This is a genomic window from Burkholderia sp. Bp8986, assembly GCF_003854225.1.
Classification (GTDB): domain Bacteria; phylum Pseudomonadota; class Gammaproteobacteria; order Burkholderiales; family Burkholderiaceae; genus Burkholderia.
In genome coordinates this window covers 57,672-173,014 of the sequence record NZ_QTQM01000001.1, presented here as the reverse complement: position 1 = coordinate 173,014, position 115,343 = coordinate 57,672, and the positions used below count along the sequence as shown (strand labels likewise).

General features: G+C 67.3%; 93 protein-coding genes and 2 pseudogenes (2 of these 95 cut by a window edge). 46 read left to right on the top strand and 49 right to left on the bottom strand.

Annotated elements, in window-relative coordinates:
- A protein-coding gene (locus DID99_RS00730; RefSeq protein ID WP_044842980.1) for a response regulator crosses the window boundary here: on the bottom strand, nucleotides 1-461 show its 5' portion. The gene continues 214 nt to the left of window position 1, outside the view; 461 of the gene's 675 nt are visible here — the first part of the coding sequence; its start codon is at nucleotides 459-461; the stop codon falls past the left edge of the window.
- A 125-nt stretch (nucleotides 462-586) separates the two neighbouring features.
- Here DID99_RS00730 and DID99_RS00725 point away from each other — a divergent pair, with 125 nt between their 5' ends.
- The 4 genes from DID99_RS00725 to DID99_RS00710 all read left to right on the top strand — a co-directional run bounded on the left by DID99_RS00725 (nucleotide 587) and on the right by DID99_RS00710 (nucleotide 5,888).
- Nucleotides 587-1,687: an ABC transporter substrate-binding protein gene (locus DID99_RS00725; RefSeq protein ID WP_044842979.1), complete on the top strand. Its 1,101-nt coding sequence runs from the start codon at nucleotides 587-589 to the stop codon at nucleotides 1,685-1,687.
- Nucleotides 1,688-1,810: 123 nt separating this feature from the next.
- Nucleotides 1,811-3,583, top strand: coding sequence for an iron ABC transporter permease (locus tag DID99_RS00720; RefSeq protein WP_124665829.1), 1,773 nt, complete (start codon nucleotides 1,811-1,813; stop codon nucleotides 3,581-3,583).
- A complete protein-coding gene (locus DID99_RS00715; RefSeq protein ID WP_124484940.1) occupies nucleotides 3,576-4,643 on the top strand; it encodes an ABC transporter ATP-binding protein in 1,068 nt (355 codons plus the stop codon). The genes DID99_RS00720 and DID99_RS00715 overlap by 8 nt, the downstream gene beginning before the upstream one ends.
- Nucleotides 4,644-4,796: 153 nt before the next feature.
- A complete protein-coding gene (locus DID99_RS00710; RefSeq protein WP_124665828.1) occupies nucleotides 4,797-5,888 on the top strand; it encodes a porin in 1,092 nt (363 codons plus the stop codon).
- A gap of 175 nt (nucleotides 5,889-6,063) precedes the next feature.
- Here DID99_RS00710 and DID99_RS00705 read toward each other — a convergent pair whose 3' ends face one another.
- Nucleotides 6,064-7,026 carry a zinc-binding alcohol dehydrogenase family protein gene (locus DID99_RS00705; RefSeq protein WP_124665827.1) on the bottom strand — a complete coding sequence of 321 codons (963 nt, stop codon included), beginning with the start codon at nucleotides 7,024-7,026 and terminating at the stop codon, nucleotides 6,064-6,066.
- Between the two features lie 46 nt (nucleotides 7,027-7,072).
- Nucleotides 7,073-7,324 carry a hypothetical protein gene (locus tag DID99_RS00700; RefSeq protein WP_124519573.1) on the bottom strand — a complete coding sequence of 84 codons (252 nt, stop codon included), beginning with the start codon at nucleotides 7,322-7,324 and terminating at the stop codon, nucleotides 7,073-7,075.
- Nucleotides 7,325-7,419: 95 nt separating this feature from the next.
- Between DID99_RS00700 and DID99_RS00695 the strand changes: the two genes are divergently transcribed.
- Nucleotides 7,420-8,199, top strand: coding sequence for a helix-turn-helix domain-containing protein (locus tag DID99_RS00695; RefSeq protein WP_124665826.1), 780 nt, complete (start codon nucleotides 7,420-7,422; stop codon nucleotides 8,197-8,199).
- A 155-nt stretch (nucleotides 8,200-8,354) separates the two neighbouring features.
- Here the strand turns inward: DID99_RS00695 and hpaI are convergent, their stop codons facing one another.
- Genes hpaI through DID99_RS00660 form a run of 7 tightly spaced genes read right to left on the bottom strand, consistent with a single transcriptional unit; the run spans nucleotide 8,355 to nucleotide 14,259 of the window.
- Nucleotides 8,355-9,161: a 4-hydroxy-2-oxoheptanedioate aldolase gene (gene hpaI / locus DID99_RS00690; protein WP_124665825.1), complete on the bottom strand. Its 807-nt coding sequence runs from the start codon at nucleotides 9,159-9,161 to the stop codon at nucleotides 8,355-8,357.
- Between the two features lie 12 nt (nucleotides 9,162-9,173).
- A complete protein-coding gene (gene hpaH / locus DID99_RS00685; RefSeq protein WP_124484945.1) occupies nucleotides 9,174-9,977 on the bottom strand; it encodes a 2-oxo-hept-4-ene-1,7-dioate hydratase in 804 nt (267 codons plus the stop codon).
- 20 nt (nucleotides 9,978-9,997) lie between these two features.
- Nucleotides 9,998-10,390 carry a 5-carboxymethyl-2-hydroxymuconate Delta-isomerase gene (locus tag DID99_RS00680; RefSeq protein ID WP_124665824.1) on the bottom strand — a complete coding sequence of 131 codons (393 nt, stop codon included), beginning with the start codon at nucleotides 10,388-10,390 and terminating at the stop codon, nucleotides 9,998-10,000.
- Between the two features lie 29 nt (nucleotides 10,391-10,419).
- Nucleotides 10,420-11,268: a 3,4-dihydroxyphenylacetate 2,3-dioxygenase gene (hpaD, locus tag DID99_RS00675; protein ID WP_124519579.1), complete on the bottom strand. Its 849-nt coding sequence runs from the start codon at nucleotides 11,266-11,268 to the stop codon at nucleotides 10,420-10,422.
- Between the two features lie 54 nt (nucleotides 11,269-11,322).
- Entirely contained in the window at nucleotides 11,323-12,786 is a 1,464-nt protein-coding gene (hpaE, locus tag DID99_RS00670) for a 5-carboxymethyl-2-hydroxymuconate semialdehyde dehydrogenase (RefSeq protein WP_124665823.1), read from the bottom strand.
- 22 nt (nucleotides 12,787-12,808) lie between these two features.
- Nucleotides 12,809-13,573 (bottom strand): fumarylacetoacetate hydrolase family protein, encoded by a 765-nt coding sequence (locus DID99_RS00665; RefSeq protein WP_124665822.1) that lies wholly within the window; start codon nucleotides 13,571-13,573, stop codon nucleotides 12,809-12,811.
- A complete protein-coding gene (locus DID99_RS00660) occupies nucleotides 13,570-14,259 on the bottom strand; it encodes a fumarylacetoacetate hydrolase family protein (RefSeq protein ID WP_124665821.1) in 690 nt (229 codons plus the stop codon). The genes DID99_RS00665 and DID99_RS00660 overlap by 4 nt, the downstream gene beginning before the upstream one ends.
- Before the next feature lie 153 nt (nucleotides 14,260-14,412).
- Between DID99_RS00660 and hpaR the strand changes: the two genes are divergently transcribed.
- Nucleotides 14,413-14,853, top strand: a complete 441-nt coding sequence (gene hpaR / locus DID99_RS00655) for a homoprotocatechuate degradation operon regulator HpaR (RefSeq protein WP_124665820.1) — start codon at nucleotides 14,413-14,415, stop codon at nucleotides 14,851-14,853.
- Between the two features lie 82 nt (nucleotides 14,854-14,935).
- Here hpaR and DID99_RS00650 read toward each other — a convergent pair whose 3' ends face one another.
- On the bottom strand, nucleotides 14,936-16,147 hold the full coding sequence (locus tag DID99_RS00650) for an SDR family oxidoreductase (RefSeq protein WP_124484950.1): 1,212 nt from the start codon (nucleotides 16,145-16,147) through the stop codon (nucleotides 14,936-14,938).
- A 631-nt stretch (nucleotides 16,148-16,778) separates the two neighbouring features.
- Between DID99_RS00650 and DID99_RS00645 the strand changes: the two genes are divergently transcribed.
- Together DID99_RS00645 and DID99_RS00640 are read left to right on the top strand one after the other, a co-directional pair.
- Nucleotides 16,779-17,126 (top strand): DUF3564 family protein, encoded by a 348-nt coding sequence (locus tag DID99_RS00645; RefSeq protein ID WP_124665819.1) that lies wholly within the window; start codon nucleotides 16,779-16,781, stop codon nucleotides 17,124-17,126.
- Nucleotides 17,127-17,548: 422 nt separating this feature from the next.
- Entirely contained in the window at nucleotides 17,549-19,441 is a 1,893-nt protein-coding gene (locus DID99_RS00640; RefSeq protein WP_124665818.1) for a penicillin-binding protein 2, read from the top strand.
- Between the two features lie 195 nt (nucleotides 19,442-19,636).
- On the opposite strand, the gene DID99_RS00635 is transcribed toward DID99_RS00640, so the two are convergent.
- The 5 genes from DID99_RS00635 to DID99_RS00610 form a co-directional block, all read right to left on the bottom strand.
- Nucleotides 19,637-21,352: a cation:proton antiporter gene (locus DID99_RS00635; protein WP_124665817.1), complete on the bottom strand. Its 1,716-nt coding sequence runs from the start codon at nucleotides 21,350-21,352 to the stop codon at nucleotides 19,637-19,639.
- A 209-nt stretch (nucleotides 21,353-21,561) separates the two neighbouring features.
- Nucleotides 21,562-22,989, bottom strand: coding sequence for a cytochrome c (locus DID99_RS00630; protein WP_124665816.1), 1,428 nt, complete (start codon nucleotides 22,987-22,989; stop codon nucleotides 21,562-21,564).
- Complete coding sequence (locus tag DID99_RS00625) at nucleotides 22,986-24,764, bottom strand: GMC family oxidoreductase (RefSeq protein WP_124665815.1); 1,779 nt, start codon at nucleotides 24,762-24,764, stop codon at nucleotides 22,986-22,988. Before DID99_RS00625 ends, DID99_RS00630 begins: the two co-directional genes overlap by 4 nt.
- On the bottom strand, nucleotides 24,764-25,501 hold the full coding sequence (locus tag DID99_RS00620) for a gluconate 2-dehydrogenase subunit 3 family protein (protein WP_124665814.1): 738 nt from the start codon (nucleotides 25,499-25,501) through the stop codon (nucleotides 24,764-24,766). Before DID99_RS00620 ends, DID99_RS00625 begins: the two co-directional genes overlap by 1 nt.
- 638 nt (nucleotides 25,502-26,139) lie before the next feature.
- Nucleotides 26,140-26,556, bottom strand: coding sequence for a DUF3995 domain-containing protein (locus tag DID99_RS00610; RefSeq protein ID WP_124665813.1), 417 nt, complete (start codon nucleotides 26,554-26,556; stop codon nucleotides 26,140-26,142).
- Nucleotides 26,557-26,906: 350 nt separating this feature from the next.
- Between DID99_RS00610 and ald the strand changes: the two genes are divergently transcribed.
- On the top strand, nucleotides 26,907-28,022 hold the full coding sequence (gene ald / locus DID99_RS00605) for an alanine dehydrogenase (RefSeq protein WP_124665812.1): 1,116 nt from the start codon (nucleotides 26,907-26,909) through the stop codon (nucleotides 28,020-28,022).
- 33 nt (nucleotides 28,023-28,055) lie between these two features.
- Here ald and polX read toward each other — a convergent pair whose 3' ends face one another.
- Nucleotides 28,056-29,858 (bottom strand): DNA polymerase/3'-5' exonuclease PolX, encoded by a 1,803-nt coding sequence (gene polX, locus DID99_RS00600; protein ID WP_124665811.1) that lies wholly within the window; start codon nucleotides 29,856-29,858, stop codon nucleotides 28,056-28,058.
- Nucleotides 29,859-30,025: 167 nt separating this feature from the next.
- Nucleotides 30,026-30,418, bottom strand: coding sequence for a TraR/DksA C4-type zinc finger protein (locus DID99_RS00595; RefSeq protein ID WP_124665810.1), 393 nt, complete (start codon nucleotides 30,416-30,418; stop codon nucleotides 30,026-30,028).
- A 342-nt stretch (nucleotides 30,419-30,760) separates the two neighbouring features.
- Between DID99_RS00595 and DID99_RS37060 the strand changes: the two genes are divergently transcribed.
- Nucleotides 30,761-30,934 carry a hypothetical protein gene (locus DID99_RS37060; RefSeq protein WP_185733716.1) on the top strand — a complete coding sequence of 58 codons (174 nt, stop codon included), beginning with the start codon at nucleotides 30,761-30,763 and terminating at the stop codon, nucleotides 30,932-30,934.
- Between the two features lie 73 nt (nucleotides 30,935-31,007).
- Here DID99_RS37060 and DID99_RS00590 read toward each other — a convergent pair whose 3' ends face one another.
- On the bottom strand, nucleotides 31,008-32,399 hold the full coding sequence (locus tag DID99_RS00590) for an undecaprenyl-phosphate glucose phosphotransferase (RefSeq protein WP_185733715.1): 1,392 nt from the start codon (nucleotides 32,397-32,399) through the stop codon (nucleotides 31,008-31,010).
- 32 nt (nucleotides 32,400-32,431) lie between these two features.
- Nucleotides 32,432-33,214 carry a Crp/Fnr family transcriptional regulator gene (locus DID99_RS00585; RefSeq protein WP_124484962.1) on the bottom strand — a complete coding sequence of 261 codons (783 nt, stop codon included), beginning with the start codon at nucleotides 33,212-33,214 and terminating at the stop codon, nucleotides 32,432-32,434.
- A 904-nt stretch (nucleotides 33,215-34,118) separates the two neighbouring features.
- Here DID99_RS00585 and DID99_RS00580 point away from each other — a divergent pair.
- From DID99_RS00580 to DID99_RS00555, 6 genes are all read left to right on the top strand, one after another.
- The gene (locus DID99_RS00580; RefSeq protein ID WP_185500280.1) at nucleotides 34,119-34,901 is read left to right on the top strand and encodes a Crp/Fnr family transcriptional regulator; all 783 of its coding nucleotides are present in this window, start codon (nucleotides 34,119-34,121) and stop codon (nucleotides 34,899-34,901) included.
- Between the two features lie 168 nt (nucleotides 34,902-35,069).
- Nucleotides 35,070-35,321: an acyl carrier protein gene (locus tag DID99_RS00575; protein ID WP_044842951.1), complete on the top strand. Its 252-nt coding sequence runs from the start codon at nucleotides 35,070-35,072 to the stop codon at nucleotides 35,319-35,321.
- Nucleotides 35,318-36,514: an acyl-CoA dehydrogenase family protein gene (locus DID99_RS00570; RefSeq protein ID WP_124665808.1), complete on the top strand. Its 1,197-nt coding sequence runs from the start codon at nucleotides 35,318-35,320 to the stop codon at nucleotides 36,512-36,514. Before DID99_RS00575 ends, DID99_RS00570 begins: the two co-directional genes overlap by 4 nt.
- Entirely contained in the window at nucleotides 36,511-37,482 is a 972-nt protein-coding gene (locus DID99_RS00565; RefSeq protein ID WP_124570048.1) for an amino acid--[acyl-carrier-protein] ligase, read from the top strand. The genes DID99_RS00570 and DID99_RS00565 overlap by 4 nt, the downstream gene beginning before the upstream one ends.
- Nucleotides 37,479-38,534 carry a DUF1839 family protein gene (locus DID99_RS00560; RefSeq protein WP_124665807.1) on the top strand — a complete coding sequence of 352 codons (1,056 nt, stop codon included), beginning with the start codon at nucleotides 37,479-37,481 and terminating at the stop codon, nucleotides 38,532-38,534. The genes DID99_RS00565 and DID99_RS00560 overlap by 4 nt, the downstream gene beginning before the upstream one ends.
- Complete coding sequence (locus tag DID99_RS00555; RefSeq protein ID WP_124665806.1) at nucleotides 38,531-41,005, top strand: glycosyl hydrolase 2 galactose-binding domain-containing protein; 2,475 nt, start codon at nucleotides 38,531-38,533, stop codon at nucleotides 41,003-41,005. The genes DID99_RS00560 and DID99_RS00555 overlap by 4 nt, the downstream gene beginning before the upstream one ends.
- Before the next feature lie 63 nt (nucleotides 41,006-41,068).
- Here the strand turns inward: DID99_RS00555 and DID99_RS00550 are convergent, their stop codons facing one another.
- The gene (locus tag DID99_RS00550; RefSeq protein ID WP_185733714.1) at nucleotides 41,069-42,460 is read right to left on the bottom strand and encodes a sigma-54 dependent transcriptional regulator; all 1,392 of its coding nucleotides are present in this window, start codon (nucleotides 42,458-42,460) and stop codon (nucleotides 41,069-41,071) included.
- A gap of 1,297 nt (nucleotides 42,461-43,757) precedes the next feature.
- Between DID99_RS00550 and DID99_RS00545 the strand changes: the two genes are divergently transcribed.
- A complete protein-coding gene (locus tag DID99_RS00545) occupies nucleotides 43,758-44,342 on the top strand; it encodes a drug:proton antiporter (protein ID WP_124485079.1) in 585 nt (194 codons plus the stop codon).
- The gene (locus tag DID99_RS00540; protein ID WP_124665805.1) at nucleotides 44,339-45,913 is read left to right on the top strand and encodes a mannose-1-phosphate guanylyltransferase/mannose-6-phosphate isomerase; all 1,575 of its coding nucleotides are present in this window, start codon (nucleotides 44,339-44,341) and stop codon (nucleotides 45,911-45,913) included. Before DID99_RS00545 ends, DID99_RS00540 begins: the two co-directional genes overlap by 4 nt.
- Before the next feature lie 114 nt (nucleotides 45,914-46,027).
- Here DID99_RS00540 and DID99_RS00535 read toward each other — a convergent pair whose 3' ends face one another.
- Nucleotides 46,028-47,317 (bottom strand): right-handed parallel beta-helix repeat-containing protein, encoded by a 1,290-nt coding sequence (locus tag DID99_RS00535; protein ID WP_124665804.1) that lies wholly within the window; start codon nucleotides 47,315-47,317, stop codon nucleotides 46,028-46,030.
- Nucleotides 47,318-47,751: 434 nt separating this feature from the next.
- Here DID99_RS00535 and DID99_RS00530 point away from each other — a divergent pair, with 434 nt between their 5' ends.
- The 3 genes from DID99_RS00530 to DID99_RS00520 all read left to right on the top strand — a co-directional run bounded on the left by DID99_RS00530 (nucleotide 47,752) and on the right by DID99_RS00520 (nucleotide 51,496).
- A complete protein-coding gene (locus DID99_RS00530) occupies nucleotides 47,752-48,801 on the top strand; it encodes a glycosyltransferase family 2 protein (RefSeq protein WP_124665803.1) in 1,050 nt (349 codons plus the stop codon).
- A gap of 439 nt (nucleotides 48,802-49,240) precedes the next feature.
- The gene (locus DID99_RS00525; RefSeq protein WP_124665802.1) at nucleotides 49,241-50,389 is read left to right on the top strand and encodes a glycosyltransferase; all 1,149 of its coding nucleotides are present in this window, start codon (nucleotides 49,241-49,243) and stop codon (nucleotides 50,387-50,389) included.
- Nucleotides 50,390-50,416: 27 nt separating this feature from the next.
- Complete coding sequence (locus DID99_RS00520) at nucleotides 50,417-51,496, top strand: glycosyltransferase family 1 protein (RefSeq protein ID WP_124665801.1); 1,080 nt, start codon at nucleotides 50,417-50,419, stop codon at nucleotides 51,494-51,496.
- Between the two features lie 59 nt (nucleotides 51,497-51,555).
- Here DID99_RS00520 and DID99_RS00515 read toward each other — a convergent pair whose 3' ends face one another.
- The 8 genes from DID99_RS00515 to DID99_RS00480 all read right to left on the bottom strand — a co-directional run bounded on the left by DID99_RS00515 (nucleotide 51,556) and on the right by DID99_RS00480 (nucleotide 62,989).
- Entirely contained in the window at nucleotides 51,556-52,725 is a 1,170-nt protein-coding gene (locus DID99_RS00515) for an acyltransferase (RefSeq protein WP_124665800.1), read from the bottom strand.
- Between the two features lie 111 nt (nucleotides 52,726-52,836).
- Entirely contained in the window at nucleotides 52,837-54,267 is a 1,431-nt protein-coding gene (locus tag DID99_RS00510; RefSeq protein WP_124665799.1) for an MBOAT family O-acyltransferase, read from the bottom strand.
- Between the two features lie 52 nt (nucleotides 54,268-54,319).
- Nucleotides 54,320-55,240, bottom strand: coding sequence for an SGNH/GDSL hydrolase family protein (locus DID99_RS00505; RefSeq protein ID WP_185733713.1), 921 nt, complete (start codon nucleotides 55,238-55,240; stop codon nucleotides 54,320-54,322).
- A gap of 237 nt (nucleotides 55,241-55,477) precedes the next feature.
- The gene (locus DID99_RS00500; RefSeq protein WP_124519632.1) at nucleotides 55,478-57,421 is read right to left on the bottom strand and encodes an HAD family hydrolase; all 1,944 of its coding nucleotides are present in this window, start codon (nucleotides 57,419-57,421) and stop codon (nucleotides 55,478-55,480) included.
- A gap of 55 nt (nucleotides 57,422-57,476) precedes the next feature.
- Nucleotides 57,477-57,722, bottom strand: a complete 246-nt coding sequence (locus tag DID99_RS00495) for an acyl carrier protein (protein ID WP_059666713.1) — start codon at nucleotides 57,720-57,722, stop codon at nucleotides 57,477-57,479.
- 380 nt (nucleotides 57,723-58,102) lie between these two features.
- Complete coding sequence (locus DID99_RS00490; RefSeq protein WP_124570063.1) at nucleotides 58,103-59,437, bottom strand: oligosaccharide repeat unit polymerase; 1,335 nt, start codon at nucleotides 59,435-59,437, stop codon at nucleotides 58,103-58,105.
- A complete protein-coding gene (locus DID99_RS00485; RefSeq protein WP_124665797.1) occupies nucleotides 59,434-61,704 on the bottom strand; it encodes a polysaccharide biosynthesis tyrosine autokinase in 2,271 nt (756 codons plus the stop codon). Before DID99_RS00485 ends, DID99_RS00490 begins: the two co-directional genes overlap by 4 nt.
- A 58-nt stretch (nucleotides 61,705-61,762) precedes the next feature.
- Nucleotides 61,763-62,989: a polysaccharide biosynthesis/export family protein gene (locus tag DID99_RS00480; protein ID WP_124665796.1), complete on the bottom strand. Its 1,227-nt coding sequence runs from the start codon at nucleotides 62,987-62,989 to the stop codon at nucleotides 61,763-61,765.
- On the opposite strand from DID99_RS00480, the gene DID99_RS00475 reads away from it, so the two are divergent.
- On the top strand, nucleotides 62,976-63,536 hold the full coding sequence (locus tag DID99_RS00475; RefSeq protein ID WP_260427230.1) for a hypothetical protein: 561 nt from the start codon (nucleotides 62,976-62,978) through the stop codon (nucleotides 63,534-63,536). The two genes, DID99_RS00480 and DID99_RS00475, sit on opposite strands and share 14 nt — an antisense overlap.
- A 161-nt stretch (nucleotides 63,537-63,697) precedes the next feature.
- Here DID99_RS00475 and DID99_RS00470 read toward each other — a convergent pair whose 3' ends face one another.
- Nucleotides 63,698-65,554: a serine aminopeptidase domain-containing protein gene (locus DID99_RS00470; RefSeq protein WP_124484980.1), complete on the bottom strand. Its 1,857-nt coding sequence runs from the start codon at nucleotides 65,552-65,554 to the stop codon at nucleotides 63,698-63,700.
- A 575-nt stretch (nucleotides 65,555-66,129) separates the two neighbouring features.
- Between DID99_RS00470 and DID99_RS00465 the strand changes: the two genes are divergently transcribed.
- The 8 genes from DID99_RS00465 to DID99_RS00430 all read left to right on the top strand — a co-directional run bounded on the left by DID99_RS00465 (nucleotide 66,130) and on the right by DID99_RS00430 (nucleotide 74,266).
- Nucleotides 66,130-67,389, top strand: a complete 1,260-nt coding sequence (locus tag DID99_RS00465; RefSeq protein WP_124484981.1) for an oligosaccharide flippase family protein — start codon at nucleotides 66,130-66,132, stop codon at nucleotides 67,387-67,389.
- Nucleotides 67,390-67,898: 509 nt separating this feature from the next.
- A complete protein-coding gene (locus DID99_RS00460; RefSeq protein WP_124665795.1) occupies nucleotides 67,899-70,100 on the top strand; it encodes a glycoside hydrolase family 3 C-terminal domain-containing protein in 2,202 nt (733 codons plus the stop codon).
- A 399-nt stretch (nucleotides 70,101-70,499) separates the two neighbouring features.
- Nucleotides 70,500-70,571, top strand: coding sequence for a pyrroloquinoline quinone precursor peptide PqqA (gene pqqA, locus DID99_RS00455; RefSeq protein ID WP_124485082.1), 72 nt, complete (start codon nucleotides 70,500-70,502; stop codon nucleotides 70,569-70,571).
- Between the two features lie 84 nt (nucleotides 70,572-70,655).
- On the top strand, nucleotides 70,656-71,567 hold the full coding sequence (gene pqqB, locus DID99_RS00450; RefSeq protein ID WP_044842934.1) for a pyrroloquinoline quinone biosynthesis protein PqqB: 912 nt from the start codon (nucleotides 70,656-70,658) through the stop codon (nucleotides 71,565-71,567).
- Between the two features lie 103 nt (nucleotides 71,568-71,670).
- On the top strand, nucleotides 71,671-72,423 hold the full coding sequence (gene pqqC / locus DID99_RS00445) for a pyrroloquinoline-quinone synthase PqqC (protein WP_124665794.1): 753 nt from the start codon (nucleotides 71,671-71,673) through the stop codon (nucleotides 72,421-72,423).
- A complete protein-coding gene (pqqD, locus tag DID99_RS00440) occupies nucleotides 72,420-72,695 on the top strand; it encodes a pyrroloquinoline quinone biosynthesis peptide chaperone PqqD (protein WP_124665793.1) in 276 nt (91 codons plus the stop codon). The genes pqqC and pqqD overlap by 4 nt, the downstream gene beginning before the upstream one ends.
- Entirely contained in the window at nucleotides 72,667-73,839 is a 1,173-nt protein-coding gene (gene pqqE / locus DID99_RS00435; protein WP_185733712.1) for a pyrroloquinoline quinone biosynthesis protein PqqE, read from the top strand. The genes pqqD and pqqE overlap by 29 nt, the downstream gene beginning before the upstream one ends.
- 133 nt (nucleotides 73,840-73,972) lie before the next feature.
- Nucleotides 73,973-74,266 (top strand): putative quinol monooxygenase, encoded by a 294-nt coding sequence (locus DID99_RS00430; protein WP_124484984.1) that lies wholly within the window; start codon nucleotides 73,973-73,975, stop codon nucleotides 74,264-74,266.
- A gap of 156 nt (nucleotides 74,267-74,422) precedes the next feature.
- Here the strand turns inward: DID99_RS00430 and DID99_RS00425 are convergent, their stop codons facing one another.
- Both DID99_RS00425 and DID99_RS00420 read right to left on the bottom strand, forming a co-directional pair.
- The gene (locus tag DID99_RS00425) at nucleotides 74,423-75,343 is read right to left on the bottom strand and encodes a LysR family transcriptional regulator (protein ID WP_124665792.1); all 921 of its coding nucleotides are present in this window, start codon (nucleotides 75,341-75,343) and stop codon (nucleotides 74,423-74,425) included.
- Between the two features lie 120 nt (nucleotides 75,344-75,463).
- Entirely contained in the window at nucleotides 75,464-76,525 is a 1,062-nt protein-coding gene (locus tag DID99_RS00420) for a porin (RefSeq protein ID WP_409333434.1), read from the bottom strand.
- 749 nt (nucleotides 76,526-77,274) lie between these two features.
- On the opposite strand from DID99_RS00420, the gene DID99_RS00415 reads away from it, so the two are divergent.
- Nucleotides 77,275-77,862 (top strand): YigZ family protein, encoded by a 588-nt coding sequence (locus DID99_RS00415; RefSeq protein WP_124484987.1) that lies wholly within the window; start codon nucleotides 77,275-77,277, stop codon nucleotides 77,860-77,862.
- Between the two features lie 221 nt (nucleotides 77,863-78,083).
- The gene (locus tag DID99_RS00410) at nucleotides 78,084-78,371 is read left to right on the top strand and encodes an H-NS family nucleoid-associated regulatory protein (RefSeq protein WP_124485084.1); all 288 of its coding nucleotides are present in this window, start codon (nucleotides 78,084-78,086) and stop codon (nucleotides 78,369-78,371) included.
- A gap of 55 nt (nucleotides 78,372-78,426) precedes the next feature.
- Here the strand turns inward: DID99_RS00410 and ppk2 are convergent, their stop codons facing one another.
- Together ppk2 and DID99_RS00400 are read right to left on the bottom strand one after the other, a co-directional pair.
- Nucleotides 78,427-79,377: a polyphosphate kinase 2 gene (gene ppk2, locus DID99_RS00405; protein ID WP_124484988.1), complete on the bottom strand. Its 951-nt coding sequence runs from the start codon at nucleotides 79,375-79,377 to the stop codon at nucleotides 78,427-78,429.
- Between the two features lie 214 nt (nucleotides 79,378-79,591).
- The gene (locus DID99_RS00400) at nucleotides 79,592-80,041 is read right to left on the bottom strand and encodes a helix-turn-helix domain-containing protein (protein ID WP_124665981.1); all 450 of its coding nucleotides are present in this window, start codon (nucleotides 80,039-80,041) and stop codon (nucleotides 79,592-79,594) included.
- A 336-nt stretch (nucleotides 80,042-80,377) separates the two neighbouring features.
- Here DID99_RS00400 and DID99_RS00395 point away from each other — a divergent pair, with 336 nt between their 5' ends.
- Entirely contained in the window at nucleotides 80,378-81,301 is a 924-nt protein-coding gene (locus DID99_RS00395) for an alpha/beta fold hydrolase (RefSeq protein WP_124665980.1), read from the top strand.
- Nucleotides 81,302-81,425: 124 nt separating this feature from the next.
- On the opposite strand, the gene ggt is transcribed toward DID99_RS00395, so the two are convergent.
- Nucleotides 81,426-83,147, bottom strand: a complete 1,722-nt coding sequence (ggt, locus tag DID99_RS00390) for a gamma-glutamyltransferase (protein ID WP_124665791.1) — start codon at nucleotides 83,145-83,147, stop codon at nucleotides 81,426-81,428.
- 401 nt (nucleotides 83,148-83,548) lie between these two features.
- On the opposite strand from ggt, the gene DID99_RS00385 reads away from it, so the two are divergent.
- The 3 genes from DID99_RS00385 to DID99_RS00375 all read left to right on the top strand — a co-directional run bounded on the left by DID99_RS00385 (nucleotide 83,549) and on the right by DID99_RS00375 (nucleotide 90,282).
- The gene (locus DID99_RS00385) at nucleotides 83,549-84,073 is read left to right on the top strand and encodes a metal-dependent hydrolase (protein WP_044842922.1); all 525 of its coding nucleotides are present in this window, start codon (nucleotides 83,549-83,551) and stop codon (nucleotides 84,071-84,073) included.
- A 290-nt stretch (nucleotides 84,074-84,363) separates the two neighbouring features.
- On the top strand, nucleotides 84,364-88,869 hold the full coding sequence (locus tag DID99_RS00380; protein ID WP_124665790.1) for a DEAD/DEAH box helicase: 4,506 nt from the start codon (nucleotides 84,364-84,366) through the stop codon (nucleotides 88,867-88,869).
- A gap of 138 nt (nucleotides 88,870-89,007) precedes the next feature.
- On the top strand, nucleotides 89,008-90,282 hold the full coding sequence (locus DID99_RS00375; protein WP_124484993.1) for an APC family permease: 1,275 nt from the start codon (nucleotides 89,008-89,010) through the stop codon (nucleotides 90,280-90,282).
- 96 nt (nucleotides 90,283-90,378) lie between these two features.
- Here the strand turns inward: DID99_RS00375 and DID99_RS00370 are convergent, their stop codons facing one another.
- The 3 genes and pseudogenes from DID99_RS00370 to pcaQ form a co-directional block, all read right to left on the bottom strand.
- Nucleotides 90,379-90,675 (bottom strand): XRE family transcriptional regulator, encoded by a 297-nt coding sequence (locus DID99_RS00370; RefSeq protein WP_044842919.1) that lies wholly within the window; start codon nucleotides 90,673-90,675, stop codon nucleotides 90,379-90,381.
- 70 nt (nucleotides 90,676-90,745) lie between these two features.
- Nucleotides 90,746-91,105 (bottom strand): annotated as a pseudogene (locus DID99_RS00365) (type II toxin-antitoxin system RelE/ParE family toxin).
- A gap of 107 nt (nucleotides 91,106-91,212) precedes the next feature.
- On the bottom strand, nucleotides 91,213-92,226 hold the full coding sequence (pcaQ, locus tag DID99_RS00360; RefSeq protein ID WP_124665789.1) for a pca operon transcription factor PcaQ: 1,014 nt from the start codon (nucleotides 92,224-92,226) through the stop codon (nucleotides 91,213-91,215).
- 277 nt (nucleotides 92,227-92,503) lie between these two features.
- Here pcaQ and pcaH point away from each other — a divergent pair, with 277 nt between their 5' ends.
- Both pcaH and pcaG read left to right on the top strand, forming a co-directional pair.
- On the top strand, nucleotides 92,504-93,211 hold the full coding sequence (pcaH, locus tag DID99_RS00355; RefSeq protein WP_124484995.1) for a protocatechuate 3,4-dioxygenase subunit beta: 708 nt from the start codon (nucleotides 92,504-92,506) through the stop codon (nucleotides 93,209-93,211).
- Between the two features lie 3 nt (nucleotides 93,212-93,214).
- Nucleotides 93,215-93,808, top strand: a complete 594-nt coding sequence (pcaG, locus tag DID99_RS00350) for a protocatechuate 3,4-dioxygenase subunit alpha (protein ID WP_044842915.1) — start codon at nucleotides 93,215-93,217, stop codon at nucleotides 93,806-93,808.
- Between the two features lie 460 nt (nucleotides 93,809-94,268).
- On the opposite strand, the gene DID99_RS00345 is transcribed toward pcaG, so the two are convergent.
- On the bottom strand, nucleotides 94,269-95,048 hold the full coding sequence (locus DID99_RS00345) for a helix-turn-helix domain-containing protein (RefSeq protein ID WP_124665788.1): 780 nt from the start codon (nucleotides 95,046-95,048) through the stop codon (nucleotides 94,269-94,271).
- 142 nt (nucleotides 95,049-95,190) lie between these two features.
- Between DID99_RS00345 and DID99_RS00340 the strand changes: the two genes are divergently transcribed.
- Nucleotides 95,191-95,970 (top strand): alpha/beta fold hydrolase, encoded by a 780-nt coding sequence (locus DID99_RS00340; protein ID WP_124665979.1) that lies wholly within the window; start codon nucleotides 95,191-95,193, stop codon nucleotides 95,968-95,970.
- A gap of 35 nt (nucleotides 95,971-96,005) precedes the next feature.
- Here DID99_RS00340 and DID99_RS00335 read toward each other — a convergent pair whose 3' ends face one another.
- The 8 genes from DID99_RS00335 to DID99_RS00300 form a co-directional block, all read right to left on the bottom strand.
- Entirely contained in the window at nucleotides 96,006-96,833 is an 828-nt protein-coding gene (locus DID99_RS00335) for a M55 family metallopeptidase (protein WP_124665787.1), read from the bottom strand.
- The gene (locus tag DID99_RS00330) at nucleotides 96,830-97,837 is read right to left on the bottom strand and encodes a P1 family peptidase (RefSeq protein WP_124665786.1); all 1,008 of its coding nucleotides are present in this window, start codon (nucleotides 97,835-97,837) and stop codon (nucleotides 96,830-96,832) included. Before DID99_RS00330 ends, DID99_RS00335 begins: the two co-directional genes overlap by 4 nt.
- Nucleotides 97,837-98,730: a glutathione ABC transporter permease GsiD gene (gsiD, locus tag DID99_RS00325; RefSeq protein ID WP_044842910.1), complete on the bottom strand. Its 894-nt coding sequence runs from the start codon at nucleotides 98,728-98,730 to the stop codon at nucleotides 97,837-97,839. The genes DID99_RS00330 and gsiD overlap by 1 nt, the downstream gene beginning before the upstream one ends.
- 13 nt (nucleotides 98,731-98,743) lie before the next feature.
- Nucleotides 98,744-99,664: a glutathione ABC transporter permease GsiC gene (gene gsiC / locus DID99_RS00320; RefSeq protein WP_124485001.1), complete on the bottom strand. Its 921-nt coding sequence runs from the start codon at nucleotides 99,662-99,664 to the stop codon at nucleotides 98,744-98,746.
- Nucleotides 99,665-99,731: 67 nt separating this feature from the next.
- On the bottom strand, nucleotides 99,732-101,294 hold the full coding sequence (gene gsiB, locus DID99_RS00315) for a glutathione ABC transporter substrate-binding protein GsiB (RefSeq protein ID WP_044842908.1): 1,563 nt from the start codon (nucleotides 101,292-101,294) through the stop codon (nucleotides 99,732-99,734).
- Nucleotides 101,295-101,423: 129 nt separating this feature from the next.
- Nucleotides 101,424-103,355 (bottom strand): dipeptide ABC transporter ATP-binding protein, encoded by a 1,932-nt coding sequence (locus tag DID99_RS00310; protein WP_124665785.1) that lies wholly within the window; start codon nucleotides 103,353-103,355, stop codon nucleotides 101,424-101,426.
- 27 nt (nucleotides 103,356-103,382) lie between these two features.
- A complete protein-coding gene (locus DID99_RS00305; protein WP_124485004.1) occupies nucleotides 103,383-104,369 on the bottom strand; it encodes an isoaspartyl peptidase/L-asparaginase family protein in 987 nt (328 codons plus the stop codon).
- Complete coding sequence (locus DID99_RS00300) at nucleotides 104,366-105,316, bottom strand: MurR/RpiR family transcriptional regulator (RefSeq protein ID WP_124665784.1); 951 nt, start codon at nucleotides 105,314-105,316, stop codon at nucleotides 104,366-104,368. Before DID99_RS00300 ends, DID99_RS00305 begins: the two co-directional genes overlap by 4 nt.
- 449 nt (nucleotides 105,317-105,765) lie before the next feature.
- Between DID99_RS00300 and DID99_RS00295 the strand changes: the two genes are divergently transcribed.
- The 5 genes and pseudogenes from DID99_RS00295 (at nucleotide 105,766) to DID99_RS00275 (ending at nucleotide 111,699) form a co-directional block, all read left to right on the top strand.
- A complete protein-coding gene (locus tag DID99_RS00295; protein ID WP_124519659.1) occupies nucleotides 105,766-107,037 on the top strand; it encodes an MFS transporter in 1,272 nt (423 codons plus the stop codon).
- A 27-nt stretch (nucleotides 107,038-107,064) separates the two neighbouring features.
- Entirely contained in the window at nucleotides 107,065-109,485 is a 2,421-nt protein-coding gene (locus DID99_RS00290; RefSeq protein ID WP_124665783.1) for a glycoside hydrolase family 31 protein, read from the top strand.
- Nucleotides 109,486-109,604: 119 nt separating this feature from the next.
- A complete protein-coding gene (locus tag DID99_RS00285) occupies nucleotides 109,605-110,792 on the top strand; it encodes a porin (RefSeq protein WP_124665782.1) in 1,188 nt (395 codons plus the stop codon).
- 326 nt (nucleotides 110,793-111,118) lie between these two features.
- Nucleotides 111,119-111,382: pseudogene (locus DID99_RS00280) on the top strand (BCCT family transporter); the annotation flags it as partial.
- A 5-nt stretch (nucleotides 111,383-111,387) separates the two neighbouring features.
- Nucleotides 111,388-111,699 carry a hypothetical protein gene (locus DID99_RS00275; RefSeq protein WP_044843140.1) on the top strand — a complete coding sequence of 104 codons (312 nt, stop codon included), beginning with the start codon at nucleotides 111,388-111,390 and terminating at the stop codon, nucleotides 111,697-111,699.
- 93 nt (nucleotides 111,700-111,792) lie between these two features.
- Here DID99_RS00275 and DID99_RS00270 read toward each other — a convergent pair whose 3' ends face one another.
- The gene (locus tag DID99_RS00270) at nucleotides 111,793-112,641 is read right to left on the bottom strand and encodes a class I SAM-dependent methyltransferase (protein WP_124665781.1); all 849 of its coding nucleotides are present in this window, start codon (nucleotides 112,639-112,641) and stop codon (nucleotides 111,793-111,795) included.
- Between the two features lie 182 nt (nucleotides 112,642-112,823).
- On the opposite strand from DID99_RS00270, the gene DID99_RS00265 reads away from it, so the two are divergent.
- Nucleotides 112,824-114,287, top strand: coding sequence for a metallophosphoesterase (locus DID99_RS00265; protein WP_124665780.1), 1,464 nt, complete (start codon nucleotides 112,824-112,826; stop codon nucleotides 114,285-114,287).
- A 275-nt stretch (nucleotides 114,288-114,562) separates the two neighbouring features.
- Nucleotides 114,563-115,343: the 5' portion of a cytochrome-c peroxidase gene (locus DID99_RS00255; protein WP_124665779.1), read on the top strand. It continues 524 nt past the right edge of the window; 781 of the gene's 1,305 nt are visible here — the first part of the coding sequence; the start codon lies at nucleotides 114,563-114,565; its stop codon lies beyond the right edge, outside the window.

Here is a 115,343-nt window from a genome sequence, read left to right as displayed (position 1 = left end):
TCGCGCGGCGTGAGCGGCAGCGGTTCGCCGGCGAGGTGGAAGCTGCGGTCGATACTGTCATACGAAAGCGGCCCGCACTCGACCCGCGAATGCTCGTGGCCGAGGCTGCGCCGGATCAGCGCGCGGGCGCGCGCCTCCAGCTCGGTCAGCTCGAACGGCTTCGCGAGGTAATCGTCGGCGCCGAGATCGAGCCCCTTCACGCGGTCCTCGACCGAGCCGTGCGCGGTGAGGATCAGCACCGGCACCGGATTGCGGCGCGCGCGCAGCCGCCGCAGCACCTCGAGCCCGTCGAGCTTCGGCAGCCCGAGATCGAGTATCACCAGCGCGTAGTCCTGCGTGCGCAGCACGTGATCCGCCGCCTCCCCGTCCGCCATGTGATCGACCGCGAAGCGCGCGGCACTCAGCGCGTCGTTCAACGACTGCGCAAGGTTCGGGTTGTCTTCGACGAGCAGCACACGCATGGGGACCTCGGGAAATCCATGACACAAAGGACACTATTGTGAACCGAAATGAAAGCAGGCTGAAAGTGCCTCGCAATTAACATCCGCGTCACTCGAACAACACACACGCATAACTGGAGGAAGACATGCCGTTTGCACCGAAGCAGCTCGCCGCCGCGCTGGCGATCGTCCTGGGCACCGCCGCCGGCGCCGCCACCGCGCAGGTCCCGGCCGGGTATCCGGGTAACTACCAAGGTGTCGTCGACGCCGCGAAGAAGGAAGGCAAGCTGATCGTCTACTCGACGACCGACACGGGCCTCGTGCGCCCGCTGATCAAGGACTTCGAAAGCCTGTATGGCGTGAAGGTCGAGTACAACGACATGAACAGCACCGAGCTGTACAACCGCTACATCAGCGAGAACGCCGCGAGCAGCACCAGCGCCGACGTGCTGTGGAGCTCGGCGATGGACCTGCAGGTCAAGCTCGTCAACGACGGCCTGATGACGTCGTACGATTCGCCGGAAAGCGCGAACGTGCCGCAATGGGCGCAATACCAGAAGCAGGCGTACGGCACAACGTTCGAGCCGCTCGCGATCGTCTACAACAAGCGGCTGATTCCCGAGAACGAGGTGCCGAAGACACGCACCGACCTGATCAAGCTGCTCACGTCGCAACCCGACAAGTTCAAAGGCAAGCTGACGACGTACGACGTCGAGAAATCCGGCGTCGGCTTCAACGCGCTGACGCAGGACGCGCACCTGAACGAGAAGGTCACGTGGGAGCTCGTGAAGGCGATCGGCGCGACCGGTCCGAAGCTGCAGTCGAGCACCGGCGCGATGATGGAGCGCATCTCGTCAGGCGAGAACCTGATCGGCTACAACATCATCGGCTCGTATGCGTACGCGAAAGCGAAGAAGGACAAGTCGATCGGCTACGTATTTCCGAAGGACTACACACAAGTCGTGAGCCGCCTGGCCACGATCTCGAAGAAGGCGAAGAATCCGAACGCCGCGAAGCTGTGGGTCGACTACCTGCTGTCGAAGCGCGGCCAGACGCTGATCGCGAACCAGGCGAACCTGTACGCGATTCGCACGGACGTGACCGGCGAAACGTCGGCCGCGAGCCTCACGAAGGAACTCGGCGATTCGCTGAAGCCGATCCCGATCGGCACCGGCCTGCTCGTCTATCTGGACCAGTCGAAGCGGCTCGCGTTCCTCAAGCAATGGCAGCAGGCGATCAAGAGCTGATCCACTGATTCGCTGATCGGCTTCGGCCGACCGACGGCCGCCCGCCGCACGCCGCGCGGGCGGCCCCCTTCCCCTTACCGACTTCCTAGAGGCGGCCATCCGGATGGCCGCAGGGGCGAACTCATGCTTTCAACCAGCACACGCGGAGCGGCGCCGGCCGTTCCGCCCACCACCGGCCAGGGTGGCGCGATTCCCGCGCTGCAGGTCAGCAACCTGCAGCCGCTCGCCGGCATGCTGCGCTGGATCGTCGTCGCGGTGCTCACCGTCGCGGTCGCGCTGCCGCTCGGCTTCATCCTGTTCCAGAGCCTGCTGTCCGCGCCGTTCTTCGATGCGAACAAGACGCTCGGCGTCGAAGGCTTCCGCTTCATCTTCACCGACCCGGACTTCTGGTCGGCCGTGAAGAACTCGTTCATCATCGCCGGCGGGATGCTGTTCATCTCGATCCCGCTCGGCGGCATCCTCGCGTTCCTGATGGTGCGCACCGACCTGCCCGGCCGCCGCTGGCTCGAGCCGCTGCTGCTTACGCCCGTGTTCGTGTCGCCGATGGTGCTCGCGTTCGGCTACGTGGTCGCGGCCGGCCCGGTCGGCTTCTATTCCGTGTGGTTCAAGGAACTGTTCGGGGTGCAGAACGTACCCTGGAACGTGTACTCGATCTTCGCGATCACGATGATCGTCGGCCTCACGCACGTGCCGCACGTGTACCTGTACTCGTCGGCCGCGCTGCGCAACCTCGGCTCGGACGTCGAGGAAGCGGCGCGCGTGACGGGGGCGCGGCCGTTCCGCGTCGCGCTCGACGTGAGCCTGCCGATGACGATGCCCGCGCTGCTGTTCGCCGGCGTGCTCGTGTTCTTCCTCGGCTTCGAGGTGTTCGGGCTGCCGCTCGTGCTCGGCGATCCGGAAGGCCACCTCGTGCTCGCGACCTACCTGTACAAGCTGACCAACAAGCTCGGCGTGCCGTCGTATCACCTGATGGCCGCGGTCGCGGTGTGCATCGTCGCGATCACGTTCCCGCTCGTGCTGCTGCAGCGCCGCCTGCTGAAGAGCGCGAACCGCTTCGTCACGGTGAAAGGCAAGGCCGGCCGTGCGACGGTGCTGCCGCTCGGCGTATGGCGCTGGGTCGCGCTCGCGATCGTCGCGCTGTGGCTGATGCTGACGGTGATCGTGCCGATCTCGGGCATCGTGCTGCGCGCGTTCGTGACCAACTGGGGCGAAGGCGTCGCGCTCGCCGAAGCGCTGACGCTGCAGAACTTCATCGAGCTGTTCGAGCAGGACAACCTCGTGCGCGCGATCGTCAACACGCTCGGCATCGGCGTGATCGGCGGTGCGCTCGCGATCGGCTTCTACTCGCTCGTCGCCTTCGCCGGCCATCGCCGCAACGACTGGGCGACAAAACTGCTCGACTACCTCGTGCTGCTGCCGCGCGCGGTGCCGGGCCTGCTCGCCGGTCTTGCGTTCCTGTGGATCTTCCTGTTCGTGCCGGGCCTGCGCGAGCTGAAGAACTCGATGTGGAGCATCTGGATCGCATACACGGTCGTGTGGCTCGCATACGGGATGCGGCTCATCCAGAGCGCGCTGCTGCAGGTCGGCCCGGAACTCGAGGAAGCCGGCCGCAGCGTCGGCGCGACGCGCAGCCGCGTGTCGCTCGACGTGACGCTGCCGCTCGTGCGCTTCGGCCTGCTCGCCGCGTGGCTGCTGATCTTCATGATCTTCGAGCGCGAATACTCGACCGCCGTCTATCTGCTGTCGCCCGGCACCGAAGTGATCGGCGCGCTGCTCGTGTCGCTGTGGGCGACCGGCGCCGTCGACCAGGTTGCCGCGCTCTCTGTCATCAACATCGCGATGGTCGGCGCCGGTCTCGGCGTGGCCCTGCGCTTCGGAGTGAAACTTCATGGATAAGCTCATCGTCGACGACCTGCATCTCAGCTATGGCGCCAACCCGATCCTCAAGGGCGTGTCGTTCGAACTGAAGGCCGGCGAAGTCGTGTGCCTGCTCGGCGCGTCGGGCAGCGGCAAGACCACGCTGCTGCGCGCGGTGGCCGGCCTCGAACAGCCGTCCGACGGGCGCATCCAGCTCGACGACCGCGTGTTCTTCGACGGCGCGCGGCACGTCGACCTGCCGGTCGAACAGCGTTCGCTCGGCCTCGTGTTCCAGTCGTACGCGCTGTGGCCGCACCGCACCGTCGCCGACAACGTCGGCTACGGGCTCAAGCTGCGCCGCGTGGCACCGGCCGAACAGAAGCGCCGCGTGCAGACAGCGCTCGACCAGCTCGGCCTCGGCCACCTCGCCGAGCGCTTTCCGCATCAGCTGTCGGGCGGCCAGCAGCAGCGTGTCGCGATCGCGCGTGCGCTCGTCTACAACCCGCCGGTGATCCTGCTCGACGAGCCGCTGTCGAACCTCGACGCGAAGCTGCGCGAAGAAGCGCGTGCGTGGCTGCGCGAGCTGATCGTGTCGCTCGGGCTGTCGGCGCTCTGCGTGACGCACGACCAGACCGAAGCGATGGCGATGTCCGACCGCATCCTGCTGCTGCGCAACGGCCGCATCGAACAGGAAGGCACGCCGGCCGAGCTGTACGGCGCGCCGCGCTCGCTGTACACGGCCGAATTCATGGGCAGCAACAACCGCATCGATGCGCGCGTCTCGGCCGTCGACGGCGAACGCGTGACGCTCGCCGGCGACGGCTGGGAGCTGCAGGCGCTCGCCCGCGACACGTTCGCGCCGGGCCAGGACGCGCAGGCAGTGATCCGCCTCGAACGCGTGCAGGTCGCCGACGGCCCGGGCGCGAACCGGCTGCAGGCCGACCTCGTCACGTCGATGTATCTCGGCGACCGCTGGGAATACCTGTTCCATTGCGGCGAGATGCGCCTGCGCGCGTTCGGCCACGTGCCGCGCGCGGCCGGCAAGCACTGGATCGAATTCCCGACCAACGACTGCTGGGCGTTCGCGAAAGCGGGCTGACCCGCTTCGCGGCGGCTCGTGTGCCGCCGCGCGTGCATTCAACATGCTTTTGCGACTCGAATCGGCGGACGCTTCATGGCGTCCGCCGATGGCGCACCGAGTACGCGTTTTCCGTTTCGACCAACCCACAACAACCAAGGAGACACCGTCAAAATGAAGTCACGCGCAGAACGTTCTATTCGAACAGTAGCCCTCACCGGTTCGGCCGCGGCAGCCTGTCTCGCCGCGCCGGCCGCGCACGCGCAGTCGTCGGTCACGATCTACGGGATCATGGACGCCGGCATCGAATACACGAACCATGCGGCACCGGATGGCGGCAATTCGTTCAAGCTGAAGTCGGGCAACAAGAACACGTCGCGCTGGGGCTTGCGCGGCGTCGAGGATCTCGGCGGCGGGTTGAAGGCCGTGTTTCGCCTCGAAAGCGGCATCGATCTCGCGAATGGCGCGTCCGACGACGGCCCCGACTCGATCTTCGCGCGCCGTGCGACGGTGGGCCTGAAAGGCAAATGGGGCGAGCTGACGCTTGGCCGCAACTTCACCGTCACGTACGACTACATGATGCCGTTCGACCCGATGGGTTACTCGCAAAACTATTCGTGGGCGTCGTCGTCGATGGCGACCGGCGGGCGCAAGGACGGCATGTTCACGCGCTCGTCGAATGCGGTGCGTTACGACGGTGAATTCAGCGGCTTCAAGTTCGGCGCGCTGTATGGCTTCGGCAACGTGCCGGGCAGCGTGAAGACCAGCTCGAAATACGACTTCGCGCTCGGCTACGAGACCGGCCCGTTCGCGGCGGTGCTCACGTTCGACCGGCAGAACGGCGCGGCCGACAGCGTCACGCCGGCCGATACCGTCAACTACATCCAGGGGATTCACGCGGGCCTGAGCTACGACTTCGGCAACCTGAAGACGATGGCCGGCTATCGCAACTACAAGCGCACGTTTCGCACCGCGGCGGCGAACCAGCTGAGCGATATGTACTGGCTCGGCGGGTCGTACCAGTTCACGCCGACGTTCTCGCTGATCGCGGCCGTCTATCACCAGAACATCAAGGGCGGCACGGATGCCGACCCGACGCTGGTATCGGTTCGGGCGCAATACGCGCTGTCGAAGCGCACGGTGCTGTATGCGACCGGCGCGTTCGCGATCGCGAAGCACGACCAGAAGGTCGGCGTGTCGCGCGATTTCGCCGGGTATGGCACCACGCAGGTCGGCGTGACCGCGGGGATTCAGCAGCGGTTCTGAGTGTGACGACGCGGGCGGCGGGTGACTTTCATGTCGCGCCGCCCGTTGTCGGTACACACCACCGCCCTGCTTCGCACCGCGCGTTCGCAATCGTCTAACGGCTCGACGCGACGGTGGATGCCAGTCTGCCGCCGGTGCGCGCACCGATCGCGTCATGTCCACGGCCTGCGGCCGGTCAATCGCCGCGCATCGTGAATACCGGGCGCACCCGACTGTTCGCATCGCCCCAGTGCTCGCCGACCGCCGACAGCGGCACCGTGCGTGTTTCGAGCGTCAGCCCCGCCGGGCCTGCCGCGTCGAATACGTCGCGCACCGAAGCCAGCAACCCCGGCAGCGACACGCTGCCAATACCGCTGCCCAGCAGTTCGATCGCTGTGGCACGCAATACGGCGCCCGGCAGCAGCACGTCCGCGCCGCCGATCGAGCCGATCTGCACGAAGCGCAACCGACGACCGTCGGGTGTCGCCTTCGCGGCGGAAATCAGCAGTGCGAGCGCGCTCGCCCCCCAAAGATAGTCGAGCACGACGTCCACACCCGCGCGGAAATGCGGTTCGAGCGCGCGGGCCAGATGCGCGTCGTCCTGCTGCAGCGACACGACGGCGTCCGCGCCGGCGTTCAGCAACGCGTCCAGCGCGGCCGCGTTGCGGCCCGTCGCGATCACCTTCGCGGCGCCCAGATGCTTCGCGATCCGCACCGCGAGCCCGCCCGAGGCGCCCGTCGCGCCGTTGACCAGCACCGTCTCGCCCGCGACGAGCCGTGCACGTTCGGTCAGCGCGGCCCACGACGACATTCCGGGGATCGCGATCGCCGCGGCCGTGACATCGTCGAGCCCATCCGGCAGCGGTACGCACTGCGCGTCGGGCACGATCGCGCATTCGGCCATCGCACCGAACGGCGCGGGCGCGCCGAAGAAATAGACGCGCCGGCCGTCGTCGCCGCGCCCCACGCCGTCGACGCCGACGACGAACGGATAGCCGCCGCCGGACGAATAGTGCGTGCCCGCCGCGCGCGCCTGCGCAAGACGGCTCAACGCGGACGCCGTCACGTCGATCAGACGGTGGCCGGGTATCGCATGCGGCGCTTCGAACTCCATATGAACGGGGCGCTCGCCGGCGCCCGTCACGACTGCTGCTTTCATGCCGACTCCTTGATTGATGGATCTCGATCGACGGTTCCGTCGTGTATCAGCGTGCGTCGAGCCACGCGCGCAGTGCTGGATCGCGCACTTCCAGCACGTCGAACAGGCCGAGCGCACGCAGCGCGGGCAATGCGTCGAGCGCGTCGGCTTCGGCACGGGCGCGCTCGGCGGGCGCCGCATCCGGATCGGTCAGCACGCGCGCATTGACCAGGAACGCGCCGACGGTGCCCTTGCGGATCGTCGTTCCGCCGGCCTTGATCCGGTCGGCATGGTCGGGAAGCATCTGTTCGGCTCGCATCGCGTCGTACTCCGGTTGTCATCGATGGACGCAGTTTAGGCGTGCGCAGCCGGCCGATCTCCGGTATAACAGTCGTTCGATACTGAAATCCGGCCATGACCGATCCACTCCTGCCCGCCCGATTCGTCACGTCCGACGACGGCCCGTTCGTCGTCGCCGCCGTGCTGTCGCAGCGCGACCCGCGCATCACGCCGCCGCATGCGCACGCGCGCGGCCAGCTCGTCGGCGCACTGAGCGGCGTGGTGTCGATCGGCCTCGACGACCAGGACTGGGTCGTACCGGCGATTCATGCGATCTGGATTCCGCCGCATTGCCGGCATTCGCTGCGCTCGTTCGGGCCGATTTCCGGATGGTCGGCGTTCGTCGCCGAAGCGCGCTGCGCGGGGTTGCCTGACGCGCCGCGCGCGATCCGCACCACGCCGCTGCTTCGCGAAGCCGTGCAGCGCGCGGCAAGCTGGGGCGATGCGGAACTCGATGCCGCGCAGGCGCGCATTGCCGACGTGATCCTCGACGAGATCGCGTCGTCGGAGGTCGAAGCACTGGGGCTGGTGCGGCCGCAGGATCCGCGGCTCATGAAGATCACCGATGCGCTCGCCACGAACCTCGCGAACAACCGGCGACTGGAGGAATGGGCAGCATGGGCCGGCATCGGTGCCCGAACGATGAGCCGCCGCTTCGTCGCCGAGACAGGGCTGACGTTCGCGCAGTGGCGTCAGCAGGCACGGCTGCTGCGGGCGCTGGAGAAAATCGCCGACGGCGTGCCGGTCACGACGATCGCGCTCGATCTCGGATACGACAACGTGAGCGCGTTCATCGACATGTTCCGGCGGGCGACGGGGACGACGCCGGGAAGGTATATGGAAGCGGGACGATAAGGTCGGCGCGATGCGCGGCGATGACGCAAACCGATTTCTCGTATTCCGTGCGATTCAAATCATCGCCCGATCCAACCGGGCAGCTGTCCGGTCGAGTTGCGCAGCGGCCGGGTCTGCCCGGTTGCGCAGCAGATTCCTTATCCCGTCCGCTTCGCTCAATACGTCCCATCCCCCTGCTTCACCACCTCCCCATCGCTCCCCTTGAACTGCGCCGCCAACCGCTCCGCACTCCGCGCCAGCAGCGTCGTATCGACCCCCACCGCAACGAACAACGCCCCCGCTTCCAGATACCGCCGCGCCGCCGCCTCATCCGCGCTGAGAATGCCCGGCGCCTTGCCTGCCGCCTTGATCGCCCGGATCGCGCCGTCGATCGCCGCCTGCACCTCCGGATGCCCCGGATTGCCGAGGTGCCCGAGATCGGCCGCCAGATCGGCCGGCCCGATGAACACGCCATCGACGCCCTCCACCCGCGCAATCGCATCGATCGCGTCGAGCCCGGCACGCGTCTCGACCTGCACGAGCACGGCCATTTCGTCGTTCGCGCGATGCAGATAATCGCCGACGCGGTTCCACCGCGACGCGCGCGCGAGCGCACTGCCGACGCCGCGAATCCCGTGCGGCGGATAACGCGTCGCGGCCGCCGCCGCGCGCGCTTCGTCGGCGCTCTGCACCATCGGCACGAGCAGCGTCTGCGCGCCGAGATCGAGCACCTGCTTGACGATCACCGGATCGTTCCACGGCACGCGCACGACCGGATGCGACGGATACGGCGCGATCGCCTGCAACTGCGCGAGGATCGTCGGCACCGTGTTCGGCGCATGTTCGCCGTCGATCAGCAGCCAGTCGAAACCGGCGCCCGCGACGACTTCGGCGCTGTACGGATTCGCGAGGCCGAGCCACAACCCGACCTGCGCGTCGCCACGCGCGAGCGCGGCCTTGAAGACATTCGACGGAATCTGCATCGCTCGCTCACCTCACGCGAAATAGCACTGGATCGTCCCGAGCGGGCCGTAGTCGACGCTGAACGTGTCGCCCGAGCGCGCCGCGCACGGCCGCGTGAACGAGCCGCCGAGCACGACCTGCCCCGGCTCCAGCGCGACGTCGAAGCGCGACAGCCGATTCGCCAGCCAAGCGACGCCATTGGCCGGATGGTTCAGCACGCCGGCCGCGACGCCCGTTTCCTCGACCACGCCGTTGCGCGACATGATCGCCGCGACCCAGCGCAGGTCGACGTCCTGCGGCCGCACCGGCCGCCCGCCGATCACGACGCCCGCGTTCGCCGCGTTGTCGGCGATCGTGTCGAACACCTTGCGCGGCCGCTTCGTATCGGGGTCGATCGACTGGCTGCGCGCGTCGATGATCTCGAGCGCGGGCACCACGTAATCGACCGCGTCGTACACGTCGAAGATCGTGCAGTTCGGGCCGGTGAGCCGCTTGCCGAGCACGAACGCGAGTTCGACCTCGACGCGCGGCACGATGAAGCGCCCGGCCGGGATCGTGCCGCCGTCGTCGAAGAACATGTCGTCGAGCAGCGCGCCGTAATCGGGCTCGTCGATCTGCGACGTGTTCTGCATCGCCTTCGACGTGAGGCCGATCTTGTGCCCCTTGAGCGTGCGGCCTTCCGCGAGCTTGAGGGCGACCCACGCGCGCTGGATCGCATACGCGTCGTCGATCGTGATGTCGGGATGGTCGAGCGAGATCTGGCGGATCTGCTTGCGCTCGCGCTCGGCGTCGTGCAGACGCTGCGCGAGCTGGTCGATGATGGCGGGTTCGAGCATGATCGGATCGGGAATGGGGTTCAGCCGGCCCGCTTGTAGCGGGCGTGAATGTTGTTGTGCTTGTACGAGCCGCTTTCGCTGAACTCGGTCAGCTCCATCGACAGCGCGAGATAGCGCTTCGCATACAGCTCCGAGAAATGCGCCTTGATCGCATCGAACAGCGCGTCGCACGCGGCCTGCTTGGTCTCGTCGCTGCGGCCCGAGCCGATCTTCAGCGTCACGTGGACGAACGCGTCGTCCTCCGTGCCGTCGGCGACGCAGTAATCCTGCAGCTCGATCGCGCGCGAGCGGATGCCGCCGGTCGGAAACACGCCGCCCTGCGCGATCAGCGTCGCGTTGATCGTGCGCAGCAGCGCGGGAATGCGCGCGTCGTCGCGGATGTTCGCGGTGTATTCGACGACGATGTGTGGCATGGCAACGCTCCGGATAGGTGATGTGGCGCTCAGGCGAGCGGGAAGATCGCGTTGATCTGCCCGGTGCCCGAGCTCGCGAAATAGTCGGTGACGATCTCGACGGGCTTGTCGTAACGATCCCAGCCGAGCAGGCCGAGCAGCATCGCCGTGTCGTGCATGCCGCCTTCGCCGTGACAATGCGTGTTGTACTCGGGCAGCATCGCGCAGAAGGTCTTGAAATCGCCCTGCTTCCACAGCTCGACCACGCGCAGGTCGACCTGCCGGAAGAACTCGCGGCTGATCTCGTGGATCGATTCCTCCGGACTGCCGTTGTCGTTGAAGCGATGCGACAGCGAGCCGCTCGCGAGGAACGCGACGTTCGAATCGCTCTTCTCGATCGCCTCGAGCAGCGCCTCGCCGAAGCGCCGGCTTTCGTCGAGCGTATGCCACATGCACCAGCCCGCGATCGACACGACCTTGAAGTGCTGGTCGGCGTTCATGTAGCGCATCGGCACGAGCGTGCCGTATTCGAGTTCGAGGCTGTCGATCTCGTGTGCGCGCGTCGCGATGCCGCGTGCGCTGGCCGTCTCCGCGATCAGGCGGCCGAGTGCCGGGTTGCCCGGATACGCGTACTGCATGTCGCGGATGAAGTGCGGCAGCTCGTTGCTGGTATACGTACCCGCGAACCGCGCATTGCAGTTCACGTGATAGCCGGCGTTGACGAGCCAGTGCACGTCCGACACGACGATCGTATCGACGCCGAGCGCGCGGCAGCGCTCGCCGATCAGCTGGTGGCCGCGGATCGCCGCTTCGCGGCAGCCGTGATGCCTGCCGGGCAACTCCGACAGGTACATCGACGGCACGTGCGTGATCTTCGCGGCGAGGGACAGTTTGCCCATCGTTCAAGTCTCCGTATCGTTCGTTCTTGCTGGCGGCGCCACGACCCGCGCCCGTCACACGCCCCAGCGGGGAATGTGATGCGAACCCATCGAGATGCACACGTTCTTGATCTCCGCGAACACCTCGAAGCTGTACTCGCCGCCTTCGCGCCCGGTGCCCGACTCCTTCACGCCGCCGAACGGCTGGCGCAGGTCGCGCACGTTCTGGCTGTTCACGAACACCATCCCGGCCTCGATGCCGCGCGCGAGGCGATGCACCTTGCCGACGTCCTGCGTCCAGATGTACGACGCGAGCCCGTAGGACGTGTCGTTCGCAAGCCGCAGCCCTTCCTCCTCGTTCTCGAACGGAATCAGGCACGCGACCGGCCCGAAAATCTCTTCCTGCGCGATGCGCATCCGGTTGTCGACGTCGGCGAACACGGTCGGGCGCACGAAATTGCCGTTGCGCAGATGGTCGGCGAGGCCGGCCGGCTTGTCCGCGCCGCCTGCCACCACGCGCGCGCCTTCCTGCTCGCCGATCCGGATATAGCCGGTCACCTTCTCCCAGTGCTGGCGCGTGATCATCGCGCCGAGCTGCGTCGCCTGATCGGACGGATCGCCGACCACCAGGTTGTTCGCACGGCGCGCGAATTCCTGCACGAAGCGGTCGTAGATCGTGCGCTGCACGAAGATCCGCGAGCCCGCGGTACAGCGCTCGCCGTTGATCGAGAAGATCGTGAACAGCGACGCGTCGAGCGCGCGGTCGAAATCGGCATCGTCGAAAATCAGCACGGGCGACTTGCCGCCGAGCTCCATCGAGTATTTCTTCAGGCCCGCGCGCTCCATGATCCGCTTGCCCGTGACCGTGCCGCCCGTGAACGACACCGCGCGCACGTCCGGATGGCGCACCAGCGCGTCGCCGGCCGTCGCGCCGTATCCCTGCACGACGTTCAGCACGCCCGCCGGAATGCCGGCTTCGAGCGCGAGCCGGCCGAGCTGGTCGGCCGTCAGCGGCGACAGCTCCGACATCTTCAGCACGGCCGTGTTGCCGAGCGCGAGACACGGCGCCGTCTTCCACGTCGCGGTCATGAACGGCACGTTCCACGGCGACACCAGCGCGCACACGCCGACCGGCTGGTACAGCGTGTAGTTCAGCATCTGGTCGTCGACCGGATACGTGCGGCCGTTCATCTGCACGCACACTTCCGCGAAGAAGTTGAAGTTCTCGGACGCGCGCGGAATCAGCTGCTTGCTCGTCTGCGCGATCGGCAGGCCGGTGTCCTGCGTCTCGAGCGCGGCGAGCATCGGCACGTTCTTCTCGATCAGCTCGCCAAGCTTGCGCATCAGCTTCGCGCGCTCCTTCGCGGGCGTGTTCGCCCACTTCGGGAATGCGTCCTTTGCCGCGCGCACGGCCGCGTCGACTTCGGCCTCGCCGGCCGACGCGACGTCGGTGATCGCGTCGCCCGTCGCGGGATTCAGCGTCGTGAAGGTCTCGCGGCTCTCGACCTCACGGCCGCCGATCCAGTGCTTGATGGTCATGTGCTCTCCTTGGGCGACGGGCTCAGCCGGCGCGATAGTAGTCTGCTTCGCCGACGATCGTGTTCACGAGCCGGCCGATTCCTTCGATTTCGGTCACGACCTCGTCGCCGGGCTTCGTGTCGGCCAGCCCTTCCGGCGTGCCGGTCAGGATCAGGTCGCCCGGCGAGAGCGTCATGAAGCTGCTGATGTGCTCGATCAGCGCGGGCACGTCGAAGATCATGTCGCGCGTGCTGCCGCGCTGCGTCTCCCGGCCGTTCACCGTCGTGCGCAGCGTCAGGTCGCCCGCGTCGCCGATCTCGTCGCGGCTGACGAACCACGGCCCGAGCGGCGTGCAGGTGTCGCGGTTCTTCACGCGCAGGTTCGGGCGGTAGTAGTTTTCGAGGTAATCGCGGATCGCGTAGTCGTTCGCGACCGTGTAGCCGGCGACGTGGTCGAGCGCCTGCGCGCGGCTCACGTTGCGCGCCGGGCGGCCGATCACGACGGCCAGTTCGCACTCGTAGTGCATGTGCGTCGCGTCCGCCGGGCGCACGGTGCGCGAGCGGTGACCGATGAACGTGTTCGGCCCCTTCAGGAAGATCAGCGGCTCGCTCGGCGCCTTGAACGCGAGTTCCTTCGCGTGGTCCGCGTAGTTGAGGCCGAGCGCGAACGTCGTGCGCGGCGCGACGGGCGGCAGCCACGTCACCACGTCCTCGGCGACCACGCGGCCCGTGTCGAGGCGGATCGCGCCGTCGCCGGCCGGTTCGGCCGCATGCAGTGCGCCGTTGTAGATCACGCGCGCCGTCTTCATCGTGCTTCCTCCGCAATCAGCGTATGCCGCAACGTGCCGATGCCGGCGGCGGTAATCTCGATCGTGCTGCCCGCGCGGGCACGCGGTGCGCCACCCGCGACGCCGAGCAGCAGCACGTCGCCCGCGTCGAACGACATGAATGCCGTCACGTCGGCGATCAGTTCCCGCACCGGGCGGATCAGCGTGGCGGTCGACGCGGACACCACGGCGTCGCCGTCGATCCGCACGGTCAGGCCGATCGCGTCGACATCGCCGAGCGCGGCCGCCGGCACGATCGCCGGGCCCAGCGGGCAGAAGCCGTCGCGACACTTGAAGCGCACGGCCGGACGGTAGTAATCGGGATGCGGGACCGACACGTCGCTCGCGAGCGTGAAGCCGTGCACGTAATCGAGCGCCTGCGCGGCCGGCACGCGCGTCGCGCGCCGCGAGAACACGACGGCCAGCGACGCGCCGATCTCCAGCGCATCGACGCCCGCGGGCACCACGACGGCCGCGCCATCGGCCGCATGCGTGTTGGCCGGTTTGATGTAAAGGATCGGCGCCTGCGGCGGACGACCGTAAGGCGGTGCGTGCACGGCATCGCCGAGCGCGTCGAGTGCGGCGCGCTCGTTGAGCAGCGCACCGTAGACGGTACCGATGGCGACCGGCAGCGGCGGCGCCGCGGCGGTCCTGCAAGACAGCTCCATGCGTCATTCCCCTGCCGCGCGTCGCGGCGCATCGTCAATAGTTAATATCTTAAGTAAACAATCGGACGCAGGCAACCGCGATTACCCTGATACATGAAATTCAGCACCGTCGGCTGTTAAGATTGATGCGTCCCCGTCCATTCCCCACCCCCGATGAACCGTACGCTCGACCATCGCAACCTGGCCATGCTGCTGCTCGAGGCCCGCGAAACGCTGATGGGCCTGTTCCGCCCCATTCTCAAGGAATTCGCGCTGACCGAACAGCAATGGCGGATCATCCGCGTGCTCGACGGCGAGCCGGCGAATGCGCTCGAAGCGGGACAGATCGCGCGCCGCTGCTGCATCCTCAGCCCGAGCCTCACCGGCGTGCTGGAACGGATGGAGCGCGACGGCCTGATCACGCGCACACGCGCGCAGGAAGATCAGCGCCGGCTGCTGGTGAGCCTGACGCCGCAAAGCAGGAAGCTGGTGACCGAAATCGGCCCGCGCATCGACGAGCAGTATCGCCAGCTCGAAGCGCGTTTCGGCCAGGACGGCCTGGACGACATCTACCGTGCGCTCGACCGGCTGATCGAACTCGGCAGCGCGTCGTAGGGCCTGCCGCGGCCGGACCGCGGCGAGCGGCGGCGGGCGAACCCGAACCCGGGAACCGGCAAGCCGCGGATCGCGCGGGCCGTCAGTGCAGCGCCCCGCGCATCAGTTCGGTCACCGCGACGCCGCGGGACGTGCGCATGCATTCCTCGACGTAATCGATGAACGGCAGCGGCTCGAAATCGATTTCGTCGCGCACGCGGCGGTTGTCGAACACGCGATCGACCGTCGCGAACTCCGCGCCACGCTGCAACGCCCGGCCGATCACGCGCTCGAGCGCCGGATCGGACCGCCCGAGCACGTCGCGCACCACGAACGGCAGGTCGGCCGGCGCACACGCGGCGTAACGCGGCGCGCCCGTCATGCCGGCCGCCTCGTCCATCGCACGCACGATCTGCGCGACCTGCGGCGCCTCGTCGCCGGCCGACACGTGGTACACGTCGTGCATCAGCGTCGGCTTCACGGCCAGCAGCATCGTCGCGCGTGCGACGTCGTCGACCGACACGATGTCGATGCGCGTCATCGGCCGTGCCGTGAAGCGGCGCGCCGCGTGCGCGACGCGGAACATCCAGAACGAGTTCGGCGCGGGCCGCGTGCCGAGCACCGTGTGACCGACGACGTGCGACGGACGCACGACGACGAGCGGCAGCCCGAGCGCGCGCAGGCGCTGCTCCGTTTCCGCCTTCGCCTGCAGGTAGCCGGCCGCGAGCACCGCGCCGTGCAGCCCGTCGCTGCCCTGCGCCGCGTCGCTCGCCGCCGCACCCGCCATCTCCTCGTAAACGATCCCGCCGCGGCCCGCATGCGCATAAGCGGTGCCGACGTACACGAAACGCTGCAGTTGCGGTGCGTGCGCGAACCGCTCGGCAAAGCGCAGCGAATCGGCGAGGTCAGCCCGCAGATGCGTGCCGTCGGCCGGCGACGCGTGGCCCGCGCAGTGAATCACGTGCGTCGCGCCGGCGAGACGCGGCGCGTCGGCGCCCTGCCACACGTCGCCGAGTGTACCGACGACCACGTTCGCGTCGCCGAGACGCGATGCCCAGTACGGCGCGAGCCCTGCGCGCAGCGCCGCTTCACGCAAACGCGCGACCGCGTGGCCGCGATTCCCGGCGCGCACGACACACACGATGCGCTCGAGCAAGCCTGCGTTGACGAGCGCCGTCAGCACGGTACTGCCGATGAAGCCGGTGGCGCCGGTGAGCACCAGCCGCCCGACGTTGGCCGCCGCGACCGGTGCGCTGGCCGGCGACACGAGGCTCGTGCGCCAGTTGAGCGACAACGCGGTTTTCCAGATCAGCACGATAGTCTCCTTCGAAGAATCGGCCGGACGGCGCGGCAGCCCCGGATCGCGGCGCTGCGCACGGCGGTCGGCCGGGCCGGGGCCGACGCTCGCCCCGGCAGTCCCGACCGGCTGCGGCCCGCGATCGCGTCTCTGACACGAGGCGGCGGCCCGCCACGGACGGACGTCCGCGGCGCAGGATCGGGAAAATCCAAGTGTGGGGCCGGATCGTCCGCAAGTCTGTCCTGAAAGTTTCGTGAAAGTGTGTGGATTTGTGCACGAATGTCGGGGTGTGTCGTGCCGGCCGGGTCGTCAACTCGGTGAAACGCCCGGTCGGGCAGCTTGCGACGGAGGTTCGCCGGCGTGCTGCGGGCCAGCGCTTCGGCGCGACACATCGACGCGCCCCGGCCTAGTCATCGCATATCCCGGGCAGACCCGGAGCGAGGCCGCGGCACGCAGATCGCGGTGTCGTCTGCGTTTGCACGCGGGGCCGGAATCCGCGCGTATCGTCAGACGTCCTTTCATCCGAGACACCAATAGACACAATGCGGATTTATTGAGGATTATCGCTTGCGTTTCACTGCAGTCTATCTAGACTATCCAAACCAAATCGGTCGAATGTGTCATTTTCTACTTTCCAGGAGACGTTCCAATGCGCCTCACTATCCGGATTAATGGCAGCGAATCGGCAACCCGGCACTCGTACGCGGTGTTGTGGGTCGATACCGACGAGCGGCTGTGGTCGCGCGAGGCACACCAGGGCATCGATCTCCCGGCCTGGGGCAAGGTTCGGGACGTGGAAGGCGCGATGGCCCTCTGCGCCGCCGACAGTGGGAATGCCGTGTGCCAGTTGAAGGGCCTGTCGTTCAGCGCGATGCAGCGCGAACAAGGTCCCGCGGTGCTCGCCGGCGCGCACCCCGACGGCGCGTGGCGCCTGCAGGCGGTCGATCGCTCCACGGCGGAGCCCGAATACCACGAATTCATTTCCGTCGCGCGATAGGTATTTTTGACGGCAATCCTCTGCGGTTTTCGGGTTTATTCCGGTTTCCGTGATATTCATTTCGATATTCAGAAATAACGGCGCCTCTCTTCGAGGCGTTTTTATTTTTCCGTCCCGAAAATAATCGGGGCCGGGTTGATTGAGTCGCATCCGCGGTCACGACCGCCGCGCCATTCCGATTCGGCGGCGACATCGGGCAATGCCCGCGCCGCCGTCCCCGCCTTCGTTCCTGCCTTCGTTCCTGCCTTCGTTCCTGCCTTCGTTCCCGCCTTCATCCCGCCTTTTCCGCCCGAAGCCCGGCCGCCGACGCGCATCTTTTACGGGGCCGAAGCACAGTTTCCCCACACGACGTTTACTCATTTATTACAATCACATTATTCCGACTGACTTGCCGCCGTCCGGCGGCCCGACCCGGCCCTTGCATGCGCGTGAAAAAGAAGACCCACCCCGCCGATCCGTACGCCGCCGCGACCAAGCACCCGATGCTCGCGTCGCGCTTGCCGATGTGGCGCTCGAAGCTGGTCGTGATCATGGTGTCCCTCGGTTTCGCCGCGCTGATCGGACGCGCGTTCTGGGTGCAGGTCGCGAACCAGGATTTCTATGTCGGGGAAGGCCAGAAGCGGTACCAGCGCACGATCGAGCTCGACGCGATGCGCGGGCGCATCGTCGACCGCAACGGCGCGATGCTCGCGGTCAGCCTGTCGACCTATGAAATCTGGGCGAACCCGAAACAGGTCGCCGAAATCGACTATCCGCAGATCGCGAAGCTGCTCGACATGCCGCTCGCGGAGGTGAAGCGCCGCCTGCGCAACGACCGTACGTTCGTGCTGCTCAAGCGGCAGATCGACGCCGAGACCGCAAGCCGGCTCGGCAAGCTCGAAATCGACGGCATCACGCAGATCGCCGATTCGAAGCGCTTCTATCCGGAGGGCGAATCGGCCGCGCACGTGGTCGGCTTCACCAACGTCGAGGACAAGGGCCAGGAAGGCGTCGAGCTCGCGGCGAACGGGCGGCTGTCGGGTACGTCCGGGCAGCGCGAGGTGATCCGCGACCGGCTCGGCCGCATCGTGTCCGATACGCGCCCGCTCGTGCCCGCCCAGCACGGCGCGACGATCGAACTGACGATCGACCGGCGGATCCAGCAACTCGCGTTCAGCCAGCTCAAGGCCGCGGTGCGCGAGAACAACGCGGTGGCCGGCAGCGTCGTCGTGCTCGATGCGCAGAACGGCGAAATCCTCGCGCTCGCGAACTATCCGACCTTCGACCCGAACGACCGTGCACGCCTCACGGGCCAGCAGCTGCGCAACCGCGCGGTGATCGACACGTTCGAGCCGGGCTCGACGATCAAGCCGCTCGTCGTCGCGCTGTCGATCGACGAGCGCAAGGTCACGCCGAACACGATCATCAACACGTCGCCGGGCACCTACAAGATCGGTCCGGCCGTGATCCACGACACGTCGAACCACGGCTCGCTGACCGTCTCGCAGGCACTGCAGAAGTCGAGCAACGTCGCGCTCGCGAAGCTTGCGCTGAACCTGCCCGCCGAAACGATCTGGAACAAGTACCAGAAATACGGGATCGGCCGCGCGCCGGAACTGACGTTCCCGGGCGTCGCGTCGGGCCGCCTGCGCGGCTACAAGCGCTGGCGGCCGATCGAGCAGGCGACGATGGCGTACGGCTACGGGCTGTCGATGTCGCTGCTGCAGATCGCGCAGACCTACACCGCCTATGCGGGCGACGGCACGCTGCACCCTGTGTCGCTGCTGAGGAACGGTTCCGACCCGCAGACGATCGAGGCCCATCGCGGCCATCGCGTGACGTCGCCGCAGACCGCGGCGGCGATCCGTTCGATGCTCGAGTCGGCCGTCGGCGAAGGCGGCACGGGGCGCCGCGCGCGCGTCGACGGCTACCGGATCGGCGGCAAGACGGGCACGGCGCGCAAGCAGGTCGGCGCAACCTATGCGAAGGGCAAGTACCGCGCCCTGTTCGCGGGGATGGCGCCGATGAGCAACCCCCGCCTGATCGTCGCGGTGATGATCGACGAGCCGCGCGGCAAGGGTTATTACGGCGGCACGGTGGCCGGCCCGGTGTTCTCGTCGGTCACGAGCGGCTCGCTGCAGCTGCTCGGCGTGCCGCCGGACGCGCCGGTCGAGCCGACGCCGAATGCGCCGCTCAAGGCTGCCGCGCCGCAAAAGACGGTCGCGGCGCCGAAGGCCGCCGTGCAACCAAAGACGGCAGCCGGGCAACAGGCGTCGGCACCTGTGAAAACGGCCGCGCAATCCGGCACGGCCGTACAGACGAAGGCGGCGGGCTGAAGCCGCCTGGGTGTTGGTGGAGTCGCCGGGACGTGGCGCGGCGGCGAACAGGTCGGCTGACCGATCGAGATCGGCCGTTCGCTACGTAGAACCCGCCGCACGCGCCGTTCCGAGAGGCCGGCGCAATCCTGTAATCCCGGCGATCCGCGCAGTCGCAGCGATCCTGTCGATCCGAGCGATCCCGGCCGCCAACCATCAATGCGCGGCCGCCACCGGCTTCGCCATCCTGCCGAGCACGTGCTCGGTCATCCCGCGCGCGAGTTCGCTCTCCCCCATGAACACGATGCCGATGCCCTCGCTCGACAGCAGGTCGGCCTCGTCGCTGCTGTTCGTGCACAGCACGACCTCCAGCGCCGGATTGAGCGTGCGCGAGATCTCGACGATCTGCCGCACGTCGAATACGTCCGGCAGCGTGACGACCAGCATCCCGGCGCGCGCGATATGCGCCTGCACGAGCACGATCGGCTCGATCGCGTCGCCCGACACGGCCGCGACGCCGTCCGCGCGCAGCTTCTCGACGAGCTCGCGATTCTGCTCGACGACGACATAGGCGATCCCGCGCTCGTCCAGCGCATGCGCGATCCGCGTGCCGACCTTGCCGTAGCCGACGATCACGACCTGGCCGGTCAGGTGCGTCTGCGGCGTCGACATCGGCAGCGCGGCGAGCGGATCGTCGCGTGCCTCGAGCTTGCGCGCGAACGCCGAATGCTTGCGGATCCATGCGAGCGCCGGATCGATCATCGCGAACAGCAGCGTGTTCATCGCGATCGAGATCAGCGCGACCGCGAGAATCAGGCTTTGCCCCTCGGCCGACAACAGCCCGAGCGCACGGCCGAGCCCCGCGAGGATGAACGAGAACTCGCCGATCTGGGCGAGACCGGCGCCGACCGTCAGCGCGGTGTTCAGCGGATAGCGGAACGCGATCACGAGCGCGACCGCCGCGAGCGTCTTGCCGATCAGCACGATCGCCGCGACCTCGATCACATGCAGCGGCTCGGCGAGCAGCACCTTCGGGTCGAACAGCATCCCGACCGAAATGAAGAACAACACCGAGAACGCGTCGCGCAGCGGCAGCGTCTCGTCGGCGGCACGCCGGCTGAACTCCGACTCGCGCATCATCATCCCGGCGAAGAACGCGCCGAGCGCGAACGACACGTCGAACAGCTTTGCCGCGCCGAACGCGATGCCGACCGCCGCGGCGATCATGCACAGCGTGAACAGTTCGCGCGAACCGGTACGGGCGACGAGCCACAGGATGCGCGGGAACACGCGCTTGCCGACCACGAGCATCAGCGCGATGAACGCGGCGACCTTCAGCATCGTGACGCCGAGCGTGCCCCACACGCTGCCGCCGGCCGCGTGCGCATCGCCGGGCGGCGTGCCGCCGAGCAGCCCCGCGACGGGCGGCAGCAGTACGAGCACGAGCACCATCACGAGATCCTCGACGACGAGCCAGCCGACCGCGATGCGTCCGTTGACCGTCTCGACGAGCCCGCGCCCCTCGAGCGCCCGCAACAGCACGACCGTGCTCGCGACCGACAGCGCGAGCCCGAACACGAGCGCCGCGCCGAGGCTCCAGCCCCAGGTGAGCGCGAGCCCGCCGCCGAGCAGCGTCGCGACGGTAATCTGGACGACGGCCCCCGGCAGCGCGATCTTGCGCACCGCGAGCAGGTCGCCGAGCGAAAAATGGAGGCCGACGCCGAACATCAGCAGCATCACGCCGACTTCCGCGAGCTGCTGCGCGAGCGACAGGTCGCCGACGAAACCGGGCGTGCCGGGGCCGATCACGATCCCGGCGAGCAGATAGCCGACGAGCGGCGGCATTTTCAGCAGCGACGCGAGGTAACCGAAGATCATCGCGAGACCGAAACCGGCCGCGAGCAACGCAATCAGGCTGATGTCATGAGGCATCCCCCCTCCTGAGTTTTTGTAACGATTTAGTAAGGTTCAAGAATGGAAGGATAAGGGATGAGGCGAAAAATTGGCGCACCACGGCGAAAAATTCACGCGTCGGCGCGCCATTGCGGGGTACAACCCCGGGCGGGTGGAACACGCCCCGCGGGCCGGTGGGCGCCGCGAGGCGGATCGATCGGGCGGGGCCGGATACCCCGCCGCGTGCGTCAGCGCGACGCCTGCGGGAACCGCGCGCCCGGCGGCGGCTCGGGCCGCGTCGACGGCGTGCCCTTGCGCACCTTCGCGACCTGCGCGGCCGTGATCGGCGCGCCCGTATTGCCCCAGCTCGTGCGCACGAAGTTCGACACGTCCGCGACTTCCTGGTCCGACAGGCGCCAGCCGAACGGCGGCATCGTGAAGGTCGACGGCGCCGTATGGGTGCCCTGCAGCGCGCTGCCTTCCAGCACGACGTGGATCAGCGACGTCGGATCGTCGCCCTGCACGACCGGGTTGCCGGCGAGCGCCGGGAACACGCGCGTGTAGCCGTGGCCGTCGCTGCGGTGGCACGCCATGCAGTTGTCGCGATAGACGGCGGCGCCCGGCTTGCTAGCGTCGCCGGTCCGCAGCGCCTTCGCCGCGGCCGCGTCGTACACGTGCGGCTGCTCGCCCTGCACGCGCGGCGGCAGCGTCTTCAGGTAGCGCGCGATCGCGGTCAGGTCGCCGTCGCTCATGTGCTGCATGCTGTGGCCGACCACGTCCGTCATCCCGCCGAACGCGGCCGTGCGCAGCGTGCGGCCGGTCTTCAGGAACTGCACGATCTCCGTTTCGTTCCACGTGCCGAGCCCGGTGCGCGGCTCGCCGCGCAGGCTCGTCGGCACCCAGCCGTCGATCGCCGCGCCGCCGGCCAGGAAGTCGAGGCCGCCCGCGTCGGTCAGCGCGCGTTCCTGCATCGTCGCCGCACGCGGCGTGTGGCACGCGCCGCAATGGCCGAGCCCCTGCACAAGATACGCGCCGCGCGCGACCACCGGATCGGTGTACGGCGCCGCATCGAACGGCTTCGGCGCCGGCGCGAACATCTTGCGCCAGAACGTCAGCGGCCAGCGCATCGACAGCGGCCACACGATGTCGACCGCGCGGTTCTCGTGCTCGACCGGCGCGACGCCGTGCATGAAGTACGCGTACAGCGCCTTCATGTCGTCGTCGGTCAGGCGCGCATAGGACGGGTACGGCATCGCCGGGTACATCGTGTCGCCGTTCTTGCGCACGCCCTCGCGCACCGCGCGGGTGAAGTCCTCATACGTCCAGCCGCCGAGGCCCGTCTTCGGGTCCGGCGTGATGTTCGTCGAGTAGATGCCGCCGATCGGCGTGTCGAACTTCAGCCCGCCCGCGAACGGCTTGCCGCCGCTCGCGGTGTGGCACGCGATGCAGTCGCCCGCGCGGGCCAGATATTCGCCGCGCTTGACGAGGTTGGCGTCGGCAGACTGCGCGACCGGTGCGGCGGCCGGGCCCGAAGCCGCGGCGGGCGCGGATGCCGGCTGCGCGAACGCGGCGCCGCCCGCGAGACCGAACGCCGCCCATGCCGTGCCGATCGCCAGTGCGCGCCGCAGCGGGGAAATCCGGCGCGCGGCGTTGTGGTGGTTCACTGTCCTCTTCATACGGTCACCAGCGGGGCGGGATTTTTCAGGTATTGCTCGCGGATCGCACGTGCCGACCAGTAGGCCAGCGCCGCGATGATCCCGGTCGGGTTGTAGCCGATGCCCTGCGGCAGCGCCGACGCGCCCATCACGAACACGTTGTGCACGTCCCAGCACTGCAGGTAGCGGTTCAGCACGCTCGTCTTCGGGTCGGTGCCCATGATCGCGCCGCCGACCAGGTGGGTCGTCTGGTATGCGCGCGAATCGAAGTGCTTGCCGAACTCGCGCGTCGACACGCCGATCGCCTTCGGCCCCATCGCCTCCGCGATCTTCTTCATCTGTCCGGTCACGTATTGCGCCATCCTGATGTCGTTGTCCTTCCAGTCGAACGTCATCCGCAGCAGCGGCTGGCCGTACGAATCGCGATAGGTCGGATCGAGGTCGAGGTACACGTCGCGATACGACATGTTGGTGCCGTGCGCGTCCATCGAGATCGTGTGCGCGTAGTTGTCCTTCACGGCCTTCTTCCACGCGGCGCCCCACTGCGGCGTGCCGGGCGGCGTCGCGATGCCGCTGATCGGCTTCACGCCGGCCTGGTTCACCCACAGCGGCGAGCCGCCGACGAAACCGAGCGGGCCGTGGTCGAAGTTGTCCGCGTTGAAGTCGTCCACCGCGACGCCGTTGCCGCCCGCGCCGATGAACGGGTTCGTGTAGGTGTCCTTGTCGAAGAACGCCTTGATCGTCGACAGGTTCTGGTACGCGAAATTGCGGCCCACCACGCCTTCGCCCGAGATCGGGTCGTACGGCTTGCCGATGCCCGACAGCAGCAGCAGGTGCACGTTGTGATACTGGAACGCGGCGACGATCACGAGATCGGCCGGCTGGTGCACTTCACGGCCGGTCGGGTCGACGTAGGTGACGCCCGTCGCGCGCTTCTTCGTGTCGTCGAGGTCCACGCGCAGCACGTGGCACTTCGAGCGCAGCTCGAAGTTCGGCACCTGCTTCAGCGCCGGGAGGATGTTCAGGTTCGGCGATGCCTTCGAGTACATGTAGCACGCGTAGCCGCTGCAGTAGCCGCAGAAGTTGCACGGCCCCATCTGCACGCCGTACGGGTTCGTGTACGGACCCGACGTGTTCGCCGACGGCAGCCGGTACGGATGCAGCCCGAGCGACTTCGCGGCGTCGGAGAAGCGCTGCGCCGAATACGTATTGAGCTGCGCGGGCAGCGGGAAGTTGTCGCTGCGGTTTGCCTCGAACACGTTGCCGTCGCCGACCACCTTGCCGCCGACCTTGTACGCCTGCCCCGACGTGCCGAACACCTTCTCGGCGAAGTCGAAATACGGCTCGAGTTCGTCGTAGGTGACGCCCGTGTCCTGGATCGTCATCCCTTCGGGGATGAACTTCTTGCCGTAGCGCTCTTCGTAGTGGCTGCGCAGGCGCAGTTCCTCCGGCGTGATCCGGAAATGCACGCCCGACCAGTGCAGCCCCGCGCCGCCGACGCCTTCGCCCGGCAGGAACGCGGCGAGCTGCCGGTACGGCAGCGCGGTGTCCTGCACGCCGTGGCGGATCGACACGGTCGTCTTCGACAGGTCGAGGAACAGCTTCTTGCGGACGTTGTAGGTCAGCTCGTCGATCGTGTTCGGATACGCGCCGTCCGGATAGGTGTCGCGATACTCGCCCCGCTCGAGCGCGACGACGTTCAGGCCCGCTTCGGTCAGTTCCTTCGCGAGAATCGCGCCGGTCCAGCCGAAGCCGACGATCACCGCATCGACGTGCGGCTTCTTTTCTGCGGCCATCAGGTGCGCTCCCCGTTGATCGAGACGGGGCCGTACGGATAGGGCTTGCCGTTCTGATTGACGAAATCCATGAAGTCGGCGCGCGCGCCCGGAAAACCGATCATCTTCCACGCGGCCATGTCGTGATTGCCGCCGTGCACCGGATCGCAGAAGTAGCCTTCGCGCGTGTTCTGCAGCAACAGGCCGAAGAACACCGCGGACGGCACGTCGTCGATCTGCGCGCCGCCTTTTTCCAGTTCGCCGAGCACGGTGTCGCGGATCGGCGCGTCGAGGTCGGCGAACGCCTTGCCGTGGGCCTTTTCGCAATAGCGGTTGACCGCCGCGATGCCGAGCCGGTAGATGTCGCGCGGCACGAGCTTGAGCTGGTAGCCGAGCTCGGGCACGCCCTGCTGGAACGGCCCCTGCATGTACCACGTCGCGCCGTGCGCATACGGGGTTTCCATCTGGCGGTCGATGAATTCGGGCACGCCCGATTCGAGCGCGCCGGGGCCTTCGGCATCGGCCGGGATCAGCCGGTCGACGGCGGCCTGGACGAACGCCCACTCCTTCGCATCGAAGAAGGTCGGCTTGTACGGCGCGCGTTCGGCGCCGGCCGACGCAGTGGAGGCATTGCCGGCCGCGGTCGAGGACGACGACGAGCGCAGGTCGCAACCGGCGACCGACGCGATCGGCACGAGCGCGACCGACGTGCGCAGGAAGCGGCGACGCGAGTTGGGTTTGTCGGGTGGCGTGGACATGGTCGGATGTTGATCGTTGGGGAGCGTGATTCGGGAACCGCATTCCGGATGCGGCATGCCCGACACGGCAGCCATGCCGCGCGCGGCCGGCCGTCCTTTCTTGCGATGTTGCGAGCAAGCTCGATGCAGGCGCCGGCCGCGCACTGCGCGGTGGCGCCCGTCATGCAGCCGCGCGGCGCGCCGGTTCCGGCAGCCGCGCGGGGTCGACCTCTTCGCGGGTCTTATCGTCGGACAAATACGGGCTTGCCGCCCCCATCTGCCCCTCATCGCCATGGCCTATTCAACTTAGACGCCGCGCCGGCCGACGGCAAGCGCAACGTGCACGACCCTCAATTCGGGCCCGGCGACAAATGCCGCGAATTATAAATGGAACCGGTTCCATTTCCAAAGGGTTCGGTGCAATTCATTACATCGAAAATCGCAATAATGAGGAAATCGTTTTCCGGAATGCGCAAGAGCCGTGGCGCGGCCGCGGCGTCGATCGCAGGGCCGGACGCACGCGCGGGCGTCGCCCGACCGGCGCCCGTCGTTTTTCAGGGTTGCCGTGCCCGCGCCGCTCGGTGCTTTCCGATGCGGCGCCCGCGACGCGCGTTACCGCTTGGCTCGCGGCAAAACGGCCGTCCCGCTCGCCGCAGTGGTCACCACGGCCACAGCATCGACGCGATCGACAACGAAAGTGCCAAACACAGCGGCGAGTAACAGAGGCTGTCCATGCGCGCGAAACGCGACCCGCGAACCCGCTTGAAGAAGCCGACGTAGCGGAAATCGCCGACGGCGCGCACCGCGAAGATCAGTGCGAGCGCAACGATCGCGAACGCGATCGCGCCGGGATACAGGTTCGGCCACAGCCAGCCCGCGCGCGACGCCACCGCGCTTGCTCCGGCCAGCAACGCCGCCGCGACGGCGAGCGTGCCGGGCACGGTCGGCCGCAGCAGCGGTACGCCGTCCTGTTCCGGAATGGCCGCATGCTTGCCGAGCTGTCCGCCGAACGCCCAATAGACGTGAACGAGTGCGATCGCACAAAGCATCGGCACGCTGAAATACGCGCCCGTCATGTCGGTAAGCTTCCTTGTCTCATCGTGTCGTCGTGTCGTGATCCAGCCGGAAGGAATCCGGCGCGCGGCCCCGCTCCGCGCCACACGAGACGATACCCAAACCGCGTGCCGCATGCAGTGCGACGTCCGGTCGCAATACGCCATGCCGCGTGTTGCGGTGCAGTGCGCGCGCCGTCGCATCGGGCCGCCGCTTGACTTCCCTCCGGGCACCGCTACCCTCTTATTCCAGTACGGCACGCGAACCGTGCATGCGCAACCGTCGCACACGTGCCGTTCGCCGGCACGCACGATCGGACGATCGCGGCGCGCCCGGGCACGACAACCATAACGAATACCCATGGAGGCGACTCATGCTGATCGGTGTGCCGAAGGAGATCAAGAATCACGAATACCGCGTCGGCCTCACGCCGGCCGGCGCACGTGAGCTCACGCGACACGGCCATCGCGTGCTCGTGCAGCGCGGCGCGGGCACGGCAATCGGTCTGCTCGACGACGACTACACGGCCGCCGGCGCCGCACTGTGCGACGACCCGCGCGACCTCTTCGCGCGCGCCGACATGATCATCAAGGTCAAGGAGCCGCAGGCGGCCGAGTGCGCGATGCTGCGGCGCGGACAGATTCTTTATACGTATCTGCATCTCGCGCCCGATCCCGAGCAGGCGGCCGCGCTCGTGAAGTCCGGCGCGGTCTGCATCGCGTACGAAACCGTGACGGGCCCGGGCGGCGGACTGCCGCTGCTAGCGCCGATGAGCGAGGTCGCGGGCCGCATGTCGATCCAGGTCGCGGCGACGCACCTCGAAAGCCCGCGCGGCGGCCGCGGGGTGCTGATGGCCGGCGTGCCCGGCGTGCCGGCCGCGCACGTCGTGGTGCTCGGCGCGGGCGTGGTGGGCACCGGTGCGCTGCAGATGGCGGTCGGCCTCGGCGCGCGCGTCACCGTGCTCGACACGAACGTGGGCCGGTTGCGCCAGCTCGATCTGGTCTTCGCGAACCGGATCGCGACCGTCTGCTCGAACGCGCATACGATCGACGAAGCCGTGCGCGACGCCGACGTCGTGATCGGCGCGGTGCTCGTGCCGGGCGCGTCGGCGCCGCGGCTCGTCACGCGCGACATGATCGCGACGATGCGCACGGGCGCCGTCGTCGTCGACGTCGCGATCGACCAGGGCGGCTGCTTCGAGACCTCGCATGCAACGACGCATGCGCAGCCGACCTTCGTCGTCGACGGCGTCGTGCATTACTGCGTCGCGAACATGCCTGGCGCGGTCGCGCGCACGTCGACGTTCGCGCTGAACAACGCGACGCTCGGCCATGCGCTCGCGCTCGCCGACAAGGGCTGGAAACGCGCGATGGCCGACGACCCGCATCTGCGCGCGGGCCTGAACGTGTGCGACGGCCACATCACGTACGAGGCCGTCGCGCTGGCGCTCGGGCTGCCGTACGTACCGGCGGAAGACGTGCTGGCCTGACTTCGGCATGCGTGACGGCGCGCACGTGCGCCGTCACGCGCGCTTCGGGCGGCCGCGCTTCGACGCGATGCTTGTGCCGGTTGTGCCACTCGCACCACTAGCACCACTAGCACCCATCGTGCGTGCCAGCAGCGGCCGCAGTTGCGCGAGCGTGCGCGTGTTGAGCACGTCCTGTCGCGTGAGCCACCCGCGCCGCGCCTGGCCGATACCGTATCCAAGATTGTCCAGATCGTCCGCGCACCGCGCGTCCGAGCCGATCGTCACCGCGACGCCGGCCTTGGCGGCCTCGCGGCACCAGACGTCCGGCAGATCGAGCCGCCGCGGGTCGCCGTCGAGTTCGACGAAGCAGTGGCGCGCGGCGGCCGCGGCGAGCACGCGCGGCACGTCGAGTTCGCATGCGTCGCGTTCGCCGAGCAGCCGGCCGGTCGGATGCGCGAGGATCGTGAAATACGGGTGATCGATCGCGCGCAGCATCCGCTCGGTCTGCGCGTCGCCCGGCAGGTCGAAGCGGTCACGTACCGCGCCGACCACGAGATCGAGCCGGCCGAGCACGTCGTCGGCCACATCGAGGCTGCCGTCCTCGCGAATGCCCGCCTCGACGCCCTTCAGCAGCACGAAGTCGTCGAATGACGCATTGAGGCGGTCGATCTCGTCGATCTGCCGTACGAGCCAGTCGGCATCGGTACGGCCGCCGCCGGACTCCGGCATGCGATCGGTGACGGCCAGATACGCGAGCCCGCGTGCACGCGCCGCGTCCGCCATCGCGCGCAGGCTGTCGCGCCCTGCCGATGCGTCGGTATGCGCATGCAGATCGCCATGAACGTGCTTGCGTTCGACCAGCGCCGGCAGCGCGCCGACGCGCGACGCGTCGATCTCGCCGCGGCCCTCGCGCAACTCGGGCGGCACCCAGTGAAGGCCGATCGCCTCGTAGACGGATGCCTCCGTCGCGCCCGCGATCCGCTCGTCGCCGCGGAATACGCCGTATTCGTTGATCTTCAGCCCGCCGGCCTGCGCGATCCGGCGCAGCGCGATGTTGTGCGCCTTCGATCCCGTGAAGTAGACGAGCGCCGCGCCGAACGCGTCGGCGTCGACGACGCGCAGGTCGACCTGCAGCCCGTTGCCGAGCACGACGCTCGAACGCGTCTTGCCGTTCGCGAGCACGCGTGCGACCTCGCCATGGCCGACGAACGCATCGGCCACGGCGGCCGGATCGCGTGCGGTCACGAGGATGTCGAGATCACCGACCGTCTCCCGGCAGCGGCGAAAGCTGCCGGCCGGCACCGCTTCGCCGACGCCGCCCACCTTGCGCAAGCGCTCGAGCAACGGCATCAGCGATTGCGCGGCATCCGGCAGCAGAAAGCGCTGCGGCTCGCGCTTCAGGCGCTCGTCGAGCGCGTCGAGCAGGTGCGCTTCGGTCTTCGCGCCGAAACCCGGCAGCGCGCGCACGCGCCCGCTCTTCGCTTCGACGCGCAGCTGCTCGAGCGAGTCAACGTGCAGTGCGTCATGCAGCGCCTTGACGCGTTTCGCGCCGAGCCCCGGCACGTCGAGCAGTTCGACGATCGCGCCCGGCAACGCATGGCGCAGCGTTTGCTGCAGTTCGCAGGTACCGGTCGCGGCGATCTCGCGCAGCTTCGCCGCGAGATCGGCGCCGATCGATGGAATCCGGCCGAGATCGCTGCCGCTCGCGATCATCGCCGGAATGTCGCGCCCGTAGTCGGCGATCGTACGGGCCGCGTTACGGTAGGCACGCACCCGGAACGGGTTGGCGCCCTGGATCTCGAGCATGTCGGCGATTTCGGTGAAGACGGCCGCGCACTCGGCATTGTGGATCGGCATGATCGGCGTGGCTCCCTTCCACGTGGATGGCGCCGTGCGCCGGCGTGCCGGCGTCGGCCCGCCCGGCGCCGCATGTCGACGGCGGCGGGTGCCCGTTGGTCATCCTGCGCCGATTGCCCGTGTCGTGCCGCGCGGGGCTCGCTGCTTGCGTGGCCCCTGCACCGACGTCACAGCGATGCGCGCGGTGTCGTCGCGTAGCGCCGCTCGTATATCGACTGGCAATGCGTGCAACGCTCGGCGGTCGGGCGCGCGAGCAGTCGCTCGTAGCCGACCGGCGCATCGCAATCGATGCACTCGCCGTAGCTGCCGTCGCGCATGCGCTGCTGCGCGCGCCCGATCGCGCGCAACTCGGCCAGCTTCATCCCGATCAGCGCGTGATCCATGTCGACGAACAGATCGGCATTGGCCTCGTCGCCCTCGTCCGGCGCCGCGCCGGCAAGCTCCGCATAGGACTCCGACGCGCGCTGGTCCTCGCTCGCCCGGATCTCCGCACGCAACGCCTGCTCGCTCTCGGTCAGCCGTCGCTGCAGCGTCTGCCGTTGTTCTCGATCGAGCGCCATCGCCGTCCCTCCTTTTCCGGGTTCCGCGCAATGAGGCATGCGGCGCGCGGTTGTCGCGCCGGTGCACGGCGGCCCGGGATGCCCGGCTCGTCGTGCCCGGATGCGCGTCCGGCCACATGAAGTGCGGGACGCATTCGACGCAGCATAAACCCAATGCACACGCATGTGTTGACCGGCGTCAGCGCCCGCATCGCGCATCAGAAACCGGGGACCGATGCGAAAACCCCGCGAGGCAGCATTCGTCTGACGCAGCCGCCGTTGAGGTCGATCAATCCCCTGTAAAAAGTTGCGTTGTAGATTGAGAGCATGCGCGGCGAATCCGCGGCTTTCCGGGAGAACGTCATGTTGTTCGGCGTCGTCATCTGGGTGGCCCTTGCGGCCCTGTTCCCGACGATGGTCGTGCCGACGATCCAGCACGCCATCCAGCCGTCGAGCGCGCAAGCCGCGCCCGACGCCAGCCCCACCGTCTCGCCCGCTGCGTTGCCGGCAGCCGCTCAGCCGCCGGCGCACAGCTGAAGCGCGGCTGCGGGACGCGTCGTATCGAGGCCGGAAGCACGAGTCGACGCTCGATACTTCGCAATCCTCTTCATCAAAATGCGTTGCGCCCGACGAAGCCGCGCACGACCGTCATCAGGATGATCTTCATGTCGAACCAGAAGCTCCAGTTCTGCATGTAGAACAGGTCGAACTTCACGCGCGCGGCCATCGCCTCGACCTTGCGTGTCTCGCCGCGATAGCCGTTCACCTGCGCCCATCCCGTGATTCCCGGCCGGACGCGATAGCGATACATGTAGCAGTCGATCAGTTGCCGGTAGAAGTCGTCGTGTTCGATCGCGTGCGGACGCGGGCCGACCACCGACATCTGGCCGAACAGCACGTTGAAGAACTGCGGCAACTCGTCGAGCGACGTGCGTCGCAGGAACGCGCCGACCGGCGTGATGCGCGCATCGTTGCGCGAGGCCTGTCGCACGATACCGGGCTGTACGCGATGCACGCGCATCGTCCTGAACTTGAGGATATGGAACTCGCGCCCGTCGGCGCCCTTGCGGCGCTGCCTGAACAAGACGGGACCCGGCGACGACAGCTTCACCGCGATCGCCAGCGCCGCGAGCAGCGGCAGCAGCGGAATCAGCACGGCGCCGGCGAACAGCCGGTCGAACGCGAACTTCGCCCACAGTTCCGGCGCGGAACGCGGCGTGGTCGCGAGGTTGATGGCCGGCATGCCGAGCACATCGGTCGCGGATCGCTCGACGACCGCCATCTGCCGCACGTCCGGCAACAGCCGCAGCTCGACGAACTCGTCGCGCAGTTCGCGCACGATGCGCTGGATGCGTGACTCGTGCGACATCGGCAGCGTAAGCCACACTTCGTCGATCTCGCCGCCGCGGATCATGCGCCGCAATGCGACCCAGTCGTCGATCACCGGCACACCGCCGATCCCGTCAGCCGTGGCCGCGGCCGGTGCATCGTCGTCGAACACGCAGGCAGCCGCGAACGGCCCGGCCGGTTCGAGCTGCATGCGCTCGATCGCCACCCGTCCGTAAGCGGTCGCCCCGACGACCGCAACCCGCCGCTGCCGCGTGCGCGGATCGCCACGCTTCATCGCCAGCGCGCAGAGTGCCAGCCTGCCGAGCAGCAGTGCCGCGTCGCCGGACAGCACCGTCCGCGCGATCCAGCGCGTCGTGACCGTGCCGCCGCGGTTCATGATCCACATCGTGCCGGCCACCGTCAGCGTGCCCACGCACACGACGGCCACCACCGTGCGCGTCAGCACGGCACCGCCGTCGTGCGGCGACACCGCGCCGCGCGTCACGCGCACGCTGCGCGGCAACAGCGCGACGGTCAGCACGCACAGCAATGCGACCGTGCCGCGCTGCGCGTCCGACAGATCGTGCCACGCGAGCCCCATCGCAGCCTGCGCGGCGAGCGCACCTGCCAGCACCAGCGCAACATCGACCGCGGCGATCGCGGCGCGTCGCATCGCATTCGTTCCACCCGCCATCGCATGCATCGTCACACACCGTGCGCGGGGAAACCGCCGTGCAGGTCCTGCATGCGCGGCCGCACCGGCAACGCACGCGCGCCGGCCCGCGTGCCGAGCAGCCGGCGATAGTCCGCGCGAATCAGCTCGTAGCACTCGCATGCCTGGCGCTCGAGACCGTCGCGATCGAGCACGGTGATGCGGCCGCGACGCTGACGGATCAGCCCGGCTTCCTGCAGGTTGCCGGCCGCTTCCGTCACGCCTTCGCGACGCACGCCGAGCATGTTCGCGATCGTCTGCTGCGTGACGGCCAGTTCGTCGCCGTCGATCCGGTCATGCGCGAGCAGCAGCCAGCGGCTCAACTGCTCGCTGACCGAGTGATGCCGGTTGCACAACGCGCTGCGCGAAATCTGCGCCATCGTCGCCTGGCAGTAGTTCAGCAGCAGCCGATACGTCGCCGGCGAACGTTCGAATTCCGAGCGCATCACGCAGGTCGGCACGCGGTAGGCCATCCCGCCGATACGGACTTCGACGCGATTCGATACCGCGGTGCCGCCGACGAGCGTCGCCAGGCCGACCACACCTTCGCGGCCGACCACGGCGACCTCGACCATCGCTCCGTCCTCCATCAGGTGCTGCACCGACATCATGGCGGTGGTCGGGAAATGCAGGTGGCGCATCGGTTCCCCGACACGGTCGAGCATGCCGGCCTTGATCCGGACCAGTTCGAGGTGCGGTGCGATGGCACGGATGCTGTCCTCCGGAAGGGCATCGAGGATGGCATTTGCCGAGTAGCTCGAGTGAAGATGAAGCATGTCTGTATCCCTTTTATCGTCCGCGCCGCATGCAGCCGCGTCAGCGGAATTCGTTATCGCGATGCGCGCCCGGACGGCGACGCGGGTTGCGGCCCACAACCCTCGATCCAATCGACCCACAGCGTCTCGCCGCTGGATCGAATCGGCAGTCCCGTTTCGACACGCCCGTTTCGATAAGCGATTTACGTGCCAATACCCGCTCCATCCTTAATATATAAATGACTTGCGATTTAGCGCCCCCGAATAGCCGGTCGAAAACCGCAAAAAACGTCTCATTTCCGGACACCCGCTTGCGTCGCGGACGCAGTCGGCAATTCGACTGATCATTGAGCGCGGGGCCGGCAGTGGAACCGGCAGCGGCGCGGGAGTCTTATCGTTCAATAACTTACACCCGGTTTTCAATTGTTTCCATGATGTCTCAAACGGGCCAGAGTCGCGTGCCGCACGCTCGAATGGTCGTTTGAAACTGTCTCAAATATGAATCGCCGGATTAATTTACAACACTGCAATCAAACGCACATATCTCACGCAACACCATGATTCAATTAATAAATCATACCCGCTAATCTAAATTGTCAAATAATGTTCAATGCATTCTAGATATTTTTCTTGTACGATGCACTTCGTTGCCGGATTGATTCTCGATCAGCACCGAATTCGCGATTCACCCTCCAGTGCAATTAATTCATACGAAGACGATCTTCAAATACCTATAACCTTTTCATTTACCCCAAATCGTCAAACATTGTGAAGTGACGTAATGCGCAATTTATCGAAATGAATTGCGTGCTAGCCTTTTCCGCCATCGGCATTCGAATTTCTATGAACACGAATCCGCACGTGCGTGCTAAATCCCCGTGGATGGCGTCGCGCGATGTGCGATCGCTCCCTACGAGGATCCGCCGTGACCCACCAGGCCAATGACGCCGTCGCCCATGCGAGCGGCATGATCGAGCTTTCCCACAGCTTCGACGCCAACCGGTTCCTCGCGGCCCTCGACCGCGACGAACGCGCGACGCTGATTGCCAACCTCCAACTCGTTCACCTGAAATCGGGCCAGGTGCTGTGCGAACCGGGTGAAATGCTCACCGCGGTCTACCTGCCCGTCACGACGGCGATTTCGCTGCAGTACGTGTCGTCCGGCGGCATGACGCTGGAAGTGGCCGAGATCGGCAGCGAGAGCGTCGTCTGCGACGACGTGATCGGCGGCAGCGGCCGGATGCCGTGCCGTGCCGTCGCATGCCGCGACGGCTTCGTCTACCGGCTCGACCGGCGCATCTTCGCCGCCGCGTTCGACGCGTCGCCGGTGATTCGCCATCTGGTGTTCGTCTGCGTGCGGCTGCTGATGGCCCAGGTCTCGCAGATCACGTTCTGCAGCCGACATCACGTGCTCAAACATCAGTTATGCAGATGGTTCCTGCTCGCGTACGACCGGTCGCGCAGCATCGAGATCCAGATCACCCACAGCATGCTCGCGCAGATGCTCGGCGTGCGGCGCGAGACGGTCACGGATGCGGCCGGGGAGATCCAGAAACTCGGCCTGATCCGTCAGTACCGGAGCTCGATCGAGCTTGCCGACCTTGCGGGCCTCGAGAAAATGTCGTGCGGCTGCCGCGCGATCGTGCGCGACGAGATGAAGCGCATCCTGTCGGCCGACTCGGGCGTGAGCGCCGCGGCACGCGCGTGATGCGCAAGGCGTGTCGGCGCACGCGTGCGACGCGAGTCAGCCGATTGTAGGGTGGCGAACAGAACGCCGGGCGTGCGAATGGTCTACTGATGCCGGACTGCCGGGGGGATGTCAGCGCGCTGCGCGCGTCCGCCCTTGCGGACGACACCTCACACGCCGGAGCAGCACGTGAAAAACGAAATCAGAACCATCCTCAAGCACGTCGCCCACCTCGAAGCCGCGATCGACTCGATCGGTGACGGGGATGACCTCTACGAAGCGGGCCTCTCCTCGCTCGATACGATCCAGCTGATGCTCGCGATCGAGAAGCAGTTCAACATCGAGATTCCCGACGAGATGCTGAACCGCAATCTGTTCCGCAGCGTCGACGCGCTCGCGGACACCATTGCGACCTTGCAGCGCGCCGAGCATTCCGCATGAGCGCGCTGCTTCCCGAACTCGCGGCCGACGACGAACCACGCCGGCTCGACGAGGCCGCGCACGCCGTCGCGCAGATCGCCGCCCAGCACGCGGATGCGGTCGACCGGGACGCGCGCTGCCCTGTCGAGGCGATCGAGGCCATGCGTGCGCGCCGCCTGCTGAGCGCAATGGTCCCGACCCGGCTCGGCGGCGCTGGCGCGTCGCTGACCGACGTCGCATCGGCATGCTCGATCCTCGGCCAGGCCTGCGCGTCGTCGGCGATGGTGTTCGCGATGCACCAGATTCAGGTGGCCTGCATCGTCAATCACGCGGCCGACCAGGGCTGGCACAAGCTGTTCCTGCAACAGCTCGTGCGCCATCAGTGGCTGCTCGCGTCGGCGACGTCGGAGGACGGCGTCGGCGGCAACTTGCGCGCGAGCCAGTGCGCGCTCGAGACCAACGGCGGCGAATTCCGGCTGCACAAATCCGCGCCGACGATCTCGTACGGCGACTACGCGGACGGCATCCTCGCGACCGCGCGGCGCGACGCCGACGCGCCGGCGTCCGAGCAGGTGCTTGTCACGGTACTGCGCGACGGCTATACGCTCACGCGCCGCGGCGAATGGGACACGCTCGGCATGCGCGGCACGTGCAGCAACGGCTTCGTGCTCGATGCACAGGGCACGACCGTGCAGTGCCTGCCCGTGCCGTTCGCGCAGATCGCCGAACAGACGATGGTGCCGGCTTCGCACATCCTGTGGGCGGCGGTGTGGATCGGCGTGGCCGGCGACGCGTTCCATCGCGCGCACCAGTTCTTCCGCACGCAGGCGCGCCAGACCGACGGTGCGCCGTCGCCCGCGTCGCGGCGCATCGCCGAATCGCTTGCGCTGATGCAGGCGATGCAGGCCCGGGTCGACAGCGTGCTGCGCCTCTATGCCAGCCCGTCGCCCCGCTCGTGGTCGGCCGGCATGGCCTGGGCCGCCGAGATCAACACGCTGAAGACCTATGTGTCGTCGACCGCGCTCGAAGTCGCCCAGCAGGCGATGATGATCTGCGGGATGGCCGGCTACAAGCACGGCACGCCGTTCAGCATCGGCCGCCACCTGCGCGACCTGCACGCGGCGCCGCTGATGATCAGCAACGACCGCATTGCCGCCAATACCTCGAGCCTGCTGCTCGCACTGCGTCCCGCGACGCTGGAGAAACATTCGTGAACGATCGCCTCTCCGTGCCTTCCGCCGCCACCCCGTCCGACGCGCCGCTCGACCGCGCGGGCGTCAATCCGCTGCGCGACGAGCTGATCGATGCGGGCCTGCTCGTGTCGACCGGCATCCAGGGCCTGTTCGGCCGCAGCGAGCGGTTCGAGCGCGTCGTCGAAGCGCTCGACGCCTTCGTCACGCGCCTCGGCGCCGACCAGCAGGCCGAAGTGCTGCGCTTCCCGCCGGCGATGAGCCGCACCGAATTCGAGCGCAGCGAATACATGAAGAGCTTCCCGCAACTCGCGGGCAGCGTGCATGCGTTCTGCGGCGACGAACAGCGGCACCAGCGCTTGCTGCAGTGTCTCGACCGCGGCGAGGACTGGACCGAAAGCCAGAAGCCGACCTACGTCGTGATGACGCCGGCCGCCTGCTATCCGGTCTATCCGGTCGTCGCGCGCGCCGGTGCGCTGCCCGACGACGGCCGCATCGTCGACGTGTTCTCGTATTGCTTCCGCCACGAGCCGTCGCTCGACCCGACCCGCATGCAGCTGTTCCGGATGCGCGAATACATACGCATCGGCACGCCCGAGCAGATCGTCGCGTTCCGCGCGACGTGGATGGAGCGCGGCACACGGATGATCGAGGCGCTGCAACTGCCGAACGCGATCGATCTCGCGAACGATCCGTTCTTCGGGCGCGGCGGCAAGATCGTCGCGAACAGCCAGCGCGAGCAGAACCTGAAGTTCGAGCTGCTGATCCCGATCGAGCACGACGACCGCCAGACCGCGTGCCTGAGCTTCAACTACCACATGGATCACTTCGGGCTGCTGTGGGACATCCGCACCGCGACGGGCGACGTCGCGCATACGGGCTGCGTCGGCTTCGGCCTCGAGCGGCTGACGCTCGCGCTGTTCCGTCATCACGGTTTCGACCTCGACGCATGGCCGGCCGACGTTCGCGACGTGCTGTGGGGTACGCGATGAAATTCGTGTCCCGCGACGGCGAGGACGCGTCGTTCGAGGACGTGCGCCACCGCGCACGCCACTATCGGCCGCACCCGCTGCACAGTCAGGAGATGGTCTGGAAACAGACCAACTGCTATGTCGACATGTGGCTCGAGGTGCTCCGCTGGTGGGGCCTCAACCCGTACGCGGCGCTGCCGTTTACGATCGCGCTCGACTTCGAGGGCGACCAGTTCACGTTCTTCAAGTTTCCGTACGACGAACTGGAGCGGCTGTACGGCATCGTCGTGCAGGAACACTCGATCTACGAGCCGCTCGACCAGCACATCGAGACGCAGGTCGCGCGCGGTCACCTGATGATCGTCGAGGTTGACGCGTGGTTCCTGCCGGACACGCGCGGCAGCAGCTACCGTACGCAGCATACGAAGACGACGATCGGCATCGACTCGATCGATCGCACGCGCCGCCAGATCGGCTACTTCCACAACAGCGGCTATTACGTGGCCGAGGACTTCGACTACAACGGGCTCGTCGGCGGCTGTTCGCCGATGCCGCTGCCGCCGTACGTCGAGTGCGCGAAGCGGCGTTTCGCACCGCTCGACGAGCGCGCGCTGTGCGAGGTCTCGCTCGCGTCGCTGCAGCGGCATCTGCGCCGGCTGCCGGTCGTCAATCCGGTCACGGCGTTCCGGCGCCAGCTGCAGCTCGATGCGAAATCGCTCGCCGATTCCCCGCTCGAACGCTTCCACGCGTACTCGTTCAATTCGGTGCGGCAACTCGGCGCGAACTTCGAACTGTTCGGCCATTACGCGCGCTGGCTGCAGGCGAGCGGCTGCATCGGGCCGTTCGCCGAGATTCGTACCGCCTGCGACCGCATCGCATCCGAGGCGATGGTGCTGGAGTTCCGGCTGGCGCGGGCGTGTGCGCGCGGCAAGGAAGAGCGCGGCGACGCGACGCTCGAAGCGATCGAAGCGGCTTACGCCGACCTGATCGACTGCGCGCGGCAGATCGCCCCGCCGCTGCAGCACGCGGCGCCCGTGCGCGTCGACGCGGCCGCCGTGCCGTTGGTGCGGTGACGCGCGCGCATGCCGCGCTCGCGTGGTCGCTGCTCGCCACGCCCGCGGGTGCCGCGCGCGGGCCGCTCGATCTTCCGGCCGACGGCTGGATCGCCGCACCCGTCCCCGGCACGGTCGCGCAGGCGCTCGCGCTGGCCGGCCGGGCCGACGATACCGCGTCGCTCGACGAGCGCGACCACTGGTATCGCGTCGAACTGCACGGGCACGGGCCGCGCGTGCTGCGCTTTCACGGCCTCGCGACGCTCGCCGAGGCATGGCTCGACGACACGCCGATCCTGCGCTCGGACAGCATGTTCGTCGCGCACGACGTGCCCGTGTCGCTCGACGGCACGCACCGGTTGACCGTCTGCTTCCGCGCCCTCGCGCCGCATCTGCGCGATGTGCGCGCACCGCGCCGCGCACGCTGGCGCACGCGGCTCGCCGAACCGGCGACGTTGCGCACCGTTCGCACGTCGCTGCTCGGGCACATGCCCGGCTGGTTTCCGCGCTGCGTGCCGACCGGTCCGTGGCGGCCCGTCGACGTGCTGGACCCTGCCGACGGTCCCGTTCTCGTTCATTGCGACCTGCACGCCCGCATCGACGGCGATACCGGCTGGCTCGATGCGGCACTCACATTCGCCGGGCCGCTGCCCGAGGCGTTTGCGGCCCGGCTGTCGTGCGGCGAGCACCACGCGACGCTCGAACGCCGCGGCGCCGACCGGCTCCATGCGACCGTCGCGGTGCCGAACGTGCGCCGCTGGTGGCCGCACACGCATGGCGAACCGGTGCTTTACGACGTCGCATTGCACATCGGTGCCGAACGGCGGCCGCTCGGCGCGACGGGCTTTCGCACGATCGAACCGGACGCGGGCGACGACGGCAAGGGGTTCGGGTTGCGCGTCAACGGCGTGCGCGTGTTCGCGCGCGGCGCATGCTGGAGCAGCGCCGCACCGCTCGCGCTGCACGCGGACGACGCGACCTATGGCCGGCTGCTCGGATACGCGCGCGACGCCGGCTTCAACATGATTCGCGTCGGCGGCACGATGACCTACGAGGCCGACGCATTCCATGCGTGGTGCGACCGGCTCGGACTGCTCGTCTGGCAGGACTTCATGTTCGCGAACTTCGACTATGCGCTCGACGATCGCGCCTTCGCGGACGCCGTCGGTCGCGAAGCCGAGCAGTTCCTCACGCGCGTACGCGCGTCGCCGTCGCTCGCGGTGCTGTGCGGCGGCAGCGAGATTGCGCAGCAGGGCGCGATGTCGGGTCTCGGGCCGAAGCAGCGCTTCCTCGAACTGACCGCCGAGCGCCTCGCCGACCATGCGGCGGCACGGCGGCCCGACGCGCTGTACGTCCCCGACTCGCCCGACGGCGGCGTGCTGCCGTTCATGCCGCGCGAGCGCGTGTCGCACTATTACGGTGTCGGCGCGTACCTTCGCCCGCTCGACGACGCGCGTCGCGCCGACGTGCGCTTCGCGAGCGAATGCCTCGCGTTCGCGAACGTGCCGTGCGATGCGATGCTCGCCAGCCTCGGCTGGCCGGGCGTGCACGAGCCGCGCTGGAAAGCGGCCGTGCCGCGCGACCCCGGCACGTCGTGGGATTTCGACGATATTCGCGATCATTATCTGCAGACGTTGTACGACGTGGCGCCCGACCGCCTGCGGCGCGAGGATCCGTCGCGCTACTTCGAGCTGTCGCGCGCGGTGATCGCGGAACTGATGCGGGACACGTTCTCGGAGTGGCGGCGCACCGGCTCACGCTGCGCGGGTGCGCTCGTCTGGCAGTTCCAGGATGTGATGGCGGGCGCCGGATGGGGCTTGCTCGATGCGGCGCATCGGCCGAAATCGGCGTGGTATGCGCTGCGCCAGGTACTTCAGCCCGTGCAGGTCCTGCTCGTCGACGAAGGGCTGAACGGGCTCGACGTGCACGTGATCAACGAGCGGCCGGCGCCGCTGTCGGCGGCCGTCGAGCTGGTCGCGCTGCGCGACGGCCGCACGCCGCTCGCGCGTGCCGGCGCTCCGGTCCGGATCGCCGCGCACGACACGGTGCGGCTCGATTCGGCCGAATTGCTCGGCCGCTTCTTCGACTGGACCTACGCGTATCGCTTCGGCCCGTGCGAGCACGATACCGTCGTCGCGACACTGCGCGCCGACGACGGCACGCTGCTGTCGCAGGCGTTCTACTTCCCGTCCCGCACGCACCCGGCCGTGTTCGCCCGTCGCGAACCCGGCATCGAGGCATGCGTGTCGCGCACCGGCGACACGTGGCACGTCGACATCGGCACGCGCCACGTCGCACGTCACGTGCAGATCGATGCACCGGGCTTCGTGCCGCGCGACGACTGGTTCGATCTCGCGCCCGGCACGCCGGCGCGTGTCGCGCTCGTGCCGCTCGCGAACACCGGCGGCCATGCTGCCGCCGGCGCGCCGCCGACCGTCGAAATCCGCGCGGTCAACGGCGCGCGAGCCGTGCGTGCGGCGTTGACCGGCTGACGCGAGCGGGCGCGGGACCGGGATCACGCACGCGCACACGCTCGCGCGGCCGCACCGCGCGCGTCAGTCCGACGACCCCGTGCTGCGCGGCCGCTCGATGCCGTACGCTTCCATCCAGCGATAGAGCGTTGCACGCGACACGCCGAGCTCGCGCGCGGATGCGGCGACGCGTCCGCGCGTGCGCAGCAGCGCGGTTTCGATCGCTTCGCGCTCGATCGACTTGCGGATGTCGGCCACCGACGGCGACGCCGCGTCGAGACAGTATTCGAGCTCGAGGTCCTGCGCGGTGATCAGGCGCCCTTCCGTCATCACGACCGCGCGCCGCACGCGGTTGATCAGTTCGCGCACGTTGCCCGGCCAGTCATGCTTGTAGAGCGCCGTGATCGCATCCGTCGAAAAGCCGCGCACGCGATGGCGCGCGTCGCCGCGAAAGCGTTCGAGCATGTGATGCGCGAGCAGCTCGATGTCCTTGCCGCGCGCGCGCAGCGGCGGCTGGTCGATGCGCATCACGCAAAGGCGGTGGAACAGGTCCGCGCGGAAACGCCCTTCTTCCATCGCTTCGCGCAGGTCGACGTGCGTCGCGGAGACAATCCGCACGTCGACCGGCACCGGGTCGCTGCCGCCGAGGCGATGGATCGCGCGCTCCTGCAGGAAGCGCAGCAGGCTCGCCTGGCTCTCGTGCGGCAGGTCGCCGATTTCGTCGAGCAGCAGCGTGCCGCCGTTTGCGGCTTCGACGTAGCCGATCTTGCGCGCGTTCGCGCCGGTAAACGCGCCGCGCTCATAGCCGAACAGTTCCGATTGCAGCAGGTGGGGCGGGATCGCTCCGCAGTTGACCGCGACGAACGGGCCGTTGCGCCGTTCCGAATGACGATGGATCGCGACGGCCGTCAGTTCCTTGCCGGTTCCCGTCTCGCCGAACACGAACACGGGCGCGTCGGTGCGCGCGAAGCGCCGCACCGTATCGAACAGCCGCAGCATCGCGCTGCAGGTGCCGACGATGCCGTTCTCCTGCGATTCGAGGCGTTCCCGATCGCGCGCGAACAGGCATTCCATTCCGTACGCATGGCCGACCGTATCGGCAATGCGTTGGTGCGACGCGGGCAACGTGATGTAGTCGAAGCAATAGTCGCGCAACAGCGCGCGCACGTTCGGCGAGGCGGTCTGGCCGGTCTCGACGAGCGCGACCCACACGACGTCGCGCATCGACGCGCAGGTCGACGCGATGCTGCCGATCGCGTCGGCGTGACCGCCGCTCAGGTCGAGGATGCCGCAGGTGATTTCGCCGGAGGTATCGCGCAATTCGCTGGCGTGCGCGACGAGCGTCACTTTCCAGTCGCGTCGCGCGAGTTCCTTGCGCAGCATGACGGACGGCGACTGGGTCCAGTAAATCAGAGGACGCTGCCCGGTAATCCTCTCCCCGCCGGCGCTCCTATCGCGCGTTATTGGCATATTCATAGCGAACCATCACTTTCTCCACTCCGCGAACCGTTCGCGTGCGCTGCGGCCGGCGGCGCATGGCCACCTGTCCGCGCTGCGTTTCCGCAGCTTTGGCGAAGATCGAAACTGCACACGGCGAGAGCCCCCGGAGGTCGAGCCGAATGTCATCCGGCCTCGTTGTCATCGAACTCGAAGGGAACGCGCGGCCGCGGGAGCCGCGGCGTTCCGGCTTTCATACGACGCGCCGTCAGGCGGAGCGCGTCGGCAAACGGGATTTCCGTCCGCATTTGCGTCGCGTCGTACACGACAGCCGCGCCCGATGCTGAACCGGATGGCCGCCAACCCGCTTTCGGAATGGTGGCCTCATTTCATCCGTTCCTGAATCTACACCCCGTATCGAGATGGCCTTGTTACTAAAAGATAAAATCGATTCAGCCGATTACGCTGCCGCCCCGGCGCGCGCGGCGCGCGTTTAGCGCCTCAGATTTGATTATCCACGACCATTCCCGTCTATCAGTGCCAAATACCACTTTTCCGCAAGATCGGCGCCTTCCATTGCCCGCGATTCTCGCTTGAATCGCGCAAATAATCCGGGAAGCGTTTTGCATCCGTGGATAATCGCGCGCCCCGTGCGACACCGCCATCACGCATCGAACGCGGGCGAACCGCGCGTGTTCGTTACAACATCGTAACGAAGCAGCCGGTCGTGCCGTCCGTCTCCTGACGCGATGCAGCATGGCGTCCATGCGTGTCGTGCCACCCATGATCGCTGCCGACAGGCCGGCGCGACGGGCACTGTGCTGGTGCAGGGCCGCATGCAGCGCGAAAGCATCCGGCAGCGCACTGTCGCAAGTATGCGCGTGTTGGCCGGCGCGTCGAAACGATCGTGTCCGGATGAGGGATGCGCGCATCGCGAGGACATCGACGATGCGGTAGATGCCGGCCTGCGAGCAGCCGGTCGCGATGCGCGGCCGATCCGCCGTGAACGATCGCAATCTCAAGTACAGCCCCCGATTCTTCAATCGCGTTCGATGCAGACTGCCCGCTGCGCGGTTCGCAGCGGACAGTCGCGACGAATCAATTATGGGAAAGCTGGCATGCGGCCACTGTGTGATACCGCACAGTGCCCCGCTCACGTCACGGCCCGTTTCGCGCTGCCGGCATCGCCCGCACGAAACGGGCATAACGGGAGTGTGAGTATGCTTTCGAACAGACCGGCGCGCCCCGCATCCGCATCATGGACATCGGCGAGCCGCACCGGACAAACGCGTTCATGCGGCTCGGCGTGCTGAAGGCTTCACACGAGGACCGCATCATGGAATGGCATTGTTGTGAATTCGAACATCTGAGCGCCGTCGATCTCTATGCAATCCTGCGCTCGCGCAACGCAGTGCTGGTGGTCGAGGATGCGCATACGTATCTCGACATCGACGGCAAGGATGCGCATGCGCTGCACGTGTTCGCGTGCATGCACAAGGGCGACACGACGGAAGTCGTCGCCTACGCGCGCGTGCTGCCCGGCGACGACGCCGATCCGGACGTCGTGATCGACAAGGTGCTGACGAGCGAGGCATGTCGCGACGACCGCACCCTCGAGCAACTCATGCAGCGTGCGCTCACGGCCGCGCAGGCCGCATGGCCCGACGTGGCGGTGCGCACGCACGTTCCCGCGCAACGCCAGTCCTTCTACAAACGTTTCGGATTCCGCAAGGCCTACGGTCCCTATCTCGAACAGGGCGCGCCATTCGTCGGTCTCGTCCGGCCCGCCGACCGCGCCGCCGGCGCGCTGCGTCAGCTGCTGTCCCGGACCGTCTCGGCGCCGCGATCGCGCAACGAGGACACGCGCGTCGACGGCCGCGTACACAACCGGCTGCCCGCCGATACCGGAGCCAATCGATGAACGCCAACCTTCGCCCGGTTCCCGATCCCGAGCTGCCCTGCGTCCTGCCCGTCATACTCGCTGGTGGTTCCGGCACGCGCCTCTGGCCGCTGTCGCGCGAGCAGTATCCGAAACAGCTGATCGAGCTGACCTCGGACGAATCGCCGCTGTCGGCGACCGCGCGCCGCCTGAACGGCATCGCGAACGCGGCGCTCGGCGACACGCTGCTGCTGGTGTGCGGCGAACAGCATCGCATCATGAGCGCCGCGCAGGTGCTCGGGCGCGCGGCCCCCGCCCGCATCCTGCTCGAACCGGCCGCGCGCAATACGGCGCCCGCGCTGACGCTCGCGGCGCTCGACGCCAGCGTGCTCGCGGACGATCCCATCCTCGCGGTCATGCCGGCCGATCACGTGATCGGCGACGTCGCCGCATTCCAGGAAGCGGTCGGCCGCGCGGCGCGCTACGCGCAGGAAGGCGCGATCGTCACGCTCGGCGTGCTGCCGCGCCGCGCGGAAACCGGCTACGGCTACATCCAGGTCGGCGAACCGCGCGCCGGCCGCCTCGGTGGACAAGGCGGCTATGCGATCGGGCGCTTCGTCGAGAAGCCGAACGCGGCGCTCGCCGAGCGCTACCTGCATTCGGGCGATTACTGGTGGAACAGCGGGATTTTCGTCACGCGCGCATCGACCTGGCTGAAGGCGATCCGCGCGCTCGCACCCGACATCCATGCGGCCTGCGACGCGGCATGGCGCGCGGGCACCGCCGAGCATCCGTTCTTCCGGATCGACGCGGCGGCCTTCGACGCGTGCCCGTCCGACTCGATCGACTACGCGGTCATGGAGCGCCTCGCGGAGCACCCCGAACTCGGCATCGAAGGGATCGTGGTACCGCTGTCCGCAGGCTGGTCGGACGTCGGCACCTGGGATGCGATCTGGGAAATCATGCCGAAGGACGATCAGGGCAACGTCGCGCGCGGCCCGATCGTGTTCGAGGACACGCAGGACAGTCTCGTGCGCTCGGAGGGCCGGCTGATTGCGTGCGTCGGGATGAAGGACGTCGTCGTGATCGAGACGCCCGATGCGGTGCTGGTCGCGAACAAGCACGACGTGCAGCGCGTGAAGAACATCGTCGCGCGCCTGAAGACCGAGCAGCGCCCGCAGGCGAGCGAACACCGCAAGGTGCAGCGGCCGTGGGGCCACTACGATTCGATCGATCTCGGCGAGCGGTTCCAGGTGAAGCGGATCGTCGTCGAACCCGGCAAGCGGCTGTCGCTGCAGATGCACTATCACCGCGCCGAGCACTGGATCGTCGTGCGCGGCACCGCGAAGGTCACGCGCGGCAACGAGACCTTCCTGCTCAGCGAAAACGAATCGACCTATATCGCTGTCGGCGAGGTCCACCGCCTCGAGAATCCCGGCCGGATTCCGCTCGAGATCATCGAGGTGCAGTCGGGTGATTATCTCGGCGAAGACGATATCGTGCGGTTTGATGATCAGTATGGAAGGCCGGTCGTCGAGAACGCGCGGCAGCGACCGTCGCTCGCCTCGCGCGAACCGGACGAGGAAACCGCGGAACGCAACGTCATCCGGTAAGCGCATGCGGATCGAGGCGGCGTGCGCGATGGCGATGCGCGCCGCCGCGCGAACAAGGGGTGGCCGCCTATTCGCCGCATGGCGTCGCCGAACCGCGGCCCACCCGACGCACGATCAGTCGATGCCGCCTTGCGACCAGCGCGCTTGCCTGACCGATTCGCGCACGCGCGGCAACAACGACGAATCCGCGCCGATCGCGTCACCTGCCGCCGACAACGGCTGACGCGCGGCCGCACACGGCGCGCCCCTCGCCTGCCCTCCCGACGCCCCCGCCGGTCGGCCGGTCGCGCAATCGTGCGCGGGGTCGACCCGGACCGGCATTCCGCCGATCCCCGACAGTTGATTGTCCGCGAGCCGCACGCCCGACACGTTTCCCCACAGGCGAATGCCGTCGAATCGCGCATGCGACACGCGGTTGCCGATCACGGTCACCCGCGACACCGAACCCGACCACGTGCTGACCTCGATCGCCGCCTGCTGCGTGACCGGACGAGGATCGGCCCGGCCCGTCGCTGTCTGGATATCCGCGATCGAGTTGCCCTCGATACGGATGTCGGACGAGCCGGCAGTTCGATTGCTGTCTTCCTGCGCGACGAGAATGCCCGAGCTCACCTGTACGTTGCGCACGATATTGTTCGAGATGGTGACGTTCGCACCGCCGACCACCGTGATGCCCCGGCCCCACGGGTTGCCCTCCAGCGAGTTGCCGGTAATCAGCACGTTGCGCGTCAGCACGCCTTCCGCCTGGTAACTCACGACGGCGATCATGTCGTCGCCGGTCCCGCGCACGACGTTGCCCTGCACGAGCACGTTGTGCGAGCCGTGCGTCATGTGAATGCCGTCGGCCAGCGTCGACAGCACCTCGTTGCCGACGATCGCGACGTCAGCGCCGCCGAACACGAAGATGCCGCCGCCCGCGCCACCGTCGATGACGTTGTCGAGCACCTGCACGCCGCGCCCCGTCACCTCGACCTTCGAAGACTCCGGCGTCGTGAGGCGTGTCGTGCCGGTTCCGGTGAGCCGAAAACCGACGAGCGTCGTACCCTCGCCGCGCATCTCGACCGTCTGGTCGCCGGGGGTTGTCGCGATCAGCGTCGCGCCGTAGCCCGACAACACCACATTCCGCTGCCGCACGACCAGCGACCGGCCGACCACATACCGCCCCGGCGCGAACACCAGTCGCTGGCCAGGCTGCAACGCGTCCAGCGCATGTTGCAGCATGTCGGCCTGATCGGCCGCGTCCGCAGCGGGACGAACGTACGCATCCGGTACAGCCGAATGAAACGCACCAGGCGCAGGCGTGCCGGATGCCGCCGCGGCACTGCCCGGCCAAGCCAGCCCGCCTGCCACGCACATCGCGGCAAGCGCCGCACGCGCAAGAATCGGGCCGTGTGATCTATGCATGTCGAGTCGACTCCCTGGAATGACTTCGCGCGCGTCCGCCGGCGCGCCCGAATCGCTGCATGCCGGCCGAGTTGTCGGCCCGCGATACCGCCGAAACAGGCGGTGTACTACGTTCGATTGGATCATTCGAACCCGCCGCGTTTCAGTGCGTCAACAGACCAATACATCCCGCGTGCGCGGCGGATCCGACATGCCGTTGACGATTCATCGCGCTTCCAATGAAGCGAATCGCGGAACGGTAGGCTCGCGAACCGAGTGCCGGTCTGCGACACGTATCATGGCCACCATGCGACGCGACCGTGCGCCGGGAACGCCCGACAGCACCGGTCGCACCCGATCCCGCGTCGCGGTCTCGGCGTGCCGTGCGCCGGGGCACCGAACCCTGCCCGCCGGGCCCCCGGATCGTCCGCACTTCGCTCGCCCAGAATCCGTTCATGACCGACCTGACCATCGCAATCTGCAACTACAACCACGGCGCATACCTGCGCGACGCGATCGATTCGGCGCTCGCGCAGGGCGCGCACGGTGTACGCGTGCTGGTCGTCGACGACGGTTCGACCGACGATTCGCGCGACATCATTCGCTCGTACGGCGAGCGCGTGACGGCGGTGTTCCAGGAGAATCGCGGTCAGGTCGCCGCATACAACCGCGCGCTCGAACATGTCACGACGCGCTACGTGATCCTGCTCGACGCTGACGACCTGCTCTATGCCGACGCCGCGGCCCGCGTGCTCGCCGCGTTCGCGTCCGGCGACTTCGTGAAGGTGCATTTCCGGCTCGACGTGATCGCGCAGGACGGTGCAATGACCGGGGCGAGCGTGCCGCAGTCGGCCGTCGACACCGATTGCGGCCGCCTGTTGCGCGCGGGCTGGCTGTACCCGTCGCCGCCCGCATCGGGCAACGCGTATCGGGTCGATGCACTCAAGCGCATCTTTCCGGTACCCGTCACCCCGGACAACCTGCATGGCGCGGATTTCTATGCGATCTACGGTATCGCGTTGCTCGGCAACGTACACATGATCGATGCAACGCTCGGCGGCTATCGCGTCCATCAGCAGCCGGGGACGCGCCCGTCCGCCGACACGCCGGCTCTCGCCCTCACCAATTCGGAAGACGCCGCGACAGGCGCGCTGAAAGCCGAACGCCGATGGGCGACGCTGCGCATGCTTGCCGGCACACGGCTGCACGAAGCATTGCCGATCGCGCCGCTCGACTTCGCGATCGAGAAGGCCCGCTTCGCAAGCACGCTCTATCACGCCCCACTCGTGCGGCGCTGGCGCTGGTTCCTGTGCGAATCCGGGCGCTACTGGCAAACCGTGCTGCGCAACCCGTTCTGGGGGCCCGCCAAGAAAACGGCCGTGGCCGGGCTGTCACTCGCATGCTTGCTGCCGTCGGCAACGCTCAGCAACCGTGCGATTCGCTATATCTCCAATCCGCTCGCGCGCGTGCGGAAGTCATCCGGCCATCACGCCGACGCTCGATAGCATCGCCGAGTCGCGCCTTCGGTAAGCCATCGCACCCAGCGGGTCGCGCATGCGCTGCACAATGATCCGGACCAGTGGATTCACGCGCACTGACCGGATTTCGTCGTTGTCTCGTCTCCAGTCGTCGTAGTCGAACGCCGGTATCCGATGTTCGGAGGAATCGAGCCGACACGTAGAACGCGGCATTGGTTCGTCACGCTGCGTCGTGTTCGGCACGCTCCGGCAACGTCGACCCGATATTCCATCGACGGAAACCATCCGGCTGCCTCGTCAGCTCGAACAAGCGACTGCGACAGCAGGATCCAATGGCCACGGCAGCCATGCATTTATCAATCAGGAATGCATAGTTTAACGAACTCGACACCGAGACAACACGATTCGCGGGCGGCTCATCGTCACGACGGGCGATGAATGTGCGATCGGATCGCTAGACCGAAAGATGACCCAAGAAAAGATCGTTCATATCGCCGAAGCGTTTGGTGGCGGCGTGCTTTCGATGCTGACCCATCTCGCCAACCATGCCGCGGCGACCGGCGTCGACGTGACGGTTCTGCATTCGATCCGACCGGAAACCCCGACCGATTTTTCAACGCTGTTCCTGCCTGACGTGAAGCTCGTGTACGTCGACATGGCGCGCGAGGTGAGCGTCAGACAGGATCTGCGGAGCTTGCGTGCGCTGGTCCGGAACCTGCGCGACTGCAAGCCGACCGCGATTCATCTGCACTCGTCGAAGGCCGGCGTGCTGGGGCGAATCGCCGCCCGGATCGCCGCCCCGAATGCGAAGGTCCTCTACTCGCCGCACGGACTCTCGTTCCTGCGCCGCGACGTGTCGCGCATGAAGCAGTACGCCTACCTGAGCTTCGAGCGCATCGCGGCGCACATCGGCGGAACCATCGTCGCGTGCTCCGGCAGCGAACTCGCCGAGATCCGGGGAAAGGTCCGGGCGAAGTCGGCAGTCCTGGTGGAAAACGGCGTCAATGCGGCGGAGATCCCACCGCGTCGAACGCGCGACGATCGCAAGGTCGTCATCGGGATGAGCGGCCGGGCGTCGTTCCAGAAAAATCATGAAGCATTCGTGCACCTTGCCGACACGCTGCACGGCGTGGACGTCGAGTTTCTCTGGATCGGCGGCGACGCCGCCGAGATTCCGGACCCCGGCCAGCGCCGGGCAGTCGTCTGCAGCGGCTGGGTCACCCGCGCACGCGCGCTCGCGCTGACGTCGGAACTGGATATCTACGTCCAGACCTCCCGATGGGAAGGCATGCCGGTCGCGTTGATCGAAGCGCAGGTCGCCGGCATACCGGCCGTGGTGACGGATGTCGTGGGCAATCGCGACGTGGTGATTCACGGCGTGACCGGCTATGTCGCGTCGAACGCCGACGAGATGGCCGCATATCTGACCCTGCTGCGCGACGACCGGCAGCTTCGCGAGGAAATGGGCGCAACTGCCCGGCAACGGGCGATTCAGCGATTTTCGATGAACGCGATCTTCCGTCAGTGGCACGCCCTTTACGGACTCGACACCGACGGGGCACGAGTCGACACGCACGACTTCAAGCCGGTTGTTCCCGATCACGTCAAAGCCTGATTCCGATTTCGACATCCCCTTATCGACATGATCGCTTTCAAGAAACCGAAGCAACTCGTATACAACGGCCGATTCACCACGCAGAAGACGACCGGCGTGCAGCGCGTCGCGCGCGAGCTGATCGCCGCACTGATCAAGTTTCAGCCTCAGGATCCGGTGACCGTGCTGGTGCCTCCGCAGCCCGGCGTCGAGGTAAGCGGTGCGAGGACGGTCAAGGTCGGTTTTTACAAGGGCGTGGTCTGGGAGCAGTTGGTGCTCCCGCTGTTCGCTCGCCGCGGACGCATCGTCAATCTCAGCAATTCGGCATCCATTTTCATCGGCAACCAGATCATCTACATGCACGATGCGGCGGTGTTCGACACGCCCGCGCATTTCTCCCGGCCATTTCGCGTGTGGTACCGGATCATGTTCTGGATCCTGGCGCGAACCTCCGTTTGCGTGCTGACCAACTCCTATTTCTCGCGGGATCGCCTCGCGCATCACTGCGGCGTCTCCGCGGAGAAGATCAGCGTCGTGCCGCTCGGTGCGGATCATCTCGATGCCCTGGAAGCGGACGCGAGCGTGCTCGCCAAGCATGCGCTGATGCCCGGCCGCTTCGTGCTCGCGGTCAGCAGCATGAATCCGACCAAGAACTTCGGGCGGCTGATCGCGGCATTCCGGCAGATCGACGATCCGTCGGTCGATCTCGTCATCGTCGGCATGCAGAACGCCACCGTGTTCGGCAAGCAGGATCATCTCTCGGCATCCGAGCCGAACATCAAGTACGTGGGCTACATCAGCGACGAGCAATTGAAGGCGCTGTATCAGAACGCAGCGTGCTTCCTTTATCCGTCGATCTACGAAGGCTTCGGCATACCGCCTCTCGAGGCGATGCGCTACGGCTGTCCGGCGGTTGTCGGCAAATCGGCCGCACTGCCGGAAGTCTGTGCCGATGCGGCGCTGTACTGCGATCCGTTTTCGCAGGACGACATCGCGCAGAAATTGCGGAGCCTGCTCGATTCCGCCGAGCTCAGGGCCGAGCTCAAACGCAAGGGAAGCCTGCACGCGGAGAAATATCGCTGGAGCCGAAGCGCCGAGATGATGACGGAGATCTTCGAGGGGCTGTAAAAGCGACTCCCGCACTCCGGCGCCACAACGACGCCGGCGTGCTGCGCGAACTGCTCCGTTTACCCGACGTTGACCGGGTTGCCGGTGGCGGCCCGATGATTTCCGAACATGCGCGTGCCCAGATACGACCTGATCGGTTCTTCAACAAATTTCGCCAGGATGGCGGCGGACACGATCGAAAGAGACGCGGCGATCATCGCGGTTCGGACTACGTGGATGTCGGCCTGTGGCGCATACGCGAACACCAGCCTTCCGATCGGATAGTGCACGCAATAAAGCGGATACGAGATCCAGCCGAGGAACGCGCTGAGCCTTGCAATCGTCTTGCCGCTCGGCGCGAGCATGGCCCCCCGGTAAACCAGCGCAGGTGCGACGAACAGCAGGATAGCCACTGAATACATCCCCTTGATCGACGACGGAAACGCGACGACCAGCAGGAAAACGACAAACAGCATGTAGTCGTTCTTTATGAGCCTGGCGACGAACCAATGCGGCTTCGCCGGAAGATCCGATTCGTACATCTTTCCAATCGCGATGCCCAACAAGAACCCGTAGCCCACCCTGAAGAAGCCGCCGATGAAGTTATCCGCCGCCCAGCCCTGGTTCATCATGATCGCCAGCTTGGCGTTATCGAGACTGGCAAGGAACCCATATACGAGGAATGCGACGAGACAGGCGTAGGCCCATCTCGACAGATTCCGCGCGGTCATCTTGATTGCCGCGATCAGGATGACGCTCGCGAACAACTCGAAGAACAGCGACCAGGCAGGCGGATTCAGCGGGAATACGCCAGGATCATTGACGGGCGGCAAGCTGTGATTCGCCGCGCCGACGAAACCCGACACCGAAAAGCGACCGAGGTATGGAACGAGAAAAAAATTCTGGCCGGTGGCGGCCGCCAGGTTGCCCAATGAGAACCGGGCGGACGAATTGGCCTGCATGACGATCAGGCTCGCGAAGCCGATCGCGAACCCGATGAAAATCATCGGGTACAGGCGTATTAACCTGCGCTTCAGATACTCGCCGCGCCATGCGTCCTGGCGCAATCTTTCACCGTAGGAATACGAAAGAATGAAGCCGCTCAGCATGAAAAACATGTCGACGGAAAGATAGGCACCCTGCAGGATCGTGCTCGATAGTTCCTGCAGGAAATGCATGAACATCACGCTTATCGCAGCGATGCCTCGCAAGCCGTCCAGGATTTCGAACTTCTGCTTGTGACTGGCCATGAAAGTGAGTGGCTCCGGGAAATATCGATCTTGCAGGTTCGGCGCGCGTCGGCGAACACTTCAGGTTTCCGGTGACCCAGCACCCTACGATCGCCGTGCCGCCGCCGCGGGTCAGAAAGTCTTGTAGACGATGTCCGGCGCGGGCGAATCGGAAATGACCAGCACCAGCACGGTCACGACCGCCAATACCGTGCACCACGAGGTACGGGCGTAACGCGACAGGAACAGTCCGGCCATGCCGCCTTGCGTCACACGCTCGTATACCGCGTTGAGCACGGCAAGCGTCACCGTCGCGCCCACGAATACCAGCAGCCATACGAACGCGACGAGCGCCGGGCCGAGCGTCGTCGCGATGGTCTGGATTTCGCTCCAGGTCGACCAGAACCACAACAGGCTGAATGCGAAAAACGTGAACGTCAGCCCGCGCGCGCAATGGGCGTAGAGCGGCGTGTTGCACAGCGCGACGTACCGTTTCTTGCCAAGCCATTTGGTCATGCGGATCTGATACAGCTTGTTGACGCTGACGCCCCCGCCCTGCAGGACACCGAAGAACAGAAACATCGACGTCTGGCCGTGCCAGGCGCCGACCAGGAAGAACGTCACGAAGAACGCGACGACACCCAGATACGGCTCCAGTGAGCGCGACGGAAAGCGACGCATGAGTGTCATCAGCAGCGGGTTGTATACGTAGGTCTTGAGCCAGCCGGAAAGCGTGATGTGCCAGCGACTCCAGAATCCGATGAAGTTGGTCGACGAGAACGGCCGGTCGAAATTCTCCGGCAGTGAGATCCCGAAGAAGCGCGCGACACCGACGACCGTGTCCGTGTAGCCGGAGAAGTTGAAATACAGATAGACCGGGTAGATCGCGGCGATCGCCAGCCCGGTCAGCATGCGCTCGCCGAGCGGTTGCATCGGCGACAGTTGCGCAAGCGCCTGATGATGGAGGTGCGACAGTGCCGCCGACACGATCGCCACCTTGAAGAATCCCACGATGATGCGCTCGAGCGCGACGCCGTAGTCGATTGCATCCGGTCCCGGCCGCTCGCTCGTCTGCGTCACGCTGTAATCCTGAAAGCGTTGAATCGGCCCCGACACGAGCGACGTGAAGTTGAGCACGTAATTCAGATACACCACCGGCGTCACGCGAACCGACAGGCCCGGACTGCGAGCGTCGATGATGAGATGGAGCATCCGGAAAAAGATGTAGGACACGCCGATCGTCGCGTAAGGGTGCGACAGCAGCAACGCGGACGGCACGAACGTATAGCGTTTGAGCCAGAAGAACAGCGCGATCACGATCGCAACGATCGGCGCGAACGCAGCCAGCCACTGCTTCGTTTGCATGCCCCGGACGCTCAGATAACCGACGAGCAGGAATGCGGCGAACGGAATCCACGCGACCGGATCGCGGGAAAACGTCGCCAGGAACAGCAGATTGACGACGAGAAATACCGCGTTTTGCCAGGTCAGCGAGCGAGACAGGTTGAAGATCAGCGCGGCGACGGCTACAAAGGCGAAGAACTGGAAGGATGGAATATTCATCGGGCGGCCTGAAAACGGTTCGAAACGATGGCGGCGTCATGCGCCGCCAGGTTCAATGTGACCCGCATGCCGACAACGCGGGTGCCCCGCCGGCGGTAAGCGCCGTCACCATGCTTCGCGCGACAACGCGCGCGCCGGCGGCGTTCAGATGGTTGTCGACCGGATAGTAGTAATCGGCCGGGTTCGCCGACTGCTTCAGGCTCGAGGCCAGATCGATGTAGCGCATGCCGTGCTTCGCGGCGATTTCGGCCATCGCGTGATCGAGCGCCAATGGATCGATGCCCGTGGGCAGCGATTTCGCGACCAGGAGCCCGGCCTGCGTCCGTTGCGGAATCAGCATCAGCGCCACCGGCACGCCCGTCGCGCGAAACCTGTCCGCGACCGCTGCGGCCACTTTGTCGAACGTCTCGAGCCGCTCGCGCCAGGCGGTCGAAAATGGCGGCCGAAGGAAATCGGCCTTGTCGCCGTATTTCAGATACATCGGCACCTGAATGTCCGGATTTTCGAACATGTAGTGCTGTGCGACGGCGACGGCACGGCTGCCGCTCAGCCAGCCCTTGGCACGCGCCATCAGGTCGCTGCGCGGTTCCGGCGCGACGGTAGCCGCGGGCGCATCCGCGACGTCCGGCAGATTGATCTTTTCCAGATCGAACGGCGCAACCGTGAGTACCGCTGCATCCGGCTGCAAGGCCAGCGCCGGCCCGATCCGGTTCAGCACCTTGCGGAACGGCAGTTCGTAGACACCGAGATTCTGGACCTCCACCGGTGCGCCACACATCCTGCTCAGGTCATGTTCCGCCAGCGCCGCGAACGATTGGTCGTACGGGAGGCTCGTGCCTTCGGCAAACGACGTGCCGAGCAACGCAACGCGTCGCGTACCGGCCGGCTTCGGTCCGCAACCCTCGGTCGAGCGGAAACCGCAAGCGTTGTAGTGGTAAGTGATCCACGGCGTTTCCGGAGTCTTGACCGTCATCGTGCAGTTCGGGACGTTGCGCATGCCCTCCCTGGCATCGGCCACATGGCATTCGCCCCCGCGCGTACCCGCGCTCCAGATCGCCCTCGTCGCGAATTCGGCGGCAACGAAAAGGCAGACCACCGTCGCCACGACGATCAACGGCAGCAATACATAGTCACGGCGCGGCAGCTTGCGAGAAGCCGCAACGTCATCCGTCTCGCGCAACGACGTGAGTGATACGGTGTTTTTCATGATTCAGGCGGCAGCAATCGTATCGAAACCCGCCCGCGTCACGGCGAAATGACCCGGCGCGATCTCTCGGTCGCTGGCCATTTCCCAGACCGTCGTGCCGTCCGGCTCTTCGCTCACGGCTTCGAAACCGAGCTTCGCATAATGATCCTTGACCAGCGCATTGCGGTCGGTCGGGATATAACGCCCGATCACGCGCGTGACATCGCGCTGGCGCGCATGCTGCAGCACTTCGCGCAACACCATCTGCTCGACCTGGCGCCCCAGCACGCGGCAGCTCATCAGCCACGAATCGATCTGCCAGGTACTCGGCGCACGTTCGTCGGGCCGGCAAATCACGACCGAGATCATGCCGTTGTCGCCGAACGTATCCGTCAGGCGAACCTGCAGCGTGAAAACCCGCCCGTCACCTTCGAGCGCGTGGATCTCCGCGTCGGTATAGCGGCGCGTCGTCAAATTGAACTGGTTCGACTTGTTGATCAGCTGAACAATGCGTGCCCGTCCGGTATCGTCGAACGGTGCGAAATCGATCTTCATGTCGAGCGAACGCAGGTACGCATCCATGTCGCCGGCCTGACTGCGCAGCGCCACGCGGCGCGCATTGTCCTGGTACATGTCGGCGCGCTTCTGATCTTCCGGCAAGAACGCGAGGGACTCGAAATAGCCCGCGGCGGCAAGGGTCCGCGCGTACAGCGAAGGATCATCGGGCAACTCGGGAACGGCGACTTCGGGCAACGTCGTACGGACCAGATTCCGCTCGACCGGATTGTCGTCGAGGAACACCATCGAATCGATACCGAGCGACAGCTCGTCGGCAATCGCGCGAATATTGGTAGCCTTGTCGTTCCAGTTGGCCTGGAACACCGCAAAGTGTTGCTCACGCAACAGCATTTCAGGGTGCTTTTGAAACGGCAGACGCGCCGTATCGTCGTTGTTCTTCGACGACACCGCGAGCACGATGCCGCGCGCCCTCAGCGAAAGCGCGAGCTGTTGTACAGCGAGATGGGCTTCACCGACCGCATCGCCCTGCGCCACCTTGATGCCTTCGAGCAAGTCGTCGCCGATCACCCCGCCCCAAAGGGTGTTGTCGAGATCGAGTACCAGCACACGCCGGCTCTTGCCGCGCGCCGCGCCCAGCAGCCGGCCCACGTGATCCGCATAGAGCGGCACGTAGTCGCCGGCAAACGGATACTTGGCCAGATTCCATTGGGCGGGCGAATGCCAGTTCGCCAGTCCGACCGTCCCCGCGACATGCGCAACGTCGAACAGGATGTCATTCGATTCCGCCACACGCTGCGCGAGCGCTCGATTGAAACGTTCGACGAGATTGAGCGGCGTGCCGGCAATCAGCGCATCTCGATTGCCGAACAGTGTGTCGGACGGCGGCGCGAGCGTCTGGACGATCGACGGCGCATTGCCGTGCTGCCTGAAGCCGGCGCGCAGTGCATCGATCTGATCCAGTGCCGCGGCCACGCTGTGCTGCGCCGCTTCCTCGTCGCCCGGTTGCGCGTTGAGCGGCAGCCCACGGTAGTCCAGGGCCACCAGCACGGCATCGACTTGCGCGCGATTGATCGTCGAATCCGGCGCAAGGGCTTCCTGCATGACCTGCCCGTAGTGCCCCGACACGATCTCCAGCGCCACACCATGACGCGCGGCGCTGGCGACGAGCGGCAACACGAGATGATCGAGCGTGCCGTTGCCGACCAGCCCGAGCCGGAACGGCGTGAGCGGCGCGAGCGTGCGCCCCGCGCCCTGCAAGGCAACGATCGCGCGCCCCAGCTTGATCAACTGATTTTCGCCGAGCGCGCAGTTGGCCAGTTGGCGTAAGCGGCGGCCCAATCCGGCACCCGGATCATCGTCGATCGATTCGACGAGCGTGCGGCATCGCGCGGAGAAATCGTCAGGCGGGCGCGGCAACCAGGCCAGCGCAGTGTACAAATCATCTTTCATCGAAGGGCGCTCTCGGCAAAGCGGGTTCTGGACGGGACATGCGGGCCGACCTGCATCATGCGGCGTGGCGCTTGCTGATCAGATCTGCAAATTCACCGACGTTCTTGAGGCCGGAAATATCGGCTGCGGCAAGCTTGATTCCGAAAGCGCGCTCGACGCTCAGAACCAGGCGGATATGCGACAGGCTGTCCCAGCCGTCGACGTCAGCGGCGGTCAGTTGAGGCGTTGCCACCAGCTCGTCGTCGTCGAATACGTCACGCAACACGTCGGTCAACTTGGCATAGACGGCAGATTGGCTCACGGCGAAGGCATCCTTTGACGTAGGGAAAAATGAACGATGCGATGTGCTCGGTCGAGGTTGTTCGCGTGCAGGTCATCGCATTGCATCGGTCAGCGGTCCGTGGTCCGCAGCGGCACGACAACCTCGACCATCGTGCAAATGCTAGCCCGGCGATCGAATCATTAACGTGCGAAAAGCTACTTTTCCGGGAGGTGACCTGGCTGGAACGCAGGTTTCGACTCGCGAACGCGATGTCGAACGGGCACGCGGCTGCCCGCCGTTTCGCGCACGACAGGCACCGCGACGCGAGGCCGAACGTCGACTGGTCATCGGCGGCATTCGTGCTGCGATACGCTGCGAACCAGGCCGTCGATCGACACGTCAGCGCGCCCGCGTGCGCCTCACGGTGCGGCAGGATGGGTGGCCGGCGGGACCGATGCCGGTCGCTTGACGAAATAGCGGAACACGGCGATCAGCAAGACAATCGGCACGAAATTCCGTCCGCTGAACAAATTCGGAATTCGAAGAATCTCCATGATCGAAACGTAGAGCACGGCATGCGCGCAACACCAGAACCCGGCTCCGCTCCGCCAGCCTGCGTAGCTCCGTCCGAACACCCAGCCGAGGACAACCGCATCGAGCAGCCCGAACCAGCCCCATTCGTAAAAGTGAACGAAGATCCCGGAGGGATTGTTGAATTCCGGGTCGGCGTAGCTGTTCAGGAACACGGTGATGCTGTCGGTCGAGTCGAGCCACGGCTGCAACGGTGCGCCGATGATCGGAAAATGCAGCAGCCAGTCGAAAGTGAACATCGGATGGCCGCGGTCCCAGCCGAGCACGCTCAGTATCCCCGCACCGTTGTTCAGCGCCGTCGAGTAATAGAGGCCGAGACGTTCGAGCGCGAAATCGAAAAGGTTGTCGTAGATGGTGACGTAATAGGCTTCCCACGACCGGTTGTACTCGTTCGCGATGAAGAGCCCGAACAGCAACGGAATCGCGGCGTACGGCCCGAGCGTCAGCAGTCGCGAGAACCGGCCGCCGAGCCGGAACCGCACGATCATGAGCGCGCATGGCAGCGCCACCTCGATCAACGCGAGCCGCTCGGCAAAGATGAAGCTGCGCAGCAGCGTCAGCACCGCGAGCACGCCCAGGTAAACCTTGTAGCGGTTCACCCCTTTGACCGGCGTCTTGAACACGTAGAAATACAACGCGACGTACGGCGCGGCTGCCTGCGTGAACGAGCTCAGGCCCGTGAAGTGCCCTTTCTGCTCGAGCATGACATACGCATTCGCTTCGCCGTGCAGGAACGCCAGCAACAACGCCGGACGCGCGAGAATCCCGCCCAGCAGCATGAGATTGCCGAACAGCGCGAGCACGAACACGAAATCGAGTACGCCGGCGGGCAACTCGGCTGGCGCGGCCGGCGGCCCCCGGCGCGACTGCGCCTCGGTCGTCGCCAGCCACGCCGTCACCACGACGACCAGCAGGAACAACGCGCCGACCAATGCGTAATAGCCGTCGAAGTAGAGCCGCGCGATCGATTTCTGATTGACCAGCAGACTCAGCGACAACATCCCGTACAACGGCAGGATGAAGATCAGCACGAGGCGGGCGGGATCTTCCCACCAGTAACCTGTGTAAGCACCTGCCTCGCGACGGACACGCGCCGCCCTGCGCGCCGTCGCCCCGCTCTGTCGCGGACGGAGCCTGCCGTCGCCCGCACGCCGCCGTCTCATGAAGCCCGTTCCATCTGTTGTCGCGATACCGCCATTCCCTTGGCGACCGCCGCGGCCTGATGCGTGTTCGTATCCGCATAGCCGTAGTCGTACCGTCCCGGCGCGCCCTTGTAATCGTTCAGGACCACGCCGCGCACGTCGATATGCGCCTGTTCGAGCCGTCGTGCGCTTTCGTCGAGTTCCGCCAGTGTCGTCACGCCGCTGCGCGCGACGAGGAACACGGTTCCCGCGAGGCGGCCGAGCACCAGCGCATCGGCCACCGGCAGCAACGGCGGGCCGTCGATCACGACCATGTCGTAGCGCGATGCGACCTGCTCGATCAGTTCGGCGAGCGCGGGCTGCAGCAGCTCGCCCGGATCGGGCACGACGCTGCCCATCGCGATGAAATCGAGGCCCGGCACGATGCCGCGCTTGATCGCCTCGTCGAGCCGATGGGTGCCAGCCACCACGTCCGACAGGCCCGGTGCGCGGCTGTAGCGGAATCGTTCGTGCAGCGACCCCTTGCGCAGGTCGGCATCGATCAGCAGGACTCGCCGCTTCGCCGCGCCGACGAGCGACGCGATATTCGCGGCGACGAACGACTTGCCGACACCCGTCGTCGGCCCGGAAATCAACACGACGGGATTCGACGCGTCCGGCATCGACAGTTGCAGTGCCGCACGGAAATTGCGCAGGCTTTCGAGCGCCGCGTCCTGCACGGCAACCGACGGCACCTGCGCGCGCGCGCCACGCCGTCCGGCCTTCGGGCGCAGCTCCGCTTGCGCCGCGCCCGGGCTGTGCGGCACGGTCGCGAACACGGGCAGTCCCGTCGTCCATTCGATTTCCTCGGCATCGCCGATCGTGCCGACGATGCGCTGCCGGACGATCACGATTGCCGCGCCTGCCAGCAGGCCCACCATCAGCAGGGCGATCACGGCGACCCCGCGATGCGGGCCGATCGGCTGCTCGGCGACCTTCGCCGTATCGACGATCCGCACGGTGCCGGTCTTGCTGGCCCGCGCGAGGATCATCTGCTGGCGCGTGTTGAGCAGGTTCGTGTACAGCGCCGTGTCGACGGCCACGTCGCGCTGCAACTGCAGCACGCCCTGTTCGACGGTCGGCAGTTGCTGGATCTGCTTGCGTGTCGTGTCGAGCGAACGCTGCGCGTCGGAGAGCTGAGCATCGACGGCCACCACGGCCGGATGCTTCGGCATGAAGCGCGTCAGCAATTCCTCGCGCCGCTGCTGCAGCGTCTGCACGCGCGTCTCGATGTCGACCGACTGCTGGCGCAACGCCAGCGCCTCGTCGCTCGTATTGACCGTCCCGTGCGAGGCCCGGAACGCGTTGAAGCGGCTTTCCGCCTTTTCGAGCTGCGCCTTGAGCTGCGGCAACTGGGCGTCCATGAAGCGGATCAGCTTGTCGGCCGCCTCGGACTTGCGCTGCGTGTTCTGCGCCAGGTATGCGTCGCCGATCGCGTTCAGCACACGGCTGTCGTGCACGGGATCGGTGCCGTCAAGCGTCACGCCGACCATGTTCGACTGCTTGCCTCGCTCCGAGATCAGCGCGTTCTTCTGCAGCCAGGCCGTCGCCTCCTCGTCGCTGTAGCGCGTCAGGTCGAAGCGTGCGCCGGGCTTGCCGGCCACGCCGCGCACGAATATGTCGAGCGGCCCCTGCGGCGTCTCGACATGTAGCGGCTGCCCGATGCGGCCCTGCCATGCCGGCCCCTTGCGGCCGAACCAGCCCGTACGCTGCAGCGTGTAGGCGCCGTCGTCGCCGACGGTCAGCGCGAACCGCTTGCCGAGCAGGCGCTTCGGCACGTCGAAGGTCGGCACGTCGATGCGCTCGGTGCCGTACACATAGCCGCCCGGCAGCGGCGACGACAGCCCGTCGGCCGCGTTCACGAACCGCCAGCCGATCAGCGGCAGGTAATGCGGCCTGGCGTCGACGGCCAGATTGGTGCTGTCGATCGCGCGATCGAGCACCGCGCGGGATTTCAACACTTCGATCTCGGTCGACGCATCCGTCTTCAGGTCGAATACCGACGACGGATCACCGGTCGGCGACGTCGATTTCGAGTCAGTCGGGCTTTGCTCGACCTGGAACAGGATGTCGGTCCGGTAGACGGGGGCCGCACACAGCGCATACACGGCGCCAACGAGTGCGCCCGCGAGCGCCGTGCCAAGGATCAGGCGCCGGCCGCCGTACAGCATGCCCCAGTAGCGGCGCACCGGATAGGACGGCCGCAGGGCGGGCCCGCTGTGCGGGTCGGGCAGGGTCGAGGAAGTCATACGGCATCAGTCCCGTAGGCGCGACGCGCGGTCGCGATGACGAAATGGGTCATGAGGGTCACGGCGAAATCGCCTTGGCCGTCAGCGCACCCTGCGCGGACGACGGAATCAGCAGGTTGACGACGCGGCTCCAGCGCACCAGTGACGACGCATCGACGAACACGACATCGCGACGCTCGAGCGGAAACTGGTCGGCCAGCGCGAACGACGCGGGCGAACTGCCGTCGAGGTGGTACACCCGCGGGCGGTTGTCCGGGCCACGACGCACGACGAACACCTGGCGCGCGTCCGACGTGTACTGGCTCGCGCCGCCCGTGTCGCCGAGTGCTTCGCCGAGGCTCATCCGGCCGTCGGTCAGCGTCAGCGTCGCGGGCCGCGACACCTCGCCGAGCACGAACACCTTCGCGTCGCTCGCCGCGCGCACGCGCACGAGATCGCCGTCGCGCAGCAGGATGTTCGACGGGTTCACGCCCGCGGCGATCAGCGCCGGCAGGCTCACGTTCACGGTCTTGTCGCCGCGCGTCACCGAGACCTGCGAGCGATCGGCCGTCGGGGTAAAGCCGCCCGCGCGGTCGATCGCCTCGGGCAGCGTCATCGGCATGTCGTTGACGATCTGCAGACCCGGCGTGCGCACCTCGCCATCGAGATAGACACGCTTGCTGCGATAGGTCTGCACGCGCAGCGCGATCTGCGGCTTGCGCACATATTCGCCGAGACGCTTCGTCAGCAGCGCGCGCGCCTGCGCCTCGGTCAGCCCCGCCACGTGCACGAGGCCGGCATACGCGAACTGCACGTTGCCGTTTGCGTCGACCGTGTAGCCGGTCGCGACCGAACTGGCACCGACACCGTCGCCGCCCGCCGTCGTCTGCGTCGTCGGCAGGTTCAGTTCGGGGTGGTCCCATACGACGATGCCGAGCACGTCGCCCGGGCCGATCGTGTACGGCTTCGGCTTGCCGAACAGCTGGCGGATTTCCGCATCGACATCGGCCGGCCGGCTCGCACGCTGCTGCGCGACGAACGCCGGCGTGATTTCGATCAGCTCCTCGCTCGACACGTTCTGCACACCGTCGAGGCCGCCCGCGCCCGATGCATCGGCGCTCACGCGCGCATTCGCGTCACGGTCGGCAGGCGCCCGGTACGTCATGCCCGGCGACAACGCACATGCGCTCAGTGCGCATGCGGCCGCCACGATCGCGATGCGCGACAGCCACGGTGCGCGACGGGTGCCGGCCATGCGTGCCTGCGGCGCTCCGTGCGTCGATTCGGGTTGCGTGGTGATTGACATCGTGCCCTTCCAAAACTGTGCGGTAACCCGCCGAACGCGGCGAATTCCGGCATTACGCTTGCCGGCGCGGCTCGCATCACGGTGCCACGCCTCCCTCTACACCGCACGTCAAACCGTACGATTCGTCATGAACTGCTCTTCGTCGCTTTCGTTACTCGTCTGCATCGCCTCGGCCGGCATCGTCTGCGCCGTCGATGCGCAGACGTTGCCCGCCGTCCCGGCCAACGCGCCGACGTTCGCATCGGCGGCGGCGCTCCCGCCCGTACCGCTGCAGCGATCGGCGCAAGCCGCCGCGACAAGCGACGCCGTCGAACCCGCTGCAGCCGCCTCCGGAGTCGCGATGTCCGCTTCCGCGCGTCCCGTCGCCAGCACCGCCGTCCAGCCCGAAACGCGCGCTCGCGGCGCGCTGCGCCGGCCGCTCGTGCCGGGGCGGCCGCATCGCCCGCAAGCGGCCAGTGCACCCGCCGACGACGTATGGCGCAGCGACAGGTTGTATGCGTCGCCCTACGCGAAGTCGCCCTATGAGCAACCGGACGATCCGGACTGAAGCATCCCGGCCGGTCATGCCTCGGCATGACCGGCGATGCACCGATACGGAATTGGACACCACGGCGAACGGCACGTCTGTGAGGGACCCCACCGAACGCCGATCTTCATGCGTAGAGGGGATCGCACCCCGATGCGCCGCCGCGTGCGACGCGGCGCGCATCACGACCGGCCGACGGACACGCTCGTGTACGATCGCGCGGCCGCTTCCGGTGCGGCCGGATCGGCGACGCGCGCGACCGGCCGGATCGAGTCGCGACCGAGCGCCTGCATGCACCGGTCGATCACGATGTCCGTGCCCACCGCGCCGTACACCGCATGGTCGACCTGCGGCTCGAGGTACAGACGCACGTGACGCGAGCACCGGAACGCGCGCTCGATTGCACCGAAGTGACGCCGGACATCGTCGATGCCGGGATCAAGCGCGCCGTACACCAGCGTCGTCCATACGTTGCGCTGCGCAAGCTCGTGCATCACGCCGCGCGGCGTGCCGATGCCCGGCTTCCAGCCGGCGCGCGCGACAAGCGCCTTCGCCGGCACGCTGACCCGCGCGATCGCATTCGCGGCCACCGCCCGCACGATCGGCCGCAGGTCGCGCCGATCCCGCACGAGGCGCTTCCATTTCTGCCAGTCGCGCACCGAAAGCCAGTAACCGCGCACCGAGTTGTTCCGCTGCTTCTGCACTGCCTCGAGCGAGAGTCCGGCCGGCCACACGAAGCGGGCGAGATTGATCGCGATCACGCCGCCGAGCGACGGCGTCTTCACGGCCGCATGCAACGCCGCATAGGCGCCGGAACAAATGCCCGCCGCGGCCACCTCCGGGTGACCGAGCGCGCGCAGCCAGTCCGCGGCAGCGGCCACGTCGTCGCTCGACCGCGCCGAATACACGACGCCCGACTGGTCGTCCAGCGCGGCGGGCCCGCTATCGCCGACGCCATGCACGTCGATCCGCAGTGTCGTCACGCCGGTGCGTGCCAGCGCGCGCGCGAGGCGCACGCTGAAGCGCCCTTCGCCGCTGCGCGGGTTCGTCGACGTGTTCGCGATCACGAGCGCCGGGCCGACCGGATTCGCAGGCCGCGTGTCGGCGGGACGGCACAGCACGCCGACGAGCCGGTCCGGACCGACCGCGACGACCTGCTCGGTCATGTCGTGCAGGTCCAGCGCGACGGCCGACTCGCCATTCCACGCCGAATCCGTTTGCATCGGGGTTTCGGCGCCAGCCGACATACGTGGCGCGCGTTCGGCGATCCAGTTCGCGAGCGTGTCGATCGCCGCGAGCGGCAAGCGCGAGCGCGTGCCGTCCAGCATCGTCGTCGGCCATTCGCGGAATGCATCGCTCGCCACGTCCACACCGCGCTCGAACAGCGCTTCGCGCAATGCCGGCCCGTCGCCCTGATCGGGCTGGATCAGCAGCATCGCGCCAGGCAACGTCGGCGCATCGCGCACGACGTCGCACAGATCGACCGCCTTCAGCGCATCGACGAAGTCGTCGGGAAACCGGTGTCCGAGCACGTTCATGCACGGTTCGTCGCGATGCGCGGCGCGGATCGCGGGCGACGTGATATCGAGCCACTGGCGATGCACGAACGACAGCTCGCGCAGGTAGGCGCGACCGCGCACGACCGGCGCCAGCGCCACCAGGGCGTCGACGCGCGGCGCCGGGCGCGGGCCTACGCCCGCGGCGGCCAGCATCGCGAACAACGCTCCCGCACGGATCCCGACGAGCGTCAGCGTGGTTACGCCAACCTGATCGCGCAACAGGTCGATCGCGTCGTGAATGCTGGCGATGCTCGCGACATACCGACCGGCGTCGCGATCGTCGCCCGCCGAGTCGCCGGTGCACGGGTAGTTGAATCGCAATACCGTGACACCCTCGCGGGCCAGCCGCTCCGCGATCGCCCGCATGAGCTTGTGCGTCCACGATGCCTCGTGACCCAGCGATTCGCACAGGATCACGCCTTGTGTCGTATGTCCTTCGTGCAGCCACCCCACGCAGCTGCCGAACGTTATCGGCTTCAATCGGTACTCCTCGGCTCGGTATTTGTTATCGGATGCGGACACGCGTCCGGCGGCACACCGGAATCGGCCACTCCACGGTCGTGTGACCGCTCTACGGCGCACGGCCTTCACGCAACGGACCTCCGCCGCGCCCCTGCGCAACCCGTCCCTTCGCGATGCGTTGCCCTGCCCCGTTGCCTGGCGGCGGCAGGTTGCCGGCCCGAGTCGTCGTCAAGCCATGTCTGCCGCGCACGCAAACAGTCGTTCGATTAGAGCACTCGGCCCGAGCGCCCTTCGGTGCGCCAGCTTACAAATGCATTCATTACCGTGGCGATACAACGAGGCGCCCGCTGTCGGGATTCGCGCCGCGCGTGTGCGCCGAATCCGCGAAAGGTAGGCTCGCGAACACAGTCGTCTCGCTAGCCCCGTATCATGACCGCCATGCGATGTGGCCGTGTCCGGCATCGCCGGACGAAACCGGCGCCAGCCGGAACGGGCCGCGAACCCACGCAGCCGGATCAGCGCCGACCGGCCGCGCGAGCGCACGGCGGCCGGCACCTCGCCACCCTGCGACACCCACGGCGCCGACCAAGCGAATGTCAAACCTCAAGAAGAATTTCCTGCTGCTGCTGACGCTGCAGATTTCGATGTATGCGGTGCCGCTGCTGATCGCACCGTTGCTCACGCACGCGCTGGGCCCGGAAGGCTACGGGCAGCTCGCGTTCTCGCTCGCGGTCATCGCGTACCTCACCAACTGCACGAGCTACAGCTTCGACCTGACCGCCACGCCGCGCATCGCGCTCGCGCGCGACGACCGCGCCGAACGCTCCCGCATCTTCTGGGCGACGCTGTATGCGCAGATCGGCATCGCGGTGATCTGTTTCATCGTGCTGGTCGGGCTGATCGTGCTGGTCGGCCGCTTTGGCGAAGACCGCGACCTGCTGCTGATCGGCTTCGGGATGGTGGCCGGCGTGGCGTTCACGCCGGGCTGGTATTTCCAGGGCATGGAGAAGTTGCGCGCGCTGAGCGTGATCCTGTTCGTCGGCCGCATCCTGAGCCTGCCCGCGATGTTCGCGCTCGTGCATAGCCCGGCGGACATCGACCGCGCGATGATCGTCAACGCGGCCGTCCCGACGCTGTCCGCGCTCGTACTGGCCGTCTATCTGTATGCCCAGCGCGAAATCGACTTCGTTCGCGTAGGTTTCGCCGACATCGCCGAATCGCTGAAAGGCGGCTGGCAGGTGTTCCTCGCATCGACGTCGATCGCGTTCTATGCGTCGACCAACACCGTGCTGCTCGGCTTCGTGTCGGGCAACGTCGCGGCCGGCTACTTCGCCGCCGGCGACAAGCTGATCCGCGCGGCGCTCAGCATGCTCCAGCCGCTGAAGGCCGCCACCTATCCCCGCATCAGCTATCTGATGCGGCATGCGCGAAACGACGCGTTCTCGTTCCTGCGCAAGCTGTTCGTGGTGCAGGTCGCGATGGTGCTCGGCATCTCGCTCGCGATCTTCTTCGGCGCGCCGCTCGCCGTGCGCATCCTGTACGGCCCTTCGTACGAACCGACGGTCCAGGTGCTGCGCTGGATGGCCTTCATTCCATTCATGGCCGGAATGACCGACCTCTTCGGTGTGCAGACGATGCTGCCGCTTGGAATGAAGTCCGAATTCACGCGTGTCCTGATGTCATCGGGCATTCTGAACATCGTGCTCGTGCCGGTGCTCGCGAAGTACTTCGCCGAACTGGGCGCCGCCGCCGCCGTGCTGACGGCCGAGGCTGCGGTCGCAGCGGCGCTCGCGACCGTCGTCTATCGCGCCGGGATTCCGCTGCCGGGCAGTCCCGTCGCTCGGCGCGGTTAGCTGGCGCAGCGTCCGTGCTGCCGGTTTTTCCCGAGGCGACCGGAATTCGACGGGGTTCCATTCGATGCACACGCAACGAATCCCCCACAAGCCTCCCGTCGCCGCCCCCAATCCGCCTCCCCTCGAAACGACCGCCCCCGGGTACTTCTTACCCTGCTGCACACGCACAATCAGGAACGCTTACCGGCTTTTCCCCACATCGCACAGCCGCATCGAAAAAAGATCATACGTATCAGTATAAACACCGATGCTGTAGTCAAACTACATTCGTACGATTGGCCACTGCAGAGAATCGCTACATCCGATTCGGCAGTGTCGGACGGTCCGCGTCGCCGTCCGCGTTGTCCGATCGGGCCCAACCGGCCGTAACGATTCCCCGCCTGGCCTGGCATGCCGACGCGCAACCACCCTGCATCGCCAGCCGAATGCGTCCGGTGCGAATCCACCGGACGTGCGCAGCTCCAGACATCATCCGAACAACAACCGGCAATACGATCATGGAGAGCAACATGCGGGACAAACACTGGCCGGCCGTCGTGCTGGCAGCGACCCTCTGCACCACCGCCTACGCAGGCAACGCCGATTTCAATTCACAGGGCGACGCTGCCGACGCATTCGCGTCGTCCGCCGCGCAGCGGCGCGCCGACGTCCTCGTGCGCAAGATGACGCTCGACGAGAAACTGCAGTTCATCCATTCGCAATACGAAATGTCGAAGGTGCCGAACGGCGGTGCCGGCTACATCCAGGGCGTGCCGCGGCTCGGCATTCCCGATCTCAACATGGTCGACTCCGCGACCGGCTCCGGCAGCACGTCGCTCGCGAGCACGACCTTCCCCGCCACGATCGCCGTCGCCGCGAGCTGGGATCGCCGCCTGTCGTACGACTACGGCAAGCAGGTCGCGATCCAGTTGCGCGCGCAAGGGTTCGGCATGGGTCTCGGCGGCGGCACCAACCTCGCGCGCGAGCCGCGCGGCGGCCGGCTGTTCGAGTATCTCGGCGAGGATCCGCTGCTCGCAGGCGACCTGCTCGCGGAGCGCACGCTCGCCACGCAGCGGCAGAAGGTCATCGCGACCATCAAGCACTATGCCGGCAACGAACAGGAGCATGGCCGGATGGGCGGCAACACGCAGATCGACGAACGCACGCTGCGCGAGCTCTACCTGCTGCCGTTCGAGATCGCCGCGAAGCGCGGGCAGCCCGGCAGCGTGATGTGCAGCTACAACCGCCTGAACGGCGCATACGCGTGCGAGAACACGCATCTGCTGAACGACGTGCTGAAGAACGAATGGGGCTTCCAGGGCCAGGTGCAATCCGACTGGGGCGCGACGCACAGCACGGCCACCGCGATCAACGCCGGGCTCGACGAGGAAGAAGACGTCGGCCCGTCGGTCTACCTGACGCCGGCGGCCGTCAAGCAGGCGATCGCGAACGGCTCGGTATCGACCGCGCGCCTCGACGACATGGTGCGCCGCAAGCTCGCGGTGATGATCCGCGTCGGCGTGATGGACGATCCGGCCAAGGGCGGCGGCACGATCGATTTCGCGGCCGCGAACCGGTTCGCGCAGAGCGTCGCCGAGCAGTCGATCGTACTGCTTAAGAACGACGGCAACCAGTTGCCCTTGGCGGCGGCGGCCTTGTCGCGCATCGCGGTGATCGGCGGCCACGCCGATGCGGCCGTGCTGTCGGGCGGCGGCTCGGGCAACACGCGCGATCCGGTCACCGGTTCGTTCGCGGGCTGCGGCGGCCTGACGTTCGGGGTGTCGACCGGCTGCAGCTGGTGGCGCAATCCGTGGCTCAAGGTCGACGTGCCGATCGTCGCGGCGATCCGCGCACTCGCGCCGGCGGCACAAGTCACGTTCGCGGGCAACAGCGACCAGCAGTCGCCGTTCCGCGCGTACACGCAGCAGGAAATCGACCAGGCCGCGGCGCTCGCGGGCCGCTCGGACGTCGCGATCGTCGTGGTCGCGCAGCCGGCCGGCGAGGATTTCGGCGATCTGCAAAGCCTGAGCCTCGCGAATCCGTCGAATCAGGATGCGCTCGTCGAAGCGGTCGCGCGGGCGAACCCGCACACGATCGTCGTCGTCCAGAGCGGTAATCCGGTGCTGATGCCGTGGAAGGACAACGTGTCGGCAATCGTCGAGGCGTGGTATCCGGGCGAAGGCGGCGGCAAGGCCATCGCGAACGTGCTGTTCGGCGCGGTCAACCCATCCGGCAAGCTGCCCGTCACGTTCCCGGCGCGCGACCAGGACACGCCGACGTGGGGGCAAGGCGGCGCGTTCGACAACGACCCCGTCTACGCGGAGAAGCTGAACATGGGCTACCGCTGGTACGACGCGCGCAACTTCAAGCCGATGTTCGAATTCGGCCACGGGCTGTCGTACACGCACTTCGCGTATTCCGGGTTGTCGGTGTCGCGGCAACGGGACGGCTCGCTGAGCGTCGCGTTTACCGTACGCAACGACGGCCGCGTCGCCGGCGCGGAAACGCCGCAGGTCTATCTCGGCGTGCCGTACAAGGACGAGCCGCCGAAGCGGCTGGTCGGCTGGGAAAAGATCCGGCTGAACCCGGGCGAGGCACGGCATGTCCGCGTGACCGTGTCGCCGCGGATGCAGAGCGTGTGGGATACGTCGCGCAATGGCTGGAAGGTCGTGCCGGGCGGGACGGTGTATGTCGGCGCGTCGTCGCGCGATATCCGGCTGCAGGGTAGCTAGGCAGCCGGCCTGACGATGCCGGTGTCGGGTGGAACGCCGCCCGGCACCCGCGCACAACGCGTCGATTCGTACGATTAAAGAGGCGCCACCGGCCGGCAAACGATGCACAATCGCCGCGTTTCGTTCACATTGTCGACCAGGTGTCGGCAATGCGTGCGCGATGCGCACATGAATGAAAACCGGGAATGCCATCCATGCCCGGATTGACTTGCTCGTGCGCCCCGTTCGGCTAGGATGTGAACGTGCGATTTACCGGACTTCGTGCCGGCCGCCCACCGCACGAATGTGATAGCGTAGTGAAGCCGCAGCACGGTCTCGTCGCCGATGGTCGGAGTAGAACATGTCGGCAGGTCCGCGGGCGCGCTTCGTCGTCAGTCGTCATTGCAAAGGAGTTCTCCCATGTGGACCAAACCTGCCTACACTGATCTGCGACTCGGTTTCGAAGTCACGATGTACGTGTCGAATCGCTGATTCGGGCACGCCATCCGGAAAGGAAAGCCTCGGTCTGCCGAGGCTTTTTCTTTGCTTCGCACCCCGGCCCCTCGTCGCACCGTCATGCTCATACACATCCTCGGATCCGCCGCGGGCGGCGGCTTTCCGCAATGGAACTGCAACTGTGCGAACTGCGCGGGTTTTCGCGCGGGCACGATCGACGCGCAGGCCCGCACCCAGTCGTCGATCGCGCTGTCCGACGACGGCGCGAACTGGGTGTTGTGCAACGCGTCCCCCGACATTCGCGCGCAGCTGCAAGCCTTCCCGCCGTTGCAGCCGGGCCGCGCGCTGCGCGACACCGGCATCGCCGCCGTCGTGCTGATGGACAGCCAGATCGACCATACCGCCGGCCTGCTCAGCCTGCGCGAAGGCTGTCCGCTGCAGCTGTGGTGTACCGACATGGTCCACCATGACCTCATCAGCGGCTTTCCGCTGTTCAACATGCTCGCGCACTGGAACGGCGGGCTGGTCTGGAACCGCATCGTGCTCGGCGACAGCTTCACCGTGCCGGCCTGCCCGAACCTGCGCTTCACGCCGCTGCCGCTGAGCAGTGCGGCGCCACCCTATTCGCCGCATCGCTTCGATCCGCATCCCGGCGACAACATCGGCCTGCTCGTCGAGGATCGCCGCACCGGCGGCACGTTGTTCCATGCACCCGGGCTCGGCACGGTGGACGACGCGCTGCTGCAACGGATGAACGACGCGGACTGCGTGCTCGTGGACGGCACGCTGTGGGACGACGACGAGATGCTGCGACGCGGCGTCGGTGTACGTACCGGTCGCGAAATGGGTCATCTCGCACTGAACGGTCCGGGCGGCATGCTCGACGTGCTGGCCCGGGTGCCGGGCCCGCGCAAGGTCTTGATTCACGTCAACAACACCAATCCGATCCTCGACGAAGGTTCTCCCGAACGCGCGGAATTGCGGCAGCGCGGGATCGAGGTCGCCTTTGACGGGATGGACATCGTGCTATAAAAAACGCATGGTCCCGCTGCCGCGACACGCATCGTGATGCATACGACGTCGATTGCGGTACGACGCACGCCCCTCCACTGTCCCCAACGTCATGGAACCGTCGATGAGCCAACCCGCTCTCACTCCCGCCCAGTTCGAGCAGGCGCTGCGTGCCAAGGGCGCCTTCTATCACATCCACCATCCGTACCACGTCGCGATGTTCGAAGGCCGCGCGACCCGGGAGCAGATCCAGGGCTGGGTCGCGAACCGCTTCTACTATCAGGTCAGCATTCCGCTGAAGGACGCGGCGATCCTCGCGAATTGCCCCGACCGCGAGGTTCGCCGCCAGTGGGTCCAGCGCCTGATCGATCACGACGGAACCGCCGGCGACGAAGGCGGTATCGAGGCATGGCTGAGGCTCGGTGAAGCGGTCGGGTTGGACCGCGCGCAGTTGCGCTCGCAGGAACGCGTGCTGCCCGGCGTGCGTTTCGCCGTGGACGCCTACGTGAATTTCGCGCGCCGCGCGAACTGGCAGGAAGCTGCGAGCAGCTCGCTCACGGAACTGTTTGCGCCGCAGATCCACCAGTCGCGCCTCGACACCTGGCCGCGCCACTACCCGTGGATCGATCCGGACGGCTACGCGTATTTCCGCACGCGCATCGGTCAGGCGCGCCGCGACGTCGAGCACGGGCTCGACATCACGCTGCGGCATTACACGACCTACGAGAGCCAGCAGCGGATGCTGGATATCCTGCAGTTCAAGCTCGACGTGCTGTGGACGATGCTCGACGCGATGTCGATGGCCTACGAACTGCATCGGCCGCCTTATCACACCGTCACCGACCAGCCGGTCTGGCACAAGGGAATCGCACCATGAATTTCGACAGGGATCGCGTGCCGCGCTGGCGGCCGGGTTTTCGCTTCCAGTTCGAGCCGGCCCAGCATGCGCACGTGCTGCTGTACCCCGAAGGCATGGTCAGATTCAACGAAAGCGCGAGTGCGATCGGCGGGCTGATCGATGGCACGCGCACCGTCGCGGACATCGTTGCGCATCTCGAACGGCAATTCCCCGACGTGCCCGAACTCGGTACCGACGTCGAGGATTTCATGGAGACCGCCCGTGCCCAACACTGGATCGAACTCGCGTGAGCCGGTGACGCCCGACGCCGCGCGGGCGGCAACCGGATTGCCGCTGTGGCTGCTGGCCGAACTGACGTACCGGTGCCCGCTGCAGTGCCCATACTGCTCGAATCCGCTCGATTTCTCGCGCCAGGGCGCGGAGCTCGACACGGCACAGTGGTTCAGGGTCATGGCCGAAGCGCGCGAGATGGGCGCCGTGCAGATCGGCTTCTCGGGCGGCGAACCGCTCGTCCGTCCGGATCTTGCCACACTGATCGGCGAGGCGCGCCGCCTCGGTTACTACACGAACCTGATCACGTCGGGTATCGGCCTGACCGAGCAGAAGATCGATGCGTTTCGCCAAGCCGGCCTCGATCACATCCAGATCAGCTTCCAGGCGAGCGACGCGACGGTCAACGACATGCTGGCCGGATCGGAAAAGGCATTCGCCCACAAGCTCGCGATGGCCCGCGCGGTCAAGGCGCACGGCTATCCGATGGTGCTGAACTTCGTCACGCACCGCCACAACATCGACGACATCGACCGCATCATCGAGCTGTGCATCGCGCTCGACGCGGACTACGTCGAGCTCGCGACGTGCCAGTATTACGGATGGGCCTACCTGAACCGTCAGGCGCTGCTCCCCACCCGCGCACAGCTCGAGCGCGCGGAGCGCATCACGAACGCGTATCGGGCGAAGCTCGCCGCCGCGAACAACCCATGCAGGCTGATCTTCGTCACGCCCGACTATTACGAGGAGCGGCCGAAGCCCTGCATGAGCGGCTGGGGCAGCCTGTTCCTGATCGTCACGCCGGACGGCACCGCACTGCCGTGCCACGGCGCGCGGCAACTGCCGATCGCCTTTCCGAACGTGCGCGATCACGACCTGCGACACATCTGGTACGAATCGTTCGGCTTCAACCGCTTCCGCGGCGACGACTGGATGCCCGAACCCTGCAAGTCGTGCGACGAGAAGAAGAAGGACTTCGGCGGGTGCCGATGCCAGGCGTATCTGATGACGGGCGATGCAAGCCTCACCGATCCCGTCTGCGGCAAGTCGCCTCATCACGGCCTGATCGAGAAAGCACGCGAGGCCGCGCTCGCGCCGCCGCAACCCATGACACAACTCGTGTTTCGCAACGTACGCAATTCGCGTGAATTGACGAAGACCTGAACGGCGCCGCGCGCTCGCCGCCGATCGCCGGTGTTTCCTGATTTGGAACGCAATGTTCGCGCATCGCGTCGGGCCGGCTCACTATAATTCGTTCGATCGAAAGCGATCGTCAGACCCATTACCGGAGCAGACCATGAACGACCTTCATATCGTCGCCGTGCTGTACGCCAAGGCGGGGCAGGAGGCGCAATTGCGCGAAGACCTGATCGCCCTTGCCGGTCCGTCGCAGAATGAAGAAGGCAATCTGCGCTACGAGGTGCATGTCGACAGCGAAGATCCGCGCCGGTTCGTTTTTGTCGAACATTGGGCAGATCCCGCCCTGCGCGAAAAGCATCACACGCAAGGCGCACACATCCTGAATTTCCACGCCAACGGCGTGAAGAATGTCGAGCGCTCGGAAGTCTTCAAACTGTCTCGCCTCGCCTGACCCTCCCTTCCCGCGCTGACCACCGTTTCATGCGCGTGCGCGCGACGCCGGACATCTCGCCGCGCGCCGCGTCGTCGCCCCGGATTCAGCGAGGAGCGACGCGGTGTCCGGCAACCCATCGAATCCGTTTTTGCAACGTTCCGCACCGACGGCCCGTCACGCGCCGGCTACCGCCCATGGCTCGGCAGCGAGGCGCTCCGCCAGATAGTCCAGGAACGCGGTCACGCGCAACGGCCGCAAGCTGCTCGGCGGAGTCACGAGATTCACGCCCACCGGATCGATCCGCCACTCGGGCAATACGTCCACCAGTTCGCCTCGCATCAACGCGTCCCTGACGACGAACTCGGGTTGCAACGCGACGCCCCGACCAGCCAGCAGCGCGGGAACGATCACGTCGGCGCTGTTGCTGCGGATGATGCCGCGCACCGTGACCGCGAACGCGTCTCCGCACGCATGACGGAATTGCCATAGCTCGGGCGTCGCCAACCCCGTGTAGACGAGACACGCATGCCGGGCCAGGTCGCGGGGATGCGTCGGTCGCCCCCATCGTTTCAGATAGGCCGGCGAAGCCACCAGCGGGTGATTCACCGCACAGAGCCGGCGCGCCCGCAGCGACGAGTCGGCGAGTTCCGCGATGAGCACCGCCACGTCGAAGCCGCCGCCGACCACATCGACGATGCGGTCGGTGACGCAAAGGTCGATCTCCACCTGCGGATAGCGTTCGAGAAAGGCGGGGATCAACGGCGCGACGTGGCGGCTCGCGAACGACATCGGCACGGCAACGCGCACCAGACCGCGCAGTTCCGTCGCGTGCGACGACGCCTCGGTCTCCGCCGCCGCGGCTTCGCTGAGAATGCGAATCGCTCGCGATTTGGCGATTTCGCCGGCGGCCGTCAGCGAAACCTGACGCGAGTTTCGATAAAAGAGCGCCGTGCCGAGCCGGCGTTCGAGTCGGGAAATGGCTTTCGACACGGTCGGCTGCGAGAGGTCGAGCGCCTCCGCGGCCCTGACGAAAGAGCCCGTTTCGAGCACGTGCGCGAAAATCGCCCACGCCTCGAGGTCAGGAAGTATCTGCATCAGACAGCAAGCCTCCGGTTGGCCGATCCGGCCGGTTCCTGCCGATACCGGTGCCGCGCCCTGCAGCGTTCGCGCTGCATGAGCACCGCCGCCGATACCGGCTGCGCGATGTGCACACCGCTAGAAAAGCGTATGAAGGCCGATGCGGGCAATGGCCTGGTTCGCGCCGGACGACGCGCCATCCGGATCCATCACACCGTTGATTTGCGCCCGGGCACCGCTGCTTGCCCGCTGCCACACACCGGTCGCGTACACCATCGTTCGCTTCGACAGCGTGTACTGCACCGTCGCCGTGACCTGGTGAGCGTGGTCGTTGTCGAGCGCCGCATTGCCCTTCATGTACATGTAATCCGCGCCGATCCTGACCGGACCGGAGAGTTGCCAGGTACCGCCCGACTCGGCCATCCACACCGAGCCACCGGACGCAGCGTTATGAACGGTCGTCACCAGCGCGCTCAGGTTCGCCCGTCCGATCCGGTAGTGCGCCCCTGCGCCCCAGTTACGCACACTCGTCGCGACGGAGCCCGGCTGTGCGCCATATTTCTCGTTGGTGTACGCGGCGGCGGCGCCGAACGGTCCGGCCTCGTAGTCGAGACTGGCGCTCACCGTATTGCCCGCGCCGATCGAGCCCGGCACGCCGCCGAACGCATAAAGCGCGCCCGCCTTCAGCCCATGGATGACCGGGCTCACGAACTTGACGGCGTTCGCTACACGCTGACTGCCCGCCATCCGGTCCCAGTCGAACGCGCCGGTCGGGTTGCCGGGCAGCGCGAGCTTGCGAAAGGGTCCGTTGCGCAGGTTGTACAGTCCGGCGACATCGGCCGCCGCGTCGGTGCCGCTGAAGAACAGCGTATCGGCCATGAATTCATACTGGTTGCCGAACGTCAGCGTGCCCAGCCGGTCGTTCTGCACACCGACGTACGCAGTACGCGCGAACAGGCCATTGCCGATCAGCGCGCCGGTACCCGGTGAAATCTGGCTGACCAGCTGGAAAATGACCTTTGAGCCGCCGCCGACATCTTCGCTTCCGCGCAAGCCGAGCAGGCTCGGCGTAAAAATCCCGTCGTCGAATTTCGCGTTGCCGTGGCCGCCTTCGTTACTGACGTAACTCAGTCCCACGTCGAGCGCGCCGAACAACGTGACACTGCTCTGCGCGCACGCGATCGGCACATGCGCAATCATCAACAGGGCCGGGGCATAGAGACGCTTTCCGAACATGAACAGCCTTCTTCATTGCTTCGCAATCCGAATCACAACGACCGGACCTTTCAATCATCCCGCGCAATGCAGGTACGCACACGCACGCCGCCGTCATGCCCGATCGCGCGACAGGCGGCACGCATCGACGGCACGAGTCTAGCGCACGGAATGACGCTTCGACGTTCGGCCCGCGAGAACACAATGTTCTGCATCTCCCGGCTACGCAACGCATCGCGGTTCGCCTACACTCGTTCGGTGCATCGGCAGATGCGCCGCGATTCGAGCCGCCATCCGTGGCCGACGAGAATCGATTGCGCATGCGATCGCGACACCCTCCGCCGCGCCCGATGCTTCGCGCTCAGGTCGAGCCGACCGGCGCACGCCAGGTCCCCACTTGCCAGGCACGGAACTCCTTCCTCCGGCTTTCGTCCTCCGGAAAGTCCAGACCGCGCTTCACGTCCGATGTTTGAACCCGGGCGAAGCGCTCCGTTGATCGATCGTCACCCGGCGGTCGCGTTCGTCGCACGCGTTTTCACGCTCCGGAGCGACCGGCGCGGCAACCGCGCCGAATCTCTCGACGCGCGCCACGGTAAAATTCCGTCGTGACCCGTTGCTCATCCCGTTCAGGCGCCCTGCCGGGCCTGCTGCGGCATGCATCGCCTGCCATCGGAAGCGCGCCGCACAGGAGCCCCTATCTCCTTGATTCCTATACATTCACCGTTTCCCGGAACATGACTTACTCGCTTGCCACCCTGTACACCCGGGAACTCGAGATCCGCAAGAGCCGCTTCATCGCGTTCGCGATCCCCGTCGAGGACCGCGATGCCGCGATGCAGGCGCTGCAGCGCCTGCGCGACGAACACCCGGCGGCCACCCACGTGTGCTGGGCCCTGCTCGCCGGCGGCCAGTCCGGCATGTCCGACGACGGCGAACCGTCGGGCACTGCCGGCCGGCCGATCCTCGAAGTGCTGCGTCATCACGATCTCGACGGCGTGCTCGGCGCGGTGGTCCGCTACTACGGCGGCGTGAAGCTCGGCGCGGGCGGCCTGGTGCGCGCCTATACCGATGCGATCGCGTCGGCGCTGCTCGACGCCGAGCGCGTCGAACGCATTCGCCACACGCGGATCGCGATCGAAATCGGCTACCCGGACGAAGCGCGGGTGCGCCGCTGGATCGAGCAGGCGGGTTACGCGCTGGTGGACAGCGCGTACGGGATGACGGTGAAGCTCGTGATCAAGCTGCCGGAAACGGCCGAGGCAGCAGCGAAGACCGAACTGTTCGATCTGACGCAGGGGCGCTCGGGCTTCCCCGACCTGTGAGGATCGGGCAACCCGCCCGGCCTCGCCGCCACGGGTTTCACACAGATTCCCGTGAAAATTCAGATGCGTCCGATAGAAAACCCGCGCGCCAAAACTTAATCTCCCCCGTGTTCCTCGCGACGCGTCCTTCAAACGCCTGGCCGGGCGTGCAGACATGCGGCACACCGCGCGTCGCCAACGATCGCCAACAATCAGAATTCAGCTACGGGGATATCGGACGCATGCAACTGCAAAAACTGCAAGCCCAGCTCGCGGAACTCGATCGACGCATCCGGGTGGCGCGCCGCCGCGAACGCCAAGCGGCACTGGTGCAGGTACGCCAGCTCGTGACGGACCATGCGCTGACCGCGCGGGAAATCTTCGGGCAGGGTTACAGCGATCGCGTAAAGCTGTTCACGATGGGCACGAAATATCGCGATCCGGCGACGGGCGCGACCTGGAGCGGCCGCGGTCGTGCGCCCGCCTGGATCGCCGGGCGCGACCGCGCCGCGTTCCTGATCCGGGATTAACGCGCGCCGCGTTGCACGGCGCGCCTCCGTGGTCGATGCAGTCGACCCGAACCGCTCAATAAACGTCCGGGACGATCATGCTGTCCGGCGTCGGACGGCGAATGTAGTCCTCGTGATGCTCGCGCTGAGGCAGATCGATCGTCGGCCGCGGCACCTCGTGATACGGCACCTGGGTCAGCAGGTGATGGATGCAGTTCAGGCGCGCGCGCTTCTTGTCGACCGCCTGCACGACCCACCACGGCGCCTCGGGGATGTGCGTGCGCAGCATCATCTCTTCCTTCGCGGCCGTATACGCTTCCCAGCGGCGGCGGCTCTCGAGATCCATCGGGCTCAGCTTCCACTGCTTCAACGGATCCTCGATCCGGCTCTGGAAGCGCAGCTCCTGCTCATGGTCGGTGATCGAGAACCAGTACTTGACGATCTGGATCCCGCTGCGCACGAGCATTTTCTCGAACTCGGGCACCGAGCGGAAAAACTCCTCGTATTCGTCGTCGGTGCAGAAATTCATCACGCGCTCGACGCCTGCGCGGTTGTACCAGCTGCGATCGAACAGCACGATCTCGCCGCCGGCCGGCAGATGCGCGACATAGCGCTGGAAATACCATTGCGTGCGTTCGCGATTGTTCGGAGCCGGCAGCGCCGCCACGCGGCACACGCGCGGATTCAGGCGCTGCGTGATGCGCTTGATCGCACCGCCCTTGCCTGCCGCGTCGCGCCCCTCGAAAATCACGACGAGCCGGTGCCCCGTGCTCACGACCCAGTCCTGCAGCTTCACGAGTTCGCCCTGCAGCCGGAACAGCTCGCGGAAATACTGCTTGCGCGCTTCGCGGCGCTCCGGCGAGAACAGCAGATCCTCGTCGTTGTCGAAGCGGCGGTCGTCGAGCTCCATTTCGAGTTCTTCGTCGTACGCGTCGACGAGGTCTTCCTCAAAACGGCGCTGGCGCGATTCGAGCGATGCCGTATCGGTGAAGTCGTCGGACTCGGTGCGGGTATCGTTATCGCCCATGGGGCCTCCTTCCTTCAATTGGCGCAGCCAAACACTGCCATTATCCCAGCGTCTCGCGTCAAATTGATGAAAAAGGGGTCGATCCGCCCCTCAGAAGCGGAATCCGGGCCGCGCGCTCGCCGAGAGCGTACTCGAACGCGATCGAACCGCTCCCGAGCGGATCGGGCGCGCACATGCGCCGCTGGCGCGGTGACGCCCGCCCGCTGGCGATGCATCAACCGGGCGGCGGCAGCACGACCGTGTCCTCGGGCCCGAGCACGCGGCCGTCCTGCGCGCGAAGCTCCAGTTTCCTGACGGGCAAGCCGGTCTTGCGGTCGACGAGAAGCACGTGCGCCTCGTCCGGTTCGAAGAAGAAATCCTCGCCCCACTGCCGCAGCGCGACGAGCAGCGGAAACAGGCCTCGCCCCTTTTCGGTCAGTACGTATTCGTGATGTGCGCCGCCGTCCGCGGCCGGCACCATGTCCATGATTCCGTGCGCGACGAGGTTGCGCAAACGCGCGGCGAGGATGTTCTTCGCCAGGCCGAGATTTTTCTGGAATTCGCCGAAACGGCGCAGCCCATCGAATGCATCGCGGACGATCAGCAGCGACCACCAGTCGCCAATCGCATCCAGCGGGCGGGCAACGCCGCAAAGGGAATCTTCGTGGGTGGTTCGTCTGGTCATCGATGGAGGTCGAACGGCGGATGGTGCCATGGGCAATGAAGGTTTCAATATAAAACCAACAATACTGAAAATCAATCGCCGGTGCATCCATTGTTCGAGGAGCACGAACGAAACCGGGTTCCTCATCGGAATTGGTTAGTCGGGGTTAGTCGGCTCATGCATTTCGATGCCAAAAATTGCCGAATTTCCGATTTTTCCTACCTGAAGTCATCCCGTCGTCGAGGCGTTCGATCGTGTCCTGACCATTCATTCAGTTGCAACTTGAAACCTCATGTCATACGCTCCCAATGGTTTCAACATGAAACCACTATCCACGACCATACGAAGGAGCGCTCGATGATTTCATCCGATGCCACGTTCGACGGCACCTTTCCATTCGCTCCGCACTTCAGCGACGCGCCCGGTTTCCAGATGCACTACGTGGATGAAGGCCCGCGCGACGGCGAAACGGTTCTGTGCCTGCATGGCGAGCCAACCTGGGGTTACCTGTTCCGTCACCTGATCGCGGCACTGAGCCCGACACACCGCATCGTCGTGCCCGACCACATGGGATTCGGCAAAAGCGCGACGCCGCAGGATCGCAACTACGGGTTGCAGGACCATATCGACAACCTGGAGCGCTTCGTTCTCGCGCTCGACCTCGAGCGCTTGACGCTCGTGATGCACGACTTCGGCGGCCCGGTCGGCATGGGGCTCGCCGCGCGGCACCCTGACCGGATCCGGCGCATCGTGTCGGCGAACGGGCCGACGCCGTTCGGCCAGCCCGATCTGGTCGAGCGCGTGACCGCGAACGGTCGCGACGCACCGTGGTTCCAGTGGATCGTGCGCGCGGCGGCAGACGACACACTCGAAACGGTGCTCGGGCAGCTAGGCTTCAACATCCTGAGTACGCTGAAGCTCAACGGTTTCGAGAATCATGCCGTCATCGACGATACCTGGATCGCCGCATACGGTGCGCCGTTCGCGCAACCGGCCGACTGTATCGGCGCGATCGGATGGGCGCGCGGATTTGCCGACGGCACGCACCGGTTCGAGGAGCCCGATGCTGCAGCGGTACGCGCGATACGCGACAAGCCCGCGCTCGCGATCTGGGGAGACGCCGATCGCACCCTCGGCGCCGAGCACTTCCTGCCGCTGTTCACTGCGCTGTTTCCGTCGGCGCCCGTCGAGCGGCTGGCCGGCGTCGGGCACTATTGCTTCGAGGATGCGCCCGACGCAGTGACCGACCGGATCGCCGGATTCATCCGCGCCACCGCCTGAGCGCGTTGCACCGCGCGTCCGAGCCATCCGACGCGGCTGCGCGCCCGGCACCGGACTGCATGCCGGCCGCGGAACCGCGTGCGCGACCGCTTTCGCGCACGCGTCACTCACCCGCTACTCGACGTCACCGAATGATCCGCGTGACCCCGCGCCCACGCGGATCGGCCATCGCCTCCGGCGTCCTGCCGTCGATCTTGATCACCTGGATGTCGCCGCTGAAGTCCTGCCCCGTCAGCGTGTAGCCGCGGGCCTCGATCTGTTTCGCGAGTTCGCCTTCGATCGGGTGGTACGGCTCCCAGAAAATCGTGTTCGGCGGCAGCAGCTGATGGTGGAAACGCATCGCGCCGACGGCCTCCTTCAACGGCATCCTGAAGTCGTAGATGTTGTTGATCACCTGGAAGATCGACGTGAAGATCCGCGAACCGCCCGGCGTGCCGATCACGAGCGACACCTTGCCGTCCTTCGTCATGATCGTCGGCGACATCGACGACAGCGGACGCTTCTTCGGCTCGATCGCGTTCGCGTCGCTGCCGACCACGCCGAACATGTTCGCGACACCCGGCTTCGCGGAGAAGTCGTCCATCTCGTCGTTCAGCACGATCCCGGTGCCGTCGGCGATCACGCCCGACCCGAAATAGCCGTTGATCGTGTACGTGTTCGACACCGCGTTGCCCCACTTGTCGACGACCGAGAAGTGCGTCGTCTCCGCCTTCTCCGGCATCGACGTGCCGAGGCCCGGCTGCACGCTCTTGGTGTCCGACGGTTCCTTCGGATTGACCTCCGCCGCGCGCTTCGCGATGTACGCGTCGTCGGTCAGCTGCGCGACCGGCACCTTGTAGAAGTCGGGGTCACCGAGATATTGCGCGCGATCCGCGAACACGCGCTTCTCGATTTCCGCGACGAGGTGGATGTATTGCGGCGAGTTGAGCTTCACGCCCTCGAACTCCTGCTTGAGATCGGCCTTCATCTTCAGCAGCTGCACGAGGCCGATGCCGCCCGAGCTCGGCGGCGGCGCGGTGATCACGTCATAGCCGTTCCACTTCGCCTGCACCGGCTGGCGCCACACCGCGCGGTATTGCGCGAGATCCTCGGTGGTGATCAGCCCGTTGCCGTCGCCGGTCTTCATCGACGCGGCGATCAGCTCGGCCGTCTTGCCCTTGTAGAACCCTTCCGCGCCGCCATCCGCAATACGCGTGAGCACCGCCGCGAGATCGGGCTGCTTGAAGTTCGTGCCGGCCTTCATCGACGCGAAGTACTTGTCGAAGTTGGTCTTGCCGCCGAATTCCTTCGACGCGTCGACGCCGCGCTGCGCCAGCTGCTCGTCGACGACGAAGCCGTCGCGCGCATAGTGGATCGCCGGCGCGAGCACCTGCTTCCACTTCAGCTTGCCGAAACGCTTCTGCGCTTCCCACATGCCGGCGACCGTACCCGGCACGCCGGCCGCGCGCGGGCCGTACAGGCTCATGCCCTTGACGACGTTGCCGTCCTTGTCGAGATACATGTCCTTCGTCGCGGCGAGCGGCGCGCGCTCGCGGTAATCGATGAAGTACGGCTTGCCGTCCTTGTAGATCGTCATGAAGCCGCCGCCGCCGATGTTGCCGGCTTCAGGGTACGTGACGGCGAGCGTGAACGCGATCGCGACGGCCGCGTCTATCGCGTTGCCGCCTTCCTTGAAGATCCGCTCCGCGGCGTCCGCGCTGTACTTGTCGGCCACCGCGACCGCCGAGCTCGTCAGGACCGCCGGCTGCGGCCCTTTCGCGTAGGCCGGCGTGTTCGGCAGGAAGCCGATGCCGGCCATCGTCGCGAGCACGACGGCGGATGATTTGAAGCGATTCAGCATAGTCATTGCATGTCCCCCATGTAGGTCTCCGGCGGGCTGGAAATAGCCCCTGATCCGCTTATAGCCGCTGGCGCACGGTCAGCCCTATGCCGGTTTCGTAGTGGATCGGGGAATACGGCCCGAAAACTCGCCGCACACTACGAATTGCCGTGGATCGTGTGCGGTCGGTCACACGGCGGAGCAAAAAATGAGCCGGCGGATCAGTCGAAATGGCATGCGGCGGATTCGCAGCGCACCCGCGCGATCGGAAATCACGGCACGCGCCGCTTGCGCGGCTCCGGCACATGTAAAAAAATGCGATCGAACCGCCCGCTGAGCAGGCCGATCTGAGAAGATACCGCCCCGCTTTCGCGCCCGATCGTTCGCGCTCGTCCGCGGCCGCTTCACGCTTCTTCGTCTCGTTTCCTATGGCATCACACAATGCGCATCACGCGTCCGGCTTCGCGGCCGGCGTCGCCGCTGCCGTCCTCGTCGCGCAAACCGGCGCGACCGGCCCCTGGCACGCGGGCCTGCTCGCCGCGTTCGCGGCCGGCGTCGCGGGCGGCACCGCGCCCGACTGGCTCGAAGTCGCGTGGTGGACCCGCAAGCGCCGCTTGTGGATCACGCACCGCACCATCACGCACTGGGGCATCGGCTGGATCGCGCTGCTTGCGCTAGGCTGGCACGGGCTCACGCATCATCCGCATCCGCTGTGGGCCGCGCCGCTGTTCGGCTTCGCGTGCGGCGGCGTGATGCACCTGCTCGCCGACTGGCCGAATCCGCTCGGCGTGCCGTGGATCTGGCGGCGCCATTCGCTGAACCTGTGGAACAGCGGACATTGCGACCTGATCGTCGTGGCCGCCGCCTGGGGCGGCACGCTGTGGCTCGCGCAATCGCTGTGGACGCGCGCGCCGTTCCTCGAACACTGGCTCGGCTGGCTGCATCGCGTGTAGTGACACGTCGTAGCGCATAGTCGCGCGCCGATACATGTCGTCACGCCTCGTGCTCCGCACCCGCCCGGCGCACGTCGAACCCGACTTCCTTCTCTCCTCGATCCGGCACCCGCGAACGAGCGGACGCCGCTGCGCGCGCACGCCTGTTGAAATGCCGGCGCCGCGCCTCATCTGAATCTCCGGCGCGCGCGTTCCCCCGCGCGCGGTGCCCGGCACGCGCTCGCGACGTCTGGCACACTGACGATTCGCGCGCGGCCGCCCGCGCGCTCGCACCCCATTTCAACGCTCCGATGGACGTCACAGCCACCCGCCCCGCCCACGCGCTCGACGTGTTCCACCCGGCCGTCGCCGCGTGGTTCCGCCGCACGTTTGCCGCGCCGACCGGCGCGCAGGCACTCGCATGGCCGCACATCAAGGCCGGCCGGTCGACGCTCGTCGCCGCGCCGACCGGCTCCGGCAAGACGCTCACCGCGTTCCTGTGCGCACTCGACGACCTCGTGCGCGATGCGCTCGCGCACGACGGCGCGCTGCCCGACGCGACGCTCGTCGTCTATGTGTCGCCGCTGAAGGCGCTGTCGAACGACATCCACGTGAACCTCGACGCGCCGCTCGCCGGCATCGCCGACTCGCTCGCGCAGCTCGGCCTGCCGGTGCCGGCGATCCGCACCGCCGTGCGTACCGGCGACACCACGCAGGCCGAACGCGCGGCGCTGCGCAAGCGCGCGCCGCACATCCTCGTGACGACGCCCGAATCGCTGTACGTGCTGCTGTCGTCCACGTCGGGGCGGCAAATGCTGTCGAACGTGCGTTCGGTGATCGTCGACGAGATCCACGCGCTTGCGTCGTCCAAGCGCGGCAGCCACCTCGCGTTGTCGCTCGAACGCCTCGACGCGTTGACGGGCCGCGCGTTGCCGCGCATCGGGTTGTCGGCCACGCAGAAACCTATCGACGCGGTCGCGCGCTTCCTGGTCGGCGGCCCGGCCGATGCGCCGCGCGACTGCACGATCGTCGATACCGGTCACACCCGCGAACGCGACCTCGCGCTCGAACTGCCGAACGTGCCGCTCGAGCCGGTGATGGCGACCGACGTGTGGGAACAGGTGTACGACCGGATCGCCGCGCTTGCCGCCGCGCATCGCACGACGCTCGTGTTCGTGAACACGCGGCGCACCGCGGAACGCATGGCACGCCATCTCGCCGACCGTCTCGGCAAGGACGCGATCGCCGCCCACCACGGCAGTCTCGCGAAGGAGCATCGCTTCGACGCCGAACAGCGGCTCAAGCGCGGCGAGCTGAAGCTGCTCGTCGCGACCGCGTCGCTCGAACTCGGCATCGACATCGGCGACGTCGATCTCGTGTGCCAGGTCGGTTCGCCGCGCGGGATCGCACCGTTCCTGCAGCGCGTCGGCCGCTCGGGGCACCATGTCGGCGGCGTGCCGAAGGGCCGCCTGTTCCCGCTGTCGCGCGACGAGCTGGTCGAATGCGCGGCGCTGCTCGATTGCGTGCAACGCGGCGAGCTCGACGCGTTGCGGATTCCCGAGGCACCGCTCGACGTGCTCGCGCAGCAGATCGTCGCCGAAGTCGCCTGCGCGGAATGGCAGGAGGACGCGCTGTACGCGAGCTTCACGCGCGCGGCGCCCTACGCACGCCTGTCGCGCGAACGCTTCGACGACGTGATGAAGATGCTCGCCGAAGGCTTCACGAGCCGGCGCGGCGTGCGCGGTGCATACCTGCATCGCGACGTGGTCGGCGGCACGGTGCGCGGGCGCCGCAACGCGATGATGACCGCGACGACGTCGGGCGGCACGATTCCCGACATGGCCGACTACGCGGTGCTGCTCGAACCGCAGGGTATCCAGGTCGGCACCGTCAACGAGGATTTCGCGGTCGAGAGCCTCGCGGGCGACGTGTTCCAGCTCGGCAACCAGTCTTACCGGATCATTCGCGTGGAAACCGGCCGTGTGCGCGTCGAGGACGCGCAAGGTCAAGCGCCGGGTATTCCGTTCTGGCTCGGCGAGGGGCTCGGGCGCAGCGACGAGCTGTCGGCGGCGGTCGGCCGGCTGCGGGCGCGGCTCGACGGGCTGTTCGCCGAAGGCGATCGGCACTCCGAGGCCGGAGCACGCAAACGCGCGAGCGACGACGCAGCGGGCAAGACGGGCACGCGCGGCAAAATCGGCAAGGCGGCCGCCGAAGCCGACGCGTTGGCCGACTCGCGCAGCGATAACGGCGGCACCGCGATCGCCCCGCCCGCAAGCCGCCTCGCGCCGGCGCTGCGCTGGCTCGTCGACGATCTCCGCCTGTCGCCCGACGCGGCCCGCCAGATCGCCGACTACCTCGCGCGCACGCGCGCGGCGCTCGGCGCCCTGCCGACGCAGGACACGCTCGTGATGGAGCGCTTCTTCGACGAATCGGGCGGCACGCAGCTGGTGATCCATTCGCCGTTCGGCAGCCGTATCAACCGCGCGTGGGGGCTCGCGCTGCGCAAGCGCTTCTGCCGCACGTTCAATTTCGAGCTGCAGGCCGCCGCGACCGACGACGCGATCATTCTTTCGCTGTCGCTCGCGCACAGCTTCGCGCTCGACGAAGTGTGGCGCTACCTGCGCTCGGCGAGCGCCGAGCACGTGCTGGTGCAGGCGCTGCTCGACGCACCGATGTTCGGCGTGCGCTGGCGCTGGAACGCGACGACCTCGCTCGCGCTGCCGCGCTTCACCGGCGGCCGGCGCACCGCGCCGCAACTGCAGCGGATGAAGAGCGACGACCTGCTCGCGACCGTGTTCCCCGACCAGGTCGCGTGCGTGGAGAACGTCGTCGGCGAACGCGAGATCCCGCACCATCCGCTCGTCGACCAGACGCTCGACGATTGCCTGCACGACGCGATGGATACCGACGGCTGGCTCGCGCTGCTGCGCCGGATCGAAAGCGGCGCGATCGAACTGATCGCGCGCGACCTGCCCGCGCCGTCGCCGCTCGCGGCCGAGATCCTGAACGCGAAGCCCTATGCGTTCCTCGACGACGCGCCGCTCGAGGAGCGCCGCACGCAGGCCGTGCAGTCGCGCCGCTGGAGCGATCCCGAATCGGCCGACGATCTCGGCGCGCTCGACGCCGATGCCATCGATGCGGTGCGCGACGAAGCGTGGCCGCTCGTACGCGATGCCGACGAAATGCACGACGCCCTGCTCACGCTCGCGTGCGTCGCCGACGGCGAAGCGCACGCGCACGAAGGCTGGCCCGAACGGCTCGCGGAACTGGCCGAGCGCCGTCGTGCGACGCAACTCGTCACGCCGGACGGCGCCGTGCTGTGGGTGCCGGTCGAACGGCTGGTCTGCATGCGCGCGCTGCATCCCAATGCACGCGTCGTGCCCGCGCTGAAGGTGCCGGCCGCTTGCGCGCAACCCTGGGAAGCCGATGCCGCGCTCGTCGACGTGATCCGCGCGCGGCTCACCGGCTTCGGGCCATCGACGCTCGACGCCATCGCGCAGCCGCTCGGCCTGCCGTCCGCGGCGATCGCGACCGCGCTCGCCGCACTGGAGCGCGAAGGCTACGTGATGCATGGCCGCTTCACGCCGGGCGCCACGACCGACGAATGGTGCGAACGCCACCTGCTCGCGCGCATTCATCGCTACACGGTCAAGCGGCTGCGCCGCGAGATCGAGCCGGTCGAGCGCGCCGATTTCATGCGCTTCCTGTTCCACTGGCAGCACCTGACGCCCGACACGCGCGGCACGGGCCGCGACGCGCTCGCGGCCGTCGTCGAGCAGCTCGAAGGCTACGAAGCCGCGGCGAGCGCATGGGAAGACGCGCTGCTGCCCGCGCGCCTGACCGACTACACGGCCGGCGGCCTCGACGAGCTGTGCCGCTCGGGCAAACTCGTGTGGACCCGCATCGGCGCGCCGGCGCGCGCGGCCGGCACGCCCGTGAAAACGACGCCGATCGTGCTGCTGCCGCGCCGCCACCTCGGCGCATGGCAGGCGCTGCGCGACCCGGACGCGCAGCCGGCGCTATCCGCGCGTGCGACGCAGGTGCGCGATGCACTTGCCGCACACGGCGCGATGTTCTTCGACGCGCTGCTCGACGAACTGCACATGCTGCCGGTCGAACTCGAGCAGGCGCTCGGCGAACTCGTGTCGGCCGGCCTCGTGAATGCAGACAGCTTCGCCGGGTTGCGCGCGCTGTTGAAGCCCGCGGTCAAGCGCAGCGCGACCTATGCGCCGCGCACGCGGCGCGGTGGCGCGCTGATCGGCGGGATGGACGACGCCGGCCGCTGGGCGCTCGTGCAACGCATGTCGGCGCCGGACGATGCGCCAACCCCGGCACCGAAGCGCGGTGCGCCCGCGACCGATCCCGATGCGCTCGAACACATCGCGTGGACGCTGCTGCGCCGCTATGGCGTGGTGTTCTGGCGGCTGCTCGAACGCGAAGCCGACTGGCTGCCGAGCTGGCGCGAGCTCGTGCGCGTGCTGCAACGTCTCGAAGCGCGCGGCGAGATTCGCGGCGGCCGCTTCGTCGCGGGGCTCGCGGGCGAGCAGTTCGCGCTGCCGGAAGCGATCCCGGTCCTGCGCGAGCTGCGTCGCCAACCGGGCGACGGCCAGTACGTGTGCGTGACGGGCGCCGATCCGCTGAACCTTGCCGGCACGCTGTTGCCCGGCGACAAGGTGCCCGCGCTGGCCGGCAATCGCGTGCTGTTCCGCGACGGCGTGCCGGTCGCGTCGCTCGTGGCGGGCACGTTCCATTACGCGCCCGAGCTGCCGCCTGCCGCGCGCGAGGATGCGCGCCTGCGGCTCGCACGCCGCCACTGACTCCTGACATCGGCTGACACACGGCACATCGCGGACTACTAAACGCCGCGCGGCAGCACCGCGTACGTTCGGGTAGCATCGAACGATTCATTGCGCGCCCGAGCGTGCCCATAACGAGCCTTCAGGAGACTGCCTTTCATGCCCTCGCATGCCGATTCGCCCGCCGTTCACCACGCGGGCTCGCTGACGATTTTCCAGGGCGCCGCGCTGTATATCGGCGCGGTGCTCGGCACCGGCGTCATTGCGTTGCCCGCGCTCGCGGCCGAGGTTGCAGGCCCTGCATCGCTGCTGGCGTGGGCCGCGCTCGTCGTGCTGTCGGGGCCGCTTGCCGCCACCTTCGCCGCACTCGGCGCGCGCTATCCGGACGCGGGCGGCGTATCGACCTACGCGCGACGCGCATTCGGGCCGAAGGCCGCGGCAATCGTCGGCTGGTGTTTCTATTTCGCGGTGCCGGCCGGCGCGCCGGCCGCCGCGATGTTCGGCGGCGCGTACGTCGCCGCGGTCACGGGCGGCGGACACGTCACGGTGATCGTCACGGCTGCCGCGCTGATCGCCACGGTGTCGGCCGCGAATGCGTTCGGCGTCACGGTGTCGGGCCGCATGCAGCTCGTGCTGTCGGCGCTGCTCGTCACGCTGCTGCTGGCCGCCGTGCTCGCGTCCGCGCCGCATGCAAGCACGGTGAACCTGCATCCGTTCGCGCCGCATGGCTGGCTCGCGGTCGGCCAGGCTGCCGCACTGCTCGTGTGGAGCTTCGCGGGCTGGGAAGCGATCACGCACCTCGCGGCAGAGTTCCGACGGCCCGCGCACGACATGCCGCGCTCGGCCGGTATCGCGGTCGTGGTCGTCGGCTTTCTGTATCTGTCGGTCGCGGCCGCGAGCGTCACGGTGCTCGGGCCTTCGGCCGGCGCGTCGGGTGCGCCGCTCGCGGAACTGATCGCGGGCGGCATCGGCGGTCACGCGCAGGTGCTGGCGGCAGCGGCCGCGCTGCTGCTCACGCTCGGCACGATGAATGCGTATTTCGCGGGCGCGGCGAAGCTCGGCGCGGCGCTCGGGCGCGACGGCGCACTGCCTGCGTGGCTCGCACAAGGCAGCCAGGTCGGCGGCGTGCCGCGCCGAAGTCTTGGCGTGATCGCGGTGCTGGCCGTCGTCGCGCTGGCCGCGACGACGCTCTCGGACGTCGGGCCGAAGCCGCTCGTGCTCGTCACGTCCGGATGCTTCGTGATGGTGTACGGGCTCGGCGCGGCGGCCGCGCTGAAACTGCTGCCGCGCGGCGGCATCGCATATCGCTGCGCGTGGATTTCGCTGGTCGCCGTCGCCGGGCTGTTCCTGACGACGGGGTGGTTCATCTTGTGCCCGCTGCTGCTTGCGGGCGGTGCGCTGCTTTATCTGCGGATGGCCGGGCGACGCACGTGATCGCGTGCCGGCGCCCGTGTGCGGACGAGCAAACGGGCGCTCGCCGCGCTGCGCCGGCACACCGCGAACCGGCCGCGCACCGCTGCGCCGCGGGCGTCAGGCCGGCACCAGTTCGAAGCTGAGCCGCTTGCCGAGTGCGGTGGCCGCGCTCGCGAGCGTCGCGAGCGTGAGGCTCGTGTCGGTTTCGTCGAGCAGCCGGTTGAGCGCGGCGCGGCTGGTCTTCATCCGCGCGGCCATCGCGGTCTTCGTGATGTGCTGCGCCTTCATTTCCTGGCCGATCTGCCACGCGATCACGCGCTTGATCGCGGTGGCGGTGGCCGCTTCGAGATGGCCTTCGTCCTCGAGGAAGCTGTCGAAATCGCTGCCGATATGCGGGTTGTTCGTGGTCGTCATGGGTACTCCAGTGCATGGCGTGGCCGGCCGGCACATCTCCGATCGCATGTGCCGGCGCAGCCGGAGGAATTCAGATGGCGCGCGTCAGCGCTTTCAGCCGCGCGACGGTCACGTCGAGATCGTCGGACGGCGTGGCCTGCGACTGCTTGAAGAACGCGTGCAGCAGCACCATCGTGTCGCCGACGACCGTGAACAGCACGCGCGCGCTTCGCTGCGGCAACATCACGCGGATTTCCCACAGATCCTGCGACATCTTCCGGACCAGCGGCATGCCGAGCGGCCAGCCGAGTTGAACGGTCTTGATCTCTTCGCCGATCACCCTGCGCTCGACCTGCCCGAGCGCCTTGAGTCATTCGCGCACCGGCTCGTTGCCACGCGCGGTGCGGAAGAACCGCACGTCGAGCGTGATCTGAATCTGCTGTCTCGCCATCGTCGTGTCATCGAGTGTATCAAAAACGGTACGATACGCCAAGCACGACGACACCCGCTACTGACCGAATGGCTAACGAATGACGGTGAAAGAGCGGCAGCCGGACGTCATCCGTCCACGCCCTGCCCGGCGTCTCGACGCTGGCGGCGAGCCGGCTTGCGCGCGCTACGGGGGGCGCGATGGGTGTGCGCATCGCCGAACCGCGCCTGCGCGATGTCGCGCACGGCGTCGATCAGCGTCCGGGCGACGGGAGACGGTTGCGCATCGGTGCGCAGCACGAGCCCGACCGGCTCGTCGGTGCCCGCGGAAGGCAGCGGCAGCCGCGCGAGCGCGCCGGCCGACAAGTCGTATTCGGCCGCATAGAGCGGCACGAACCAGACTGCGTCGTTCTCGAGCGTGAGCGCACGCGCGACCGATACCGACAGCACCTCGATGAACGAATCAAGCGGCGGCGCGCCGCACGCGCCGAGCAGTTGCTCGGCCGACTGGCGGATCAGCGTGCCGAACGGCGGCAGCACGACCGGATAGCGCGCGAGCTCGGCGGCCGGCGCGGCACTCGCCAGCAGCGGATGGCCGGCGCGCACGACCGCGACGAGCGGTTCGTTGTACAGCTGCTCGAACGCGAGCCCGATCATCCGTTCCGGCTCCGACAGGCGCCCGATCGCGCATTCGATTGCCCCTGCCTTCAGACGCTCCAGCAGTTCGGTATTGGCAGCCGTCGCGATCCGCACCACGATGCGCGGCCAGCGTGCGGTCAGCGCCTTCATCAGCGCGGGCGCGAGCGATGCCGCGACCGTCGGCAGCATGCCGATTTCGAGCGTCGCCGCGGCCGCGCCGCCTTCGCGCGCGAGCAGCCCGACACCCTGCCGCAGCGCCAGCACGCACGCGTTCGCGTGCGGGATGAACAGTTGGGCTTCGCGGGTCGGCTGCGCGCCGTGCCGCCCGCGTTCGAACAACTTCACGCCGAGGATCGACTCCAGTTCGGCGATCGTCTTCGACACGGCCGGCTGCGTGATCGACAGGCTTTCGGCCGCCTTCTGCACGCCGCCCAACTGCGCGACCGCGAGAAAACACTGCAGGTGCCGGAATTTGACGCGGCCGTCGGCGATACGGTTATTCATAACGGGCGGTTATGCGAATGGTGATATCACGCCATTTTGCATAACTTTCCGGAAACACCCAAGCATTCGGCGCGGCGTCACGCATGACGCCGCCGCGCATGGACTCCGGTCGCCGGGCAGCAACGCGATCACGCCGCCTGTCCGGCGGATTTCCATGGGCGCCGCCGAACATAACGAACGGTTATGCGATTCGCGAAAAAAGGTCATTTTGCATAACTTTCCGGATTGGCTAAAGTCTTGCCATCCACTTCGCGAAATACCTGACAGGAGACACCCGATGGATTCCCCCACGATCCTCACGCCGCGCGACTGGCCGTCGCATCCCGCGTATATCCACCCCGAGTACCGTTCGTCGGTCAAGCGCGGCCCGACCCGCCCGCTGATCCCGCTGAAGGAAAAGCTGCGCGACCAGTACGTGCCCGTCTACGGCACCGACGATCTCGGCGCGCTCGACCACGACCTGACGAAGAACGCCGTGAAGAACGGCGAACCGCTCGGCGAGCGCATCGTCGTCACCGGCCGCGTGCTCGACGAAGGCGGCAAGCCCGTGCGCAACACGCTCGTCGAGGTATGGCAGGCGAATGCGGCCGGCCGCTACGTGCACAAGGTCGACCAGCACGACGCGCCGCTCGACCCGAACTTCCTCGGCGCAGGCCGCTGCATGACCGACGCCGAAGGCCGCTACCGCTTCCTGACGATCAAGCCCGGCGCGTATCCGTGGGGCAACCATCCGAACGCATGGCGCCCGAATCACATCCACTTCTCGCTGTTCGGCGACTACTTCGGCTCGCGCCTCGTCACGCAGATGTACTTCCCCGGCGATCCGCTGCTCGCGTACGACCCGATCTTCCAGGGCACGCCGGAAGCGGCGCGTGACCGCCTGATCTCGCGCTTCTCGATGGACATCACCGAAGAAGGCTATGCGCTCGGCTACGAATTCGACATCGTGCTGCGCGGCCGCGACGCCACCCCGATGGAGCGCTGAACCATGACGACGCTGAAGCAAACCCCTTCGCAGACGGTCGGCCCGTACTTCGCGTACGGCCTGTGCCCGCAGCAATACGACTACGACCTGAAGAGCCTGTTCACGCCGGCGATCGCCACGCCCGACGCCGAAGGCGAGCACGTGCTGCTGGTCGGACAGGTGTTCGACGGCGACGGCAACGTCGTCAGCGACGCGGTGCTCGAATTCACGCAGGTGGACGGCGCGGGCCGCTATCCCGCGTCGCGCGACGACATCGCGAAGTCCGGCTTCACGGGCTTCGCACGCGTCGGCACGGGCACCGATGCGCAGCACCGCTTCGTTGTCCAGACGGTCAAGCCGGGCCGCGCCGCCGCCGACGAAGCGCCGCACATCAACGTGACCGTGATGATGCGCGGGATCCTGACCCACGCGTTCACCCGCGTGTATTTCGACGACGAAGCCGCGGCGAACGCGGCCGATCCGGTGCTGAACCTCGTGCCGGCCGAACGCCGCGCAACGCTCGTCGCAAAGCGCGACGCGCAACCGGGCCGGCCCGTCGTGTACCGCTTCGACATTCGCATGCAGGGGCCGGACGAGACCGTGTTCTTCGACGTGTGACCCGCGAGCCGGCGCACGCCGGCTGCCCGCACCGAACCGCCGTGTGGCGCGATACCGACAGGCATCGCGTCGTGCGGCGGTTTTCGCTTTCGGGCCCCCACATTCGATGCCGTGCCGCAGCACGCCCGATCGGGACGGCCGATGCCCTTGGTTGACTGCTCCCGCCTCCGGTATCAAACGCGCGATTGAAACGCATGCTGCGACAGCACATGAATCGTCGGGCCCGCACGATATCGTTTGCGCGTTACACGGCGTATGCTTTGCTATCCGCCCGACACCGACGGGATTGAATCGGAACAGGCAACAATTTCACCCGCAATGCGCGAACACTGCCCCGCTGCCTGAGCGCGCATTTTTCTGACCGAGTGCCTTCAAGCGCGTCTGACCGAAACCTGGCAGACGCGTTTTTTTCGTCCGCGACCGGAGCACGCCGCCGCACTCGCCGCCGCCTCCGCTCCGGCTAGCGGCGAACCTCCAGATACCGGCTCGGCGTTTCGCCGAGGATGCGGCGAAACGCCGACGTAAAGGCGCTCGCGCTCGCATAGCCCAGATCGAACGCGACCCGCGTCACCGGCTGCCCGTCGCTCAGGCGGGTAATCGCCGCCAGCATGCAGACCTGCTGACGCCAGGCGGCGAAACTCACGCCGGTCTGCGCGCGGAACAGCCGCGTAAACGTGCGCCGGCTCACGCCCGCGTCGGTCGCCACCTGGTCGAGATCGGCCGCGATCGACGGCGACGCGAACAGATGCCGGCAGATCTTCGCGAGGCGCGCGTCGGCCGGCAGCGGCGCGTGCAGCGACAGCCGCGGCATCGTCGCGATTTCCGCGACCAGCAGCGCCATCAGCTTGCCCGCCCGGCCGTCGACGTCGTACATCGCCGGCAGGTCGATCGCATCGTCGATCAGTTGCCGCAGGAGCGGCGACACGCCGTACACGCCGCACTGGTCCGGCAGCCCCGCGGCCTCGGCCGTGTCGTCCGACACGAACGTGTTGAGCATCGTGACCGGCCCGGTCATCGTCATTTCGTGCCGCACGCCGGCCGGCACCCAGCACGCGCGCTGCGGCGGCACCAGCCAGCGGCCGTGCGGCGTCGACACGCTGATCGTGCCGCGCGACGCGAACGCGAACTGCCCGCGCCGGTGCGCGTGCTCCGGAAACGTCGTGCCCGCCGCGTAGTCGTTGGCGGTCACCACGACGCTGCGGGGAATGTCTTCGTAGGGATCCAGCAGCGAATTTCTCAAGGCCCGAATTCCATCATGAATGACCCGATATCGAAGGCGGGTCACCTTCGATCGGTCTACGATCCGCTCCACGCTTGCGCGACCGGATGGCCGCAAGACCCGACGGCCGAATCGGCCGGATAGCGACTTCTTCGGAGCGGAGATGCCCAATACGTTTCATCGCGTGGGGGACGGCCCCTACCCTGTTCTCGTGCTGCACGGCTGGTTCGGCGACGCGCGTGCGTTCGAGCCCGTCGAGACGTGGTTGTCGCACGAACGCTTCACCTATGTGTTCATGGACTACCGCGGCTACGGCGGCATGCGCGGCGCGCACGGCGCGTACTCGATCGCCGAAATCGCCGCCGACACGCTCGCCCTCGCCGACGCGCTCGGCTGGCGCACGTTCAGCCTCGTCGGCCACTCGATGGGCGGCATGGCGATCGAGAAGGTCGCCGCCATGGCGCCCGACCGGGTACGCGCGCTGGTGCCGATCGCGCCGGTGCCGTGCGGCGGCCTGCCGTTCGACGCCGCGCGACGCGCGCTATTCGAACGCGCCGCCGACCAGCTCGCCGATCGCCGCACCATCATCGATCGCAGCACCGGCGGCCGGTTGCCCGCCGTCTGGGTCGAGTGGAAAGCCGCGTATTCGGCATCCTGTTCGTCGCCGCACGCGTTCGGCGCGTACTTCCGCGCGTGGGCCGACACGGATTTCAGCGACGAGATCACGGGCCGCCATCCGGTGAAGGTGCTGATCGGCGAACACGACCCGGCGTTCGACGCGGCGCTGATGGCGCGCACCTATCTGCGGCGCTATCCGCGCGCGACCGTCGACGTGCTGCGCAATGCCGGTCATTACCCGATGAACGAAACCCCTCTCGCGCTGGTCGCCGCGATGGAAGCGTTCCTGCTCGACACGGCGGCAGACCGCGCGCCCGGTGCGTGACGCGCCGCGCATCGGCGGCCTCCGGTCGGCACGCATCACCGCAGCATGAACGACATGGCCGACAGGCTGTTCAGCGTGCGCACCACGTGCTCGACCGACGGCCCGTCGAAGCGCAGCGTCACCGCATCGACCCGCTCGAGCGACGGCAGCACGCAGAACAGATCGGCGAGCGCGGCCGTCTGCACGCGCAGCGTGCAAGCAGCCGGCGCGGGCCGGTGCGCGCCCGCACGCCAGCCGGACGACAGCGCATGCACGACCGTTTCGCGTGCGGCGGTCGCGATGCGCGCGCAGGACGCGGCCGGCGTGAGCGTGTCGCCGCTCGATGCACCGCCGGCCGTCTTGACCGTCTCGAAACGCGCGTCCGGAAACAGCGGCCGGGTTTCCTCGGCGAATACGTCGTCGCCCGACGCCAGCGCGACGTGCGCGCCGTATTCGCGCGCCAGCGCGCCGTACAGCCCGGCTTCGCCAAGTTCGACGCCGTTCAGCCACACCTGCGTGAACGCGAAGCTGTTGATGGTGTGCGCAAGCACGCCGCGCGTCTGCGACTTCGCATGAAAGCCGATCATGAACACGAGGTCGGGCTGCTGCTCGAGGCCCGCCATCATCCCCAGCGTGCGCGGCTTGCCGAGCACGACGCGGGCGCGGGCATCGAGCCCGTCGGGCAACAGATTGCGGAAACCGCCGTGCGAATCGTTGACCCAGACGGCCTTCGCGCCGCCGGCGAACGCGCCTTCGATCGCCGCGTTCGCCTCGGCGGTCATCCAGCGGCGCGCACGTTCGTATTCCGGATTGCCGGCACGCGTCTGCTCGAGGGCGAACACGCCGGCGACACCCTCGATGTCGGTCGAGATCAGAATCTTCATGAATGGCTCGGACGTCCTTCGTTGCCTGCGTTGAATAACCGCTCGAGCTCGGGCACCGCATCGCGCAGCGATTGCCGTACGTGGCCGTCGCGGCCGGTCACGGTCACGGCCTGCAGCAGCGCGACGGTCGACGCATCGTGCGCGATCGTGTACGCGGTGGAAAAGGCGAGCGCGATGTCGCCGCTGCCATGCCCGTAGACCGAGCCGGTGCGGGCGAGCCCCGCGCCCGCGCGGCGCGCGAGCCGCGACAGTTGCCGCGCGTCGAGCGGCGCATCGGTCGCGAGCAGCAGGATGATCGAGCCTTGCTCGGGCGGCGCCGCGTGCGTCGGCTGAGCGTCCGCTGCGGCACGCCGCTGCGCGACGATCCGTCCGACCGGCACGCCACCGAGCATCAGCATCGGCAGCCGGCCGAAATTCGCGAGCACCAGCGCGCCGACCGTATACGGCCTGCCGGCCGCGACGGCCACGCGCGACGCGGAGCCGATCCCGCCCTTCAGGTCGAAACACGACATCCCGCGCCCGGCGCCTACCGCGCCACGTGCGAAATCTCGCGCCGCGGTATTGCAGGCTTCGTCGTGATGCGCGGCCGTCACCGCGAACGCCTGGATGTCGTTCAGATAGCCGTCGTTGCACTCGAACACGAGCGGGTTGACGGTCGGCCAGTCGCGGCCGATTTGCGGGTTCTCCGCGACCGCCGCGCGAATCTGCGCCTGCGCCACCGCGCCGACGCCGAACGTGTTGGTCAGCGCGATCGGCGTATCGAGCGTGCCCAGTTCGTCGACCTGCACGAGCCCGACGCTCTTGCCGAAGCCGTTGATCACGGCCGCGCCGGCCGGCACCTTGCTGCGGTACAGGTCGCCCGGGTGCGGCTTCACGACGGTGACGCCCGTCTGCACGTCGCCCGCATCGAGCGTCGCATGGCCGACCGTCACGCCCGGCACGTCGGCGATCGTGCCGCGCGGCCCGGCCGGCAGCGTCGCGGCCCACATGGGCACGGCTCGCATCAGCGCCGCTCCAGCTTCGGGTCGAGCGCGTCGCGCAGCCCGTCGCCGAGCAGGTTGAACGCGAGCACGGTCAGGAAGATCGCGAGGCTCGGGAAGATCGCGACGTGCGGCGCGGTCACCATGTCCGCGCGCGCCTCGTTGAGCATCGCGCCCCACTCCGGCGTCGGCGGCTGCGCGCCAAGCCCGAGGAACGACAGGCTCGCGGCAGTGATGATCGACGTGCCGATCCGCATCGTGAAGTAGACGACGACCGACGACACGGTGCCCGGCAGGATGTGCCGCATGATGATCGTCCAGTCGGACGCGCCGATGCTGCGCGCGGCTTCCACGTAGGTCATGTGCTTGAGCATCAGCGTGTTGCCGCGCACGAGCCGCGCGAACGCCGGAATGCTGAAGATCGCGACAGCGCAGATCACGTTGACCATCCCGTTGCCGAGGATCGCGACCACGCCGATCGCGAGCAGGATCCCCGGGAACGCGAACAGCACGTCGGCCACGCGCATCGTGATGCGGTCCCACCAGCCTTCGTAGTAGCCGGCGAGCAGCCCGAAGAACGTGCCGATGAGCGCGCCGAGCGCGACCGAGAAGAAGCCGGCCGCGAGCGAGATGCGCGTGCCAGTGACGATCCGGCTGAAGATGTCGCGGCCAAGCGAGTCGACGCCGAACCAGTGCACGGCCGACGGCCCCGCGTTCAGCGCGTCGTAGTCGAAATAATTCTCCGGATCGAACGGCACGATGTGCGGGCCGACGAAGGCCAGCACGACGAGCGCGAGCACGAAGCCGCCGGCGACCAGCGCGACGGTCTGCTTGCGGAACTTGCGCCAGAATTCACGCCACGGCGTGCGGATCGTGTTCGATGCGGCCGGCGCCGCGGGCTGGACAGTCGCGTTCATGCTGGCCTCACGCTCACTTGAACCGGATGGTCGGGTTGATGACCGCGTACAGCACGTCGACGGTCAGGTTGATCAGGATGAATTCGAGCGAGAACAGCAGCACGATCGCCTGGATCACCGGGTAATCGCGCATCGTGACCGCATCGACCAGCAGGCGCCCGAGCCCCGGCCAGTTGAACACGGCCTCGACGACGATCGAGCCGCCGAGCAGGAAGCCGAACTGCAGCCCCATCATCGTGACGACCGGGATCATCGCGTTGCGCAGGCAATGCTTGAGCACCACCAGCGGCTCGTGCACGCCCTTCGCGCGCGCGGTGCGCACGTAGTCCTCGTTGAGCACCTCGACGAACGACGCGCGCGTGAAGCGCGCCATCACGGCCGCGACCGCGGCGCCGAGCGTCAGCGATGGCAGCACGTAGCTCTTCCACGTGCCGTCCGGCACGACCGGCAGCCAGCCGAGCTTCACCGAGAAGATCTCCATCAGCAGCATGCCGAGCGCGAACGCCGGAAACGAGATGCCCGACACCGCGATCGTCATCCCGAGGCGGTCGGGCCAGCGGTTGCGCCATACCGCCGACGCGATCCCGATCGCCATCCCGAACGCCGTCGCCCACACCATGCTGACGAGCGTGAGCAGCAGCGTCGGCATGAAGCGCTCGCCGATCTCGGTCGACACCGGCCGCTTGCTGCGCGTCGACGTGCCGAAATCGCCGTGCGCGATCTTCACGAAGAAGTTCGCGAACTGCGCGGGCAGCGGCCGGTCGAGCCCGAGATCGGTGCGCACCAGCGCGACCGTCGCGTCGTCGGCTTCGGGGCCGGCCGCGAGCCGCGCCGGGTCGCCCGGCAGCAGGTGCACGAACAGGAACACCAGCACCGCGACGATCGCGAGCGTGGGCAGCAGGCCGAACAGGCGTTTGACGAGAAAATTCAGCATGGGACACCGATCGAATCAGCGCGCCGGCAGCTTGCGCCGCCGGCGCCGGACAGCAGGCAAGCTGCCGTCATTTCACCGAGATTTCGTCGAAGTTGAACGAACCGTCCGGCATCACGTACATGCCGTGCAGGCGCTTGCTGCGCGCGTAGACGATCTTCTCCTGCACCAGGAAGATCCACGGCGCGTCGGCCCACACCAGCTTCTGCGCGTCGGCGTACAGCGCGGCCTTCTTCGCGTTGTCGGTCGTCTCGAGCGCCTTCGCGAGATCGTCGTCGACGGCACCGTTCTTGTAGTACGCGGTGTTGTAGAGCTTCGGCGGCGCCGACGTGGACGCGAGCAGCGGCGACAGCGCCCAGTTCGCCTCGCCCGTCGAGGCCGACCAGCCGCTGTAGTACATCCGCACCGGCGCCGCCGCCGGATCCTGCGCGCTCTCGACCTTCGCGACCCGCTCGCCGGCCTCGAGCGCCTGCACCTGCACCTTCACGCCGACCTGCGCGAGCTGCTGCTGGACGAACTGGATCAGCTTCTGCGCCGTCGAATGGTTGTACGCGGACCAGAGCGTCGACTCGAAGCCGTTCGGATAACCGGCCTCCTTCAGCAGCGCGCGCGCCTTCGCCGGATCGTACGGCCAGGGCCCGAGCTTGGTCGCGTATTCGACGCCGACCGGGGCGACGCCCGTCTGCGGGGTCGCGTAGCCGGCGAACACGACCTTCGCGAGCGCCTCCTTGTTGACCGCGTAGTTCAGCGCTTCACGCACCTTCGGATTGTCGAACGGCTTCTTCTGCGTGTTCAGCGAGATGTAGCGCTGGATGATCGACGGCCGCTCGATCAGCTCGACCTTCGGATTGCTCTTCAGGTCGGCCGCCTGCTCGAACGGAATCGTGAACGCGAAATCCGCCTCGCCGGTCTTGAGCAGCGCGGCGCGCGTGTTGTTGTCGACCACCGGCTTCCAGTCGATCGAATCGACCTTCGGATAGCCCTTCTTCCAGTAACCGGCAAACTTCTTCACCTTCATGTCGTCGGTCTGCTTCCATTCGACGAACTCGAACGGGCCCGTGCCGACCGGGTGCAGCGACACGTCGCGCCCCCACTTCTTCAGCGCGGCCGGCGAGATCATCACCGCCGACGGGTGCGCGAGCGTGTTGATGAACGCGGAGAACGGCTCGCGCAGCGTGAAGCGCACCGTCATCGGATCGACCACCTCGGTCTTCTCGATCACGCGGAACAGCCCGTAGCGCTTCAGCTTGTTCGCCGGATCGGTCACGCGGTCGAAGTTCGCCTTCACCGCGTCGGCGTTGAAGTCGGTGCCGTCGTGAAACTTCACGCCCGGGCGCAGCTTGACCGTGTAGACCTTCGCATCGGGCGACGCCTGGTAGCTCGTCGCGAGCACGTTCACGAGCTTCATGTCCTTGTCGAAGCCGAACAGCCCTTCGTAGAACGACTTCACGACGGCCTGCGACACCGTGTCGTTCGCGTCGTACGGGTCCATCGTCGTGAATGTCGAGTACACGGCGACCACGACGTTCTGCTGCGCGAACGCGGGCGCGGCGACCGAGAGCGCGAGCGCGCCTGCCCCCGCGGCGAACAGCGCGCGCGGGCGGAACATCGGGAACGAATGCGGCTTGTTCATCTTGTCTGGCTCCTGTGGATGATTCGGTAACGCGTGGTGGAAATCGCGGCGCGACTGCATCCGCTCCGGGAAGTGACGCCGTTGCCTGGCGCGTGCGCAGCTGCGGTCCATATGCGCCTCGCCGCGCAATCAATACGCGCCGCCGACGCGATGCGTCGCGACGTAGTGATCGGGGCCGACCGCGACGAGCGGTGCGACGATCGGCTCGTCGCCGACCGCGCGGATCGGGCTCGGAATCTCGTCCGCCGCGAGCTGGCGCGGCGCATGCCGGCGTGCCGGGTCGGCCACCGGCACCGCGCTCATCAGCTTCCTCGTGTACGGATGCTGCGGCGCCTCGAACACCGCGCGGCGCGGGCCGATCTCGACGATCTGGCCGAGATACATCACCGCGACCCGATGGCTGACGCGCTCGACGACGGCCATGTCGTGCGAGATGAACAGATACGCGACGCCGAGCTCGCGCTGCAGGTCGAGCATCAGGTTCACGATCTGCGCCTGCACCGACACGTCGAGCGCGGACACCGATTCGTCGGCGATCACGACCTTCGGATTCAGCGCGAGCGCGCGCGCGATGGCGATCCGCTGGCGCTGGCCGCCCGAGAATTCGTGCGGATAGCGGCGCGCGGCCTCCGGCGGCAGGCCGACCTTGTCGAGCAGCCAGTCGACGCGCGCCTGCGCGTCGCGGCCGCTCGCGACACCGTGCACGAGCAGCGGCTCCATGATCGAGAAACCGACCGTCAGGCGCGGGTTCAGCGACGCGAACGGATCCTGGAAGATGAACTGGATGTTCCGGCGCAGCGCCTGCAGGTCCTGGCCCTTCAGCGCGCTGATGTCGCGGCCGTCGAATTCGATCGAGCCGCTCTGCGATTCGACGAGGCGCAGCAGCGAGCGGCCGGTGGTCGACTTGCCGCAGCCCGATTCGCCGACGAGCGCCAGCGTCTCGCCCGCGCGCAGCTCGAAGCTCACGCGCTCGACCGCATGCACGTACTGCGACACGCGGCCGAACACGCCACTCTTCACCGGAAACCGCGTGACGAGATCGCGCACGCGCAGGATCGGCGGCGCGGCCGGATCGACGCGCGGCTGCCCGGCGGCGGGGACCGCGGCGGCATCGGCCGCATCATTCGCGTCGTTCGCGGCAGGCGCCGGCGCGGCCGCGCTCGCGCCGTCCACCTTCAGCAGCGGAAATTTCTCGGGGATATCGGTGCCGTGCATCGAGCCGAGCCGCGGCACGGCCGCGAGCAGCGCACGCGTGTAGCGATGCGCGGGCGTCGCGAAAATGCGCTCGGACTCGCCCTCCTCGACCTTCTCGCCGCGATACATCACCAGCACACGATCGGCCACTTCGGCCACCACGCCCATGTCGTGCGTGATGAAGATCACGCCCATGTTCATTTCGTCCTGCAGGCCGCGGATCAGTTGCAGGATCTGCGCCTGGATCGTCACGTCGAGCGCGGTCGTCGGTTCGTCGGCGATCAGCAGCGCGGGCCGGCACGACAGCGCCATCGCGATCATCACGCGCTGCCGCATCCCGCCGGACAACTGGTGCGGATAGCGCGCGAACACGCGGCGCGCCTCCGGAATGCGCACGAGATCGAGCAGCCGCAACGCTTCCGCGCGCGCCTCGGTCGCGCTCTTCGACTGGTGCAGCGCGATCGCCTCGCTGATCTGGTCGCCGACCGTAAACACCGGGTTCAGCGACGTCATCGGCTCCTGGAAGATCATCGCGATGTCCGCGCCGCGGATCCCGCGCATCGTCGCCGCACTCGCCTGCGCGAGGTCGACGAGCGCGCCGCCGCGGCGCCGCAACGCGATCCGGCCGCTCGTGATCTCGCCGCCGCCGTGCTCGACGAGCCGCATCAGCGCGAGCGACGTGACCGACTTGCCGGAGCCCGATTCGCCGACGATCGCGAGCGTCTCGCCGCGATCGACGTGAAACGACACGTTGCGTACCGCGTCGAACGTCGCGTTCTCTCGTCGGAACATCACCGACAGGTCGTCGACGGCGACCACGCGCTGTTCCGGCAGCACCAGCGCGGACGGGGTTCGGCTCGAAGTCATGCGAAGGTCTCCTCGTACGATCCGGAATCAGGCCGCATCGTCGCGATAGATGCCGACCACGGGCGTCTCGCCGACGCGTGCGTAGCCGCGATACATCCCTTCCGTGTTGAACGGCATCGCGACGTTGCCGTGCGCGTCGACCGCGACGATCCCGCCGCGCCCGGCCAGGCGCGGCAGCTTGTTCATCACGACGTCGTGCGCGGCGTCGGCAAGCGACGCGCCGCGATAGGCCATCTGCGCGGCCACGTCGTGCGCGGTCGCGAGCCGGATGAACATCTCGCCGGTGCCCGTCGCGGAGACCGCGCAGGTCGCGTCGTCCGCGTAGCAGCCGGCACCGATGATCGGCGAATCGCCGACGCGTCCGGGCTGCTTGTTGGTGATGCCGCCGGTCGACGTCGCCGCCGCGATATGGCCGCGCAGGTCGCACGCGACCGCGCCGACCGTGCCGTGCTTGCGGTCGGGATCGAGCGGCTCGGCCGGCTGCCCGGCGCCGAACGCGAAGGTCGCCGCGTCGTGGTCGAGCATCATGCCGGCCGCCTCGCGCGCCTTGAGCCACTGCGCACGACGCGCTTCCGTGTCGAAGTAGCCGGGCTCGGCGAGTTCGAGGCCCTGTGCGGCCGCGAACGCATCGGCGCCCGCGCCCGCGAACAGCACGTGCTCGCTTGCCTCCATCACGCGCCGCGCGGCGAGGACCGGATTGCGCACGCGGGTCGCGCAGCAGATCGCGCCGGCCGCGAGCGTCGTGCCGTCCATCACCGCCGCGTCGAGCTCGTGCTTGCCTTCGGCCGTATAGACGGCGCCGCGCCCGGCGTTGAACAACGGGCAGTCCTCGAGCATCCGCACGGCGACGGTGACGGCGTCGAGCGCGCTGCCGCCGTCGGCGAGCACCTTCTGCGCGGCCTGCAGGATCGCGGTGAGCTCGGCGCGGTAACGGCGTTCGGTGTCGGTGTCCATCGCCTCGCGCAGGATCGTGCCTGCACCGCCATGAATCGCGACGATCGCGGATGAAGTCATGATTTTTTCGGACCGGAAGAAGAAGGGTTGGCGGCCGGCAGCGCCGCTTGCGGCTGGACCAGCCACGGCAACAGGAATTCGGTCATTTCGGCGGCGGACTTCGCGGAGCGGTGCGTGCGCAGCGCGACCGCGTCGATCAGCGCCTCGATCATCGTCAGCACGGCCGCTTCCGACGTGGCCGCGAAACGCCGATCGGCCTTCACGTACAGGTTCAGCGACGCGATCGGTGCCAGCGGCGAACCGGGCCCGTCGGAAATGCCGAGCACGCGCGCGCCGCGCGCCGCCGCGCGGCGGGCCAGCTCGATCGTGTCCTTCACGTAGCGGGGAAACGCGAGCGCGATCACGAGATCGCGCGAGTCGGCCGTGTACAGGCGCCGCGCCGCATGCGACGGGCCGCCGAGCAGCGCGAGCGACTGCACGTTGTCGTGACACACCGACAGGCCGTGTTCCATCAGCCCGGTCAGAAACGCGCTCGAACCGGCGCCGAGGATCAGCACGCGCCGCGCGCCGACGATCGCCTCGACGGCCGCTTCGACGTCGGCCGCATCCAGCTGCGCGCGCGTGTTCTCGATGTTCGTGACGGCCTGGTCGAACACCGCGTCGATCCACGCGGCGCCGCGCACGCCCTGCTCCTGCTCTTGCTCCTGCGCGGAACGCAGCCGTTCGACCGGGCCGAGCGTCGCCTCGAAGCCGCGCACGAGCGCGGCGCGCATCGCCGGATAACCGTCGAAGCCGAGCGCCTTCGCGAAGCGGTTCGCGGTCGCGATCGATGCGTTCACGGCCTGCGCCAGCTCGTCGATCCGCATCGTCGCCGCGCGGAACGGATTCGCGAGCACGAACTCGCCCATCCGGCGGTGGATCGGCGTCATCCGCGGCATGGCCGACGCGATGCGCTCCGCGATCGCGGATTCCTCGTGACTGACATCGTGCGGAAGGAGCGGCGTCATGCGAATGGTTTTGCAAGGTGGATGAAAATCAATTTACACAATCTGCCGACAGGAAAAAAATAAATTTTCATCAGGGTTGTCACGCCCATTGCCGGGCCCGGCTGATGCAGTCGGCCCGTCGACGGCCGCTCGGCCCCGGCAAGCGGGCGTTCGGCGCTCGGTCGTCACGCAACGCGCCGGACACCCGATCTGCACGCCTATCGGGAATACCCCAAGCATGTTCGTTCGAATGCAGATTCACGTTGACCTGATTCGAATTCGAACATAGGATGCTCGAAAATGATCAGTCGTCCGATAACATCAGCTTTCGACAACATCGAAATGTTCGATTGAATGTGGTCATTTCGAGAAAAACCGGGCGAATCGGCGCCCACCAAGATCGGACATCGTACAAATAAGACTGAACGAGACGCCCTAGCCGGGCGACTTGCATGGATCAGGAGACAGCAGTGAAAACAGTCAAGGCGTTGCGCTGGTGGATCATCGTGCTGGTATGCCTCGGCACGATCCTCAACTACCTCGCTCGAAACTCCCTCGCGGTGCTCGCACCGGAACTGAAGCAGGTGTTCGCGATCTCGACGCAGCAGTACTCGTATATCGTCGGCGCATTCCAGATCGGCTACACGATCATGCAGCCGGTGTGCGGGTTCATCGTCGACCTGATCGGGCTGCGGCTCGGGTTCGCGCTGTTCGCGATGCTGTGGTCGGTGGTCGGCGTCGCGCACGGCTTCGCGTCGGGCTGGCTGTCGCTCGGCATCCTGCGCGGCTTGCTCGGGCTGTTCGAGGCCGCCGCGATTCCGTCGGGGATGAAGGCCGTCGCCGAATGGTTTCCCGATCGCGAGAAATCCGTCGCGGTCGGCTACTTCAACGCCGGCACGTCGCTCGGCGCCGCGATCGCGCCGCCGCTCGTCGTGTTCCTGTCGATGCGGTTCGGCTGGCAATCCGCGTTCATGGTCACCGGCGCCCTCGGCTTCCTGTGGGCCGCGCTCTGGTACACGCAGTACCGCTCGCCGGCCTATCATCCGCGCCTCACGTCGCAGGAGCGCACGCTGATCCGCGACGGCCAGGCCACGATGCCGGCCGTGTCGAAGCGCCGGATTCGCGACGTCGTCACCGCGCGCCGCTTCTGGGCGATCGCGCTGCCGCGCTTCTTCGCGGAACCCGCATGGCAGACCTTCAGCTTCTGGATTCCGCTGTACCTCGCCACCGAGCGCCACATGGCGCTCACGCAGATCGCCGTCTTCGCGTGGATGCCGTTTCTCGCGGCCGACCTCGGCGGCATCGCGGGCGGCTACCTGTCGCCCTACCTCGCGAACCGGTTCAAACTGCCGCTCGTGTGGTCCCGCGTCGCCGGCGTCGCGCTCGGTTCGGTGCTGATGCTCGGGCCGGCGATGATCGGGCTCGTGTCGTCGCCGTATACGGCCATTGCCCTGTTCTGCGTCGGCGGCTTCGCGCACCAGATGATCTCCGCACTCGTCAACACGCTGTCGGCCGACGTGTTCGATCCCGAGGAAGTCGGCACCGCCAGCGGCTTCGCGGGCATGGCCGCGTGGATCGGCGGGCTCGGCTTCTCGCTGCTGGTCGGCGCGCTCGCCGACAAGATCGGCTACGCGCCGCTGTTCGCGTGCCTCGGCCTGTTCGACATCATCGGCGTCACGCTGCTCGCGGTGCTGATCCGCGGGCAGTCGAAGCAGGAACGCCTGCTCGCGCAACACGCCTGACCTTCGTTTTCATCAGGAATCGCCTTCATGACTTCGCTTCTTCATCCGCCCGTGTTCCGCGTCGCCGCCCGGCAGGCGAACCGTGTGCTGCTCGCGTCCGACGCGGGCGCGACCCTCGAGATCTTCGTGCTCGAGGACGACATCGTGCGCGTGCGCGTGCTGCCCGACGCAACGCCGCGCAACCCGCGCACCTGGACGATCGCACCGGGCCTCGACGACGTGCCGCTCGAGGGCCGCGACCGTCTCGACCTCGGCGGGTTCGCGCTGCCCGACTACGACTTCGGCGAGGACGACGGCGGCGTGCGCATCGAAACCGCGCAGGTCCGTCTCACGGTAAGCCGGCAAGGCGGCCATTGCACGTGGTCGATGCGTGGTGCCGACGGCGCGTGGCGCGTCGTGCTCGCCGACCGCGCGACGCAGGCGTACAACTTCGGCTGGTGGGACGACCGCGCCTATCACTACGTCGCCCGCGAGCGCGGCGACAAGGTGTTCGGCCTCGGCGAACGCGCGGGCGACCTCGACCGTACCGGCGCGCGCTTCGAGATGCGCAACATCGACGCGATGGGCTACAGCGCGAAGCACACGGATCCGCTCTACAAGCACATCCCGTTCTACGTCACCTGGTCGCCCGACGCGTGCCAGGGTTTCGGGCTGTTCTACGACACGCTGTCGGATTGCGCGTTCGACATGGGCCGCGAGCTCGACAACTACCACGGGCTGTACCGCTACTTCGTCGCCGAGCACGGCGATCTCGACTACTACTTCATCGCATCGCCCGACACGCCGCTCACGGCCGCACGACGCTTCACGTGGCTCACCGGGCGCCCGGCGCGCACGCCGAAATGGGGGCTCGGCTATTCGGGCTCGACGATGAGCTACACCGACGCGCCGGACGCGCAGCGCCAGATGAACCAGTTCGTCGAGCAGTGTGAATCGCACGACATCCTGTGCGATTCGTTCCACCTGTCGTCGGGCTATACGTCGATCGGCGCGAAGCGCTACGTGTTCAACTGGAACCGCGAGAAGTTTCCCGACGCGAAGGGATTCGTGAAGCACTACCGCGACCACGGCATCCGCCTGTGCGCGAACATCAAGCCGTGCCTGCTGCGCGACCATCCCGCGTTCGACGACGCTGCACGGCGCGGGCTGCTGATCCGCTCGGCGTCCGGCGAGCCGGCGTGGGTGCAGTTCTGGGACGAGGTCGGCGCATATATCGACTTCACGCAACCGGACGCTTGCCGCTGGTGGCGCGAGCAGGTCACGTCGGCGCTGCTCGACTACGGGATCGAGTCGACCTGGAACGACAACAACGAATACGAGATCTGGTCGCCCGACGCGATCGCGCACGGCTTCGGCCAGCCATTTCCCGCGCGCGAGGCGAAAGTGCTGCAGACGATGCTGATGATGCGTGCGTCGCGCGACGCGCAGCGCGCGCATGCGCCGGCGCAGCGGCCGTTCCTCGTGTCACGCTCCGGCGGCGCCGGCATGCAGCGTTATGTGCAGACCTGGTCCGGCGACAACTACACGTCATGGGAAACGCTGCGCTACAACCTGAAGATGGGCCTCGGGCTCGCGCTGTCGGGCGTGTCGAACATCGGTCACGACATCGGCGGCTTCTCCGGTCCCGCACCGTCGCCCGAGCTGCTGCTGCGCTGGGTCCAGTTCGGCATCTTCATGCCGCGCTTCAGCATCCATTCGTGGAATGACGACGGCACCGTCAATGAACCGTGGATGTATCCGGAGATCACCGCGCGGATCGCGTCGCTGATCAAGCAGCGCTACCGGCTGCTGCCTTATCTCTATCACCTGTTGTGGCTGTCGACCACGCGCTACGAGCCCGTGCTGCGGCCGACCTTCGGCGACTTCCCCCGCGACCCGCGCTGCTACGACGAATGCGACGACATGATGCTCGGCGACGCGCTGCTCGTCGCGCCGGTGGTCGACCCGGGCCGCACGGAACGCACGGTCTACCTGCCGTCGGGCGCGCGCTGGCTGTGCTGCGCGAGCGCGCGATCGTTCGACGGCGGCGCGAGCGTGACGCTGCCCGCGCCGCTCGACACGCCGGTGATGCTGTTGCGCGAAGGCCGTGTGCTGCCGCTGAACGTCGCCGAGCAACGCTTCGGCGCGCGCGCGGACACGCGCGGCTTCCTCGTCGCGCCACGCATCGAGGACGGTGTCGCATACGGCGAATGCGTCGAGGACGACGGCGAAACGGAAGCGTGGCGCGACGGCGAATACGGGCTGTGGCGCATCGAGACCGGCCGCCAGGCGTCGGGCGAACTCGGCGTGTCGGTCCGCTGGGACGGCCGCATGCATCGCCCCGCCGAGCGCCTCGAGATCCTGCTGCCGGCGTCGCTGCAAGGCGCGCTTGCGGTGCGCGGCGCGCGCGTCGAGCACGATGCGCGGGACGGCGCGTGGCGTCGACTCGTCGTGGCGCTCGACGACTGACCGCGCACGCTCGGGCAAGCGCCGAGCCATGTTCGGGCGGACCGCGCACGCGGCCCGCCCCGCCATCCAAGAGGAGGCCGTCCAGCCTCCCGCCCCCTGAAGAGACCTGGAGATCGACAATGAAGGCACCGCATCATCATTATGCAATCCTGATTTTATCCGCCGCGTCGCTCGGCGCTTCCGCCGCCCATGCGCAGAGCAGCGTGACGCTGTACGGCGTGGTCGACGATTCGCTCGCGTACGTGAACAACCAGCAAGGCCACTCGAACGTGTACATGCGCGACGGCAACCTGTATGCGTCGAAGTTCGGGCTGCGCGGCGACGAGGATCTCGGCGGCGGCACGCACGCGATCTTCGACCTGCAATCCGGCTTCAACCTGAACACCGGCGCGCAAGCCGCCGCCGGCACGATCTTCAACCGCCAGGCCTTCGTCGGGCTGCGCAACGACCATTACGGCACGGTGACGGCCGGCCGCCAGTACACGCCGTACTTCCTGCTGGTCGGCCCCTACGCGTCGAGCAGCTGGCTGACCGGTGCGACCGGCGCGCATCCGGGCGACATCGACGGCCTCGACACGACCATCCGCGTGAACAACTCGGTCACCTATACGTCGCCGACCTTGTCCGGGCTGACCGCGAGCGCGATGTACGCGTTCGGCGGCATCGCCGGCGCGACCGGCAAGGGCAATACGTTCAGCGCCGCGCTGCGCTATGCGAACGGGCCGGTCGGGATCGCGGCCGGCTACCTGCGCATCAACAGCTCGGGTTCGTCGGTGGGGTTCCTGAATCCGGCGACCGCGGCGTCGGGCAGCTTCGCCGTGTCCGTGCTGAACCAGGGCTACCTGACCGCGAAGGCTGTCGAGCAGGTCGCGACGGCCGGCAACTACACGCTCGGCAACCTGACGATGGGCCTCAACTACTCGAACGTGAAGTACCTGCCCGGCAGCGGCTCCGCGTTCGCGAACACGGCCGTGTTCAACACCTACGGCGCGCTCGCCGCGTACCGCTTCACGCCGACCTTCTCGGTGGCCGGCGCGTTCGCGTACACGCTCGCGTCGAAGGCAAACGGCGTGTCGAACGCGGCCCGCTACCAGCAGTATTCGCTGAAGGAGTCGTACAGCCTGTCGAAGCGCACGACGCTCTATGCGCTGCAGGCGTACACGCATTCGAGCGGGCGCACGCTCGGCGCGCAAGGTGCCGGCCATATCGTCGACGCGGCGCCGATCGTCGGCGACTCGCAGCAGCTCACGCCGTCGACGACGCACGGCCAGTTCGTCGGCATGGCCGGGATCGCCGTGACGTTCTGAAATCGCGGCAGCGCATCGCCCGCCGGCGCCCCGGACGGTCCGCATCATCCGGGGCGCCGGATTCCGCGCCTCGTCTGCGCTCGGTCTGGGCTCCGTCGCACTCGCCGGCTCAGTGCGAGGGTGTTCGCGATCGGCCCGATACCCTACAATTCGTCAGGTTAACCCCTGCTGCTTGCCCCTTCTTGCAGTCCCGACACCGCGCTACACTCGACGCACGCCGTATCAGGGTCCGACGTGCGACGCGCGCGCCGGGCGGCGTCGCGCCTCGTTGCGCCCACAACTGGATGCCAGCCATGCCAGGTTCCCGTCCCTCGACCCGCACGGCGTTAGAGCCGCAGGCCGTCGCCCCCAGCACGCCCGCCACCGCGCGCGAGGCCATGCTGATGCCCTTCTTCCACTGGGGCTTCCATGCGTGGGCGATCTACGGGCTGACGGGGCTCGTGCTCGCGTACTTCGGTTTCCGCTACAACCTGCCGCTGACGCTGCGGTCCGGGCTGTATCCGATGCTGCGGGAGCGCGTGAACGGCCGGATCGGCCACGCGGTCGACGCGTTCATCGCATCGTGCGGACGCGTGGCCTCCGACGGAGTCGCACGATGAGCGGCCTGCTGCACGATCGCACCGGCGACTTCATCGCGCTCGCGACGCTCGCGGTGCTTTACCTCGGTGGCGTCGGCCTCGCGCTGTGGCGAATCCGCACCGCCGCGCCGCGCGGCAAGGTCTACTGGATCGTCTGCATCGCGTTGCTGGCCGGCGGTGCGATCGCGATCACCGCCAACCTGTCGCCCGTGCCGAACAGCGGCGAGATGCCGCCCGGTTTCGCGCTCGGCGTCGAGGCGGTGCTGCTCGGGCTCGCGCTCGTCGCGGCGGGCTGCGCGTGGCTGATGTTGCGTGCGAGGCGCGGCTGATATCTGTCGCTTGCGCGGCGGCGCAGCCTTGCCTTGCCATGCGCGAACGGCAGCGTGCATGCCGAACGTCGGTCGTCCTCGTAGCCTGGCGCGTCATGCAGACGGCGCCCGCGCCGTGACGAGCCAGCACGCCGCGTCGAACCGCACGTCAGCGCCCTGCACGTAAGGCTCGAACGCAGCGCGCACCGTTTCGACCACGCGCCGCCGCGTCGCGTCGTCCGCGTCCTGAAGCGCGAGCCCGACCGGGCCCAGTCGCGCGATGTAGTCGTTCAACGCCGCCTCGGGCAACGCGCACGCCTGGTCGATCGGCTCGATCGCGATGTCGGCCCAGCCGCTGTCCGACAGCACCGACGCGATCCGCTGCCGGTCGCCGAACGCGAATTGCCCCGGCGCCCCCGGCTGCCGCGCCGGCAGGTCCGGCAGCAACGTTGCCGCGACACGCTCGGCCGTCGTCATGAACGGATTGTCGGCGGCGCCGCGCCATGCAACGAATCGCAGTTGCGCGTTCGCGTGCGCCGCTTGCCGCAGGTTCGCGAAGGCGCGCACCGGATCGTCGAAGAACATCACGCCGAAGCGCGACACGATCAGGTCGAACCGAGCCGGCGCGAATGCATGCGTCTGCGCATCGGCATGCACGAAGCCGGCGCCCTGGCCGGCGCGTTCGGCACGCGCCCGTGCGGCGGCAATCATCCGCGCCGAAATATCGACGCCGGTACAGTGCGCGTGCGCACCAAGCCGCCGTGCGATCGCGAGCGTCACCGCGCCGGTGCCGCAGCCGACGTCGAGCACGCTGCGCGCGGATGCCGCGGCCGCCGCGTCCGCGAGCAGCGTCTCGAACGGCTCGAACATCCGGTCGAGCGAGCGCTGCGCGTCGACCCATGCCAGCCCCGACGGACCATTCCACAGCGCAGACTGCGCTTCGTTTGCCCGGCTGTCTTTCATCGTCGATTCTCCTTTTTCGTCCGTATCGTTGACCGTGATCCGGACTATGCTGCTTCAAGCCGGCTTGAGGTCAAGGCCGCGACCGCGGCACGACTCGCGCGCCGGCCGGCTGTCGGACTCCGCCCTTCACATTTCTTACACTCGCGCTGCGTATCGTTGACGACTTTCCTACGGTGCCTCTCATGCGACGACTCCTCCCGCGCGCACTGCTCGCGCGCTGCGCTCCGCTTGTTGCCCTCGCGGCGCTGTCCGCGTGTTCGAATCACATCGATACGCCCGCCGATCCGGCCAGTACCGCGATCAACCTCCAGGCCGCGTGGATCGAGATCGGCGACGCGAACCAGGCGATCGCACGCGTGATCACGAGCTACAGCCCTGCATCCGCGAGCGATCCGCTGTGCCCGCAACTGTCCGTCGACGGCAAGCTGTCGCGCATGACGCTGCGCGCCGGCGCCGCGACCGTTGCGCAGCGTCCGACGGCGAGCGCCGCGGCCGACTCGAAACCGTCGAGCTTCCCGGTGTCGGTCTGCGAAGCGGCGCTGCCGGCCGATGCGCAAACGGCGAGCGTCGCGGGCCGCGCACTGCCGCTGCCGAAAGCGCAGCCGCAGCGCATCGCGATCATCGCCGACACCGGCTGCCGGATGAAGAAGGCCGACAACGCATGGCAGGCGTGCAACGACGCGACGGTCTGGCCGTTCGACACGATCGCGGCGAGCGTCGCGAAGCTGTCACCGGACCTCGTGCTGCACGTCGGCGACTATCACTACCGCGAAAACGCGTGCCCGCCCGACATCGCCGGCTGCAAGGACAGCCCATGGGGCTATGGCTGGGATGCGTGGCAGGCCGACCTGTTCCGCCCGGCCGCGCCGCTGTTCGCGAAGGCGCCGTGGGTCGTCGTGCGCGGCAACCACGAGGAATGCGCACGGGCCGGCCAGGGCTGGTACCGCTTCCTCGATCCGCGCCCGTATTCGGCGGCCCGTTCGTGCGACGATCCGGCCAACGACGACGACGCGAACTACTCGGATCCCTATGCGGTGTCGCTCGGCGGCGGCACGCAGGTGATCGTGTTCGACACCGCGAAGGTCGGCCGCAATCCGCTGAAGACGACCGACGCGCAATTCCGCATCTACCAGAAGCAGTTCCAGACGGTCGCGTCGCTCGCGTCGAAGGCCGGCATGTCGACGACGATCTTCACGAACCACCATCCGATCCTCGCGTTCGCGCCGATCGCCGGCAGCACGCCCGCGCCGGGCAACCTCGCGCTGCAGTCGGTGATGGCGAGCCTGAACGCGCAGGCGTACTACCCGCCCGGCATCCACGTCGCGCTGCACGGGCACGTGCACGACTTCCAGGCGATCAACTTCTCGTCCGGGCATCCGGCGACGATCGTGTCCGGCAACGGCGGCGACAACCTCGACGTCGCGCTGCCCGACCCGTTCCCCGCCGGCCTGACGCCGGCGCCGGGCGCCGTGATCGAACGGCTGTCGCACAACAACAGCTTCGGGTTCCTGATCATGGAGCGACGCGGGGCGCCGGCGACGGGCTGGGTGTTCCATGCGTATTCGGCGGCGGGCAAGCTGCTCGCGTCGTGCGACCAGTCGGGCAACACGCTCGCATGCGACAAGACGGGGTTCATCGCGCCGTGAGGGACGAAGTTCGATTGCATGGCGGTTTGATGGATTCTGCGGATTCGGCGGATTCGGCGGATGCGGCGGATGCGGCGGATGCGGCGTGTTCGGCGTGTTCGGCGTGTTCGGCGTGTTCGGCGTGTTCGGCGTGTTCGGCGGATGCGGCCGGCTGCCGGGAAGGAATGGCTGGATCGCGAAGGCGGCCGATTCCTTCGGTCGCCCTCGCCGGGCGTCCGGCGTCCGCCGCGGTTGCGGCCGCCGGCGGACGGGCGGTACGCGCCCTTGCCGCCGCCGTGCTCGCCGGAGCGGCGCTCGCGGCCCACGGCGCACCTGCCGAAACGACCCTGCTCCCCGGCGCGCCGCCGGCGCGCGTCGTCGGTACGATCGGCAACGGCACGCCGCAGGTGACCGACAAGGTCGACGCGGCCACCGCCCGTTTCGCGCCCGACCCGACGCTCGTCGCGCTGGGCCGCCGGATCTTCTTCGATCCGCGGCTGTCCGAGCCGCGCGGCATGTCGTGCGCGGGCTGCCACGATCCGGGGCGCGCGTTCGCGCCGACCTTGTCGGCCGCTTCGCTCGCGGGGCCGGGCGTGCCGGAAGGCAGCCGCCACGGGCGCTTCAGCCAGCGCAACGCGCCATCGCTGCTCTACGTGCGCTACGTGCCGCGCCGCCACTTCTACCAGGACGACGACGCGCCCGCGCCGTCGCCGTTCGGCGGCCTGTTCAGCGACGGCCGCGCGGACACGCTCGCCGAACAGATCCGCGGGCCGTTGTTCGACCCGAACGAGATGAACAACCGGTCGCCGGCCGCGCTGCTGCGCAAGGTCGACGGCACCGAACTGGCGGGCGATCTCGCCGCGCGCTTCGGCACGTCGGTGCGGCGCGATCCCGAGCAACTGGTGCGGGCGCTCGGCTCGGCCGTCGAAGCCTATCTGCAGAGCGACGAGATGGCGCCGTTCACGTCGCGCTTCGACGCGTTCCTGCGCACGCGCAAGCCGCTCGCGCCGGCCGAGATGCGCGGCCTGGCGCTGTTCCGCAATCCCGACAAGGGCAATTGCATGAGCTGCCATACGC

Coding starts and splice junctions, on each gene's coding strand:
- DID99_RS00725 (WP_044842979.1), top strand. CDS start 587: ATGCCGTTTGCACCGAAGCAGCTCGCCGCCGCGCTGGCGATCGTCCTG.
- DID99_RS00720 (WP_124665829.1), top strand. CDS start 1,811: ATGCTTTCAACCAGCACACGCGGAGCGGCGCCGGCCGTTCCGCCCACC.
- DID99_RS00715 (WP_124484940.1), top strand. CDS start 3,576: ATGGATAAGCTCATCGTCGACGACCTGCATCTCAGCTATGGCGCCAAC.
- DID99_RS00710 (WP_124665828.1), top strand. CDS start 4,797: ATGAAGTCACGCGCAGAACGTTCTATTCGAACAGTAGCCCTCACCGGT.
- DID99_RS00705 (WP_124665827.1), bottom strand. CDS start 7,026: ATGAAAGCAGCAGTCGTGACGGGCGCCGGCGAGCGCCCCGTTCATATG.
- DID99_RS00700 (WP_124519573.1), bottom strand. CDS start 7,324: ATGCGAGCCGAACAGATGCTTCCCGACCATGCCGACCGGATCAAGGCC.
- DID99_RS00695 (WP_124665826.1), top strand. CDS start 7,420: ATGACCGATCCACTCCTGCCCGCCCGATTCGTCACGTCCGACGACGGC.
- hpaI (WP_124665825.1), bottom strand. CDS start 9,161: ATGCAGATTCCGTCGAATGTCTTCAAGGCCGCGCTCGCGCGTGGCGAC.
- hpaH (WP_124484945.1), bottom strand. CDS start 9,977: ATGCTCGAACCCGCCATCATCGACCAGCTCGCGCAGCGTCTGCACGAC.
- DID99_RS00680 (WP_124665824.1), bottom strand. CDS start 10,390: ATGCCACACATCGTCGTCGAATACACCGCGAACATCCGCGACGACGCG.
- hpaD (WP_124519579.1), bottom strand. CDS start 11,268: ATGGGCAAACTGTCCCTCGCCGCGAAGATCACGCACGTGCCGTCGATG.
- hpaE (WP_124665823.1), bottom strand. CDS start 12,786: ATGACCATCAAGCACTGGATCGGCGGCCGTGAGGTCGAGAGCCGCGAG.
- DID99_RS00665 (WP_124665822.1), bottom strand. CDS start 13,573: ATGAAGACGGCGCGCGTGATCTACAACGGCGCACTGCATGCGGCCGAA.
- DID99_RS00660 (WP_124665821.1), bottom strand. CDS start 14,259: ATGGAGCTGTCTTGCAGGACCGCCGCGGCGCCGCCGCTGCCGGTCGCC.
- hpaR (WP_124665820.1), top strand. CDS start 14,413: ATGAACCGTACGCTCGACCATCGCAACCTGGCCATGCTGCTGCTCGAG.
- DID99_RS00645 (WP_124665819.1), top strand. CDS start 16,779: ATGCGCCTCACTATCCGGATTAATGGCAGCGAATCGGCAACCCGGCAC.
- DID99_RS00640 (WP_124665818.1), top strand. CDS start 17,549: ATGCGCGTGAAAAAGAAGACCCACCCCGCCGATCCGTACGCCGCCGCG.
- DID99_RS00635 (WP_124665817.1), bottom strand. CDS start 21,352: ATGCCTCATGACATCAGCCTGATTGCGTTGCTCGCGGCCGGTTTCGGT.
- DID99_RS00630 (WP_124665816.1), bottom strand. CDS start 22,989: ATGAAGAGGACAGTGAACCACCACAACGCCGCGCGCCGGATTTCCCCG.
- DID99_RS00625 (WP_124665815.1), bottom strand. CDS start 24,764: ATGGCCGCAGAAAAGAAGCCGCACGTCGATGCGGTGATCGTCGGCTTC.
- DID99_RS00620 (WP_124665814.1), bottom strand. CDS start 25,501: ATGTCCACGCCACCCGACAAACCCAACTCGCGTCGCCGCTTCCTGCGC.
- DID99_RS00610 (WP_124665813.1), bottom strand. CDS start 26,556: ATGACGGGCGCGTATTTCAGCGTGCCGATGCTTTGTGCGATCGCACTC.
- ald (WP_124665812.1), top strand. CDS start 26,907: ATGCTGATCGGTGTGCCGAAGGAGATCAAGAATCACGAATACCGCGTC.
- polX (WP_124665811.1), bottom strand. CDS start 29,858: ATGCCGATCCACAATGCCGAGTGCGCGGCCGTCTTCACCGAAATCGCC.
- DID99_RS00595 (WP_124665810.1), bottom strand. CDS start 30,418: ATGGCGCTCGATCGAGAACAACGGCAGACGCTGCAGCGACGGCTGACC.
- DID99_RS37060 (WP_185733716.1), top strand. CDS start 30,761: ATGTTGTTCGGCGTCGTCATCTGGGTGGCCCTTGCGGCCCTGTTCCCG.
- DID99_RS00590 (WP_185733715.1), bottom strand. CDS start 32,399: ATGCGACGCGCCGCGATCGCCGCGGTCGATGTTGCGCTGGTGCTGGCA.
- DID99_RS00585 (WP_124484962.1), bottom strand. CDS start 33,214: ATGCTTCATCTTCACTCGAGCTACTCGGCAAATGCCATCCTCGATGCC.
- DID99_RS00570 (WP_124665808.1), top strand. CDS start 35,318: ATGAGCGCGCTGCTTCCCGAACTCGCGGCCGACGACGAACCACGCCGG.
- DID99_RS00560 (WP_124665807.1), top strand. CDS start 37,479: ATGAAATTCGTGTCCCGCGACGGCGAGGACGCGTCGTTCGAGGACGTG.
- DID99_RS00550 (WP_185733714.1), bottom strand. CDS start 42,460: ATGAATATGCCAATAACGCGCGATAGGAGCGCCGGCGGGGAGAGGATT.
- DID99_RS00545 (WP_124485079.1), top strand. CDS start 43,758: ATGGAATGGCATTGTTGTGAATTCGAACATCTGAGCGCCGTCGATCTC.
- DID99_RS00540 (WP_124665805.1), top strand. CDS start 44,339: ATGAACGCCAACCTTCGCCCGGTTCCCGATCCCGAGCTGCCCTGCGTC.
- DID99_RS00535 (WP_124665804.1), bottom strand. CDS start 47,317: ATGCATAGATCACACGGCCCGATTCTTGCGCGTGCGGCGCTTGCCGCG.
- DID99_RS00530 (WP_124665803.1), top strand. CDS start 47,752: ATGACCGACCTGACCATCGCAATCTGCAACTACAACCACGGCGCATAC.
- DID99_RS00525 (WP_124665802.1), top strand. CDS start 49,241: ATGACCCAAGAAAAGATCGTTCATATCGCCGAAGCGTTTGGTGGCGGC.
- DID99_RS00520 (WP_124665801.1), top strand. CDS start 50,417: ATGATCGCTTTCAAGAAACCGAAGCAACTCGTATACAACGGCCGATTC.
- DID99_RS00515 (WP_124665800.1), bottom strand. CDS start 52,725: ATGGCCAGTCACAAGCAGAAGTTCGAAATCCTGGACGGCTTGCGAGGC.
- DID99_RS00510 (WP_124665799.1), bottom strand. CDS start 54,267: ATGAATATTCCATCCTTCCAGTTCTTCGCCTTTGTAGCCGTCGCCGCG.
- DID99_RS00505 (WP_185733713.1), bottom strand. CDS start 55,240: ATGACGGTCAAGACTCCGGAAACGCCGTGGATCACTTACCACTACAAC.
- DID99_RS00500 (WP_124519632.1), bottom strand. CDS start 57,421: ATGAAAGATGATTTGTACACTGCGCTGGCCTGGTTGCCGCGCCCGCCT.
- DID99_RS00490 (WP_124570063.1), bottom strand. CDS start 59,437: ATGAGACGGCGGCGTGCGGGCGACGGCAGGCTCCGTCCGCGACAGAGC.
- DID99_RS00485 (WP_124665797.1), bottom strand. CDS start 61,704: ATGACTTCCTCGACCCTGCCCGACCCGCACAGCGGGCCCGCCCTGCGG.
- DID99_RS00480 (WP_124665796.1), bottom strand. CDS start 62,989: ATGTCAATCACCACGCAACCCGAATCGACGCACGGAGCGCCGCAGGCA.
- DID99_RS00465 (WP_124484981.1), top strand. CDS start 66,130: ATGTCAAACCTCAAGAAGAATTTCCTGCTGCTGCTGACGCTGCAGATT.
- DID99_RS00460 (WP_124665795.1), top strand. CDS start 67,899: ATGCGGGACAAACACTGGCCGGCCGTCGTGCTGGCAGCGACCCTCTGC.
- pqqB (WP_044842934.1), top strand. CDS start 70,656: ATGCTCATACACATCCTCGGATCCGCCGCGGGCGGCGGCTTTCCGCAA.
- pqqC (WP_124665794.1), top strand. CDS start 71,671: ATGAGCCAACCCGCTCTCACTCCCGCCCAGTTCGAGCAGGCGCTGCGT.
- pqqD (WP_124665793.1), top strand. CDS start 72,420: ATGAATTTCGACAGGGATCGCGTGCCGCGCTGGCGGCCGGGTTTTCGC.
- DID99_RS00430 (WP_124484984.1), top strand. CDS start 73,973: ATGAACGACCTTCATATCGTCGCCGTGCTGTACGCCAAGGCGGGGCAG.
- DID99_RS00425 (WP_124665792.1), bottom strand. CDS start 75,343: ATGCAGATACTTCCTGACCTCGAGGCGTGGGCGATTTTCGCGCACGTG.
- DID99_RS00420 (WP_409333434.1), bottom strand. CDS start 76,525: ATGATTGCGCATGTGCCGATCGCGTGCGCGCAGAGCAGTGTCACGTTG.
- DID99_RS00415 (WP_124484987.1), top strand. CDS start 77,275: ATGACTTACTCGCTTGCCACCCTGTACACCCGGGAACTCGAGATCCGC.
- DID99_RS00410 (WP_124485084.1), top strand. CDS start 78,084: ATGCAACTGCAAAAACTGCAAGCCCAGCTCGCGGAACTCGATCGACGC.
- ppk2 (WP_124484988.1), bottom strand. CDS start 79,377: ATGGGCGATAACGATACCCGCACCGAGTCCGACGACTTCACCGATACG.
- DID99_RS00400 (WP_124665981.1), bottom strand. CDS start 80,041: ATGACCAGACGAACCACCCACGAAGATTCCCTTTGCGGCGTTGCCCGC.
- DID99_RS00395 (WP_124665980.1), top strand. CDS start 80,378: ATGATTTCATCCGATGCCACGTTCGACGGCACCTTTCCATTCGCTCCG.
- ggt (WP_124665791.1), bottom strand. CDS start 83,147: ATGACTATGCTGAATCGCTTCAAATCATCCGCCGTCGTGCTCGCGACG.
- DID99_RS00385 (WP_044842922.1), top strand. CDS start 83,549: ATGGCATCACACAATGCGCATCACGCGTCCGGCTTCGCGGCCGGCGTC.
- DID99_RS00380 (WP_124665790.1), top strand. CDS start 84,364: ATGGACGTCACAGCCACCCGCCCCGCCCACGCGCTCGACGTGTTCCAC.
- DID99_RS00375 (WP_124484993.1), top strand. CDS start 89,008: ATGCCCTCGCATGCCGATTCGCCCGCCGTTCACCACGCGGGCTCGCTG.
- DID99_RS00370 (WP_044842919.1), bottom strand. CDS start 90,675: ATGACGACCACGAACAACCCGCATATCGGCAGCGATTTCGACAGCTTC.
- pcaQ (WP_124665789.1), bottom strand. CDS start 92,226: ATGAATAACCGTATCGCCGACGGCCGCGTCAAATTCCGGCACCTGCAG.
- pcaH (WP_124484995.1), top strand. CDS start 92,504: ATGGATTCCCCCACGATCCTCACGCCGCGCGACTGGCCGTCGCATCCC.
- pcaG (WP_044842915.1), top strand. CDS start 93,215: ATGACGACGCTGAAGCAAACCCCTTCGCAGACGGTCGGCCCGTACTTC.
- DID99_RS00340 (WP_124665979.1), top strand. CDS start 95,191: ATGCCCAATACGTTTCATCGCGTGGGGGACGGCCCCTACCCTGTTCTC.
- DID99_RS00335 (WP_124665787.1), bottom strand. CDS start 96,833: ATGAAGATTCTGATCTCGACCGACATCGAGGGTGTCGCCGGCGTGTTC.
- DID99_RS00330 (WP_124665786.1), bottom strand. CDS start 97,837: ATGCGAGCCGTGCCCATGTGGGCCGCGACGCTGCCGGCCGGGCCGCGC.
- gsiD (WP_044842910.1), bottom strand. CDS start 98,730: ATGAACGCGACTGTCCAGCCCGCGGCGCCGGCCGCATCGAACACGATC.
- gsiC (WP_124485001.1), bottom strand. CDS start 99,664: ATGCTGAATTTTCTCGTCAAACGCCTGTTCGGCCTGCTGCCCACGCTC.
- gsiB (WP_044842908.1), bottom strand. CDS start 101,294: ATGAACAAGCCGCATTCGTTCCCGATGTTCCGCCCGCGCGCGCTGTTC.
- DID99_RS00310 (WP_124665785.1), bottom strand. CDS start 103,355: ATGACTTCGAGCCGAACCCCGTCCGCGCTGGTGCTGCCGGAACAGCGC.
- DID99_RS00305 (WP_124485004.1), bottom strand. CDS start 104,369: ATGACTTCATCCGCGATCGTCGCGATTCATGGCGGTGCAGGCACGATC.
- DID99_RS00300 (WP_124665784.1), bottom strand. CDS start 105,316: ATGACGCCGCTCCTTCCGCACGATGTCAGTCACGAGGAATCCGCGATC.
- DID99_RS00290 (WP_124665783.1), top strand. CDS start 107,065: ATGACTTCGCTTCTTCATCCGCCCGTGTTCCGCGTCGCCGCCCGGCAG.
- DID99_RS00285 (WP_124665782.1), top strand. CDS start 109,605: ATGAAGGCACCGCATCATCATTATGCAATCCTGATTTTATCCGCCGCG.
- DID99_RS00275 (WP_044843140.1), top strand. CDS start 111,388: ATGAGCGGCCTGCTGCACGATCGCACCGGCGACTTCATCGCGCTCGCG.
- DID99_RS00270 (WP_124665781.1), bottom strand. CDS start 112,641: ATGAAAGACAGCCGGGCAAACGAAGCGCAGTCTGCGCTGTGGAATGGT.
- DID99_RS00265 (WP_124665780.1), top strand. CDS start 112,824: ATGCGACGACTCCTCCCGCGCGCACTGCTCGCGCGCTGCGCTCCGCTT.